The following is a 115,343-nucleotide window of genomic DNA, read 5'->3' on the forward strand; positions in this document are numbered from 1 at the left end:
GCGACGGCGTCATCCGCTACCTGGACAACCGCACCAGCCTGCAGGTCGACTGGACGCCGAGCGATGCGGTCACCGTCAGCAACCAGGCCTATCGCCTCACCTCCAAACGCTCCTGGCTCAATCTCGAAACCTATTGCTGGGTCGCCGCAGACGGGGTCTGCGCCAACGGCAGTGGCAACACCGGCACACCCGGTGGCATCCTGCGTACCGACATGACCGGCATCGTCCATGATCAGACGCAGTGGGGAGACCAGGGCAGCGTGACGTTCAGGACGGGCATCGCCGATGGCGTCGGCAACGACTTGGTCATGGGCTTCGATGTCAACCTTATCAAACTGACATATTCCCACAATTTCGGGGCTGACCCGCAGGTTTCGGAGGTCGATCCCTTCGCGTTCGATCCCGGTCTGATCATCGACACGCAAGGCATCGCACCGCGCTATCGCACGCGCACGACCGAATATGCGGTCTTTGCCGAGGATCGGCTGAAGCTCGGCACGCACGTCTCGATCGTCGGTGGCGTGCGCTACGAACGCGACACGATCCGCCGCTGGTCGATCGACTATCCGGGCGGCGCCACCACCGAGACCTTCGCGCTCGACAAGCGGCTGCACAATGTGACCTGGCGGGTCGGGAGCGTCTATCAGCCGATCCCGACGGTGTCGCTCTATGGGCAATATGCCACCGGCGTGGACCCGCTGGGGACGCTGACGACCTATTCGACCGGGCAGGTGCAGTTCAGCAACGCGGTTGGCGACCAGGTCGAGGTTGGCGCCAAGGCGGTGTTCCTCGACGGTCGCGGCACCGCCACCCTCGCCGCCTACCGCATCGTCAAGAAGCGCCTGCTGGCGCAGCTGACCCCGACGAGCCCGGTCGAGCAGGTAGGCCAGCGATCGGCCAGGGGTATCGAGGCCGCGGTATCGCTCGATCTGCCTTACGGTGTCGGGATCGATGCGAATGGCAGCGTGCTCGACGCGACGTTCGACGACTTCGTCTCCGGCGACACGCGCTTTGACGGCAATACCCCGCCGGACGTGCCCGAGACGCTCGCCAATCTCTGGCTGCGCTGGAACGCAACGCGTGCGCTCCAGGCGCGCGCCGGGCTGCGCTACGTCGGGCGCCGCTATTCGGACAACGCCAACAGCTTTCGCGTCCCCAGCTACACCATGGTCGATGCAACGCTCTCCTATGCAGTGACGCCACGGCTCGCGGTCGACATCCACGGCTACAATTTATTCGACCGAAACTATGCGATCAGCACGTACAACAACCAGCAATGGGTGCTCGGCCGTCCCCGCGCGGTCGACGTCTCGCTTCGCGTCGGCTTCTAGCGCGCCCCGCGGCCGGCAGCCCTTGGGACGGGCCGCCGGCGATGTCGCCCCCCGGGAAAACCCCGGATAGCCGGTCGCGCGCGCGCCCGCCTAAGCCGCATGGCCACCCCATGAGGAGACATTGCGCATGCCGTTTTACCGGGCTTCCGAGCTGTTTACCCTGCGTCCCGTGCCGCCCACGCTCGGCAAGCCGGCATGGATGAACCTGCGCGCCGTGCCGCGGGCACCCTGGGCGGGGGAGCCGGAGGCACTGCGCGGGCCCGGCATCTACGGCATGTTCCATGACGACCGGCTCGTCTATGTCGGCCTATATGCCGGCAAGGCCGAGCGGCCCTTTGGCGGATCGGTCCTCGAGCGCTGGGAGAAGCACGTCACCTATCAGACGCTGCGCTCGCCCTATGTCACCTTCGCCCGTCGGCATCTCAAGCAACTGCATGCGCTCGCCGCCGCAGAGCCCAACGGACCGATCGAGACGATCGTCGCGATGCTGGCACTGAACGGCGATGAAAGCCCGCTTCTCCAGCGCAAGGGCGGCAGCTGCACCTTCGCCAAGGCGCAGCTCGCGGCTGCACACTGGGATGTGTTCGGGCCGGGGAACGAGGCCACGATGCTCGATCACCTCGGCTTCACCTATCTCCAATTGCCGCGCGACCTGGCCGCGACCGTTCTCCCCGAGCCCGGGCAGCGGCCGAGCGTATGGGTGAAGAAGCACTGGCTGGCGCCGATCGAGCGGGACCTCATTGCCGCGTTCATGCCGCCCTGCAACGACGGCACCGAACTTGGCGACGCGCCAGCGGTCGATCCGGTCGCGTTCGAGGAGCGGCTCGCCCGGCTGCTCGCCGACCGCCCCGCACCCGCCGTCGAAGATCTGGCCGGAGAGAGCGAGGCCGACGATGAAACCGACGGTGACGAGGAGGCGCTGCGCACCGAACCGACCGCCGCACCGAACGAGCGCGAGGCGCTGCTCGACGATCTCGCCCGGCTCTGCCCCGGCGCGCTGGAGATCTATTATACCGACGTTCCCGATCTGCGCATCCGGCCGCGCTCGCACGCACGCCGGGTACTTCTGAACGTCTTTGCACATGGCGGCGGGCTTGCCTGCAGGACCAAGGCAAGCGTGGCGGCCTGCCGCGCGCTCGGCTTCGATGCGAACGACGCGCCGGCGGGCGTGTCGATGAGCGCGGCGTTTCCGATCGACCTGTCCCGCCACTCCGCGGCGGATCTGTTCGCAGTCGCCGGTGCCGCCCTCCCCGGCGACTGACCAGCCGGTCGGGGGGCCGGCCATTGCATGATGTGCCCTGGCGAGCCACAAGCCCGTCAGGGCGCCCGCCCTGCTGCGCAGACCTTCCGATTCCGCGTCTAAGCGCGGTTGTCTACGGATCGCTCCAGCGCCTGGCCCCCCACAGGATCAGATCGCGGCCGACGAGCACGACGCACACGTCGCCAATGGCAAACGCCAGACCCAGCCATGTCCATCCATGAGATAGCAGCAATGCGGGCCACGCGACGGCGAGCACGATCAGCAGCACGCCGATCGGCCGCGTCAGGCGGTTCCACCACCGCCGCGGCACGACCTGATGGCTGTAGACGATGACGCTGCCATCCTTCTGGTACCAGAGCTCGCGCACCGCGTGAATCGGATCAGGTCCTTCCGTCATCGTACGGCTGCGCCCGTTACGCGGTGACGATTCCGCGATCGCGAGACACTATGGGCTGGCATCGATACATTCCCGGGGCTGGCTCGCGATCATCATGGCCATCGCCGCCGCGCCGAAAACCCGGGAATTTCCCCGATGGCCTATCGGCGCCGGATGCGGCTAGGCAGCCCTCAATGCCGCTGCCTCCCTCTCCGCCCCGCCTCTCGATCGGTGCCGTAGCCGGCAAAACAGTGCCACGATTGGCCGACCTTCCCTGGCTCATCGGCTATGCAGCAGCGTTTGCGGCCGCGCACCAGGCCGCGGCAGGATGGGGCGGTCAGGGCTTCTACTCGCTGCTCTATCCCGCCGCTGGCGTCAGGCTGGCGCTGCTGTGGAGCCGTGGCCCGCGGCTGACGCTAGCGGTGATGGCGACGGAACTGATCGTGCAGACGATCGCCGGCATCATCGTTCCGGGCCAGGCCGGCTGGCTGACCGCGGCAAACGGCGTCGCCCGGCCCGCGCTGACCTATGGCATCGTCGTCTGGCTGGTCCGCCACGTCGCGGCGCGGTCGCAATCGAGCCTCGGCGTCGCGCCGATGCCGCTCGGCCTCGCCGCAGTCACCGCGCCGGTCGCGGCGACCATGGCGGCGCTGCCCTGGACCTTGTTCAGTCCCGAATTAACGGGCGTCTCGGGCCTTCGTCAGACGGTGGCATCGCTGACGGGCTTTGTCGTCGGCGACCTGCTCGGCGTGTTGCTGATCGCCCCGCCCTTGCTCTGGGTGGTCCATGCGGGGCAGGACCGGCCCCGGGCACTGCACCGCCCGACGCTCCGCCAGCTTGCCGGACTGGCCGAAGCCGCCCTCGTCCTCGGCGCAGCGATCGCCGCGAGCACGCTGCTGGCGGAGATCGGGCTGGGCGTCCCCGCCGCCCCGGCGCTGCTCGCGGTCGCCTGGATCGGCTTGCGCTTCGGCCGCACCGCGGGCTGGTGTGCGATCGTGATCGTGGCGGCGATCGTCCTGCCCTTTACCGCGACCGACCTGCCCGTCGCCGAACGCCTCGCCTTGCATATGAGCCTCGCATCGATCGTCGTCGTCGGCTACCTCGCCGGCAGCTTCGCCGATGCGCAGGCGCGGGCCCAGAGCGACCTGTCGCGCCGCGACCGCATGCTGTTCCAAGCGGAACGGTTGAAGACGCTGCGCGCCATGTCGGTGGCGGTGATCCACGAGATCAGCCAGCCGCTTTCGACGCTGGCGATCGAGGCCAAGCACCTGCACGAGATCACCGTCGCCGCGGATCCGGACATCGCCCAGACCGCCGCGCTGATCGACCGCAAGGCGGCGGCGCTGTCCACGCTGGTCCGCCGGCTGCGCCGTTTCGGCGGTCGATCGGTCGACGAACCAAGCGCCCTGCCCCTGTCCGCGCTGGTCGAGACCGTCACGGCATTGACCCGTGCCGAGGCCAGGGCGGCGCGGGTCGTGGTGGAGGTGTCGCCCATCGATCCCGACCTGGTCGTCTTCGGCCAGGAGATCGAGCTCGCGCAGGCGGTGGTCAATCTGGTCCGCAATGCGGTGCAGGCGTGCGACGGTCGTGTCGCGCTCTCTGCCCATCAGAACGAGGACCGGGTCGTGGTCATGGTCGCGAACCGCTGCCCCGATCGGCGGGAAGCACGCCCCGGCATGGGCGTCGGGGCGCTCGTGGCGCGGGCGATCGTCGAAGCCCATGGCGGCACGGTGGAGCGTGTCACGCACGCCGACGGCACCATCTGCGCGACGCTATCCCTCCCGCGCCCCGGAGCCGAGCCATGACACGCCCCGCCAATCAGCCGGATCGTGCCGCCGTCTATGTCGTCGATGACGACCATGACCTCGGCGCGGCTGTCGCACGCCTCCTCTGCCGTCACGGTCATGCCGCCGAACCCTTTCTCGACCCGGTCATGCTGCTGTCGGTCTATGCCGAAGCACCGGCGCTGTGCATCGTCACCGACATCATGATGGGCGACCTCGACGGCTTCGGCTTTGCCGACCGCGTGCGGATGATCGACCCCGCGGTTGCGATCGTCTTCATGACCGCGTGGCCGACGACCGCGAATGCCGTGGATTCGGTGCGGCGCTATGGCGGCCTCGATTATCTGGAAAAGCCGCTCGACGAGACACGCCTCCTCAGCGCCGTTGACGAGGGGGTCGCATGGTCCCGGCGCCAACGCAGCATCCGCGCACGAACCGCAGCCCTGTCGGCGCGCGAACGTCAGGTGTTCGACCTACTCGTGCAGGGACATAGCAACAAGGCCGTTGCCGACATCCTCGGGCTCAGCCCCAAGACGGTCGAAGATCACCGCGCGGCCATCGTCGCCAAGACCGGTACCAACGGTCTTGCCCAGTTGATCGCGCTCGCGCGGTGACCGCATCCTTTGACGGAGGTTTCATGCCGACCACCACGGCGATCGACGAGACGATGATCGAACGGGCCATTCTCGACCTGCTCAAGACCCGCCGCGAGATCTATCCGTCGCATATCGTCGGCGAATTGCGGCGCAGCCATGCCGGACTGCCGTTGGACCGCACGCGCGACGTGCTCGAGCGCCTTTTCATCGAACGACGCGTCGCACGATTATGGCATCGCTACATGCTCCCGGCGGACGTCGAGCCGGTCCGCGCCAAGTGGCTCGGCCTGATCGAACGCCAGGCCGAACGGATCGACGCGGTCGCGGTCGATCCCGCAACGTCGCGCGACGCGCGGGATCTCGTGATGCGCTGGGACGGATGGTCGATGGAGGGGTGTGATTTTGCCGCCTGACACGCTCTCGCCATCGCGCCTCGCCGCGTTCGAGCGTTGCCCGCGGCAATTGTGGCTGATGACGTTTCGGCCCGACAGCGCAGGCTCGGCGGACGATGCCGCCGATCGTCGGGCGACCGCGCATGCGATTGCTGCCGAGGCGCGGCGGCAGATCCCTGACATGGTCATGATCGACCCCGCCTCCAGTCGATCGGCAGAGTCAGCAGCGACCGGCGCAGCGATTGCGACGCGCCAGACCATCGCGGGCGCGCAGTTCCTGCACGACGGCGTGCAGGCGATCGTCGATATCCTCGAACCGGATGGCGACGGCTGGCGCATCATTGCCGTTCGCGGTTCGACCAAGGCAAAGCCGGATCATCTCGCCGCGCTCGCGACTCAGGCCTGGGTCGCGGCCGCCAACGGCCTCCGCATCACATCGGTTCACGTCCGCCACCTCGATCGGGACTTCACACTGGACCGCTCGGGGGACCGCGGCGGGCTGTTCGTCGATACCGACGTGACCGCGCTGGTTGCGCCGATCGTGGCGACACAAGGCGCGCGCATCGGTGCGGCCAAGGCCTTGCTTACACAAAGCGAACCTGCAGCGATCATCGGCGATCACTGCCACGCGCCGTACACCTGTGTCTTCACCGACTATTGCCACGCAGGTTTGCCGCCGGGTCCGTCCTGGCCCGTGACGATCCTGCCGCGCGGCGCAGGCAAAGCGTTCCTGCGCCGCGGCATCGACGACCTGACGCTCGTCACAGTAGAGGATCTGCGCTCCGACACCGACCGCCGCGTCCACCGCGCCACGATGACCGGTCAGGTCGAGCATGATCCCGCGGGCGCTGCGCAGGCGATGGCCGGCTGGTCGTATCCGCGCATCTGGCTGGACTTCGAAACCGTCAGCAACGCGTTGCCGGTCTGGCCCGGCTGCTCGCCCTACGAGCAGGTGCCGTTTCAATTCGTCGCGGATGTCGAAGCCGCTGACCACGGCATCGTACGACACGAGTTCCTCGACCTGAGCGGCGACGATCCGCGTCGCGCCTGTGCCGAGGCGCTTGCCGCACTGCCACGGACCGGCGCGGTCATTGCCTGGCACGCCCGTTTCGAACGCGACGTCGTGCTGCGCCTCGCGCGTGCCTATCCCGATCTCGCCGCCGTGCTCGACGATCTCGCCGCGCGCATCGTCGATCTGCTCCCCGTCACCCGCGACCATTGGTACCACCGGGACCAGCGCGGAAGCTGGTCGATCAAGGCGGTCCTGCCGACGATCGCACCTCATCTCGATTATGCCACGCTGGCCGTACGGGACGGCGGCGACGCGGTCGCGGCGTATCGCGAAGCGGTCGACGTCGCATCTACGCCGGCGCGCCGCGCCGAACTCGATGCCGCCCTGCGCCTCTATTGCGGCCGGGATGTCGAGGCGATGCGGGTCGTTGCAGAACGGCTGATTGAACCGGGCCCGCCTTCCCCCGTTGCATAGACACGTCCAGGGCCCGCTTGCCACCGAACCGTTGCGTCTTCGGCCATCCAGTTTGCGTATCAAACCAGAGGCTTCGGGATTGACCTGTTACGGAGAAACCGCCAGCGTTAGCGCTATCATAAAAGAGAGGATGTGCTGTGGAAATTACGCGACGCACCGGGCTGGCGATGCTGACGGGTCTTGCCGTATCGGCCGGCGCCCGTGGAACGGCCGCACCTGCACCGACCGGCCTGCACGGCATCGCCGCAACCAAGGGAATGCGGATGGGGTCGAGTTTCGCATGGGGTGCCCCGGGTGCCAATCGCGGCTCGTTCGCGAACCCAGCCTATGCTGACCTGCTCAAACGCGACTGCGGCCTGCTCGTGGCCGAAAACGAGATGAAGTGGCAGGCGTTGCGACCGAGCGCGACCGCCTTCGACTTCACCCGCTTCGATGCGATGATGGCATGGGCGGACGCGAACGCGCTGCCGGTGCGCGGGCATAATCTGCTGTGGCATCAGCCCAAATGGATGCCGCGCTGGGAAGAAACGCATGATTTCGGCGCGACCCCCGCGCGCGCCGCCGAACATCTGCTGGTCGATCATATCACCACGGTATGCCGCCGCTATGGCACGCGGATCCGCAGCTATGACGTCGTCAACGAGGCGGTCGATCCCAAGGATGCGAGCCTGTACCAGACCGCTTTGTCGCGCGCGCTGGGCAGCCCCGAGGCAACGCTGGACCTCGCCTTCCACACCGCGCGCCGCGTCGCGCCGCACGCGCAGCTGGTCTATAACGACTATATGAGCTGGGAACACGGCAACGCCACGCACCGCGCCGGCGTGCTCAAGCTGCTCGAAGGGTTCAAGGCGCGCGGCGTGCCGGTCGATGCGCTGGGGGTGCAGTCTCACCTCGTCACGCAGGGGATCGACGCGCGCGCGACGATCGCAGGGCTGGAAGGCGAGTGGCGCCGCTTCCTCGATGCGGTCACCGCGATGGGCTACGGGCTGGTGATCACCGAGCTCGACGTCCGCGACAATTCGCTTCCTGCCGACTTCACGGTCCGCGACCAGGCGGTGGCCGATTTCACGCGCGGCTATCTCGACGTGATGCTCGCCTATCCGCAGCTTCGCGACGTGCTGCTGTGGGGGATGACCGACCGCTATAGCTGGATCGAGGGGTTCGAGCCGCGCAAGGACAAGGCCCGCCGCCGCCCCTGCCCCTATGACGCCGCGTTCAAGCCCAAACCGATGTACACCGCGATCGCCGCCGCGCTTGCTGCCGCCCCGCCCCGCACCTGACGCCCGGACAAAAAAAGGGCGCCGCGATTGTCGTGCGGCGCCCAGGGGGGAGAACGGGAAATGGATCGAAAGGGTCGGCCGCACCGGCCGACCCTTTCGCGCTTATCTGAACGACGCGCGGATCGAGAAGGTGAAGCGGCGATCCGCGATGAACCAGTTGCGCGGCCGCGTCAGCAGATCATCGTTGATGACATATGACGTCCGCGTGATCGAATTGGTCAGGTTGACGCCCTGGAACCCCATCTTGATCGCTGGCGTCACCGCGTAGAAGATCGAGGCGTCGAGCTGCCCGTATTTCTCCGCGTAGACCGGCGAGTTCGGCACGATCACGTCGCGGATCGTCAGCAGGTTCTTGGACCGCCAGTTATACGCGGCGCGTACCTCCAGCCCGTTACGCTGATAGAAGGGCGCGAAGTTGAACTGGTATTTCGACAGCCCCTGCAAAGGCAGCCCGCTGGTGTCGACGTTGGAGATGATCCCGGCGGTGACGTTGGGATCGTCGGAGTCGAGATTCTGCTGCGACACGCCCGACGACTTCACGTAGGTGAAGTTGGCCGCGAGACCGAACCCGCTCAGGAACCCCGGCAGGAAATCATAGGTCTGCTGATAGCCAACCTCGAACCCCTTTACGCGACCCGTCTCGGTCGAGTTCAGCGGGGTCGTGATGATCCCGTCGAATGTCGCGCCGTTGTTGGTGAAGCTCTGACGCTGCAGGCTGTTGGTCTGCACGCCGTACAGGTCCTTCTTGAACAGCGACAGCGTGAGCTGGCCGACATTCGAGAAATACCATTCCGCGGTCACATCGTAATTGTCCGCACGGACCGGCTTCAGAAACGGGTTGCCGACCTGGAAGGTCGCGACCGGCGCACCATTAAACAGGATCGTCTGGTCGCTCGTGTTCAGATTGATGTTGTAATAGGACCGGGTCAGCCCGAAATCCGGCGGAGCGACGCTCTTGGTGAACGCCGCGCGGAATTGAAGACCGCCGCCCATCGCCAGCTTCACGTTGAAGCTCGGCAGGAAATAGTCGTAGCTCAGCTTGGCGTCGTTGGGCGTCGTGCTGCCGTTCTGGAACGCCGCCGCGGCGTCGCGTACGGCTTGCGGCAACGCGCAGAACCGCGAGACCGGCTGCCCGTTGGTCGGCGCGACGCAGCTGAACGACTGTTGCGGGAAGGCGAAGAAGCCCGACGAGACGCGATCCGTCTTCGTGTACCGCACACCGATATTGCCGCTCAGGTTCCAACCGTTCGACAGGTCGTTGCCAAATCGCGCCATCGCATAGACCGCGTTGTTGCGCTCGCTGACCGGGTTGATCTCACCGGGCAGGAACGGCGTCCCGGCGACGACACCGGCACGGCTTGCCAGCGGCACCCAGCCATTGGCACCCGACAGGTTGCTCGTGAAGTTGCGCCATTCCTGCGCGATCTGGCTGATCGCCTGCGTTGCCGCACCATAATCCTGGAGGAACGACCCCGGCACGAACACGCGCCCGCCGTTCGACGAGTCGTTCGCCTTGCCGCGGAAGAAGTTGTCGTAGAGGAATGCCTGCTGCGGGCCGAGATTGCCCGTGTTGCGCGTGACGGGATTGCCGTCGATCGGCCGATCGAACCAGACCGGGCCACCCGGGCCAGTCGGCGCCGCTGCATTGTCCTGATTGTTGCCGCCGCCCCAGATCTCGCTGAGCACGCCCCAGTTATAGCCGGTCGAACGCGCTTCATTCTGGCGATCGGCGAAGCGATAGCCGACACGGACCGAGGTCAGCCAGCTATCCTCCGGGAAGGAATAATCGAGGTCGATGCGCGCAGCATCCTCGTTGCCCTCGCTGTCCTCGATATGGTCCATCGCCGAGCGGTAGAAGTTGTTATACGCGTCGAGATAGCTCGGATGCGCGGCGTTCTGGTAATTGTTCGGCGTGTTCGTCACCGGGATGAAGTTCACGTAGGCCGGGTTGGTCCCGTCGAGCCGGATGTCGGCATTCTGGAAGGTCGTGCCCCAGACCGTCAGGTCGGTGACCTTCACCTGCGACCAGACATGCTGGTAGTCGAGGTTGATGCCGAGCCGGTTCGTCGCCTGCCACTTCAGGTTGAAGCTGGCGTCGTTGGTGCGGAAGCGCGACTGGTTGCCGCGCGAGATGTTGTTGCTCTGCAGGCCGTTGCTCGGCGTGCGCTGATCGCCGCCGTTCGCCGGATCCTGATCGGCGCGATAGCCGTTCGGGCCGGTGATGATCCCGCTGGTGAAGACGTTATCGTCGTCATAGGCAAAGCTGGTGCCGGGGAAGGGCTGCGTGTCGCCTGCGGCCAGCACGTTGTCGGTCGCGACCTCGATCGAATTCTCGGTCCACGCCTCGCGCGAGTCGGTCCGCAGGAACTGCGCGGTCGCGGTCATCGACTTGTCGGGGCTGCGCCACTGGCCGGCGGCCGAATAGCCGTAGCGCGTGCGGTTGAACTCCTGGCTGCGGATCGCCGCGCCACGGGGCACGTAGACGGTGCGGCCGGTGTTGACCACGCCGGTGGTCGCGTCGACCGGCTGCAACAGCGACCCATCGGCGCCGATCACGCGCTCGCCCCAGTTCGAGATCTGCACGCTGTCGGCGCGGCTGCGGACCTGCGAGCGCACGAAGCTGGCGAGGATGCCGAAGTCGCCGATGCCGGTTTCCCAGCGATTGCTGCCGAGCACCGAGACCGTCGGTGCCGACTTCTTGACGAAATCGCCGTAATTGTTCTCGAGCGTCCCGCCCAGTACCAGTCCGGTGGAATCGAACGGCAGGCGCGTGCGCAGATTGACCGAGCCGCCGATGCCGCCTTCGATCATGTCGGCGGACGGGCTCTTGAACACGTCGACGCCGCCGAGCAGTTCGGCGGGCACGTCGGCGAAGGACAGGCCGCGGCCGTTGTTCGCGCTGAACGAATCGCGGCCGTTGATCTCGGAGCGCGTGTAGCTGAGGCCGCGGACGGTGACGCCCGACCCTTCGGTGGCGAAGTGATCGGGATCGGCACCGGCCGAGAAGCGGCTGATCGACACGCCAGGCACGCGCTGCAGCGCTTCGGTGACCGAACGGTCGGGCAGCGCGCCGATGTCTTCGGACGAGATCGAATCGCCCACGACTTCGGAGTTGCGCTTGATCGCCTGCGCACTCTTCAGGCTCTGGCGGATGCCGGTGACGACGATGTCCTGATCGGCGGCTTCGTCCTGCGGCGTCGCGGTCGACTGCTCGGCCTGCGTCACCTCGGCACCGCCCGAGGGCACCTGCCCGTTGGCGGACGGCTGTGCCGCACCCGCCTGCGGCGCCCCGGCCACGGTTGCCGCAGCGCGATCAGAAGATGCGGTACGCCCTGCCGCGTTCTACGTCAGCGTGGTCTGGCCGGCGGCGGCATCGGCTTGCTGGGCCAGAGCGCCATTTGGCGCGGCGGCCAGGCACAGCGTAAGCAGGGAGGCACCACCTTTGAGGAGGTTCCCGCGACGTGCGGCGCGTGTGATCTCGAACTTGGCCATGACTCCCGGCATCCCCTCATTGTGTTAGCGCTATCATTTGTAAGCGCTTTTTTCTTACAATGTTTGGTAGCGAGAGGGATGAGTTCGGCCTAGACTGAATCGGACGGTTTTTTAGTGAATTGCTAGGCTTGTTGCATGATTGCAACATAGCCGGGGGGTGGAATTGGACGAACGTGCTCAGCTACGCATCGTTATTGTTGGTGGCGGTACCGCAGGCTGGATGACCGCGGCGACGCTCAGCCTCACGACCGGTACGCCGTCCGCGGCACGGCTGGCCGACATCACGCTGGTCGAGTCCGAGGAGATCGGCACCGTCGGTGTCGGTGAGGCCACGGTGCCGCACATCCGTTTCTTCAATCAAAGACTGGGTATCGACGAAGCCGATTTTGTCCGGCGTACCAAGGCGACGTTCAAGCTGGGCATCGAGTTCTGCGATTGGGGTCGGATCGGCGACAGCTACATCCATCCGTTCGGCGATTTCGGGCATGATATCGACGGACTGCCGTTCCATCAGCATTGGCTTCACGCGACCCGGGGCAGGCCGGATGAGACGCCCGCGCTCGCCGCGTGCTCGCTCCCGATCGTCGCGGCGCGTGCCGGGCGGTTCACGCCGCCGCTCGACGATCCGCGATCGGTCGGGTCGACCTATTCCTATGCGTATCAGTTCGATGCCGGGCTTTATGCCGCCTATCTGCGCGACTATGCCGAAGCCCGCGGCGTGACGCGGATCGAAGGCCGCGTCGAGGATGTCGAACGGGGCCCAGCCGGTATCGCGGCGCTTCGCCTGGCGGACGGACAGCGTATCGAAGGCGATCTGTTCGTCGACTGTTCGGGGTTCCGCGCCTTGCTGATCGAAGGCGCCCTGAACGCGGGACACGAGGATTGGGCACACTGGCTGCCCTGCGACGCGGCCTGGGCGGTCCCGACGGCGAACACCGGCCCCCTCGTCCCCTATACCCGCGCCACCGCGCGCGACGCCGGCTGGCAATGGCAGATCCCGCTGCAGCATCGCACCGGGAATGGTCATGTCTTCTCGACCCGCTTCACTGATCCGGAACGCGCGCGCGCGGTGCTGCTCGACAATCTCGAGGGCGAGCCGCTGGCCGAGCCGCGGATGCTGCGATTCCGCACCGGGCGTCGGCACCGCCAGTGGATCGACAATTGCGTGGCGATCGGCCTTTCCGCCGGGTTCCTCGAGCCGCTTGAATCGACCAGCATCCACCTGATCCAGCTGGCCATCGGCAAGCTGATCGAGCTGTTCCCGAACGACGCCGTGCTCGACCCTGCGGATGCCGCGGAATTCAACCGCGCGATGGCGCTGGAATATGACCGCGTCCGCGACTTTCTGGTTCTGCATTATTGCGCGACCGAGCGTGACGACACGCCGTTCTGGCGCCACATGCGGACGATGGACCTGCCCCCCTCGCTGGCCGGGAAGATCGCCGCCTTTCGCGATCGCGGCATCGTCGAACAATATCGCGAGGGCATGTTCCTGCCGGCGAGCTGGCTCGCGGTCTATTATGGCCAGCGAATCATGCCCGAACGCATCCACCCCCTCGTCGCCGCACTGCCCGTCGCGGACGCTCGCGCGCGCGTCGCGGCGGTCGCCGACGCCTGTCGCCGCACCGCCGAGGGGATGCCGACGCATGCGGACTATCTTGCACGGATCGGAGCTGCCGCGTGACAGCCACGGTCGCTGTGCTGGGCGCGAACCTGTGTGGCTGGATCGCCGCGGCGGCGCTGGCGCGGCGCTTGCCACGCGAATCCTACCGCGTGGTGGTGATCGACGACGGCACCGGCGGCGATGGCCTGGGCGATTTCGCACCGGTGATCGCGGTGCCGCCAGCGCTCGCGGGCTTCCATGCCGATCTCGGTCTCGATGCGGCGACACTCGTTCGGATGACGGGCGGCGGCCATGCGCTGGGCGTCGCGTTCGGCGGCTGGCGGGCCGACGGCGCGGCGACGTTCCTGTCTTATGGCGAGACCGGTGCGCCGCTCGAGGGCATCGCGTTCCACCAGCTCGCCGGACGGCTGCGCGCGGCGGGGCACCCGGTCCGGCTGGCCGATCATGCGCTGTCCGCGGTCGCCGCGCAGGCGGGCCGGTTCGCGCCCGGGGCGCCGATCGCGCATGCGCTGCATCTGCCCGTCGCGCCCTATGAAGCGTTGCTGCGCGCGGCGGCGCTGCGAGCGGGGGCCGAACGCGCCTCCGCGGACTTCGTCGATGCCGAGATCGCAGCGAACGGCATTGTCGAGAGGCTGACACTCGCGGACGGTACCGCAGTCCAACCCTGGCTCGTCCTCGACTGTTCGGGAACCGACGCGCGCATCGCCAGCCGTACCAGCCCCGCGTCCGAGGACTGGTCCGGCTGGTTGCCGTGCGACCGGACGCATGCCGAGACGGTGCCCGCGCAGGGCGCGCCCCCGCCCTATACGCAGGTCGATGCGCAGGACACGGGCTGGACGGCAACCTGGCCGCTCGACGGCGCCGATGTCCGACTGACGTGCAGCATCGGGGGCACCGGCAAGCCGTTCCACGCGGCGCGGCGGGTCGAGGCATGGCGCGGCAATTGCGTCGCGCTGGGCGCCGCGGCGGGCCTGCTCGAACCACTGCACCCGACCACACTGACGCTGTTGCTGCGCTCGCTCGCGCAGTTGATCCAGCTCTGGCCCGCCGGACCGCAGGCACCCGTCGAAGCCACCGCCTTCAACCGCACTGCGGCCGGGGCGTTACAGGGCGCGCGCGACTTCCTGATGGCGCATTATGCCGTGGCCGGTCGCGCCGGCGCGCTGTGGGACGACCGCCGCGCAGCATCGCTACCCGGACCACTGGCCGCCAAATACGATCTGTTCGCGGCGCGCGGGCGGTTGCCGATGTATGACGACGAACCGTTCGAGGACGAGGATTGGGCAATAATGTTCGACGCGATGGGCCTCATGCCACGCTGCTATGATGCGCGTGCGGATATAGTGTCGCTGGCGACGATCGAGCGGCATCTGGCCGAGCAGCGTGCGCGGGTCATCGCGCAGGTCCGCGCGCTTCCCCCTTATGCGCAGGCGATGGCCGCGTTGCGGACGCGCGCATGACGATCGGCGCGCCCGTCCGCCGCATCGTCATCGTCGGCGGCGGCACGGCCGGCTGGATGGCGGCGGCCGCGCTTGCCCGGCTGATCCCGACCGGGGCGAGCATCACCCTAATCGAGTCCGACGCGATCGGCACGGTCGGCGTCGGCGAAGCGACGATCCCGCCGATCCGCGGCTTCAACGCGATGCTGGGAATCGACGAAGCCGAATTCCTCGCCGCGACCGCGGGGAGCTTCAAGCTCGGGATCGAGTTCGTCGACTGGGGTGCGCCTGGCGAGCGCTATCTGCATCCCTTTGGCGGCTTCGGTTTCGATATCGAGGGTGTGCGCTTCCACCAATATTGGCGTCGCCGTCGCGCCGCCGGGATCGTCGAGAATATCGAGGCCTATTCGCTGTGCGCGGTCGCCGCGCGCACGGGACGGTTCATGCCCCCCTCGCCCGACCCGGCGTCGGTCCTGTCGCAGATGGCGCACGCCTATCATTTCGATGCGGGGCTTTATGCACGCTTCTTGCGCCGCCGCGCCGAGCGCGACGGTGTCGTGCGCGTCGAAGGCGATGTCGTCGATGTGGCGCTCGACGGCGAGACTGGCCATGTCCGCCACGTCACGCTGGCCGGCGACCGCGTCATCGAAGGCGACCTGTTCCTCGACTGTTCGGGGTTCCGCGGCCTGCTGATCGAGCAGACGCTGGGCGCGGGCTATGAGGACTGGACGCACTGGCTTCCCTGCGATCGGGCCGTCGCGATGCCGACCGCGAACGCCGGCCCGGCGATCACCCCCTATACCCGCTCGACCGCGCGCGCGGCCGGCTGGCAATGGCGCATCCCGCTGCAGCACCACACCGGCAACGGCTATGTCTACAGCAGCGCGCATTGTTCGGACGACAAGGCCGCGGCGACGCTGCACGCCGGGGTCGACGGCACCCCGCTCGCCGAACCACGCCTGCTGCGGTTCACCGCGGGACGGCGGCGGAAGCAGTGGATTGGCAACGTCGTCGCGTTGGGCCTTGCCTCCGGTTTTACCGAACCGCTCGAATCGACCAGCATCCACATGGTCCAGACGGGCATCTCGAAGCTGCTCGCCTTGTTTCCCGACCAGGGCTTCTCGCCGGTCGAGATCGACACCTATAATCGGCTGGCAGCGACCCAGTTCGACCAGGTCCGCGACTTCCTCATCCTCCATTACCATGCGACGCGCCGCGATGACTCGCCGTTCTGGCGCGAGACGCGTGCGCGGGCGATCCCCGACAGCCTGAGCGAGAAACTCGCCTTGTGGCGTCGCCGCGGACGGCTGTTCCGCTGGGAGGACGATCTGTTCGCAGAGGCGAGCTGGGTCGCGGTGCTGCTGGGCCAGGGCATCGTTCCCGACGGCTGGGACCGGCTTGCCGATGCGGTCGACGCGCGCGAGGTCGATGCACGGTTCGACCGGCTGCGCGCGATGTTCGCCGATGCCGCATCGCGGATGCCCCGGCACGAGGAGTATATCGCCCGCATTTGCCCGACGCGGGTGCGCGCATGACCGGCACGCTCGGATCGGTCGTGATCGTCGGCGGTGGTACCGCGGGCTGGATGGCCGCGGTCGCGTTCGGCCGATTGCTGGGCCCGGCTAAGACGCGCGTGACGCTCGTGGAATCGGACGACATCGCCACGATCGGCGTCGGCGAGGCGACGATCCCGCCGATCCGCACCTTTCACGCGATGCTCGGGATCGACGAGGACGCATTCCTCCGCGCGACCGGCGGCAGCTACAAGCTCGGCATCCGCTTCGAGGGCTGGACGCGCCCGGGCGAATCCTACGTCCATCCGTTCGGCCAGATCGGGACCGACATCGCCGGCGTGCCATTCGCCGCGCAGTGGCTGCGCGCCCGCCAGGCGGGGGCCGCCGACGCGCTCGGCGCCTATTCGCTCGAAGCCCGCGCCGCCGAAGCCGGCCGCTTCTCGCGCCCGATCGCGAACGGTGATTCACCGCTGTCGCGGATCGGCTATGCCTATCATTTCGACGCAGGCCGCTACGCCGTGTTCCTGCGCGCGCAGGCCGAAGCGCACGGCGTCATCCGCCGCGAGGGTCGGGTCGACCGGGTCGAGCGTGGCTCCGCCGGAATTGCCGCGGTCCATCTCGCCGATGGCAGCCGTGTCGAGGGCGACCTGTTCCTCGACTGCACGGGGTTTCGCGCGCTGCTGATAGAAGGCGCGCTGCAGGCGGGCTGGACCGACTGGTCACAATGGCTGCCGTGCGATCGTGCGGTTGCGGTCCCGTCGGCCGCCGACGCCGCGCCGCTCGCGCTCACGCGGGCGATCGCGGAACCCGCCGGCTGGCGCTGGCGTATCCCGCTGCAGCATCGCACCGGCAACGGGCATGTCTTTTCCAGCCGCCACTGCAGCGAGGACGAAGCGACCGCGACGCTGCTCGCAGGGCTGGAGGGTGAGACACTGGCCGACCCGCGCGTGATCCGCTTCGCCACCGGGCACCGCACCCGGTTCTGGAGCGGCAACTGCATCGCGCTCGGCCTCGCGGCGGGGTTCATGGAGCCACTGGAATCAACCAGCATTCATCTGGTGCAGAGCGGGCTTCAGCATCTGTTGCGAATGCTTCCGGCGGGCGGTCCCCCTGCCCCGGCGATCGTCGACCGATATAATCGCACGATGACCGGCGAGTTCGTCCGGATCCGCGATTTCCTCGTCGCGCATTACCACCTCAATGCCCGTACCGAACCCTTCTGGCGCGAGCGCGCGGCGGCGCCGATCCCGGATGGCCTCGCCGAAAAGCTCGCGCTGTTCCGCGCCGGCGGACGCATCTTCCGCGAAACGGACGAGCTGTTCAACGAGGTCAGCTGGCTTGCTCTGCTGACCGGACAGGACGCACCCGTGACCGGCCATGACCCAATCTGCGACGCGCTGCCGATCGCCATCGCGGCAAAGCGGCTCGCTCAGATAGAACGCGTCGTCGCCACCTCGCTGACGCACATGCCCCCCCATGCCGACGCGCTGGCACGGTTGGGCCAGGACAGGACAATCTGATGCCCATCGCCCTCTTCCTTGCCGCGGCCGTCATCAACCTCAACCAGCTCGGCTTCCGTCCCGAAGACCCCAAGCTTGCGATCGTCGCCGATCACGCGACTCGGCCGCTCGACTGGGTCGTGGTCGACGACGCCGGCAAGACCGTGCTGACGGGACGCACCAGCGTCGGCGGTGACGACGCGGCGTCGGGCGATGATGTCCATGTCGCGCGCTTCACCGCGCTCACCCGCCCGGGCAACTACCGGCTGCGCGTCGACGGGACCGAAAGCGGCCGCTTCCGCGTCGGCCGCGACGTCTACGCCCCGCTCGCGCTGAACGCGCTCAACTTCTTCTACCAGCAGCGCGCCGGCACGCCGATCGAGGCGCGCTGGGCAGGCAAGCGCTGGGCGCGCGCGGCCGGACACCCGCGCGAGGTCGCCGCCTGTTTTTCGGGCGCGGACGAGAAGGGCAATGTCTGGTCCGGCTGTCCCTATACACTCGACGTCACCGGCGGCTGGTACGACGCGGGCGACCACGGCAAATATGTCGTCAACGGCGGCATCGCGGTATGGACGCTGCAGAATCTCTACGAGACCGGGCTTGCGCGTCGTGTGTTCGCCGATGGTCAGGCGCGACTGCCGGAAGCCGGCAACCGCCGCGACGACCTGCTCGACGAAGCGCGGTGGGAGGTCGAGTGGATGCTGCGGATGCAGGTCCCCACAGGCACCCGCGTCGCACTCCCCGTCGGGCCGCATGATCGCTCGGGCCGGCTTGCACTTACGCCGGTCGACGCGGGCGGCATGGCGCATCACAAGGTTGCCGACGCGCGCTGGACGACATTGCCGACCGCGCCCGCCGACGACAAAGAACCGCGGCTCCTCTACCCGCCCTCGACCGCGGCAACGCTGAATCTTGCCGCGGTTGCAGCGCAGGCCGCGCGGCTGTGGCAGCCGATCGATCCCGCCTTTGCCGCGCGGTGCCTTGCCGCCGCGCGCGCCGCCTGGACCGCCGCGCAGCGCAACCCCACGATCTTCGCGGCGCAGGGCTTCACCGGCAGCGGCGGCTATGGCGACGAGACGCTCGACGACGAACGCGCCTGGGCTGCAGCCGAGCTGTTCGCGACGACCGGCGATACCGCCTACCGCGCAGCGCTGCCGACCGGCGCGACCGGCGAACCCGGCTGGGCCAGCGTCGCACCACTCGGCATGATCACGCTCGCGACCGCAAGCGGCGTTCCCGCGATGATCCGCGATGGCGCACGTGCGGCGATCGTCGCGACCGCCGACGGCTTCCTCGCCGAAACCGCGCGCGCCGGCTACCGCATCCCCTACGCGTCGCAGACCTATAGCTGGGGGTCGAATTCCAGCATTCTCAACCGCGCGATGCTGCTTGGCCTCGCACAGCGTTTCACCGGCGATGCCCGCTACCGCGCCGGCGTCGTCGATGCGGCCGATTATATCCTCGGCCGCAATCCGCTGGGCCAATCCTATGTCTCGGGGACCGGCTGGAAGCCGCTGACCAACCCGCATCACCGGTTCTGGGCGCATCAGCTGTCGGCATCTTCGCCACCGCCGCCGCCGGGGGTGGTGTCGGGCGGCCCCAATAACAGCGCGATGGTCGATCCGGTCGCCGTGAAACTGAAGGGCCGGTGCGCGCCGCAACGCTGCTGGGCGGACGACATCAACGCCTATGCGCTGAACGAGGTGGCGATCAACTGGAACGCGCCGCTCGTCTGGGTCGCCGCCTATCTCGACAGCGACTGACGCTCAGCGGCGCTGGAGCGATTTCAGCAGATAGCCGCGGATCCGCTCGGTCCGGTCCTGGCTGGCCGGCCCGAGCACGCCGCGCGCGGGCGCGGGCAGATGATCGCCCGCCGCCGCCGCCTCGTCGGCGAAGACATAATGCTCGAACCACGCGCGCCAGCCCGCCTTCTCCGCCGCGGGCAGGTCGCGCACCGCCATCATCGCGTGCACCACCGCATGGAACGGGGACACGCTCGAATCATAGGCGCGCCAATAGTTGCACAGCACGTTGAGCGTCCCGAACGCCTGGACGTGATGCCACCAGATCGCCGGGATGAAGATCGCATCGCCCGGCCCCAGATCGGCCACCACCGCGTGACCGAGCGCCTCGGCATAGCGCGGATACCGCTCCAGATCGGGCGCGAGCGGATCGACCATGCTCGAAGGCGGCCCCGCCAGCGTCCGGTCGAGCGGCCCCAGATAGAGATTGCCGACCTGATCGGGGGGAAACAGCGTGAACCGCCGCTCGCCCGCGACCACGCAGGCGAGATTGGTCGACCCGTCATAATGCGTCGCGGTCTGCGATCCGTTGCCGATCCACAGCCGCGGCGTCGCCCCGCCCATTGGCAGGTCGAGCGGGTTCGCCGCCGCCCATCCCGGCAGATGCTCGGGCGCGGTCGCCGCGTTCGCATAAAGGATATGCCGCTCGGCTTCGGGGACGTCCGACAGGCGCAGCAATTCGCTCAGCAACACGCCGAGCGGCGCCTTCTCGCGGTGGAAATTGAACCCTTCCAGATTATCGCCGCGATAGAAGAATTTGCCGCCGAACGCCGGGCCGCCGATCAGCACCTCCATCGGCTTGCCGCCATCGCCCAGCCCGGTCAGATACGCCGCCGTCGCGCGATCGCCACCCGCCGCAGCCCGGACGCTGGCCCAGTGCGCGACCTGGCCGCGCAACACGATCGGCGCGTCGCGCAGGGCGATCTCGGCGGCAAAGGTGGCGGCGTCGACTGCGGCACGTTCCTCGACACGGGCATCGGTGGGGGCAGGATGCGATATCGTCATCCCGCTGCGATAGCAGGATAATGCGCCGCGCCCTATTGCGTTCGCTGGCCCGACGAACCGGCCGTCCGTCGATCAGGATCGCCGCGCCCATCCTGCGACGCGCGCGTCGATCACCGCCGCGATTCGGTCGGCAATCACGGTTTGATCCGCGAGCGAGGGGTGCGAGTGGCACCCGGTGAAGGAAAGGCCGTTGACCGGGACATAGGTGAGCCACGGCGCGCCGGATCTGCGCAAGGTCGCGGCAACCTTGGCCACCTCCGCCTGGATCTCGCCATTGGCCATGTCCGTGGCCCACAGCACGATCTGTGCGCGTGGATCGCGCGCGTGGAGCGCCTGCACGAAGCGCACATAGCGTCGTTCGTAATCGTCGTGGAGCGCATCGCGGTTCGCCCATGTCTCGCCGGCGTGAAGCGGTGTGGTGAAATCGTTGGTGCCGAGCGAGACGATAATCACCTGCGGATGCCAGCCGGGCGCGTTGGCACGGGATCGATGATCGAACAGGGAGAAGGGATAGGCTTCGGGCAGCGTGTCTGCCGCGAACCCGCCATAGTTGCGCACAACCCCGCGCCCGGAGATCGCATTGACTTGGTAATCCGCGCCGTAGCGGCGTGCGAGCAGCGCGCCAAAGCCGCGCGACGTATCCGTCGTCGCCCAGACCTCGTCCTGGGTACATTCGCGTTTGGACGACGTCACACCATAGCCGACGGTGTGCGAATCGCCGACGAATTCGATCTGCCGCGTGCGCTGCTTCAACCTCGCTCCGACCGTCCCCCGCTCGGCGAAGAACGGCCCGAAGCCGGTCGGACCTGACTGGCTTTCCGAAGCGACCTCGATGCGTAACACGTGGCGGCCGGCGGGCATCCCGGCGACGCGGTACAGGCCGGGGACGGGCTTGACGAGCGTCGTGATCTTGCGTCCATCGACGAGCACGTGGAGTGCCACTTCGCCCGGCCCCACGTCGAACGATACCGCCGAGCCCCGAAACGCCGTCTCGGCATAACTGCCCGGCCATTGGCGAACAAAGCCGGCGCCTTTCCGCTCGAAACGGCCGTGCATTGTGGCCGGCAACAGCGTCAGCGCGACAGGCCTCTGTGTCATTCGCTCGACGCGAGGCTGTGCGGCAGCCTCGACCGTCGCCGCGAGGATCATCAACCCAGCCGCCATCCCTGCCATCCGACCATGCTTCGCCATTCAAGAACCTCCTACCGCTCCTGCACCTCCTATCCCTTTCGCGACGACCCGGCGACCGGCGTGGTGGACGCGACCGTCGACCTGCGGCCGCTGTTTGCCTGAGCCGGGGCGACCAGTCCCGAACCCGCCGCCAGAGGCATCGCATGGGACAAAAAGAGCCTTTGGTCGTTCGTGAGGGGGACTGTGGCGGATCTTGGTTGAGGTCCGATTTCGACGGAGTGTTGACATGGGTAGAATGATCGACGGTGCGTGGCACGCGGGCAAGGTGACGGAAGACAGCAAGGGCGGCGCGTTCGAACGGCAGGATGCGGGCTTTCGCGACTGGCTGACCCCGGTGGGGAGCCCCGGCCAGGATGGACAGCCCGGCCATCCGGCGACGCCCGGTCGCTATCACCTCTATGTCAGTTATGCCTGCCCCTGGGCGCACCGGACGCTGATCGTACGCGCGCTGTACGGGCTGGACGACGCGATCGGTGTCTCGGTGGTCGACCCTGTCATGCTGGACAATGGCTGGACCTTCGGCACGAGCCGCGGCGGCAGTGGCGATCCGCTGCACGACGCCGAGTTCCTGTGGCAGTTGTACGCCCGCGCCAGGCCGGACTATTCCGGCAAGGTCACCGTACCCGTCCTGTGGGATCGCGAGACCGACACGATCGTGTCGAACGAATCGGCGGACATCATCCGGATGCTCGCCGCGTTCGGCGGACCCGGACCGGACCTCTATCCTCAAGCCCAGCGCCAGCAGATCGATAAGGTCAACGACCGTGTCTACGACACGGTGAACAACGGCGTGTACAAGGCCGGCTTCGCCACGACGCAGGACGCGTACGAGGCGGCGGTGCGCCCGCTGTTCGAATCGCTCGACTGGCTGGAGGAAAGGCTGTCAGCCAGCGACTGGCTGGTAGGTGAGGCGATGACGGAGGCCGATATCCGCCTCTTCACCACGCTGGTCCGCTTCGATGCGGTCTATCACTTCCATTTCAAGTGCAACGTGCGCCGCATTTCTGACTATCCGGCGTTGGATGCTTACGTCGCGCGGATGCTGGCAGATCCGCGCATCGCCGCGACGGTGCATCTCGATCACATCAAGACGCATTATTACGCAAGCCACCGCGACCTCAACCCCTGCGGAATCGTGCCCGTCGGTCCTGCCCTCCCTTGGGCTCACCTCACCGCGGGAGGCGATCAGACGCTCGCCTGATCAGCCGATTGGCAGCAGGGACATGTTGGCGATGGAATGCTCGAAGCCCGCGGCGACGAAGATGGCGACCGGGCCGATCATCACGGCGACCTTGCCCGTCAGCGTTCTAGCGAACATCGCCATCCACACGGCCAGACAGACGAGCATGTTCGCCAGGACACCCGATGTCAGCGTCGCGAGCGCAGGCTTGTCCAGCATCGAATCCATTGTTGCGGCTGCAGCGTCGCCGATCGTTCATGCCGCGTCGGATCCACACCTATTCCGATGCGATGGGCTGGACAGCATTCGCTGCCTGATCTCGTGTTACGATCGCGTGTCCTCGGAAGGGGGAACCTGGGCAGGCACCGGCATCCCGTTCGGGCGGGCTTTCAGTCGCCGCATGATCAGCGCTCTTTGCGCTAGCGTCCGAGAGGGAATACCGTCAAACCGCTTCGGCCCGCATCACCGATCATGTGCTGCGCGAAGACGATGCCCGCCAAGAACGACCGCTTTTCCATGGGCCAGGGCCAGTTCGATATGAACATTCTTGCTGCGGTCATCGATTGCTTCGCTCGCGCGCCTTCGTTCTTGCTCAGCCCGGTCGCGATGATAGGCAACTCTTCCAGTCTCAGTCATCGACCCCTCGTCCCAATCCCACAATATATTCGTTAACCAACATACGTGAGAGGCATGCCGAGGTTCCCTGTCATCGGATCTTTCCGTGATCACAGCGGTCGCGATGCAGGATTTTCAAATCATGGAGCCATCGTCGAGGAACGGGAAAGAGCATAAGTCGCTGCGGGTGCCACAACCGGTCGGTTTCGACAGTTTAAGAACGACCAACGTTGAGCTTGGCGGTGACGATGCTACAGCACAGTGATCCGCTAAACCTTTGGAGTCCGATGACCGAGCTGCCCGCGCACGAGAAGCAGAGACTGGCTGCCCTCGCAGAATATGACCTGCTGGACACTCCGCGCGAGGCGGCGTTCGACGAGATCGCCGAACTGGTGGCGGCGATCTGCGACGCGCCAATCGCGATCGTGAATCTGATCGGGGACGGCCGCCAGTTCTTCAAGGCGGAAGTCGGGCTTGGCGTTCGTGAGACGCCGTTGGAGACGTCTTTCTGCGGGCGTGCGATCCTCGAGGATGAATTCCTGCTCGTCCCCGATGCGACAGACGACCCACGGTTCGACTGCAATCCCCTGGTCACGGGTGAGCCGCACCTGCGCTTCTATGCTGGCGCCCTGTTGAAGTCGTCTGATGGCTTTCCGATCGGCACGCTCTGCGTTCTGGACTATCGCCCCCGCGACCTGACCGAGGTTCAGAAGCAGACGATCCGCGTCATGGCGCGACAGGTCATGGTGCAGTTCGAGCAGCGTGTTGCAACGGGACGGCTGATTGCAGCCGAAGCGCGCCAGCGGGCGATCGTTGATAGCGCACAGGACTTCGCCATCGTAGCCTGCGATCTCGAAGGCCGTATCATCGAGTGGAGCTATGGCGCGGAACGGGTGCTGGGCTGGTCGGAAGACGAGGTGATCGGTCAAAGCGTCTTCCTGTTCTTCACGGATGAAGACCGCGCGGCCGGGGTTCCGGTGCAGGAGATGGCCTGCGCCCGTGAGACGGGGCGGGCCACTGATGAGCGTTGGCACGTGCGCAAGGGGGACAAGCCTTTTTGGGCCAGCGGTGAGTTATCCCTGCTCCGGGATTCGGCCGGCCGCCATACCGGTTACGTCAAGGTTCTGCGTGATCGTACCGAAGAGCATCTTGCCGGCGAAGCGCTCCGGAAAGCGCAGCAGCGCTTCCAGACAATCTTCGACACGGTCGATGCGGCTTTCGCCATCGTCGAGGTCAAGTTCGACGAGGATGACAAAGCCGTCGATTACCGGTTTGTCGAAGCCAACCCCGCCTTTGAACGCCAGTCCGGCGTCAACTTGCGCGGCAAGTGGGTCACGGAATTCGCACCTGACCTGGAGCAGTTCTGGTTCGAGACCTACGGGCATGTTGCCAAGACCGGTGAAGCGACCAATTTCGAGAATTATGCCGAGGCATTCCAGCGCTGGTTCGACGTACGCGCAGTACGGGTTGGCGATCCCGCAGATCGACAGATCGCAATTATTTTCAACGACGTGACCGCCCGCCGAGAAGCGGAGGAACGCCTGCGTGTCAGTGAAGCCGTCGCGCGTCAGAACGTCGAGCGGGTGAAACTCGCGCTGGAAGCCGGCGCCATCATCGGCACCTGGCACTGGGACCTGCCGAGCGATCAGTTCACCGTAGACGAGGCATTCGCGCGTGCCTTCGGCCTTGATCCGGCGCTCGGCCGATCCGGCATCCCGCTCGCGCAGATTACAGCAACGGTACATCCCGACGATCAGGCAGGGCTGACGGAGGCGATCAACACGGTAATCGCCCGCAGTGGGTCCTATGCGCATCAATACCGGGTCCGCCGGGCTGACGGTCGATATTATTGGATCGAGGCGAACGGTCGGGTTGACCATGCACCCGACGGAACGCCGCTGAGCTTTCCCGGGGTCCTGATCGACGTCGAGGAACGGCGGAGCATCGCAGCGGAGCGCGACCGTGCTGTCGCCGATCTGCGCGCGCTCGCCGAAACGCTGGAGCAGCGCGTCGCCGAGCGAACCGCCGACCTCGGCCAGGCCGAGGATGCGTTGCGCCAATCGCAGAAGGTGGAGGCGATCGGGCAACTCACCGGTGGGGTGGCGCACGACTTCAACAATCTGCTGACGGTCATCCGGGGTTCTATCGACCTATTGCGCCGGCCCGGTCTCTCCGACGAACGCCGGCAGCGCTATATCGACGCGATCTCCGACACCGCCGAACGCGCGACCAAACTGACCAACCAGCTGCTCGCATTCGCGCGCCGCCAGTCGCTCAAGCCCGAAGTCTTCGATGTCTCGGAAAGCGTGCGGACGGTCAGCGACATGGTGCGGACGCTGACGGGCGCACGCATCAAGGTATCGCATCGGCTGCCGACGGAGCCTTGCTACATCGACGCGGACCGCAGCCAGTTCGATACCGCGATCGTCAACATGGCGGTCAATGCGCGCGATGCCATGAACGGCGCGGGCGAGCTGTCCATCGTGGTGGCAGCAGCCTCCGGCATGCCCGCCATACGGTCCCATCCGGCCACGCCGGGCGAGTTCGTGACGGTCTCCTTGACCGACAGCGGTCCCGGTATTCCAACCGACAACATTGAACGGATCTTCGAACCGTTCTTCACCACCAAGGGGGTAGGCGAAGGTACCGGCCTTGGCCTCAGCCAGGTCTTCGGTTTCACGAAGCAGTCCGGCGGGGGCGTCGTCGTCACAAGCGAGGAAGGCGAAGGCGCAACATTCACCATGTTCCTGCCCCGGGTCGACGGGCTGGACGGCGGAGCGGCCGAAGAAGGCGACAACTCCCTGCCGCTCGGCGAAGGCGCCTGTGTGCTGGTCGTCGAGGACAATGCCGAGGTTGGCATGTTCGCGACCGAGGCGTTGGGAGAGCTGGGCTATCATACGGTCTTGGCGATGGACGCCTCCAAGGCACTCGCCGAACTGGCGACAGATGCAGGCAGGTTCGACATCGTCTTCTCCGACGTGATGATGCCGGGCATGTCCGGTATCGAGCTGGGTCAGGAGATCGGCCGGCTGTATCCTAAGCTTCCGGTCGTGTTGACCAGCGGGTACAGCGAGGTTCTGGCGCAGAGCGGTACGCACGGGTTCGAACTGGTGCATAAGCCCTATTCGATCGACACATTGTCGCGAGCCCTCAAAAAGGTGTCACGCCGTCGATGAAGCGTAAGCGGTCGCGCAACCGGACGGTTGTGACATTGCGCTTGCTGCAAAGAGAGCAATCGCAGGAACCGCAGTTGATCATCGTTGGATGCCAGCCATTTTTCAACGGTGTCGCCAAGCATGAACGAACGTCCGCAACCGGTCGCGGCCAGGCATGGTCGATCAGTCTACGCTGCCCGGCATTCACCCGCGGCACGCTCAGTGCCGGCTCAACAAGGTTTGCAACGTGCGTCCAACGTCTTCGGCCGAGAACGGCTTGTTGAGGACGGGATGGCCGGCGAACCGCTCCGGCAGGACGGTGGCGCTGTCGTAGCCGGTGGTGAAGACGAACGGGATCTTGCGATCTTGCAGGATGGCAGCAGCATCCCACGACATTTCACCATCGAGATTGACGTCGATCAGAGCGGCATCGATCGCCGCCTCGCGCGAAAGCTTCAAAGCTTCCGGAAGCCGCATCGCGGGACCGACGATGTCCCAGCCCAGATCGATGACCACATCCTCGATGAGCATCAGCACCATGGCTGAATCTTCAACGATCAGGATGCGCGGCGGGTTGTCGGTAGGAATGTCGGTGACTTTCGCAGGAGCATCATGGGCGATAGAGGCGTGGGAGGCGGTGCCGCCAGACTGCGCCACCGACGCGGGCATGACGATCGCGCACGCCACCCCGCCCGGGTCGAACGTCAGGGTCGAAGATCCGCCAGTTTCGAGCGACAAGGCCCGCTCGATCAGGATCGATCCGAAACCGCGCCGTGTGGGCTTGCTGACCGGAGGACCGCCGCTTTCCTGCCATCGCAGCTCCAGTCCAGCGTGCGGGTCAAACTGCCAGCGAATGTCGACATGACCGCCGGCGGCCGACAAGGCCCCGTATTTGCCGGCGTTGGTGGCAAGCTCATGGATCGCCAACGACAGTGCCAGTGCTGCTTTGGGGAGAAGCATCACATCTGGACCGCTGATCGTGACGTTCGCATGCTCCGCCCGATACGCGTCCAATTCTTGCTGGATCAGCACGTCGAGCGACACGCCTTCCCACCGGCTTTGCGTCAGCAGACTGTGCGCGCGCGACATCGACCGGATCCGCCGGTCGAGCCCGTGCGTGAAAGCAGCAAGCGAGGACGCACTCCGGCTCGTCTGCGCCACCATCGCCTGAATGCTGGCCAAGGTGTTCTTCACCCGGTGGTCGAGTTCGGCCATCAGCAATTGTTCCTGCTGCCAGGCGCGCAACCGTTCGCGTGCGGCAGCATCGATCCGCCGCAGGACGACCTCCAGCAGCGACACCCGCAGGTCGAACGCGGCATCGTTGTCGGACGGCGACCAGGGGGTCGACCGGCCGCGCACGGTCTCGGTCCATGCCTCGAAGGATTTCCGCGGCGTCAGCCGGATGCCGTTCGGACCGACCTCCATGGGCTTGTTCGGATCGCCGCCCCATTGCACGGTCTCGACGACCTCGGGCCTGAACCACAGCACGAAGTCGCGCGGTTCGCGCGAGACGGACACGGCAAGCAACCCGGAGGCGATCTCCGCATAGGCCTTGGCCGGCGGATAGTCTTCGCCCAGCCGATCCGTGGCATACACCCCTTCGAACGTGCCCATGCGCAGGGTCAGCCAGTCCGTCAGGGCGCCAATCTGGTCGTCATCGGGCGTATTGCCCAACGCGGTAATGCCGCTGTTGACCCGGATGGCGACACCGCCACGGGTCTGCCCCACCCGCAGCGCAAGACCACCCGCTTCTATGTAGTCGAGCAGCTGCTGCTGCTGCGCGACCAGCCCGGCACCGTAATCGTCCTCGCTCGCCAGCGCGTGCATGATGCCGGACAGCGCCTTGCGGGACAGCAACCGGGCCTCGAGCTGCTCGGCGCGCAGCCGCACTTCGAGTTGCAGCGAGAACATCGATCCGAACAGTTCGCAGACGCCGCGGAGATGACGCGGCAGGCGGCGCGGCGTATGATGGTGACAGGCGATCAGCCCCCAAAGCCTGCCTTCGAAGATGATCGAGATCGACATCGAGGCGTCGACGCCCATGTTGCGCAGATATTCCCGGTGGATCGGCGAAACGTCACGCAGGGTCGCGTGGCTCATGTCGAGCGGCAGGCCGCTGCGCGGATTGATCGACGGCAGCAGCGGCGCGGGCGTGTAATCGACTTCGGTGATCAGACGCAGCCAGCTGGTCAAGTACAGCGTGCGGGCCTGTTTCGGGATATCCGACGCGGGGTAGTGCAGATCGAGGAATGGCGTGATGTCGTCGTGCCGGGCTTCGGCGAACACCCAGCCTGAATCGTCGGGCATGAAGCGATAGACCATCACCCGGTCGTAGCCCGCGACCGCCCGCACCCGCTCGGCAGCCAGTTGGCAATAGGCCTGGAGATCGGGAGCGTCGCCAAGTCCGTCGAACATTTCCTGGACACAGGCGAGCGGATCGACGGCATGACGGTCGCTCAGGTCGGCATCCTCGACCTCGATCACCAGCGCGCCATCGCTCAGATGGACGCTGGCATCGATCGCGCGGTCGGGGACGACCCGCAGCAACGGATCCAGCAGGTGACGCGGGCGCGCGAGGCTGGAGCTTTGCAGCAGCTCGCGAAGCCGCTGAAGCTGCTCGGCATTCAACAAGTCCGCCAGGCCCTGCCCGGTCAGCGACGCCGCATCCCTGCCGAACAGGCCGAGGGTGTCGCCTGCGACCTGCTCAACCAGCATCGTTGCAGGATCGACCACGAGCATCGCACCATGGGGGAGGATCGAGCCGGGAATATGGATCGGCTCGCGATCGCAGTTGGTCAGATCGACGGCACCGTCCAACTGCTTCGTCATGCCGACATCCATTTCTCATACGCCGCAAACATCGAGACCGCCGCTGCAGCAAGGCGGTCCTGCACGGCAGCGTCGGGTAGGTTGGTGTCCGGCCCGACGACACAACCGCTCCATTCACCGGCACTCAGTCCTGGTTCGGGCAGGTTCCTGACAAGGCAGCCGGTCAGTCCACCGCCAACACTGGGCATAGGTTCGTCGACGGAATGAAAACCGTATGTGTGGCCGAGAATCTGACGATATTCGTCCCGGTCGGTCGTGCTTGCCGCCCGACGCGAAAGCGCGGGATGAGGATGCCGGCGTTCGTGAATGTCGCACGTGGCGGTTCGCAACGCGGAGCGGCCCCTCGGTGTCGGCGCGCTGCTTTGGCGAGCAGGCATCGGGGCGCTCGGATGCTTGCCGCGCAGGGCGGTTCCGACCGCAGCGGACGCCTGTAACACTGACGCGCGCATTGGATTCCTCGATCAAGACGTACGGTCGATGATTGCCGTGGCATTCCTCGACGTCGCCGTATCCACACCATATTTTCGAAATCTTGCCTAGCGAATGTTGCTTATCGGTTTGCCGCCGCAACCATCATCGCAATTATTCCCGTAGCGCCGTGCTCATGCCGTCGAACGCATATGTCATGATTTTTGACGTGTTTACGTACAAAGTTCTCAGCCAATTCAAAGCATTGACGGCCAGATACGTCGATGCCGCAAATGAATGCTAGTAAGTTCCCACAAGGCAGCAAGGGATAAAACTATGGACCCAACACGCATCCCCGGCAACGGACCCGACCCTGCAATATGTCTTCGGTGCCAGGCTTCAAGACGCGACCAATAACCCGGCGGCGCATACGCTGCCTGACGATGATGCCGGTAACGTTGATGGCGTCGAGCTCACACGTGACGCTTGGTCGGCGACTAAGAAAAATTGGCTTTCGGGAGGCTCGGCGCTGATGCCGTTCCCTAAAGGACCGGATTTCGAGAAGCGACACGGTTTCCCGAAACGCACTTCGCATCGAGAAATACGATACCCTCGTGCTAGACCCGACCGGTTCGCAAAGGTCTGGACCAGTCGGTACGGGCATTCGCCTCGGCATCACGGGCCGCTTGTTCCCAATCATAATCGACGGACAGAAACTCTACTACCCAGCCATCACCTTCGTTCGACAAGACGGCATAGCGCGCATGCGGCGATCCGCTTTCGACTAGGTGAGCGTGGGGTCGGTCATCGTCATATGCCGGAAGGCCGACGCTTCCCGGATTTATGACGATGCGCCCGTCGTCGAGTGTCATCACCCGCTGGAGATGCGTATGGCCGCAGAGGATCACGGCCGCATCGACAGTTCCCGCACGGTGTCGAACTTCCTCGCGAGTGGCCTGACGAAGCCCCGCCTCCGTCACCGTCTCTAGAAAATACCTCAGGTCGCTGTCCGGCGTGCCATGAACAAGCAGCACATCTTTGGACAGGCGCATGGTCGTGGGCAATGCTGTCAGCCACGCACGCTGTTCAGCGCTCAGCTGGTCGAAGGCGTGGCGATCGGACAGTCCCATGCGCTCGCGAGGCTGCTCCGAGATCTGACGTTCGTGATTGCCGCGTATCGTCGGCAATCCCAGAGGCATCAGTCGATCGGCTGTTTCCCGCGGGAACAGGCCCCCTGAGCAGATGTCCCCGAGGTTCACGATCTGATCCGCGTGCCGGGTGGCGATGTCGCCGAGAACTGCGTCGAGGGCAGCGACATTCCCGTGAATGTCCGAAATTACAGCGATCTTCATTACGGGCCTATAACGATCTCGCCGTACGATCGTAACCCCCGCGCTTCGGCAACGACAAACCTGAGGCCGGCTTCGGAACCGTCAGCAAATTGGCGCCCCCCGGCGGCACGGATTACTGGTTCCAATAGATCTTCCCGAAATCGCCGACCGGAGCTGGAGAATCGGGAATGATCGTACTGAACGGACGGCCGCTCTCGACGATGCGAATTGCTTGTCAGAACGTCCGGTCTTTTGAGATTGGCGGCCCGGCCGTTTGCAGCCGGGCAGAGCGGGGCGATGCGGGTTTACGCTAATCGCCCAACCACGCGGCGGTGATCTCGCCGCTATGCCCCTCCGGCGCCAGCACCGCGCGCAGCGCTTCGAGCATAGGCGACAGCGCCTGCGTGAAGGCGTAGGGCGGGTTGACGATATACAGGCCCGCGCCGTTGTAGATGCCAGACTGATCGGCATCGTACAGCCAATGCTCCACCCCCAGCACTTTGGGGATACCAAGCCTGCGCAACTGCCCCGTCCACCGCGTATGCGTGGCGCGGTCCTTCAGGGGATACCAGATCACCGTCACGCCATGCGCCCATTTGCGGTGCGCGGCGGCGAGGGTCGCGGTGATACGGTCGCGGTCATCGGGCTGCTCGTACGGCGGGTCGACCACCACCACGCCACGCGCGGTCCGGGGCGGCAGCATCGCCAGCCAAAGCTCATAGGCGTCGCGCTCGTGCACCGCAGCGGGCGTGCCGCGCATCACCCCGCGCAGGGTATAGGCATCCTCGGGGTGCTTCTCGTTCAGGATCAGCAAATCCTGCGGGCGCAGAAGCTGCGCGAGGATCCGCGGCGAGCCGGGGTAGAATTGCGGCTCGGTCCCGGAATTCACAGCCTGCACGGCGGCGCGGTAGTCGTCCAGCAACGGGTTCGGGTCGGCAAAGGCCCGCAGCACACCCTGCAGGGACTCGCCGGTGCGTTGCGCGTCCTCGCCGTCGAGGTCGTACAGCCCGCAGCCGGCATGCGTGTCGATCAGCGTCAGCGCGCCCGGTTTCTGCTGCAGGGCCCGCACGAGCGCGATCAGCAAGCTGTGCTTCACGACATCGGCACTGTTGCCCGCATGGAAGGAATGGCGATAATTCATTGTGACGTAAGACCCTGACGCTCTGCCTGCATGCGGGCTGCCGGGCACAATTGCCGGGCGCGAGGTGACCGAAGTAACCGGTCCGGTGCCATTATAAAGTCGCGCGGAAACCTTCAACGCCGTTCTGATCATGGCACGGGCCACACGTCCCGGCCTTGTGTCGGACGATGATGATCCCGTCGCGATAATCGGTTATCGACCGTCGACGATGATGGATGGCATTGCAGATATGGCGCTCCGGCATGGCGATCGCCGCGCCCGGGCTTATGAACGGAATGAACCGGTGATCCGGTGCATCCAGGATGCGATCACCGCCTATCGCCGCGACGGCGGCGATCGTGACGGTCGCCCGACGATTGGCGCGCTGATCGCCGCGTGCAGTGCTTCTGGTCTCACGGCGGCCCGTGGCGGTCCGGTGACGCGCTATACGATCTATCAGGCGCTGAAACTGACAGGCCTGTCCTGATGCGGGTCAACACGGGCGAAATGCACGAAGCGGCCGCGCAACGTACCGGCCGCCTCGTCTGTTCTCGCCATTATGCCAATCGATCCTGACCAGACCGCCACGATCATCACCAGCCGGGCCATTCGTGCCGGCCATGAGCAGGATTTCGAACGCTGGGTGGAGGAACTGAACCGGCACGCCCGTGCGGCGCCGGGGTATCGGGCTGCGATCCGGCTCGGTCAGACCGCCGGTTTTCAGCACCTGCTCTTTCGCTTCGACGATCGCGCCGCAGCCGATACATGGCATGACGACCCCAGGATGCGCGCGCACGTCGCTGTCGCGGACCGCTTCTCCACGGCGCTCCGCCAGCTCGAAACTGGCGACGGCGTCACCTTCGAGCTGCCGAGCGATGCGAGTGCCAGCAAGTGGAAGCGGTTCGTGACGACATGGCTGACGGTGTTCCCGGTCCTCCTCCTCATCAGCATGATGGTTCGTACGGTGTTGAAGGACGCACCACTGCCGCTGCAACTCTTGCCCTCGTCCCTGCTGCTCACCGCGACCCTGCAGTGGATCATTCTCCCGCGCCTGCAACGATATACCCGTTTCTGGCTGTTGCAGGACAGCTCGGGCCGGCTGCAGAGGTGAGGATAAGGTATGACGACGCATTGCCGGACATCACGCGCGCCCTCACCCCACGCCCCAGCTTCGTACATTCATTCATCGTTGGGCTGACCGCTTTCGGCCTCTAGTCCTTCGTCATACGCGTCGCGATCCGGGAACGAATAAGGCCGTCAGGCAGGTTGAGGGCTGATCATTTGTCCTTCTTCCAGCCAAATGCCGACAGCATGATGTCGAAGAGCCGCGTGTTGGGCATGAAACCCCGGACCTTGTCCGCACCGGGGCCGCTCGCCGCGACGACGACCTCTTCGCCGGTATGGCCGGGTTCGACGCTGATCACCGACTTCGCATCGGGATCATATTGCGTCGCGAGCGGCGTCGTGCGCTTGCCGCCGGTCATCCGCAGGCCGAAGCTGTGGTCCGCGGTGAACAGGATCAGCGTGTCCTTGCCGGCAACCGCGCTGATCCGGCGGATCATGTCGTCCATCTCGACGACATGCCGCAGGCCCGCCTTGGGATCGTCGGTGTGCATGTCCCATTCGACCATTAGGAAATAGCCCTTCGGGTTGCGGGCGAGCTGTGCGACGGTCGCCTCCACGGCGGGAAGCGGCGCGAAGTCGGCATCGCGCAGCACCGCGGTCCGGGGTGCTTGGCCGACCAGCGCGGGATCCTCGCCGAAGCGGTAGCCGGCGGTCCTGAACGCCTGTTCGGCGCTCGTGCCCGGGCCGGCGAATGTCGCGACGGCGTCGGCACGGCCCTTGCCGATCAGGATATCGACGCCGTCGCCGAAGCGGGGCTTGAGCATCTGGCGGAATATCTCGCCCTTGTCCGCGCGCGCGGCGACATGCGCAAAGGTCGCGGCCGGGGTCGCGTCCCAGATGTTCATGTTGGTGACGACACCCGTCGACAGCCCGCGCTGCTCGGCATATTCGAGAAGGGTCTTGACCGGCATCGCGCGGCCGCCCGGTCCGAAAGGCGTCGTCGACACCATCGCGTTGTTCGTCTTGTTCCCCGTCATGATCGCGGTCATCCCGGCCGCGGAATCGGTCACCCATCGATCGAGCGCGGACGTATCCGACAGCGCGACGTTGGGCATCGACTGGATGAACAGCGATTGCGGCCGGTCGTGCGCCAGGATGCCAGCGGCGCCGAGCGTCGACAGGCCACCCGCATCGCCGAGGAAGAGGATGACGTTGCGCGCCTCCTGCGCCGCAGCGGGCGTGCTGCAGACCGCGAGCATCGCGCCAGCAAACGCCGTGCCGCCCAGGAAATTGTAGAACGCGATTTTCATTACAGAGGTCCTTGCATCGGGGCCGGTGCCGAAGGCGTTGCCGGGTCGTATTGCGGATTGATCGGGTCGTGCGGGTTGGGGATCGCCCGCGCCCGGTCTTGCGCTCTCGATCCACGCCGGAACGAGCAGGTCACGTTGCAGCGATGCACCCGCCGTGCTGCGGCGATAGACGAAGTTCCGTCCCTCACGGCTGGTCGGGTCTGCGAACACGCCGCGCTTTTCGAGGCCGACGAACCAACGATCTATCGGGCGGACTTGGGGCGCGGTCACGACGAAAAACTCTGAACCAGACTAAAGACGCCCATCCTCTAAGCGCAGTAAATGTAAGTTTGGCGACACCTTGATCATATCAGTTGCCGCGAGGTCTGTCGGCCTGACGATGATGACGACCCGGATCATCGCGAATGTACGCGCCGTCAGACGACACGCTCACGACCCTCTGTGATCGAGTGCGATGATAGCTGTCGTCCGTATAATCGATTGGACAAATGTACCCGTGATCCGGCATTTTACCAGCACGATGGTAAAACTCATTAGGAGAGGACGCCAAGATGGCCGATTACGAACAGCCTAAGGCAAGCGGTTGCCCAATGGCCCCCCAGGGTGGCGGCGAGGTTAAGGCCCGCTCGCTCCTCGGTCGCACGAACAAGGACTGGTGGCCCGACGCGCTGCCGATCGACATGCTGCATCAGCACGGCGTCTCTCCCGACCCGATGGGCGACGAGTTTGACTATGCCGCGTCGTTCAAGCAGCTCGACTATGCAGCGCTCAAGGCGGACCTGACGGCGCTGATGACCGACAGCAAGGCCTGGTGGCCTGCCGACTATGGTCATTATGGCCCGTTCATGATCCGCATGGCATGGCATGCCGCCGGCACCTACCGGGTGACCGACGGCCGTGGCGGGTCGTCGTCGGGTCAGCAGCGCTTCGAGCCGCTCAACTCGTGGCCCGATAACGGCAACCTCGACAAGGCCCGTCGCCTGTTGTGGCCGCTCAAGCAGAAATACGGCAAGAACATCAGCTGGGCCGACCTGTTCATCCTCGCCGGCAACGTCGCGATCGAGAGCATGGGCGGACCGGTGTTCGGCTTTGCCGGCGGCCGTAAAGACGTCTTCGCCTCCGAGGGCGATACCTTCTGGGGCGCCGAGGAGATCTGGGTCAACGAGGGTGCGCAGACGCGTATCAGCGAGGACATGCCCGAGCTCGAAGGGCCTCTCGCCGCGATCCAGATGGGGCTGATCTACGTCAATCCGGAGGGTCCGGGCGGTGAGCCCGACGCGCTCATGTCCGCACGCGACATGAAAGCGACGTTCCAGCGGATGGCGATGAATTCCGAGGAAACCGTGGCGCTGACCGCCGGCGGTCATGCCTTCGGCAAGGCGCACGGCGCCAAGGCCGCACCGCATTTCAAGGCCCCGTCTTCGGAATCGGTCCACATGCAGGGCCTCGGCTGGCTGACCGACAGCGAGGAGATCGGCCAGGGCCATATCACGACCTCGGGCATCGAGGGCGCGTGGTCGAACAACCCGACCAAGTGGACCGGCGACTATCTCCGCCTGCTGTTCAAATATGATTATGAGCTGACCGAAAGCCCGGCCGGTGCGAAGCAGTGGCAGCCGGTCAACCCGGAACCGGAGGACATGGCCCCCGACGCGCGCGACCCAAACAAGCGTGTGCCGACGATGATGACCACCGCGGACATGGCGTTGAAGGTGGACCCCGAGTTCCGCGAGATCGCGCTGCGCTTCCGGGACGACCAGGCGGCGCTCGACGACGCGTTCGCACGCGCGTGGTTCAAGCTGACGCACCGCGACATGGGGCCACGGGTCCGGTACCTTGGGCCCGAGGTTCCCGAAGAGACGCTGATCTGGCAGGATCCGGTCCCCGAAGGCACCGTACCGTCGGACGCTGACGTCGCGGCATTCAAGGACGCCGTGCTGTCGAGCGGGCTGACGATCGGCCAGCTGGTCAAGACCGCCTGGGCATCGGCGTCGAGCTATCGCCGGTCGGACCACCGCGGTGGGGCGAACGGCGCGCGCATCGCGCTCGCGCCGCAGAAGGACTGGCCGGTCAACGAGCCCGAGCAGCTCAGCCAGGTCCTGGCAAAGCTGAACGACCTGCGGGGCAGCATGTCGTTGGCCGACGCGATCGTGCTGGCAGGCTCGGCAGCGGTCGAGAAGGCGGCACGCGACGCCGGGCACGACGTGGCAGTACCGTTCCTTGGCGGCCGCGGCGATGCGACGCAGGAGTGGACGGATGTCGAAAGCTTCGTCTGGATGGAGCCGCAGGCCGACGGGTTCCGCAACTACCTGAAGACGCGTCACCCGGTGAAGACCGAGGAGCTGCTGCTCGACAAGGCTTCGCTGCTCGGTCTGTCCGCGCCCGAAATGACCGTCTTGGTCGGCGGCCTGCGCGTGCTCGGCGCGAACTTCGGCGATGCGCCCGACGGCGTGTTGACCAAGCGTCCGGGGCAGCTGACGAACGACTTCTTCGTCAATCTGCTCGACAATGACACGTTCTGGGATCTGGTCGACACGTCGAGCGACGAAAAGTTCATCGGCTATGATCGCGGTGGTCGTGAGAAGAAGTGGCAGGCGACCCGCACCGACCTGGTCTTCGGCTCGAACTCGCAGTTGCGCGCGACGGCCGAAGTCTATGCCGAGAACGGCCACGAGGAAAAGTTCGTGCGCGACTTTATCCGTGCCTGGGTCAAGGTCATGAACGCCGACCGCTTCGACGTCACCGCCAAGCCGGTATCGTCGAACCAGGCGACGTAAGCTCCGTCGGTGGGTGGATAGGCCGTGTCGATCGGGGGAAGTTTCCGAACGTACACGGCTTATCCGCCACTGGCCTGAGTTATAAAATATAGACTCTGATCATTCCGTGCCCTTTAGCCATGGGCTTCCAGGTCGCACTGCAGCCGCCGTTATCGCAGTTATAAGGGTGGCTGCTTGTGCCCTAGGCCCCAACGGCAGAGCGACCCGCGCTGAATAGCGTATGAGGCAATCCCGGTCGAAATCGTACGACCTGTGTACTAGTCCCGACGGCTGGGTGCATGGACCCGGGCCCGCACATTCGCGACGCGTTCGCCTCCCTCAGCTCCTACCATTCGATAGGGGCACCGACTTTCAATCCCGACCTTTGCGACGATCGCTTCCGAGCACCGTCTTAACGATCCTTGTCGGCATACCGACCGGTTGGTATGCCGACACTATGACGAGTCGAGGATCTTCCAATAGCGCTCGCGACAAGCTGCTGGACGCAGCCGTGACGCTCATCCGCCGCAACGGCTTTGCGGCCACCAGCGTCGACCAGCTTTGTGGGGCTGCCGGGGTCACCAAGGGCGCCTTCTTCCACCATTTCGTATCCAAGGAAGCGCTGGGGGTGGCCGCCGCCGGCCACTGGCTGGCAATCACGACGCCGCTATTCGCCGATGCGGACTATCATCGCGCACCCGCGGCACTGGCGCGCGTGTTGGGCTATCTTGACCTGCGCGAGGCGCTGATCGACGGTGGCACTGACGCCTTCACCTGTCTGGCTGGCACGCTCGCGCAGGAGGTGCATCAATCACACCCCGCGATTGCGCGCGCTGCTGAGGCGGCAATCGTCGGCCATGCGCGCACGCTCGAAGGCGACGTTGCCGAAGCGCTGGCTGACCATGGCGTTGCCGACGTCGATGCAGCGAGCCTCGCGCTCCACTTTCAAGTGGTGCTCCAAGGCGGTTTCGTCGTCGCCAAGGCAACTGGCGATCCGCAAGCGGCGCGCGAGAGCGTGCGGCACCTGAAGCGCTACGTAACCCTATTGTGCCGAGGAGAGAAACGATGAGCAATATTCGTGAACTCAGCGTCGAGCGCCGCATCGCCGCCCCCGTGGAGGATGTCTGGCGGACAATGGTCGACCGCTTCGAGGAGTGGTTCTGTCCGCGACCGTGGCGCGCCGAAGCACGCGAGATCGAATGGCGCCCCGGAGGCCGTAGCCTGGTCGTCATGCATGGCCCCGACGGTGAGGAGATCCTTAATGAGGGCGTAGTCCTCGACTATGAGCCTAATCGCCGCTTCGTATTCACCGATGCTTTTACAGCGGGTTGGCAGCCCAGTGGGCCGTTCATGGTCGGCCTGTTCGAGATCGCGCAAGACGGGGACGGCACGCGTTTTACCGCCGCGGCACGCCATTGGACCGATGAAGCGTGGGAGCGCCACCGGTCGATGGGCTTCGAAGCCGGCTGGGGCGCGATGGCCGATCAGCTCCAGACGCTGGCCGAGGGAGGTGCGCTGTAACCGCCATTTCTGTGATCATGCTTTCGCAGGTCTTAGAGGACCGCCTGGCAAGCGTGGGGCGGGCGGTTCTCCCTTGATTGCTAAGTCTGCGCTAGCGGGTGAACAAAAAGCCCACCGCGATGAGAAATGTCGCGCCTTCCAGCAGCCCGACAAGGACGTTCCAGGTCGCGCGCACCAGGCTGATCCCCAACACCTGCGCGAACCACCGCGTTTCGACGATCCAGAAGTTCACGATGCTCGATCCGACGAGCCAATGTCCAACCATGCGCGTCGCTTGATGGTGGTCCATCCCGAAACTGCTGCCGACGCTCAGACCCAGCGCAAAGACGGCCGCCGGATAACATTGCGCGTAAAATGGCTGCTGCAGGGAATTGCGATCGAGCTTGATCCTGCGTTGGCGCACCATGCGGGCTGCCAGGAAGAGTGGGAAACCCGCGAAAACGACGACGCGGAGGACCAGGGCGCTGGCATTGTCGTTGACCAGGTCGGCCAGACCATGATGATTGGCGATGATTTCGTCGGTCTGGCCCAACGCCGTAGCGACACTGTGCCCCAGCAACAGCGTGAGAGCCAGAAACAGGGGCGGACTGAGTATCGACGCGTAGCGTTCATCGTCGGGCAGCGCGGCTTCGCGCTCGATCTCCTCCATTGTACGGATCGGTCGAAAGAGCGCCTGCCAAAGCGTAAGGGGGAAGAAGACCACCCAGCTCATCACTTCGTACAGAAGTTCGTCGAGCGAATTGAGCCACTTCATGAAATCCATGCTTCATCATGTTCGATCTGGACGTCGATCGCAACGGCTTGCCTTGTGCTAGAGTCAGCCCCCTAGTGCTTGCCGAAGACGCACTATCGCGGGTCCTGCCGTATGTGATGAAGACCAGCACCGACCAAGCGGCTCTTTGGTCCAAGCGAGCATTCTCGCTCCGCAATTCGCATCGGCAGTAGGGGGCCGAACGCCGTTGACAGCGATGGACGCCGTCGCCTCCTTTTTATACAATCGTTCAACTGATGATGAGGTGATTTCGAACGAGCGGGAGAATCGCGATGCGTTGTCCGTCTGGCCTGTCCACGACTATGACCGCCCTTGTCATGGGCTTGGCATTTCCCACGATTGCCCACGCGCAATCCACGGGTCTCGAGGACATGGTAGGCGCCCGTGCAGGTCAGGCCGAGATGGAATTGCAACGACGCGGCTACGTCAACATCCGGGGCGAGCAAGGCGACGATCGCGTCTATACCTATTGGTGGAACGCCGATCGTCGCCAGTGCGTGAGCATTGCGACGATGGAAGGCCGCTACAATTCCATCCAGCCGACCACCTCCCCCGATTGCAGGAAGCCCGCGAACCTCCGCCCCGACCCCGGCTATGGTGGTCAGGCTGCGCCACGACCGCGTCCCGACTATGACCCCGATCTGGCCTATGGACGCTCGCCAGCTGGGTCCGGCGGCGGTCAGGATCGCTATCCTTCGGGAGGACCTGTTGTTGACGGCAGAAACGTGGAACTCGGGCTCGTGTGTTTTGGGGACGGATCGAAAACCGGCTTTGCGAGCGGGACGACCTGGAACTGGAACCGTGATCGTGACCGCTATGAGTCCGGCACGTACACCGAAACCAGGAAGGAGGTCTTCGATGCCTCGCTCATGGTACAGACCTGGGCAGGTGGTGGACGTATCCGGCTACCCAAGTCGCTGATCCCGCCGATCAATTCCCGTGGCAATCAGGGATGGTGGGATTTGTCCGACGTGTCGGTCAGCCCAGATGCGGTCCGCGCGAGTTACCGCCTGAACGGCTTGAACAAGCCACGGCTCGTGATCGATCGGCGCAGCGGCCGCATCACGGTCACGGGCATGAGTGATTATGGCTTTCGGGGCACGTGCGACCTGATCGGACACGAACCACGCCGCTTCTAGACTGTGCCGCGGGCGCTGCGCTCCCGAATCGAACGGTCAGGCAGACCACGAATACGAACCATCGCGCACATCAGCCGCCATTGGCTCGGTTGGAAACCCCATGCTATCCGGCTCGCGCAATACGGGTCTACGCGTACCCGCAACGTTGTTGGGGTACAGCGATGAAATTCAGGGCATTTCTGGCGCAGATGGTGAAGGTCGCGGCAATCGCACTCGCGGTCAGCGCCACGGCGCAAGCCCGGATCGGCCATACCCCGTCGGCTGCTGCGGCCCCGCTTCGGTCGCCGGTCATATCGTCGGAATTCATATATACGGATGCGCCCTATCCGCAGGCGCATGCCTCGACGATCGTCGAACTGCCTGACCGGACGCTGGCCGCAGCCTGGTTCGGCGGTTCCGGCGAAAGCCAGCCTGACGTCCGTATCTGGTTCGCACGACGCGGCGCGACGCGCTGGGAGACCCCGGTTGCAGTCGCTGATGGAGTGTCGGCGGACGGTCAGCGATTTCCGACCTGGAACCCGGTGCTGTTTCAGCCTGCAAACGGTGCCCTGCATCTCTTCTACAAGGTCGGGCCGAATCCGCGGGCGTGGTGGGGCATGGTCATCCGCTCGACTGATGGCGGACGACATTGGAGTCGGCCGCAGCGCCTGCCGGATGGCGTGTTGGGACCGATCAAGAACAAGCCCGTCGTTGCGCCGGACGGCAGCTGGGTGTCGCCGTCGAGCCGCGAGGAAGGCAGCGCAGAGGCCAATATCTGGTCGATCCGGATCGAGCGGAGCACCGATCGCGGGAGAAGCTGGCAGGTCGGCGACGCGGTGGCCTCACCGATGCACATCGAGGCGATCCAGCCGAGCATCCTGTTTCACCGCGACGGCCGACTGGAGCTGGTGGCGCGGACGCGGCAGGGTGCGCTTGCGATGAGCTGGTCACGCGACGCTGGGCGCAACTGGTCGCCAATCGCGGCAATCGACCTGCCCAATCCCAATGCGGGTACCGATGCGGTGACGTTGCGCGATGGACGGCAGTTGATCGTCTACAATCACAGCGCGCATCTACCCGAGCGGCCGGGCGATGGCGCACGCTGGCCGCTCAACATCGGTTTGTCCGACGACGGCGTGCGGTGGCGCAACGCTCTGACGCTCGAGAGCAAGCCGCGACCCGACGGCTATGCCTATCCGGCGGTAATCCAGACGCGCGATGGGCTGGTCCACGTCACCTACACGTATAACCGTACCAAAATCCGTCACGTCGTGATCGATCCGACACAGCTGCGCTAAGTAGGAGGTCACGCTCCGGCGCCCCGTCACGAGGTAAGATCTTCCCGGCGCCAGTCGCTGAATGTGGTCGAGGCGGGGCTTGTTTTACTTCGCACAGATGATCTGCGGACAGTTCGAGCGGAGCCGCCGGATCACCGCGCTGTTGTCGTCGTGGCTATTCGGCTACCAGCCAGCTGAAGGAGCGCTAAATGACGCAATGGACATGGATTTTGAGCCGGATCGTCCGGCAGGTCTGGTTCCGGGCAGCGATCATCAGCCTGCTCAGCGTCGCGCTGGCGATCCTCGCCGCTTTTGTCACGCCGTATCTGCCGTACACGTTCGATGCCGATATCGGGCAGCAATCTGTCGGCACGATCCTTCAGATCATGGCCTCGAGCATGCTGGCGGTCACGACCTTTTCGTTGACCGCAATGGTCAGCGCCTACTCCTCCGCAACGCAGCTGGCGACGCCGCGTGCGACCCAGCTGATGGTCAGCGATCCGACGTCGCAGAACGCGTTGTCGACCTTCCTCGGCGCCTTCGTCTTCTCGATGGTCGGGATCGTTGGCCTGAACACCAGCGCCTATGGACATGACGGCCGGATCATCCTGTTCGCAGCGACCGTGCTGATCATCCTGCTGGTGGTCGGCACGCTGCTGCGCTGGATCGGGCATATCACGGCGTTTGGACGGATGGCCGATGTGATCGACCGCGTAGAGGAGGCCGCGACCCAGGCAATGCAGGATTTTGCTGCGCACCCTCATCTTGGCGGCCGTGCGGCTGTCGCCATCCCCGCCGACGCCGTCACAGTCACCGCGGTGCAGACCGGATATGTCACGCATATCGACATCACCGCACTTGGCACAATCGCAGACCGCAATGACCTGACGGTGTATGTCGATGTCCTGCCTGGCGCGATGATGCATCCCGCTCGTACGCTTCTGCAGGTCTCGGGAAAGATCGACGATGGCATCCGGAGCGAACTGATCAAGACGTTCACCATCGAACGGCATCGCTCGTTCGACCAGGATCCTCGGCTGGGGCTGATCGCGCTGTCCGAAATTGCCAGCCGGGCCCTCGCACCGGCGACCAATGATCCAGGCACGGGGATCGAGGTTCTCAATGCCTTACTTCGCGTGTTCCTGACGCTGAGCCCCGGTGCGGCGCGTATCGATAAGGAGCCGGACTCCCCACGGGTTCACATCGGCCAGCCGACCATGGAGGATATGCTCAGCGATGCCTTTGGCCCGATCCTGCGCGAAGGGATTGCAGAGGTCGAGGTGTCGTTGCGACTAACGGCTACGCTTGCGGCGATGTACGCAAGCCTGCCGGCTGCGCGTCGGGAAATCGAGCACTGGGCCAACCGCCACGCCAAGCGGGTAGCGACGACCATGGAAGATCCCGACGACCTGACGGCATTCAACGACGCCTATCGCAGGCACTGGCCCGCCTGAGCCACGATCAGGCGGCATGCTGCCATCTGGTTCGACGACATCGCGGCCTCTGCCGACAGCCTGACGTCATTCAAGGACATGAGCACGCACCACGTCCCTGTGGGCACATGGCAGCCCCATCAACCCGGATCGTCGCGCAACCCTGTCGAAATACGGCGTCACCAGCAGATGCGGCATCGCCAGCGCCGCGACGCCGGCAAAGAGTGACCGCACGCCCGAGGGATCCCACCGCAGCAGCACTCCGCCCATGATTCCGACCAGCAACACAGCCAGGACGAGGATCGGGCCCGTGGCGCGGAGATACGCAATTGTCGTCACGCACCGTAACCGATCTCGACGCTCTTTCGTCTGCGGCACGGCGTGCAGCACCAGAAACCCGACCGAGAACCCGACGAGCGGGGGCAGAATGAGAAGCGCGGTCGTTCCGACCAGAAGACGTCGATCATGGCGCGCCGCGCCGATGATCACCAGGCAGGCGGCTGCTGCGCCACCCGCAACTGCCAAAATGCTGACAATCGCTGGCGCACCGGACTGTCGAGCTCCGGCAAGATCTAAAATGCGGGCGAGGCTTGCCGCGTGCAGCGTCGCAGGCGTTGCGACCAAGCTTATGCCGCGGGCAATCCTTTCGAACGGCCTGCTCGCGGGAGCATCCTCAAGACCAAAATGGACTGCCGACGCCAGCAGGAATGCAGGGAGTGCGATCGCAGGATCGACGATCCACCACATAAGACAGACAAACAGTGCAGATACGTACAGCATCAGGAATGCCGGGCGCCGCCGATGCTCGACGATAGCGAGATCACTTGCACCGTGCGCCATGCCAACGACCCCGACAGCAAGGGCTGCGAACGCGAGCTGTACGGTGAGCACGCAAAACGAGGCGACCAAAGCCCCCGCCAGAAGGAAGCCCCAGCCAAGGGCCGGGGCGCGCCGTGTCATGCCCGGTGGCCGCGTTCGCCGTCATCCTGCGCCAACGCCTTGTCGAGGGTGGCTGCCGCGTAGAATGCGTAGACGACCTTGGCGATCACATCCATGATCAGGAACGCCCAGACCGATGCAGGATCGGTGATCAGTTTCAGACCTTCCGGTCCGATCAGGAAGACGATCGGATAGAGGAACCAGATGACGGTCAGGAAGGTGAGATTCGTGCCATAGGCCGTTCCCAAGGCGGCGCCGCGGCTGAGCGCCAGTGACCGCAATGGACCCCATAGAAGATACAGGACGCCCAGAAACGCGACGCAGGACCATCCGTACCAGATCCATTTCGCCATCGATGGTGCGGCAAGCGACGATATCAGCCCCGTGACGATCATCAAGACATCGAGCACGATGACCGAGGTCAGATACCCACCAACCTCACCCGTCTTTCCATGCTCGTGAAAAGCCAGCAGCACGAAACCCGACAACAGGATCGGCGTCGTCACGGACCAATCCACGTAGCGTGCCAGATATGTCAGCGAACCGTCGCTGTTGATAAGCGTGCCGATGCCAAAGGCCATTGCGAGATACGCGGTCGCCGCGATGAACGGCACGCTGGCGTGCAGGAGCGTATGATGGCCCGACGGCTGCGTCTTCTTACCTGTCGCATATATGGCCAGCGACGCGACCGACATCACGCTGAAGCCGATCAGGAAAGCGGTTTGATCCACCAGGGAGCCCCCTATCATGAGGACGACCCGGCGCCGACCTTGAGCCACCAACATCACTCAGATGTTTTGGGTCCTGGCTCGCGATAAGTTCATGAAGCTGTCATGTTTGACGGCGTCTCAACTGACGATTTCCTGTGTCCTCGGGAAGTGTACCGCCGCACGAAGACCCGGCGCGTTGTCGGTTAATGTCAGCGATGCGCCATGAACGCGGGCCGCGACCTGTGCGATGCTGAGACCAAGGCCAGAACCTTCGGAATGCCGGCTCGTGTCGAGCCGAACGAAGCGCGTCACGACATGCTCGCGCTGGTCAGCCGGTATACCCGGTCCCGTATCTGCCACGACGAGCGTGAACCCATTGATCTCATGCCCAAGAGTCACGCGGATCGACCCGCCGGGCGGCGTATATTTGATCGCATTGTCGAGCAGATTGGCGACGATCTGCCCCAACAGCGAACGAACGCCCCTTATGGTCACCGGCGTCGTTTCGATTGTCAGATCCAGTCCGCGATCATCTGCCACGGGCTCGAAAAGCTCCACGGCCTCGATGACGATTGCGGCCAGATCGACAGGACCGAACTCGCTGGCCATCGTCGTCTCCGCACGGGCCAGTCTTAGCGTATCGTCGATCGTGCGAAGCAGGGCGTCGAGATCGCTGCGCATATCCGATGTCGCGTCACTATGACCCCCGCCCAAAGCCGCAAGCTCGAGCCGAGACCGGATCCGCGTCAGCGGCGTCTTCAGGTCATGAGCAAGCGCATCCGTCGCGGTTCGTAGCGAATCCACCAGGCGTTCGATCTCCGCGAAGCCATGGTTCAGCGTCGCTGCAAGCCGGTCATATTCGTCGCCGCGCCCCGTCACGGGCAAGCGCTCGTCAAGATGTCCCGCCCGGAAACGATCGCCGGCAGTGCTGGCGGCATCGAGAAAGGCAAGCCCGCGCCGGCTGTACCAGAAGCCGAAAAGCAGGCCGATCACTCCGGTGGCGGTCAGTGACCAGGCCAGTGCCGACACATAGCGGTCGTGCAGCAGGCGGCGATCGTCCGAGAGGCTGCCGACCAGTAGTCGATAGTCGTTGCCGAGAAGCACCGTGCGCGCGGCGACCTGTCGTTCGAACACCCTGCTGCGTGTCGTCGCGACCTGGGTCTCGAAGGTACGATACCCGGTGCGGTCGATCTCGTCAGGCCATTTGGCGAGATTGCCCGCAACCGGCTGTCCCGAAGCGTCCGTCATCAGATAGATGAAGTCGGTGACGCGCGGGCGCCCGACCGCACGCGACACCGACTGCGCGACGGCAAATGGCCCCTCACTCTGATAGCGCTCGATAAGGCCTGCCGTCTCGTCGTCGACTGCCGCCTGGGCACGCGCGTCGAGCAGGCGTATCGTCTGGACATATTGAACGCTCAGGGCGATCCCCGTTGCGATGAGTGCGATCAGCGTGATCCAGAGCGCGCCGCGCAGGGCGGCCGTTGAGGGCAAGCGCATCGTCAGACAGCATCCAGTCGATAGCCGGAGCCGCGCACCGTTCTGATCATCGGGACATCCTCCGGACCGTCGATCTTGGCACGCAGACGACTGACATGGACATCGACGACATTCGTCCCCGGATCGAAGTTATAATCCCAGATCGCCTCGATCAGCATCGTACGCGTCACCACCTGCCCGGCATGGCGGGTCAGATAGTCGAGCAGCTGATACTCCTTGTTGAGCAGTTCGATACGTCTGCCGTTGCGCATGGCCGTGCGGCCGAGCAGGTCGAGCGTCAACGAGCCCGTCTGCCGGGTACCTTGCGTGGCGTGCGTATCGCTGCGCCGCCGCACGATCGCCTCCAGACGGGCAACGAGTTCGCCGAACGAAAAAGGCTTGGCGAGGTAATCGTCGCTGCCGGCCTGAAGCCCTGCGATCCTGTCGTCCACCTGCCCCAGCGCGGACAGAAGCAGCACCGGCGTCTGGTCACCCTTTGCGCGCAGCGACTTCAGCACCGAAAGTCCGTCGAGCCCGGGCAGGTTCCGGTCCAGAATGATCGCATCGTATTTGCCGACGATAGCGGCCGTGAGACCGTCGATGCCGGTGGCGGCATGATCCGACGCGTGTCCGAGTTCGACCAGCCCGCGGCGGACATACTCAGCGGTTTGTGCATCGTCTTCGATCAGGAGCAGCTTCAAGCGCGCGATAATCCTTTTCAGGTGTTCAGGGAGCGGACGCGTGTACCGCCCCCCGGTTCCACACGCTCAGGACTGGCCCGACGTTTCGCTGGCGATGCGCAGGTTCAGGGAGACCTGACGGCCGTCACGCACCACCTGCGTCGGGACGATCGAACCGATCCGAGCCTCTGCTACGGCCCGGGCAAGGTCGCGCCCGTTATCTACCGGCGTGGATCCGAAGCGTCGAACGACGTCGCCGCGCTGCAGGCCGGATCGGGCAGCGGCCCCGCCATCTTCGACTTCGGCGATAAGCGCGCCCTTGGTGACGTCCGAGCCCATCGCACGCGCGATGTCCGGTGACATGTCCTGCAAGGAAACGCCGATCCGCCCCCGCGACACGTGGCCGTTTTGCGCAATCTGAAGCGCGACCTTGCGCGCCATTGCGGCGGGTATCGCAAAGCCGATGCCCACGTTACCGCCCGTCGGCGAGAACATGGCGGTGTTCACGCCGACGACCCGGCCTGCCCCATCGAACAAGGGCCCGCCCGAGTTGCCGCTGTTGATCGCAGCGTCGACCTGGAGGAAATCGTCATACGGCCCGGCCCCGATCTCACGGCCGCGGGCAGACACGATGCCGGACGTCACGGTATTGCCGAGGCCGAACGGGCTGCCGACCGCAAACACGCTATCGCCTACCCGGATATGATCGCTGTCACCCCATTTGATCGGGGTGAACCTGCCCTTCCCGTCGATCTTCACCACGGCGACATCGATCTTGGGATCGCGGCCCAGGACGCGACCGGAAAACTCCCGTCCGTCCGACATCTGGACGGTGACGCGGTCGGCGCCGTTGACGACATGGTTGTTCGTGATGACGATCCCGGAGGCATCGACGATGAACCCCGAGCCGAGCGATCCGTGCTGCGGGCCTTGCCGCTGCTGCGGCGCTTCGAATTGCCCGTGACGATCCTGCATGCCAAAGCCGAACAGCTGCCCCAGACGATCGGCCAGTTCGCTATCATCTGAGCCGAACTGTGTCGGTTCGAATTGCAACTTGTGAAAAGCCGCGGGCTTGACCTGGATCTGAACGACGCTCGGTCCCACGGCCTCGACCATATCCGACAAAGAGGCGTGCACACCGGTCGACGCGACGGCGGCAGGGCCGGATGCAATGAACCGGTCGGCGATATTCACGCGACCGTCGTCCGCAGCGATCGCCCCGCCCGCAACGCCGACGAGTGCGGTTGTGCCAAGCGCGACGGCAGCGATCATTGGACGTACAGTCAGGCGACGCTTGAATACCACGATCCATGTCCTTGTTCAGTTAGAAGCAGATGCTCCTTTCTGGCCCCGGATGATGGGCGCAGCCTGTTTCGAACATTACATCCGTGCAATCTTGTCAGGATGTCACGCGCGATATGGCAGCCGCAGCGGCTATGCGCCGTGCTCGCCTGTTTCCGCCGGAGATGAGTTCGTGTCGACCGACCATATCAGGCGCAGGCGACCGCCCGCACGCCCGGGGGCTGCCCTGCCCCCTCGCGCGACGATACCCTGTGCTATCGCTGTGCGCTGACGCAGGGTCCCGCCCAGCACGTCGACCGCCCGCGCGAAACGGGCGGATACCCAGGCTGCGTCGCCGAGCGTCTGATCGTCGATGACGCCGGATTTGATACCGACGTCCGGCAAGGCCACGTCGTTCGGGGGATTGAGACTGACATGCCAATCGGCGACCACCGCGTCCGCACGACGTTCCAGATCACGATAGCCCGCGATGCCAAGCCCCGTCAGGGGCGCCGCCGTCGCGCGGATCGTTCGCTCCGTCGAATCCAGCTGCACCGATGAAACGGGAATGCCCGCGATCAGCGCAACGTCCGCGATCGCCCGATCGCGCTCGCGTGCGACGCGCAGCGCATCGCCGTTGCCCGCCCGCGCGATCTGCGCCGCCTCGACCGCGCCTGTCTCGGGCGAGATGCGGACCTGGTCGACATGGACATCGACCGGCCGCGACAATCGTTGGCGAAGGTCCGCCGCGAGCTTGCGATCCGCCCCCGGTTCGATCCGCGGCGTCAGCATGACCGCGCGAACGCGGACCGGGTTCGCGCCATGGTCGATCTCGACCTGGCTCAGCCGCGCGCCCGGGGGAAAATCCTCGCCCAGCGCATCGCGTACCTGCCGCTGGGCGACCGCCTCGAACGCAATGCGACGCAGACCGGCACCAAGGGGAATGGACAGGACTCCGATGGCGACCGCGAACAGCACGAGCTGCCACCCGGTGTGGTGCGGCGACAGGTGGCTGCCGAACCCGTAACAGCGCGCGACGAGTGCGGCGGTCAGCGCGATGGTGATGGCATTGGTGAGGAACAACAACAGCGCGCCAGAAAAGACCACCCAGTTCCACGTCGCGATGCCGAACCCGACCACCACCAGCGGCGGCATCAGGGCGATGGCGATCGCCACGCCGACGACCGTACCCCCGCGCCCCCGGATCAGCGCATAGCCGCCTGCGATGGCCGACAGCAGGGCGACGAGCAGGTCGAACAGCGTCGGCTGCGTCCGCCCGGCGATCTCGCTCGTGATCGTCTGGACGGGGGAGAGCAGGATCAGCACGACCGACAGCGCCACCGCGATGGCCGCCCCCAGCATCAACGCGGTCGCCGCGCGGCGTATCTCGTGGAAGTCGAGCGTCGCGATGCCGAAGCCCAGCCCGATGATCGGCATCATCAGCGGCGACAGCAGCATGGCGCCGATCAGCACCGCGACCGAGGGCATCAGCAGCCCGAGCAACGAGATCGCGGCCGAAATGACGATCAGGAAGGCGTAGCGTCCCGACCACCCCGCTTCCTCGGCAATCTGTCGCAGGATGCCGTCATGGTCGACGCTTTCGGTGGCCTTGGCCATCCACGCCCGGGGGAGCGTTGCGAATTTTGCAGGGTTCAGGTGGATCGGGTCGTCTCCGTCATGGCGAAGGTCTTCGATAGACCATGGTACAGCTTCTCGCGGCATACCCACTGGCTGGCCGCATCGGCGATGAACGCGGTCGCGAACATCGGCAGCATCAGGCCGCGGCTCGCGGTCGTCTCCGACAGGATGATGACCGCGGTGAGCGGCGCGCGGACGACGCCCGCGAAATAGGCGACCATGCCGAGGATCACGATCGCGCTGGCGGGCTCGCCGGGGAAGATCTCGCGCAGCAGATTGCCGACGCCAGCGCCGACGGCGAGCGACGGCGCGAAGATCCCACCCGGCAGGCCCGCGATCGCCGTCGCGGCGGTGGCGACCAGCTTGGCCGGCCCGAACCAGAGCGGCGCATCCACGCCGACGATCATCGCGCGCGCCGGGGCATAGCCGGTTCCCCATGTCAGCCCGGTCACGACGCCGAGTACCGCAACGACGCCCCCGCAGACACCGGCGAACGCGACGGGATGCGCGCGCGTCCATCCCGTCACGCGGTTGCGGCTGACCGCCATCGCCAGGAGAATCCGCGAGAACAGCCCGCCGGTCATGCCACCCGCGATCCCTGCGACCGGCGCGACGATCAGCGCGGACAGCAGCGGCATATGCGCACCGATCGCGCCGAAATAGATATAGTCGCCCTGCACCGACTGCGCGACCATCCCGGCGATCACGATCGCGGCAAGGACGAGCAGCGTCACCCTCTGCTCATAGGCGGACGCGAGTTCCTCGATCGCGAACAGCAGCCCGGCGAGCGGCGTGTTGAACGCCGCCGCAACGCCTGCGGCACCACCGGCGATGAGGACTCCGCCCCGCAACGGCACGCGGACGAGACGATGCGTAAATCCCATGACGGCTGCCGCCAGCTGGACGGTCGGGCCTTCGCGGCCGACCGATGCGCCACCCAGTACCGCGCCGATCGTCAGCACCGCCTTGGCTGCCACCGTCCGGATCGAGATCAACGTGCCGGTCGCATCATTCGGATTGGCCTGCGCCGCGATGACTTGGGGAATCCCGGAGCCCCGCGCGAACGGCGCATAGCGACGGGTCAGCCAGACCAGCCCCATGAACGTCAGCGGCGTCGTGACCAGCGGCAACCAATGCCATGTCTTTGCAAAGTTGCTGAAAACCTCGCCCGCCCAATCGGCCGCCTCGGCAAACAGCGTCGCGACGATCCCGATCAGGATCGCCCCCGCAAGGATCGCACCCCGCGTCCGGAACTGTGTCGATCGCGGCCCGCGCGCGCGCAGCAACGCCCGATACCGCGACGGCGTCCAGCGTTTGGACGGTAAGAGACGATTGAACAGGCCAGCCATCGGGCTCTTTTAGGTCGCGGCGCCAGTTAGACCACCCCTGACACCGGACGTCACGATGCGGCCCTTCCACAGTCGCCCGATAGCGGTCTTATCCGGTGCCTCCTTCCTCAAGCGGACATTCTCGATAGGAGCGAGATGACACAGATACGAAGCTGCGCAAGACCGGCCGTTACGCCGACAGTCGTGATCTGGCTGCCTGCCGCAATGACTAAACCTGACGCGCTTAAAGTGAATACTTGACGGAGATGGGGCATGCCTGCCCTTCAGACCACGAACGCGGCCTAACCCTGCCAAGAGTCGCGCTTGCAGCGGCCGGGATCAATGCGGCGGCGATTTGGCATCTCTGCCGTTTGCGAGGACGTGATGCCCCTAAATGGCACCACCGCTTGGCTATGATCCAGCACGGAACGCCGCCAGCCCCGCTAACCGCCATTCCGGTCATTCCCGATGCAAAAACCAAATGGCTTGCATCACGTTGAATTCCCATCATCGACAGCGCTTGAGTTATCGGCCGACATCTATGTGTGCCGGCCGTTCGACGGCAGCGCGTTATGGAACGTTAGTATTCTTATACCAGGCTAGCAGATGGTACACGGTTTTGCATGACGCTGCATAACAACAGAGCAGCGGTCGTGCGTTCCGCTACGAGCGGACGCACAGGTCTCACCCCGATAGCCCTACGATCACGACGAGCGTTGCATTGTCACTGCCATCACGTTGCAGTGCGTTTTCGAGAATGCGGTCCGCCATGTCCCCGATCGCCGCGGGCATCGTCGCGAAATCGCGCGGATCAAGCGATCGTGAAACGCCGTCCGAGCACAGCAGAAGTCGATCGTTCGGCTGGACGAGTGTGGTGACGCTATCCAGCGCTACGGCCGGCGCAACGCCGAGCGCGCGCGTGACGACATTGGCTTGCGGATGACGGTCCGCCGCGGCTTCCGTCAGGACACCCGCGTCAATCATCTCCTGCACGACGCTGTGATCGTGGGTCAGCTGCTCCGCCCCGCCGCCGCGCATCAGATAGGCCCGACTGTCCCCCGCCCAGAAGATCGTCGCCTCACTGCCCTCGATCAGCGCGATCACGATCGTCGCGCCGCTGGTCGCATGCACATCGTAGATCGCGCGATTGGCATGCGACACCGCGGCGCGCACCGCTGCCGCGTTGATCGGCGCCGGATCATCCGCCAGTGCCTGCAAGACATCGACCACCGTCGCAGCGGCGGCGGCCCCGCCGCTATGGCCGCCCATGCCGTCCACGACCGCCCAGAGCCCACGGTCTGCGCGATCGAGAAAACGATCCTCGTTGACGCGGCGCACCCGCCCGACATGGGATCGGTTTTGCGACACATAGACGGTTTCCCGAGCGAGCGACGGACCGCCTCGGGGTTTGCGTCGCAACAGGCTGGCGATCTTCATGCGGGATCGCGCGCCATGGCCGAGTCCGCGGCGTCATAGGCGAGGGCGAAAGCGCGATCGAGCGAGCCGGGTGCGGATGCCACGATCTGCCGTGTCAGGTCGGCATGACGGTCAGCGACTTCTGCCATCTGCAGGCTCGCACGACTTTTCAGCAGCGTCGCGCGGTCCGCGATCGCCGCATCGACAGATGCCGGCTCGAACGTGCCGATCGCCGCGCGCAGGCTCCCCTGCAGGCCTGCGAACGTGGCGACCAGATGCCGCTTCACGTCGCGAAACGACGCCTTCAGCGCCGCCGGGCCTGACAGGAACCCGGTCGAGCCCGCGAGCAGCAGGTCGATCGCCAGCCGCTGTGTCGGCGCCCATTTGAACGGATTATTGTCCGCGCCGCTGATGGTCGTGCGCGTCAATTGATAGCGTCCGCGCGCATGGTCGCGCTCGGCCATCAGGTCGCCGATCTCCAGCACCATCTGCCGATACACCGCACCCGCCCGCCGCATGATCTCGGTCGGCTCTTCTTCGGAGAGCAGCGAACAGTCCAGCCCGGCGCCCTCGCAAAATGCCTCCAGCAACGACCCATCGCCCAGCGGTCGCGCCTCACCGGCATCGGCCCAGTCGCTCGGCACCTCCACCGACGATCCCAGCGGCGGTGTCAGCACCATGGTCAGCGCGCCATCGACTTCCAGGTCGCCATGCGGGGCCTGCGTCGCGACCATCTTGAACCGGCCGAGCCTCAGCGCGCTCGGCACCGGCAGCACCACGTCGACCGCATCGGGAAACCGTTGCCCGGTATCGGCATCGAATACGCCATTCGCGCCGAGCGCCCGCAGTGTCAGCCCATCGCCGTCGACGCGCAGTTCACAATGCGCCCGCGACAGCGCGCAATCGGGGTCGGCGATCGGCCAGTCCGCCTCGGTATCGCGACCGATACGGAGCAGACCCTCGCGGATCAGCCGCGCATCGAGCGGCTGGACCATGTCGTCTCGGTCGAAAAGCTGGAGCATGTACATCGAACGGATCCTCAGGCGGCCAGACGAGCGGACGGCACGACGCGGGTAGCGCGCATCGCGATGTCGGCCTGCGCGCCGGTCCCCGCCAGATGCGGCTCGACTGCGGCGGCGGCGCGATTAAACGCGTCGAACGCGGCGCCGAATTCGTCGCGGCGGCGATGCGATATGCGCAGAGCGAAATCGGACTTCGCCGCCTCGTCCAGCGCCTTGCGCAGTCGGGCGAGCGGCCGGGCCACCATAGCGCCGCTCAGATAGCCGATCACCAGCACCACACCCATGATCACCAGCGACAGCACCGTCAGCAGCATCCGCGCATTGTCGATCGCGGCGTCCAGCGCGGTCCGGCGCAGCACCAGGTCGACCGTGCCGAACTCGGCCCCGGCATAGCGGATCGGCCGGACGAACCGCAGTCCTGCGCCCTTGCCCCGGTCGGGTGCCGCGGTCACGCCGGCGCCGCTGCCGATCGCCGCTTCGCCAACGGTGCGGCGATAGCGCGTGCCGAGCAGCTTCGCGTCCTCTGCCGCGCGGACGATCCCGCCGGTATCGGCGACCACCATGTCGCGAATCTCCTGATCGCGCGAGGCCGAGGCGACGAAGGCCTGCAACGCGGTCCAGTCCTGCTGCTCGGGCGCGAGCCCCGCATTGTCGGCAGCGAGCACCGCGGTGTTGCCGGTGACGAACGCCGCGATCGAGCGACCCGACACGATCGCCATATGCTCAAGCGTGCGTTGCTGCCGCTCCAGGATCGACGACACACTCGCGACCAGCGCGATCGCGGTTACTGTGACGAGCGCCAGCGGGAGCTTGATCTTCAGCGGCAGGCCACGGCGGCCAGGTGCTGCCTCGGCGGTCGCCGCGATCTCGCGGGTCAGCGCCTCGTACACCGCATGCCCGTCGGCGAACCGCTGCTCGGGCTTCTTCGCCAGCAGCTTGTCGATCACAAAACGCAGGCCCGGCGGGCAGTCCGCGGCGGAGCGCGTGATCGGCTCGACACGCTCCTGCGCGATCTGGATGGCCAGCGTCGCCAGCCCCATGCCGGGAAATGCGACCTTGCCGGTCACCATCTCGTACAGCACCACGCCCAGCGAGAAGAGGTCCGACCGCTGGTCGACGGGGATGCCGAGCGCCTGTTCCGGGCTCATATAGCGCGGCGTCCCGATCATCTGGCCGACCTGCGTGCGCGCAAGGCGTCCTTCGGTGCCGGACACGTCGATATCGCCGATCCGCGCGACGCCGAAATCGAGCAGCTTGGCGGTGCGGCCGTCCGCCGACAGCAGGATGTTCGATGGCTTCACATCGCGGTGCACGACGCCCGCCCTGTGTGCATAGTCGAGCGCCGAGGCGAGTTGCTGACCCAACGCCAGGACGCGTTCATACGGCAGCCGGCCTTGCGCCAGCAGCAGCGTGTCGAGCGGCTGCCCCTCGATCAGCTCCATCGCGATATAGGCGACACCGTCCGCCTCGCCCACATCGTAGACGGTGGCGATATTGGGATGGTTCAGCGCGCCCGCGGCGCGCGCCTCGCGCAGGAAGCGCTCGCCCAGTTCGGGGTCGCGACCATATTCCGGTTTGAGCACCTTGATCGCCACGGTGCGCCCAATTCCCGGATCGAACGCGCGGAACACGTCCGCCATCGCGCCCTCGCCCAGCCGACCGTCGATCCGGTAGCGTCCCAGCATCTCGGTCATCACTTGCGCGCCTTCACGGTGGCGGCAATGCGCTCGGCACGCGTCAGGTCGCGCGCGATGACCGGGTTGCCGGGATCAAGGGCAGCGGCCCGGCGCAACAGGCCGACCGCGCGCACGACATTCCCCGAATTGAGCGCCGCCAGCCCCGTCGCGCGCGCCTGACGCGCGGCGACCCGATTGGCCGTGGGTGCAGTCGGCTTCGTCACCGGCGCCGGCCTGGGCGCGGCTGGCTTCACGCGGGTAGGAGCGGCCGGCACGGGTCGCGGCTCGGATCGCCGGGGCGCCTCGATGCGCGGGGGCTCGCCTGGAATACGGAGCGTCCGGCCAGCCGCCAGATCGGCAGGCTTGGCGATGTCGTTATAGCGTGCGAGCTGATACGCCTTCAGACGATTGCCCAGGAACCGCTGCGCCAGTCCCGACATCGTGTCGCCGTCCCGCGCGGTATAGGTGAAATTCGTCGGCCCCAGCAGATCCTTCGGATCGCGGTCGATCGAGTCGCGCAGCACGTGGACCGAAGGATTCATCGGATCGCGCTTCAACGCGGCGTTGATGCGCTTCTTCGCTGCACCACTATCGCCCTGATCCAGCAATAGCAGGATTGCGTCGATCTCGCTCGCCGGCGTCGTCTGCGGCGCAGGCGCCGGTTGCGGTCCCGCCTTGGGCCCATGCGAACAGGCGGTAATCGCAAGCGCGAGCGCCAGCGCGCCGGTCCGCGCGACCTGTCGAGGAGAGAAACTCATGCGGTAAGCCTTTCGGTGATCCGGTCCCGCATCGCGTACGGGTCGATGGCCAGCAACTTCGCGAGCCCGGCGGAATCGCGTGCGAACGCGACGAACTCCGCGCCCTTCAGCGGTGGCGAGAAATAATAGCCCTGGAAATGCGTGCAGCCGTGACGCAACAGCCACTCATATTCTGCGCGTCGCTCGACCCCTTCGGCGAGTACGCGGATGCCGAGCCCACGCCCCAGCGCGACGATGCTCTGGCAGATCGCCTGGCTGTCGCGCAGCGTATCGACGTTCGTCACGAATTCCCGGTCGATCTTGATCTTGTCGAACGCCAGCGTGCGCAGCGTGCTGAAGCTGGAATAGCCGGTGCCGAAATCGTCGATCGCGATCCGCACGCCAGCCGCCCGCAACACGTCGAACAGCTGGGTGGCGCGCGTACCGTCGCTCATCGCGACACTCTCGGTCAATTCGATCTCCAGCGCAGCCGCCCCCAGCGAATGCCGCGCAAGCGTGCGTGCGACCAGTGCCGCCATGTCGTCGCGGTCGAGCTGATGCCCCGACACGTTCACCGCGACGCGCAGGGCGTCCAGGCCCTGTGCCTGCCATGACCGCGCCTCCCGCGCAGCGGCGTTAAGGGTCCACATACCGATTTCATGCGCCAGCCCCATCGCCTCCATCACCGGCACAAACCGCGACGGCGAGACCTGCCCGAGGGTGGGATGAAACCAGCGGATCAGCGATTCCGCGCCCGACACCCGACCTTCCCCGGCATCGATCAACGGCTGGTATCGCATTTCCAGTTCGCCGCGCGCGATCGCCTGGCGAAGGTCCTGTTCCAAGGCATACCGCTCGCTGGCCAGGGCTGCGAGATCGAGGACAGGGCTGGCGACCGCGACCACGGCACCGGGCTGTACTGTCAGTGACGCCAACGTGCGGGACAACATCGCCTGCGCGTTCACACCGTCGGCTGGCATCCTGGCCTGCCGCACGCGAATTTCCGGCAGAATTTCCCGGTCGCCATCGATCACCACGTCGCCCAGCGCGTATCTCAGCACATCCAGTTCGGTCTGCGCAGCATCCTCGACGACATCCGGGCCGAACCAGATCGCGACGCTGGCGCGATCGACATGCGCTATCAGTCGTTCTTCGGGCAACATCCGGGTCAGCCGGTCGACGATCGTCAGCAGCAGGCGTTCGCCCAGCGCCGGGTCAAACGCGCACAGCCGATCGAAGTCCATGAATCCGATGACACCGAGTACGCCGCGCCCGTCCGCCATCACTCGCTCGATCAACGGCTCGCGGGTCGGCAAGCCGGTAATCGCGTGGCGATGACTGGTGCGATGCTCGACAGCCTGCAGTCGATCCGCGATGGTCGCTACGCTCTGTGCCAGCCTTTCACCACGCGAGACCGTCGGAGACGTCCCGGCGAGAATTTGCAAATGCCGGATCAATCGCGATACCCGGCAATGCTGGGCAATCGAATACGCCATTGCTGCGAAAACGAGACAGACTGCAACGGACGCTATGGCGGCGGCACTGCGGTCGACGAGCTGCCACGTGACGATAGCCGCCGCTATTGGTAGTAGCCCGATGCACCAACGCTGCGCAGGCGGAATCGCCGTTGAAAACCCCATAACGACCTGAAAAGCGGCCATTATCATACGGATGTGTTAATATAGCCCCGCCTGTGCGTCAGACCTGATCCCCGGACGCCACGGCATTGGTACATCAGCTCGTCGGACGGAGCGGAGCGATGCGGCAAGGCCGATTCACCGAAGATCACATCATCGGGGCGCCGCGTGCGCATAAATCTGACATGAAAACGGCGGAGCTCGTGGCAGGCGTCGAGCTCTACCGCCGTTTTCGTGCCTGTTCCAAGCGACGGGTCGCGTTGGACGCTATCAAAGCTTCACAATCCGCTATCCGCATTCCGCGAGCACACGCCCAAACAGTCCCGGCTGGCGCCATCCGGCTGTCGGTGTTGGCGTCTTAAGTCGATTGATCGACCCAGTCCTGACGGAGCGGTGTCGATGCCAGCCACATCAGCAACGCGGCCACCAGATACAGGACGAGCCCCATAAGCATGGCATAGCGCAACGCTTCGTCGCCATAATGCGCGGCGAGACCGTCCGACAGTGCGCCAAGCGCAAAACTGCCGCCGCCAAGACCGATGAGGTTGTTGATCAGCAGGAACGTCGCCGATGCGGTGGCGCGCATATGCCCAGGTACCAGATGCTGGATCGCCGTGATGACGGGCGCGAGCCAGACATAGGCGAGCGCCTGGGGCACGAGGAAGAAGACGAACGCCGCCGTCACCGAGGACGACAGGATTCCTGCGGCAAACAGGGGCACCGCGATGATGAACGCGATCGCTGGGACGCGCGCGTACATCCGCCGATCGCGTGCCCCCAGCCGGTCGCCGAGCACGCCGCCGAGCAGAACGCCGGCAACGCCCCCCAGCAACAGCACGCCGCCGTAGAATTTTGCGGTCTCGATGAGGTCGAGCCCGAAGCTCCGCTGCATCAGCGACGGCAGCCAGAAGGCCAGGCCATAGCCCAGCATCGAACTCGCCGAGGCGCCGAACGCGAGCAGCCAGAAGCTCGGCTTGCGCACGAGAATGCCGAACACGCGGCGGACAGGTTCGCGGTCGCACGCATCGGACCCACGAACCGGCTCGCGCACGCACAGCCGAAACACCGGTGCGAGCACCAGCCCCGCGACACCGACCACGATGAACGCGGTCCGCCAGTCGATCGACGTCGCGATATAGCCGCCGAGCATCACGCCGGCTGCCGACCCTAGCGGTATGCCGAGCGAATAGACCGCCAGCGCGCGCGCACGGCGGTCGGGCGCGAACGTGTCCGCGATCACGGCATAGGACGGCGCGACGCCCCCCGCCTCGCCAACCCCCACGCCGATCCGGAACGCGAAGAGCTGCGCAAAATTGCTGGCCACACCGCACAGGGCAGTGAACGCGCTCCACACAGCGAGCGATAGCGTGATAACCCAGGTGCGGCTCGTTCTATCGGCCAGCCACGCCAGCGGGATCGCAAGCGTCGAATAGAGCAACGCAAACGCCAGCCCGCCAAGCAGGCCCAATTGCGTGTCGGTCAATGCTAGGTCCGCCTTGATCGTCGGCGCGATGATGCCAAGGATCTGCCGATCGACGAAGTTGAATGTGTAGACCAACAACAGCATGACGAGCGCAGTCACGCGGTAGCGGCGGCCCTCGCGCGGGGTCGCCGGGATATCACTCGCCATATATTGCTCCAGTAACCGGGGGGCTATCACCCGCCCCCCGGTTGCGCTCCATCAGAATTTCGCGGTGAGGGTCGCAAAGACCTGACGCGGGTTGCCGTAATAGGCCGTCAGCACGCCGTCGCTGCCGAGCGATGGCCGCAACGCGCCCGCCGCCGTCCGCAGATAGTCGCCGGTATCGGGGTTCTGCAGCAGGAAGTTGTAGCCCGACACGACATAGCGCTTGTTCGTCAGGTTCTTGCCGTGCACCCCGATCGAGAAGCGCGCGTCGATCGTATAGACGAGGTTCGCGTCGAGCAGCGCATAGGCCGGCTGGTCGAGCAGCGGGGTGCGCAGTTCGAACTGCTGCGAATCGCTGCGGTAGGACAAGGTCGTGCTCGCATCGATCGCACCCGCCGCACCGACCGGGACATGATAGGCGAGCGTCCCGCTCGCGGTCAGGTCGGGCGTGTTCTGGAACCTGCGATTGGCGGCGACATTGATCCCGCGGGAATCGATGAAGCGCGTATATTTGGCATCGAGATAGCCGATCGTCCCCGACAAATTGACGCGGTCGCCGGCGCCCGCAATGCCCTCCGCGACCGTCAGATTGGCCTCGCCTTCGACACCGTTGATCCGCGCGCGGCCCGCATTGGTCGTGATGCCGATAAAGGTCTGGATGCCGCCGACGGTGGCACCGACCGATCCGGGCACCTGGACATCGGTATATTTCGAATGGAACCCCGCCACCGCGAGCGTCAGCCGGCGGTCGAACAGCGACGCCTTGTATCCCGCCTCATAGCTTTCGACGCTCTCGGGCCCGAACGACAGGAAGTTGTAGATATCCTGCCGGTCGCCACCAGCGCCGGTGATGCCGTTGCCGTTGAGGTCGGGCGCCGCGGTGCCAACGCCGCGCGGGTCGAACCCGCCGCCCTTGAACCCCTTCGACCAGCTCGCATAGAGCGTGTTGTTCGCATCGGGCTTGAAGCTGACGGACGCGCGCGGCGTGAACTTGGCAAAACTTGCGGTCCCGCGGAAGTCGGTTTGTCGCGCGATCGGCGCGCTTGTGCCGCCGAAGAAGGGGGAAGCGCCCAGATATACGTTGCGCTGGATCTGCGACATGCGATCGTCCCAGGTATAGCGTCCGCCGACCGAAAGGCTGAGCATCGGCGTCACGTCGAGCGTGGCATCACCGAAGACCGCCACCGTATTGGTCCGCACATTCCCGAAGGTCAGCGCAGTGACTGTCCCCGGCAACCGTACGTCGAACACGGTGCGCGCCTTGGCATCGAGATAATAGAGCCCCGCCAGCATGTTGAACGGCCCGGCATCGACCAGCAGCTGCACCTCCTGGCTGAACTGCTCGTTATTGTAGAAGGCGGGGACGTCGACATCGACGGCGGGCAGCGCGTCGAAATCGATCGGCGTCGCGCTGTCGTCCTTGCGATAGCCGGTGATGCTGCGCAGCGTCAGATATGCGGCGGGCTTGAGTTCAGCGAAGAGCGACCCGCCATAGGCCTCGACCGACTGTTTCGGTGCGACCAGCCCGCCGCGGCTGTCGAACACGTCGGACAGCACCGGCGTCCTGGAAACCAGCCCCGGGATCAGCCGGTGCCCGCCGCGCGGGTTGCTGTCGTCCTTCGTATAGTCCCCCGACAGCCGGAAGAACGCGCTGTCGCCCGCCTCATATTGCAGCGTGCCGCGCGCACCCCAGAAATCCTTGTTGTAATTGTCCTGCCCCGTGGTGAGGTTGGTGCCGAACCCGCCGCGGCTCAGTCGCGCAACCGCACCGCCGATCCTGAACCCCGTATCGCCGATCGGCGTGCTCGCGCTGATGACACCGTCAGCCTGGTCATAGCTGCCATAGGTTGCGCGAATGCTCAGCGTCGGGTCGGGGCCGATCCGGCGGGTGACATATTTCACCGCGCCGCCGATCGTGTTGCGGCCATAGAGCGTGCCCTGCGGACCGCGCAGCACCTCGATCCGCTCGACGTCGTAAATGTCGAGCACCGCGGCCTGCGGGCGGTTGAGGTAGACGTCGTCGAGATAGATGCCGACGCCCGCCTCGAACCCGGCGACGGGGTCCTGCTGGCCGACGCCGCGGATGAAGGCGGTCAGCGTCGAATTGGTGCCGCGCGACGTTTCCAGCGTAACGTTCGGCGTGACAGCGGCGAGATCGGTGACGTCGAGCGCCCCCGACGCCTCGAGCTGCGCGCCGGTGAACGCGGTGATCGCGATCGGCACGTCAAGCAGCCGTTCCTCGCGGCGGCGTGCGGTGACGACGATATCGCCATCGATCCCGGCCTCCTCGATGACGGGCCCGGCCTGAGCCGCGTCTGCTGCCGGCGCGACGGGTTGCGTCTGCGCGGACGCGGATCCCGCCAGCAGCGCGCCGAGTGCAACACCGGCGTTCAACAAGATCATGACGGATTTCGGCTGTGCCACGGTGTCATCCCCTCCTGCGGCGCCCGCTTGATGCGCCCGGTATGATCCGGGTTGTGCGCCTTGGTTCCAGTCTATACTGAAACCTGAACCAGTATTCAACTTGTGTATCGAGGCAGACAGAATGGCGAAGGCGCAGGAGACGACGCCGTCAGACCCGGCGGTCATCGGCGACAGCAAGGTTCCGCGTACCGATCGTGGCCGCCGGACGATGCGTGCGATCCTGGACGCCGCCGCGATCGAGTTCGGTGACAACGGATTCCACCAGGCCTCGATCAGCGACATCACGCGGCGCGCCGGCGTCGCGCTTGGCAGCTTCTACACCTATTTCGACTCAAAGGACGCGGTGTTCCGCGCGCTCGTCCGCGACATGTCCGACCAGGTTCGCGATCATGTCGCCCCGGCGATCCTGTCCGCACCCGACCAGATCGCGGCCGAGCAGGCGGGGCTTCGCGAATTCATCAGCTTCGTCCGTGACCACAAGGAAATCTACCGGATCATCGACGAGTCCGAATTCGTCGATCCAGAGAGTTTTCGCCTCCATTATGCGACCACGGCGGACCGGATCACGCGTCGCCTGCGAAAGGCGGCGGACCGCGGCGAGGTCAAGGGCGACGTCAGCGAGGTCCATGGCTGGGCGATCATGGGAATGAACGTATTCCTGGGGCTTCGCTACGGCGTCTGGAACGAAGACGAGACGCCAGATGAGATCGCGAAGGTCGTCGCGAAAATGCTGAAAGATGGCATCTTACGCCGCCCTGATGACCGAGCCATATCCGAGGTCGAGACTTGATGGGCCGATTGGATACACGACCCAAACTCGGTCATTCGCGCGGACTTCCCCGCTCCCCAACGTCAGTCATTTGTTCATCTCCGCGCGGACCGCTTTCGTTGTCCGGTGTTCGACCATGAACGTCATGATGGGAAGAATTGCTGGCCGCCCGCTTTCGGGAAGGCCCGTGGCAATAACCGATATTGCGAGACTGCCGCTTTCTGCGAAGAGAATCGTCGATCAGGAATAAAATTGCCAGGCGATCCGCACGCCGATAACATCGTGCCAGCAACGATGGGGGGAGCTAATGCTGTGCCGACTATCCGCAGGCTACTATCAGTCGTTGCCGTCTTGGCCGCGTTGACGCCCATGACTGTCTCCGCAGAACCGATCGGCAGAATTACCGGTATAGGTGGCATCTTCTTTAAGAGCAAGGCGCCGAAAGCCCTCATGGCATGGTATCGCGATGTTCTCGGCCTCAAAGTTGAGGCGTGGGGCGGAGTCGTGCTGCCCTATGACGCGCCGGAGCACCCGCCAGTACTCACTCTGAATGTATTTCAGGAGGGATCCAACTACATGGAACCCTCAAAGCACGAGTTCATGCTGAATTTCGCGGTAGATGACCTGGACGCGTTCGTTGATCGTCTGAAAGCCAAGGGCGTCGCGATACTTAAAAGGGATGACACCGACGCAATCGGGAAATTTGCGTGGATCGTTGATCCGGACGAGACCAAGATAGAGTTGTGGGAGCCGAAGGCCGAGACTGCATCAAAGTAAGCCCTTCTCGCCAGAAATGGGAAGTTTCGGACGCTCGCCGAGAATTGCGGTGGCGGGCAACCCGGCTCCGCGAACGCCAAATCGCGTCCTGCCGTGCGATTCTACCGCAACTAACAGCCGCGGAACGTACGCTATGAGAGAAGAACGGCCATTTGGTCAGGCTCAGCGTCAGCAGCGCGGCGGTCAGGTTCGATCCACCGTCTCCAATGGAAGCCTGATAGGCTAAATAGCTACAAAATCGGGAAAATCGATGGTCAGGATCGCGCCTCGCTCCGGAGCTTCGCGCGATCTGATACTGATCTTTCCGCCGATTTCCATGACGATCTGCCGGGAGATATAAAGGCCAAGACCTGTCCCGCGATCCGTCTTTTTGGTGGTCATGAAGGCATCGAATGCCCGGTCCGGATGACTCAAAGACAGCCCGGCGCCATTGTCCACAATACTAATCCGAACGCCGCTCTCTGAGACAGTTACCTCCAGTTCGACGGCACCGGTCAGGCTAGCGTCCTCGGCTTCGCGTCGCGTTGCGATGGAGTCGACCGCGTTCTGAATGGCGTTGACGAGCACCTGCTCGAGGCCGACGCGCGGAGCAAGGAGCAGAACCGGCGGCCCGTCTGGCAACGTCATTTTCACGCCGACATCGTGCTGGATCAGCAACGGCCGCATGAAGGACAATGTTGTGCTGACGACGTCGCCCAGATCAAGCGGTTCGGGGCTGTCATTCTCGATCCGAGCGTAGCGCGAAATACGCGTGATGATATCGCGTGCACGGTTTACCTGTTCGCTGATCCGATCAAACTTGTCGCGAGCACGCGCCGCGCCATCGGGACTCGCCTGATCGAGCAACAATCGGCCATTCTCGGCAGAAAGCGAGATGGTGAAGAGAGGTTGTTTGAGTTCATGACTCAGGGCTGAGGCCATGCCCCCGAGCTCGACGAGACGCGCCTGCTGAAGCATCCGATTCTGCGCCAGCTTCGACTGCCGGAGGCGCACCAACCACCCCGAACGCCAATGGCCGGGAGCCAGGAGGTCGCGACCGACGAATAGATACCAATCACTCGATTCCTGGTCTGCAAGCCGAAACTCGACAAACGCCTCGGCATCATCGCAGATGTCCGCAAAAGCTAGACAATCATTGGTATGGATTGCTTCGGACCGCTCCTGTGCAACCCGTTCGATGTTCATGTCCAGAAAAGCGAGGGTGCCCTTGGCAGCGTCGAAGCGGATATCCGCCGCAAGACTCAGGTCCATTTCCTTTTTGAGTTCGATGAATGCCCGGGCAATTCGCAAGCGCTCTTGCACCAACTCGGCAAAGCTGTTGTTCGCGGTGACGATAGCTGCGATCGGGCGGTCGAACTCGTTGAATGTAAGCTTTTGAGGCAGCGAAAGGCCAGGCTGGCCGAACCCTTCCGCGACTTCCTTCCAGGCCTGCAGCGAACGACGCAGGGCGCGCGTGATGAGCAGCTGCAGCAAGATCGACACGACGAGAATGACACCCAGGCCGAGCATCTCTAGAAGCACCACGCGATAGGCACTCTCGGCAGCGGGTCGGGTTGAGTAGAGATAGAAATATTTGCGGTCAGGAAGAGTGTAACGGCCGAGCTGGCACGCGGTAACCCAGTAGGCGAACGTATTGCGGTCGTTCGGCCCCGTCACTTGCAGTCCATCATCGATCCGTGTGCAGCCGAAAAGCTGCATCGCTTGTGCGGAGCGCAGGCTGCTTTCGTCGTCCGAGATAAGTAGTCGTTGGGGGTGCCTTCCTGTATTGTGCGTTTCTGCCACGCCCAAGAACCCATTTCCGGTCACGAGCCCGCGACCGATCCGCACCTCAGCCAGAAGCGCGGTTTCGGCCATGAAGGATTTAAATTCTTCCGGAAAGCGCCGGACACTGCTGACAAACATGACGAGCGCGCACGCGAGCACGATGAGTGTAATGGATGCCGGCAAGAGCTGGGCGAGGCTGATCGTGCGGCGCAGCGAGACCCGACCGGCTGGAAGGTTCACGACGAAGAGTGACAGCGCTAGATCGACCAGCGCTGCCATCAACACATCGTTGAGAAGCTTGCGGATCATCGTCAGCGCGAAAATCGTTAGCGACGCATCGTAGTTGATGCGCAGGAATAGAAACCCCGCCGCCGTCCCGATGGTAAGCAAAAAGACGGCGGTGGCGATGGCGAGCGAAGAGCCAGCGAAGCGAGTCCAATTGATGAAGACTACATGTCCCAGCGCCAGCGCAATGGTAAAGATATGGCCCCACCAGAACCAGGATGACGCCATCGTTAGCAATACCATGGGAATGGCTAGCCGCAGCCCGCCCAACCTGTATGCGAGAAGGTAGAAAAGGGGGCCGAGATACATTTCGAACCCGGGCGCAAGAATAATGCGGAAGGAACTCGCGCCGATGGCCACGGCCAAAAGGACGATCGTCAGAGCCCATCCCTGGACGGTCATGTGCCGTAGCGGCTCTGCGGCTAGTTGAGACTCGCCGCCGTGGCGTAAGCGGTTGACGATGTCATTCATCAACCCCGCCCGTCTTGTGTAAGCAGTGACAAAAGAAATTCGATGTCGACCGGCTTGAAAAGGACATGAAGATCCTGCTTCTTGGTTTCATGCTCTATCTGTTCAGTCAGATCGGTGTGGCCTGTCATCAGGATTATGGTGTTCACCTTTGCCTGCAGATCCGGGTCGGCTCGAATTGCACGGACCAGGTCGAGGCCACTGCCGTCTCGCAAGCGGAGGTCCGTCAACAGGGTTACGTGGCTGGAACCTTGCTTCAAGCTCTCCAGGGCAAGGGCCACACACGCTGCGCCGCTAACCGCGAACGAGCGCAATTCTAACATTTCAACCAACTCCTCCCGGACGTCGGTCTCGTCCTCGACGACCAAGATCATTGTTGGGCACTTTCAATGGTGACGCAAGCTCAAGATAAGAACGCGAAGTTTTCAACGTGTAAATGGCGACGTGAATAAACGTCGACCTTGATGAGCCTGCGCTTTAACCGCGACGTCCCCGCTCGTACGGCGCTGCCGCAACACTTCTCTCGCAAGCAGATGCGCTGCCAACTACGAATGGCCGCGTCTCTCTCGCGGTCTACGTCAACAGAGGCAGGCCTCTCTCCGCCACAGCGAGTGCTAAGGCCTGACGAAACGGTAGCTAAACCAATACAAGAAGACGTTTTTCTGCTGGGCTTAAGATCGTCACCCGGGATTCGTGCTTCTCTCAGGGATCGGCACGAAGCCGACATAAACAGATGTCCGGTACCGGCGCGCGCGAAACCGCGGCTGAGCGTCCGGGACTGGGAGCGGGATCGACATTCTCAGCCGTGCATTCAGGTGTTAGCCGAGGCCCGCCCTATTCCAGCAGCGATAGCGCCGAGTGCCATTTCGATAGGCTGGCAATCTCATGCGACGCTTTGTGCGCTGAGACGCGCGCGGCCCGTCGGGCTGGATCTAGCTGGCCGAGTGCGACTCCCGAAATACAACAGATTTTAGCAAGAACCACAACCGATATGGTGCCGTCCTCGATATAGGGTTAATGTTTCGCATCCGGATCGATCCCGCTGGCAGGGAGCCCTTTATGGAAGACGCAAACGAGGACGGTCACAGCATCGAGCCTCTCGCCAAGGGGCGCCGCGCCGACGTTCTCATGGCGGTCCCGAACGGAAACGCCGCCCTTATCCAGATGGCGGAATACACCGGCGACCTGATCGGCCTTTGCGATGCCGGCGGTCGACTCACCTATCTCAATCCGGCTGGCCGACGCCTGATCGGAGTCGAGGCGGCCGACATTTTCCCGATGCGGCTGACCGATTACGTTGTCCCAGAACAACGCCACCTCGTCGACAAGGTCGTCGTGCCGACAGCGAGGCGGGACGGCGTGTGGGAGGGCGAGATGCAGCTCGTCAATCTGAAGACCGACGACATCATCGACGTCCAGCGCTCGACATTCGCGACGCGCGATGAGCGCGGCGAAATCACCGGCTTCGTATCGGTCATGCGCGACATCACGCATGACAAGGTCCAGAAAGGCCGGCTTCGCCGCCAGATCGAGACGTTCGAAGCGCTGATCGCGAACAACCCTCTCGAAATCTGCCTGGTCGATGCGGATTTCAGGCTGCGTGTAGTCAGCCGCGGCGCCCAGACGGTATTCGAAAATATCCATCCGCTGCTCGGCCGCGATTTCGCTGACATTCTTCGCGCTCTCTGGCCCGAGCCCTTTGCCAGCGAAGCGATCGCCCGCTTCCGGCAGACGCTCGACACCGGCATGGCGTATGACGCTGCAACGACGCCGGAACAGCGCGCGGATATCGAGGCACGCGAGGCATATGGCTGGCGGATCGAGCGTGTGACACTGCCGGACGAATGCTACGGCATCGTCTTCTATTTCCATGAACTTATCGACAGGGAGGACGGGACGCGGGCCTTGGGTCGCCGCGAGGCCGAATTGCGGGACCTGAATATTGACCTGGAGCGTCGTGTCCGTGCTCGCACTGCGGCACTGAACCAGGCCAATGCACGCCTCACAGCCGAGATCGAGCGGCGCGAAGCGGTACAGGCTGCGCAACTGCAAAGCCAAAAGCTCGAAGCGGTTGGTCAGCTCGTGTCGGGCATCGCGCACGACTTCAATAACATTCTCGGCGCGGTGATCGGCGGGCTCACAATTATCCAGAACCGCAATGACGACCCCCGCATCGAGCAGATTGCGACGATGGGTCAGCGCGCGGCCGAGCGGGGTGCTGCGCTTGTACGACAACTGCTCGCCTTTGCGCGCCAGGAGGATGTGGTTGCGCAGCGTGTCGACCTAGCCGGCGCGATTGGCGAGATTTCCGACCTCGTCCGGCACGGCATGCGCGGCAGCGTCGCGCTCGCGATCGACTGCGATGACGATCTCTGGCCTGTGCTGGCAGACCCGGCACAATTGCAGTCGGCGCTGCTCAATCTTGCCAACAATGCCAGCGATGCGATGAATGGCGGCGGCCACCTGCATATCTCCGTCAGCAATTGCGCCCGGACTTCAGCGGATCTTCCGCTGGAACTGGACGGCCAGGACGCGATCAGGATCGTCGTGGCCGACAACGGCCCCGGCATGGACAGCGATACCTTGCAGCGGATTACCGAGCCGTTCTTCACCACCAAGGCGCGCGGCAAGGGGACCGGGCTGGGCCTCGCGATGGTGCAGCGCTTCGTGGAGCAGTCGGGCGGTGCCCTGCGTATCGAAAGCCGCCCCGGCCACGGAACCACATTCTCGATCTTCCTGCCGCGTGCCGTTGATCCTGGCGCCTCCGATCCTGCACCCCGCAGCGACGAGCCCGGTTTCAACGCGACCGGGCGCGCTTTCGAAACGGTCCTGCTGGTCGATGATGACGCCGAATTGTGCGCCATGATCGCCGAAGGATTGTCAGACGACGGCTTCGACGTGATCGTGGCGCCGGACGCACAGGCGGCGCTGCTCGTGTTACGGACGCGGGCGATCGACGCGCTCGTGACCGACGTCCACATGCCGGACATGACCGGTAATGACCTGGTCGCGCAGGTGCGCGCCTCGGGATCGGACATTCCCTGTCTGTTTATGACGGGGATCGCCAACGAAGCCGCTCTCGATGGCGAGACGGTCGTGCAGAAGCCCTTCAATCCCGCCGTATTGCACTATGCGCTGCGCCGCATCCTGATTGCACGGGACCAGCGTGCGTCCGATGCCGAGCGGCTCGATCGGCTGACGCTGCGCTTGAAGTCCGATTGCACCCGGTCATTGCTCGACCACTGGCGCGCCGTCCGCGCAGGCCAAGTCATCCCGTTGTTCGAGACCTTCACGATCAATGCATGCAGCGAGCCGCACCGGATCGTGGTTGCGCAGATCGACTTGGGGAAGGTGCCGATCGATTTCACCTTCACGCTGGTCGGCGACACCTTGCGCAACGCTGTACCGCACAGCATCGCCGCCACCGAGATGCCGGTCACTGGCAACGATAGCCTCGCGGCGCGCGAGGCGGCCTATCGCCGCTGCGCGCTGACCGGCAAGCCGTCGCATGAATATGCCCGTATCAACCTTGGTGACGGGTATAGGGAAACATTCGAGCGGCTGTTGCTGCCCTTCTCGTCGGACGGGATCGTCGTCGATCATATCGTCGGTGCGGTTGTCATCGAACGTGAAGCGGTGGGGGAACGATGATGGTTGACGCCCGTGAGCTACCTGATTTCAACGAGCCCCGGCTGGCGATGGCGATAGAGGCGCTACCAAGCGAAACGGTCGACGCCTTGCCCTATGGCGCAATCCGGATCGGTGACGATGGCAAGGTCGAATATTATAGTGCGGCAGAGCGGCGCCTGTCGGGCTCCGGCAATCACGACCGCCTCGGCCTGGACTTCTTCAGCAGGATCGCCCCCTGTATGGACAATCCTGACTTTCGCGGTCGCGTCGAGCGTGCCCGGGTATCGGGCGTGCTCGATTTGGAGTTCAGCCACGTCGGCGACTTCGAGGACCGCGACCGGGAACTGACGGTGCGCATCCAGTCTGCCAGTACGGGCGGCTACTGGATATTCATGCGCCGCGATTGACCGCTTTTGGCGTCAGATTTTTTGTAAATGTCGGGAATGGAGAGGGAAGCGAACTTTCCACTTTTAGGGCTGCACCCCGGAAAACCAGCCACTGCATGGGCGCCACAGCTGCACCAGCCTTTTGCATCGGAGGAACCCTAGGTTTCATGCCGTTCTTGGATCAATGCAAAAACCGGTGATTTCTGCAGCTTGGATGGCAAGGTCCGATCGCTGAACTTTTCGGTGTCGTTATCTCGATCGATTCACGCTGTCCTATAATGCGCGCATGCATGTCGGCGATTTTCCCTACCATCACGATCGGCGGCACAGGACTACGCACTGCCCCTGCGACCGGATTCGCCCAATCCTGGCTGTGCTGGCATCAGGGAACACGTGATCATGCCCCGCGGCCTGATATCGCGTGGTTGGCTGGAACGGCTGGGAGACCATCGGCTCGATGGGGCGGCGCTGGACGGCCTGAAAACGCTGTTGCCGCGATTGGTGATCGCCGCTCTGGCGAGCTTGCTGTTGCTCACCCATCTGGGCTCTCGCGCTGCGATACTCTGGATCAGCTTTGTCGGCTTTGCAGAACTGTGGTGCAGGCAATGCAGCATCATGCTGGCGCAACCGGATGGCGGGCGCCTGCCGCTGCGGCTCAACTATATTGCCTCCGCACTCATGACGACGATCGCGTGGACGAGCTTGCCGGTTTTGCTGTGGTGGAGCAGGGTTCCTGATATAGGTTCGGCGGTTATCGTCATGCTGATCTCACAGCTGATCCACGCCCAAGCCTTTGCCTTCCGCGCCCCGTCGATCGTGGCATTCAAGGTTGGTGTTCCCGCCAGCGCAATGCTCGCGCTGCCTTGGCTGGTCGAACCAGCAAGCTATTTTACTACTCTCACGTCGACAATCGCGTCGGGTCTTTGCATCAGTTATATCTTCGCAAGCGTGCGGGCAAACTGGCGGAGCGACGCGGCGCTACGCAAAGCTCATGACGAGCTCGAATATCTGGCCTATTTCGACGGACTTACCTCCCTCGCCAATCGTCGACAGTTCACACGACACATGCGCAATCTCATCGCACTGTCCGATCGTCAAAAGTCCCGGTTTGCCTTACTCCTGATCGATCTTGACCATTTCAAGGTCGTGAACGACACGTTTGGCCACGATGCTGGCGATGCGCTCCTCGTCGCCGCAGGAGAGCGTCTGCGCGCAGCCGTTGGAGAGTTGAGCCATGTCGCGCGGCTCGGCGGTGACGAGTTTGCCATACTCTTACCCGACATCGGCAGCACCGCCGATATCGATGCGGCATGCGGTCGCATCGTCGATGGCGTCCAGCCTGCTGTCGACTTCAACGGAGGACAGATGTACCTAAGTTTCAGCATCGGCATCGCGCTTTATCCCGGCGACGGCGACAGCATACAAACAATCCTGAAATCCGCTGACGTTGCGCTTTACGACGCGAAGCGGAGGGGGCGAGGCACGTGGTGCTTCAGTGACGGGTTCGGCAAGGTCGCGTAAGTCAAGTTTTAGACCTACGGACGGTGCGCGTCTGATTCATTGCTTGCACTACACTGGCACACTCGAACCAAATCCGGCCATCTCTGCCACCTTCCCCGCTCCCCGACTTCAAGCATTTCCCTGTTCGCGCTGACGGCTTTTGGCGGCTGATATTTCCTCATGGCTGCCGTGATCGAGAAGAAAGCGGCGCGTCCGATTTAGGGTAGTCGGTGGGAGGCCGCCGTTGGTTAAAACGGCTGCGAGAATGATAATCGGCGCCTTTCGGGTTGATCGCGGCGCGCACGTATTTGGACAAATGCTCAATACATCTCAGCCACTCTTTTTAAGCGAACAAGCGCTTCATTACGACGAGGTGAAGAATTACCGTCCAGACTCCTCAGTCCAAGTGGACTCTGAAGAACTTCCTAATTCGCAATAATCTGCAGTTGGTTAGGGACACCGGTGGTGGATCGCCGCATATAAATGGTGACGTTTTTCCTGAGGCTGACGCCCTTCCTTTGGCTGGCATTCTATAATTGCCTGAGAAAGGTGGCCGTCTTATGATTACGCAGAACTTGGCCCGGCATATTGCGTTACTGCGCATAGGTCGGCCGTCGCTTCACACCACTACAGCCTTTTTCAAAACGCAGGCTCGCGTTCTGAGCATTCCCCTATGCATGGTTGTGGCGAATAGCTCGGCAAGCGCATCGACGGCGAACACGACGTTCAATGTGACGGCCAACGTCGTGTCGAGTTGCCAGATTTCGGCGACCGCGCTGACGTTCGGAACCTATACCGGGACCCAAACCGACGCGACCTCGACGATCACCGCGACCTGCACGGATACCACCGCCTACACCATCGGCGTCAGCGCAGGCCTGGGCACGGGGGCGACCGTAACGAACCGGTACATGAACGGCCCCAGCGTCGATGTGCTCGCCTATGCCGTCTATCGCGACAGTGCGCGTACCAATAGCTGGGGCACGACGATCGGTACGGACACGGTCTCGGGCACCGGCAACGGCGGCGCTCAGGCCATTACCGTTTATGGGCGCCTTGCAGCGGGTCAATTGCCCGTCCCCGGAGCCTATTCGGATACTCTGACCGCAACGATCACCTACTGATGGCCCGGGGAAGTGTTATTCGCGTCGAGAGGCTTCGTCGCTGGTCGATGGCGGGCGGATACGGGGTCGTCCTGGCAACGGGCATCGCCCCGCTTCACGCACAATCCCTGTCGGTGAGCCCGGTCACGTTCAATCTTGCCGCCTCGCAGCAGGCGACGAGCCTGACGGTTCGCAACGATGGCGCTGAGGAAACGGTGGTCCAGATCCGGCCCTTTGCCTGGACGCAACAGCCTGACGATGTCCTCACACCGGCCGACGATGTGGTCGTCAGTCCCCGCATCGTGACGATCCCACCCCATTCGAACCAGGTCTTCCGGGTTCTCGTGCGGCATAAGCCGGCGTCCAAGGAACTGACGTACCGATTGGTCCTCGATCAGATCCCGCGCGCGTCCGAACCCGGTGCCGTGCGCATGGTCCTGCGCATTTCCATGCCGATCTTCGTCGAGCCCGTCGCTCCGGCGAACCCCGGCGTTCGATTTCGGCTGGCGCGCCGGGACGGTGACACGGTGCTCGTGCTCGAAAATCCGGGAGCGCGTCATGAGACGCTGCGCAACGTTGTCCTGCGCGACACGAACGGCGCGCCGATCGCCATCAAGAACGGTGGCTCACCCTATCTGCTGGCTGGCGCGACGCAGGAACTTCCGGTCCAGGACATGCCCGTCCAAGCCGCCGTGGATGGCCGCTATCGACTGACGATGGAGGGCGGAAAGGGCCCCATCACCGTTGCCCTCGCGCGGTAGCGGGGACGGGACCGTGCGATGCGCGCCAAAGCCCTCCGATCGACCTGTCGATTTCTCTTGATGATCTGCCTCGCTGACCATGCCGGGGCCGCTCCCGCACCGACGCTGCTGGAGGTCTGGATCAATGGGCGCCCGACTGGGAAAATCGGCGAGTTTGTTCTGCGCGGCGACGGACTGGCGGCAACCCCCAAGGAACTCGTCGAACTCGGCCTTGCCCCGCGCACCACGCCCGGCGATGAACTTGCGGACATCGTCGCCGACCGTGATTTTCGCTGGCACGTCGACCAGGCTACAGGCCGACTCTACGTGACCGCTTCCGAGGCGCGTCTGGTGAGAACGACGATCTCGGCCACTGCCGATCCTGCCATGGCCGGAGCGGTGGAGAGCGGGACCGGTTCCACGCTGAACTACGATACGACAGTGACCGGCGATGCTCGTCGCCAGGCCTTTTCCGCGTACCTCGATGCCCGCGTCTTTTCAGGCCATGGGGTTGCGGCTGGTCAGGCCTTGATGACCGCATTCCGTTCGGGGACGACGACGACCTATCGCGCGACGAGGCTTGATTTCACCTACACCGTTTCGCTGCCCGACCGCCTGCTGCGGCTCAGGTTGGGCGACTTCATCACGTCGGGTGCGGACTCGCAACGGGCGATCCGGCTCGGCGGCATCCAATTCGGTTCGGACTTCGCGCTGCGACCCGACCTGATCACGATGCCGCTGCCGGATTTTCGTGGAAACGCGGTCGTCCCCACCATCGCCGACATCCTTGTGAACGACGCATCCGCGGTATCCCTGCCTATCGGCTCTGGTCCCTTCGAGATCCGCAACGTCCCGGTGCAGACGGGCAGCGGCAAAGTCTCGCTGAACCTCCAGAATTCGCTGGGACAATCCGTCAGGACGACGGTGGCCTATTATGCGAGCAATGCTCTGCTGGCACCCGGGTTGCACACGTTCGCTGTCCAGGCTGGCGTTATCCGGCACCAATTCGGGAGCCAGAGCAACGCCTACGGACAGCTTGCGGCAAGCGGCAGCTACCGCTGGGGCGTATCGCCACGGCTGACGGCGGCGCTCTATGCCGAAGCAACCCGCAGCGCGGCGCTCGTCGGGTCGGGCGTGTCGGTAAACCTGGCCAATCTGGCAATCGCCACGGGTGATTGCGCGGCCAGCAGCGGGCGGGACGGAAACGGTGTGCGCTGCATTGCGCAAATCGAACACCGCGACTCACTGGTGTCGCTCAGGCTGTCCCATGGATTTGCGACGAAGGACTTTCGCGACAACGCGGCAAGCGATGGCTATCCTGCCATTCGCCAGCAGACCGACGCCAGCATTGCGCTTGCAATGGGTCCGGCCGGTACGATGTCCCTCGGCTATACCGCACTCGATCAGGCAGGCGACGTCGCCTGGGGAAGGCTGAAGGGCGCGCCGGCGATGTTTGGCCGCGGTTCCGCGGTCCGTCTGGCATCCGTCACCTACAGCGTGCAGCGGGGACCGGTATCGATCTACGCGAACGGCTCGCACGACACCACCGTACGCGGCGGCCGCAGCATCATGTTCGGCCTGTCGCTTCCCTTCGGACGGCGCAGTCAGGCGAGTGTTGATCGGCAGATGCAAGGCGGCCGCTGGCAAAGCCAGCTGCAGGCGGCGCGCGGCACGAGCGAGGCCGATTCATGGGGCTATCAGGCGGCGATCGGACGCGGCGCGATCGAAAGCCAGTTTGTCGAAGTACAACATCGGTCCCGCATCGGATGGCTGGCCGCCGGAATCGATCGGACCAACGGTGCAACGACGATCCGTGCCCAGGCGCGCGGGTCCGTGTCCGCAATCGATGGCTCGGTATTCCTGTCGAATACGATCAACGACAGTTTCGCGATTGTCGACACGCAAGGGTTGGCAGGTGTTCGGGTGCTGCACGAAAACAGGGTCGCCGGCCGAACCGGCCGGTCGGGCAAGCTGATGGTTACCGACCTGCGGTCGTTCCAGGTCAATCACCTCGCCATCGAGCCGACCGATCTGCCGCCCGATGCCGTGATCGCAACCGGGGAACGCGATGTCCGGCCACAGGATCGGGCAGGCGTCGTGCTCAGGTTTCCGATCAAACGACCAAATGGCGCGGTGCTGATCCTGGTCGACGCAAGCGGTAGACCACTTCCACCGGGAAGCACCGTCACGCTGGAAGCGTCCGGGGCGACGTATCCCCTGGGTTTCGACGGGGAGACCTTCGTCGAGGGGCTCGACCAGCACACCGTCCTGAACGTCGCGCGCCCCGACGGCACGCGCTGCCGTGTTGGACTGTCCGTCGCTGCGCGGGACCGGGGTCTCGCGCGGCTTGGCCCGTTTTCCTGTGTCGAGACGGCCCCGTGATCGCCCGCGTGCTGTTCACGCTCTTTTGCCTCGCGATACCCGCTGTCGCGGATGCGGGATGCTCGGTATCGGCAAGCGGGGTCGCGTTCGGGAACTATGACGGGTCCGCCACGTCGGCGGACGACGCGACGGGCACGATCACGATCAACTGCTTCATACTCTCCGGTCTCGGCGGGTACACGATCGCGCTCAGCCCGGGACGAGACGGCAGCTATACGGCGCGACGCATGATTTCTGGAACGGCGACCTTGCCCTATCAGCTTTATGCGGATCCGGCGCGAACGCAGATCTGGGGCGACGGGTCGGGCGGGAGCTCCACCGTGCGGTCCTTCGATATCATCCCGTTGCTTGGCGGGAGTTCGACCTACCAGATTTACGGAAGAATTCCCGCCAATCTCTCGCCACGCCCCGGAGCCTATAATGATACGATTACAATTACGGTAAGCTATTGATTGATGCCGTATTTACTACATCTGAAAGGCGTCCGATCTCGGGAAGGGTCAGGCGACTAAACCCGTAGCCCATCGTATGGACGAACGGCTGTTCATGGCAATCGCCGCCCGAAAGCGGAGGGGCGGCTTACGACCGCTTTTACCGGTCAACTCTGAGCATAGGCCGTACGCAATACAGGGGCGCGGCCTAACGCGACATAAACCACGGCCAGCGATACCCGCGGAAATCGTGCAGCGACGTTCGGCTTCAAGCACGCGCGCTTTTGGGGAGCGGTTATGGGAACCCGACGACTTGATCGCAACTTTGGGTTTAGATCCAAAGGGTGGTGGCGGAGCGGGAGGGATTCGAACCCTCGATACGCTTTTGACGTATACTCACTTTCCAGGCGAGCGCCTTCGACCACTCGGCCACCGCTCCGCATTGCTCTGGAACGCGCCTGCTAGAGCGGGTTTGGCTGCGGCGCAAGCGATTGCGTGCGGGGCGGCACTCGGGCAGTCTCACAGCGATGATCACCGCCCTGCTCGCCGCCGCCCTCGCCCAAGCCACGCCGGCGCCCGCGCCGCTGCCGTCCGATCCGATCGCGGCGGACTGGGTGGCGGTGCCCGATGACGAAATTCTCGTCTTCACGCTGGCGAACGGGCATGGCTTCACGCTTCGCCTCGCGCCCGCCTATGCGCCAGCGCATGTCGCCAATATCCGCGCGCTCGCCCGCGCGCGCTGGTGGGACACCGCGACCAGCGTCTACCGCGTGCAGGACAATTACGTCGCGCAATGGGGCGATGCGACCGAGAAGAAGCCGCTCGTCCCCGGCGTCGCGGACGGGATCGCCGCCGAATATGACCTGGCCGGGCCGGCCGCGGTCGCGCGGCTGACGAAGCGCGATCCTTATGCCGAATGGGCGGGCTACAGCGCGGATGGCTGGCCGCTCGCCGGCTCGGGCGCACGGCAATGGCTGCCGCATTGCTACGGGATGGTCGGCGTCGCGCGTGATCTGGCGCCGAGCGTCGGCAGCGGCGCCGAGCTCTACACCGTCATCGGCCATGCGCCGCGCGCGCTCGACCGCAACATCGCGGTCGTCGGGCGGGTGATCGACGGGATCGAGTGGCTGTCGTCGCTGCCGCGCGGGACGGGCGAGCTCGGCTTCTACGCCACCCCCGCCGAGCGCAGCCCGATCGTCTCGGCGCGGCTGGCGAGCGACCTTCCCGCCGCCACCCGCCCGCACTTCCAGTACCGCGCGACGCGCAACCCGCGCTTCGCCGCCTGGATCGCGGGGCGCGAGAACCGTACGCCGCCGTTCTTCACGGTGCCGGCGGGCGGTGCGGACATCTGCAACGCGCTCCCGCCGGTCCGCCGCACGCCGGGTTAGGCCTTGCCCTGCAACGTGCGGATGATCGCGGAGAAGTCGAGCCCGCCCTGCCCGGCCGCGGCGAACGCCTCGTAGCGCTCCGCCGCCTTCGCGCCTATCGGCGTGTCGGCGCCGACATCCTGCGCCGCCGCCATCGCAAGCCGCAGGTCCTTCAGCATCAGGGCCGCCGCGAACCCGCCCTGATAGTCATGGTCGGCGGGGGTGTCGGGGCCGATCCCCGGCAGCGGCGCATAGCTCGTCATCGACCAGCTCTGCCCCGACGAGACGCTGGCGATGTCGTAAAAGGCCTGCGCGTCGAGCCCGAGCTTTTCGGCCAGCACGAACGCCTCGCAGGTCGCGATCATCGTCGCGCCGAGGATCATGTTGTTGCAGATCTTCGCCGCCTGCCCCGCGCCGTTCGCACCCGCATGGATCACCGCCTTGCCCATCGCCGCGAGAATCGGCTCGGCGCGCTCGAACGCCGCCGCCGAACCGCCGACCATGAAGGTGAGCGTGCCCGCATTGGCAGCACCAATCCCGCCGGAGACGGGCGCGTCGACCGCCGCAAGCCCCTTGGCCTGCGCGGCGTCGGCGACCTGTTTTGCGGTCGCGACGTCGATCGTCGAACAGTCGATCAGGATCGCGGTCGGCGCCGCGACGCCGAACAGCGCGTCATACACCTCGGCGACGTGCTTGCCCGCGGGCAGCATCGTCACGATCGCCTCCGCCCCGTCGGCGGCCTCGGCGGCGGAGGCGACGGGGAGGCAGCCCGCCGCCTTTGCCTTGGCCAGCGCGTCGGCGCTCAGGTCGAACGCGTGGACGTCATGGCCGTTCTTCGCGAGGTTCGCGGCCATCCCGCCGCCCATGTTGCCGAGCCCGATGAATCCGATGCGTGCCATGTTCTCTCTCCTAAATCCTCCGCGGCGACTGTGCCGCTCGCGATCCAACAGCGTCATCCGCGACTAGGTCCCGCACGCCCCCAACCCCGTCATCCTGACGAAAGTCAGGATCCAGAGCCAGGAACGACACCGCCGGTAACCCTGGATCGTGACTTTCGTCAGAATGACGGGCAGCGACGATGACGGGTGGCCGCGCTACTTCCCCGTCCAGGTCCCCGCACGCTTCTCGACGAACGCGGCCATGCCTTCGCTCTGGTCAGCGGTGCCGAACAGCCCGTGGAACAGCCGCCGCTCGAACTGCACGCCCATCGCGAGCCCCGTCTCGAACGCTGCGTTGACCATTTCCTTGTTCGCTAGCACCGCCAGCGGCGCCATCGCGGCGATGGTGGCTGCGGTCTTCACCGCTTCATCGACCAGCTCGTCGGCGGGGACGATCCGCGACACCAGCCCTGCGCGCTCGGCCTCGACCGCATCCATCATCCGCCCGGTCAGCACCATCTCCATCGCCTTGGCCTTGCCGACCGCATGCGTGAGGCGCTGCGATCCGCCCATGCCGGGGGAGACGGCGAGCTTGATCTCGGGCTGGCCGAACTTGGCGGTGTCCGCGGCGAGGATGAAGTCGCACATCATCGCGACCTCGCAGCCGCCGCCCAGCGCATAGCCAGCGACCGCGGCGATGATCGGCTTACGCGTCCGCGTTACCTGCTCCCAGCCGGCGAAGAAGTTGCTCGCATACATGTCGGCAAAGCCCTGGCTCTGCATCTCCTTGATGTCCGCCCCCGCCGCGAACGCCTTGGCCGAGCCGGTCAGCACCGCGCAGCCCTGCGACGGATCCGCATCGAACGCGGCGAACGCGGCGATCAGGTCGGCAAGCACCTGCGAATTGAGCGCGTTGAGCGCCTGCGGGCGGTTGAGCGTGACGAGCGTGACGTGCCCACGCTGCTCGACGAGGATCGTTTCGTAATCGGCCATCTCAGTCTCCAATAAGCATCGTCATCCTGAATCCCGACTTTCGTCAGGATGACGGATTAGCCCGGCGTCCACGCCTCGGCCTCGGGCAACGGCGCGAAGATCTGGTCGATCACGTGATCGCTCACACCCTCGGGCGTCGCCGGATCCCAGCGCGGCGCATTGTCCTTGTCGACGATCACCGCGCGCACGCCCTCGATGAAATCGTGCCGCTGCACGACATGCGCGCCGACCGCATATTCCTGTTTCATTTCATCCGCGAAACTCGCCATCGCCGCGCCTTCGCGGAGCAGCCGGAGCGACACCTTCATCGTCTGCGGCGACTTGGTTTTGAGCGTCGCAAGCGTCTTCGCGGCCCACTCACCACCATCGACGTCGAGCGCGGCATAGATTTCCTCGAGCACATCGGACGCGAACAGCCGGTCGATCTCGTCACGATGCGTCATAATCTCGGCATCGTCGGGTACGTCGGACGACCCTTCGAGTATGACGTCGATCTCGCGGGGACGCTCGACGATCCAGTCCTTCACGCTCTCGAGCTTGGCGCTCGTCAGATAATGCGTCGCCAGCCCCAGCGCCAGGCAATCGGCGCCGTTGATCCGGTGCCCGGTCAGCGCGAGATACTGCCCGATCCGCCCTGGCAGCCGCGACAGATACCATCCCCCGCCGACATCGGGGAACAGCCCGATCCCCGTCTCGGGCATCGCGAACTTCGTGTTCTCCGTCGCGACGCGGTACGTGCACGGCAAGGCGAGCCCGACGCCGCCGCCCATCGTGATCCCGTCCATGAACGCGACGATCGGCTTGGCATAGACGAACAGCCGGTGGTTCATCCGATACTCGGCGTGAAAGAACGCGCGCGCTTCGGCGCCGTCGCCGGCTCCCGACGCGGCGAGCATCCGGATATCGCCCCCGGCGCAGAACCCGCGCCCCTCGGCATGATCCACGATGATCGCCTCAACTGACGCATCCCCGCGCCACGCCTCGAGCGCCTCCAGCACGCCTTCGCACATCGCCAGATTGAGCGCGTGCAACGCCTTGGGCCGGTTCAGCCGAATCCGGCCGACAGGCCCTTCATTCTCGACGATCAGATCATCGGTCACGCGATCACCTCCCGGGCATCATCTCCGCGCCTCCGCGCCTCCGCGCGAACAAAACTTCTTTTCACGCGGAGGCGCGGAGACGCGGAGTGGAAGGCATAGCGATCGCTGCGCGGGCTCATTGCCGGGTCAGCTCGCGGCCGACGATCATGCGCATGACCTGGTTGGTACCCTCGAGGATCGAATGCACACGCAGGTCGCGCCAGAAGCGTTCGATCGGGTAATCCTGCAGATACCCGTAGCCGCCGTGCAGCTGCAACGCGCGGTCGACCACCGACGAGCCGGTGTCCGTCGCCAGCCGCTTCGCCATCGCCGCGAACTTGGTCTTGTCGGGCGCGTTCGCCGTGACCTTGGCCGCCGCGATGTAGAGCAGCGCACGCGCCGCCTCCAATTCTGTCGCCATGTCGGCAAGCATGAACTGCGTGTTCTGGAAGTCCGCGATGGCCTTCCCAAACTGCTTCCGGTCGCGCGTATAGGCGATCGCCTCGTCGAGACACCGCTGCGCGCCGCCGAGCGAGCACGCACCGATGTTCAGCCGCCCGCCGTCGAGCCCCATCATCGCGATCCGAAAGCCCTCGCCCTCGCCGCCGACCATGTTCGCGCCCGGCACGCGGACGCCGTCGAAGATCACCTGCCGCGTCGGCTGCGAATGCCAGCCGAGCTTCTTCTCGTTCGCGCCGAACGACACGCCGGGCATGTCCTTCTCGATCACCAGGCACGAAATGCCCTTGGGCCCCTCCTCACCGGTGCGGACCATGGTGACGTACACCTCGTTCTCGCCTGCGCCCGAGATGAACTGCTTCGATCCCGTCACGATCCAGTCGTCGCCGTCACGTACCGCGCGCGTCTTCAGCGCGGCGGCGTCCGACCCCGAACCCGGCTCGGTCAGGCAATAGCTCGCCAGCCGGTCCATCTTCACCAGATCGGGGAGATACTTGTCTTTCACCGCGGCCGATCCGAACCGGTCGATCATCCACGCCGCCATGTTGTGGATGCTGATGAACGCGCTCGTCGAAGGGCACCCATACGACATCGCCTCCATGATCAACGCGGCTTCGAGGCGCCCGAGCGCGATCCCGCCGCTCTCCTCGCTGACATAGATCGCCGCGAAACCGAGCTCGGCCGCCGCCTTGATCGTGTCGCGCGGGAAGATGTGCTTCTCGTCCCACTCGGCCGCATGCGGGGTGATCCGATCGGCGGTGAAGCGGCGCGCGAGCTCCTGGATCTCGCGCTGGTCGTCGGTGAGGTCGAAATGGTTGGTCATCGGGCTTTCCTGTGTCGTCATACTGGGCTTGACCCAGTATCCAGAGCGGCGAATGCTGGCGCCTGTGGCTCTGGATCCTGACTTTCGTCAGGATGACGGGGTGGGGGAAGGATATGGCTAGGCAACCCGCGGTCTATATCATGGCGAGCGGGCGCAACGGAACGCTCTACATCGGCGTGACGTCCGACCTGATGGCGCGGATCGTTCAGCATCGCGAGGGCGTGACCGACGGGTTCTCAAAGCGATACGGCGTGAACCGGCTTGTCTGGTTTGCGATGGCAGACACGATGGACGCGGCGATCACGCGCGAGAAACAGCTCAAGGTCTGGAAACGGTCGTGGAAGACCACGCTGATCGAGACGGACAACCCAACCTGGCGCGATCTGGCCGAGGACTGGGGCTTCGACCCCCTCCCCACCCCTCCGTCATCCTGACGAAAGTCAGGATCCAGAGCCACGAGCGTTGCGCTCCGTAACTCTGGATCCTGGATCAAGTCCAGGATGACGGGGAGGAAACGCCGCACCCGATCACCCCATCGTCGGAATGACGAACGCATTCGCCGCGTCGCCAACCCCGCCATCGGGCCAGCGTTGCGTGATCGTCTTGACCTTGGTCCAGAACTTCACGCCTTCCATGCCGTGCTGGTTGGTGTCGCCGAACGCCGAACGCTTCCAGCCGCCGAACGTGTGATACGCGACCGGCACCGGGATCGGCACGTTGATGCCGACCATCCCGACATTCACCCGCGCCGCGAACTCGCGCGCGGCGTGGCCGTTGCGCGTGAAGATCGCGACGCCGTTGCCGTACTGATGCTCGCTCGGCAGCCGGACCGCCTCCTCGAAATCCTTGACGCGGACGATCTGGAGGACAGGCCCGAAGATCTCCTCCTTGTACGCCGACATCTCCGTGGTGACGTGATCGAACAGCGACGGCCCGATGAAGAACCCCTTCTCATGCCCCTGCAGCTCGAACCCGCGCCCGTCGACGACCAGTTCCGCACCCTCGTCGACACCCGTCTGGATCCAGTTCTCGATCCGGCTGCGATGCGCTGCGTTCACCACCGGGCCGTAATGCGCGTCATTGTCGGTCGAAACACCCACGCGCAGTGCCGCAATCGCCGGGATCAGCTTCTCGCGCAAAGCAATGGCGGTCTTCTCGCCGACCGGCACCACCACCGGCAATGCCATGCACCGCTCGCCAGCGCTCCCGAACGCCGCACCCGACAGATCGGCGACGACTTGGTCTAGGTCCGCGTCGGGCATCACGATGCCGTGGTTCTTGGCCCCGCCCATCGCCTGGACGCGCTTGCCCGCCTCGACGCCGCGGCGGTACACATAATGCGCGATGTCGGACGAACCGACGAAGCTGACCGCACTGATCGCCGGATGATCGAGGATCGCGTCGACCATCTCCTTGTCGCCGTGGACGACCTGGAAGATCCCCTCGGGCAGCCCCGCCTCGAGGAACAATTCGCCCAGCCGCACCGGCACCGACGGATCGCGCTCGCTCGGCTTCAGGATGAACGCGTTGCCCGTCGCGATCGCGACGCCGCTCATCCATAGCGGGATCATCGCGGGGAAGTTGAACGGGGTGATGCCGGCGCCGATGCCGAGCGGCTGGCGCATCGAATAGACGTCGATCCCAGGCCCCGCGCCCTGCGTGTACTCGCCCTTGAGAATGTGCGGGATGCCGCAGCAGAACTCGATCACCTCGAGCCCGCGCTGGATATCGCCCTTCGAATCAGCGATCACCTTGCCGTGCTCGGACGACAGCAGCCGCGCGAGTTCGTCCATGTTCGCCTCGACCAGCCGCTTGAACTCGAACATCACACGCGCGCGGCGCTGCGGGTTCGTCGCTGCCCAGCCCGGCTGCGCTTTCTGCGCGGCGGCGACAGCGGCATCGAGATCGGCCTGCGTGCCGAGCGTCACGCGCGCCTGGATCTCGCCGCTATTGGGATCGAACACGTCGCCGCTACGGCCGCCGCCGGAGGACGGTCCACCCGCGGTGCCGCCTGCGATCAGATGCTCGATGGTGCGAACGGTCATGGCGCCTCTCCTTGTTTTGCGGCCTCTACACCACTGCCTCGCCTGCGACACAAGCGATAGACTTGCAGCCCTGAGCTGCATATTTGCAGTCTGCATGGACTGGAGCGACCTGCCGATCTTCCTCGAAGTCGCCCGCGCGCAGCAGCTTGGGCGTGCCGCGGCGAGTCTCGGCGTCGATGCGACGACGGTCGGCCGCCGCCTTCGCCGGCTCGAGACCGCGGTCGGCCAGCGGCTGTTCGAGCAGGGCCCCGACGGCCAGATCCTGACCAGCGCAGGCGAGGACCTGCTCGCGCGCGCGACCGCGATGGCGGCGATCGCGTCGGACATCCGTACCCCGCCCGCGGGCCGGACCGAGGTCGACGGCACGATCCGCGTCAGCGTCGCCGAGGGGTTCGGCACCTGGTTCGTCAGCCGACATCTCGGCACGCTCGCACAGGCGCATCCCAAGCTCGCAGTCGATCTCGTCGCGACCAGCGGCTTCCTCAACCCGACCCGGCGCGAGACCGACGTCGCGGTCCTGCTCGCCCGCCCGCGCCGCGGTCCGCTGCGGACGCGCAAGCTCACGGACTATACGCTGCGGCTCTACGCGTCGGCGGAGCATCTCGCGGCGCACGGCCCGGTCCACGGCATCGCCGACCTGCGCGACCGGCGGATGATCGGCTATGTCCCCGACATCGTCTACGCGCCCGAACTGCGCTATCTCGACGAGATCCCGGGCGTCCGCGACCCCGTGCTGCGTTCGTCGAGCATCAACGCGCAGGCGCACATGATCGCGGCCGGCGCCGGCATCGGCGTGCTCCCCTGCTTCATCGGCGAGGCCTATCCCGGGCTTGTCGCGATCCTCCCCGACATCCGCATCAGCCGCGCCTTCTGGCTGGTCACGCACCAGGATACCGGCCGCTTCGACGCGATCCGTGCCTTCACCGACTGGCTGGTGGCGCTGGTCGGGCGCGAACGCGCGGTGCTGGCGCCCGATTAATCCTGCCGCGGCTCACGCGAAAGGATCGCCTCGATCCGCGCGAGCGCCAGCTTGATCTCCTCCTGCTCGGCATGCGTGAAGGCGTCGCTGTCGACGATCATCTTGGCCGCCATTTTCGCGGTTAGCAGCGGCACGAGGAACAGCGGTACCGCATGCATCAGCGCGACCGCGACGATCTTGCCCCCCATCGTCACGGGAAACACGTCGCCATAGCCGATCGTCATCGCGGTCACGAACGACCACCAGATGCCCACATCGACCGGCTTGCCCTCGAACGTCGCAAACAGCGCCGCGCAGATCAGGATGGTCGAGACATAGCCGACGATCAGGATCGGCAAGGCCTGGATGAACGGCCGCCACGATCCCTTTGTCCTGCGCGCCATGATACCCCCCGGTTGTTTCGGCGCATCATCCAGCAAGCGGCCGACATTTCAAGCGGCACGCGCGCGGCTGGTCGATCACGAACCCGATTGCCCCCGCGCGACAATTGCGCCTAGCTTGGCCGCATCCTCTTCCGGAGCGTTTCATGACCCTCAAGCTCGTCCTTCTTGCCTCGATCGCGCTCGCCACCGTTTCGTCGGCGCAGGTGCCCCAGACTGTTTCTGACAAGACTGCCCCCGCCGGCGGCGACGTGCCGGCCAAGTTCGTCCCCGCCACGGCCAACCGCGACTACGTCAAGCGCGAGGTGATGGTCCCGATGCGCGACGGGACGAAGCTCTACACCGTCATCGTCTATCCCAAGGGGCTGACCAATGCGCCGATCGTGCTGACGCGCACGCCCTATGACGCGAAGTCGCGCGCGACGCGTATGGACAGCCCAAGCATCCTCTCGACGCTGCCGCTTGCCGACGAGATGTTCGTCAAGGGCGGGTATATCCGCGTATATCAGGACGTCCGCGGCAAATATGGTTCGGAGGGCGAGTATGTCGTCACGCGCCCGGTGATCGGCCCGCTCAACCCGACCAAAGTCGATCATGTCACCGACGCCTATGACACGATCGACTGGCTGGTGAACAAGGCGAACCTGCCCGAATCGAACGGCCGCGTCGGCATGATCGGGTCGTCCTATGAGGGCTTCACCGTCGTCATGGCGCTGCTCAACCCGCACCCCGCGCTCAAGGCCGCGGTGCCAGAAAGCCCGATGATCGACGGCTGGATGGGCGACGACTGGTTCCATTACGGCGCGTTCCGCCTCGCCAACATCGCCTGGCTCGGCGGCCAGACCGGCTACAAGGGCGCGGGCAAGGCGCCGCCGACCGGCGGCTATGACGATTACGAGAATTTCCGCCGCATCGGCTCGGCGGGCGACTGGGCCAAGGCGTCGGGGTACGACCAGCTTCCCTATTGGCAGCGCATGGTCGCGCATCCCGCCTATGACGCGTTCTGGCAGGGTCAGGCGCTCGACAAGTTGCTGGCCGCCAATCCCTCGAACGTGCCGACGCTCTGGGAACAGGGGCTGTGGGATCAGGAGGACATGTACGGTGCGATCACCGCCTGGGAGGCGCTGAAGGCGAAGGGCAAGATGGGCAACAACCATCTCGTCATGGGTCCGTGGCGGCACAGCCAGGTCAATCGCGACGGCCGCAGCCTCGGTCCGTTCGAGTGGGACGGCGACACCGCGCAGCAGTTCCGCGAACAGATGGTACTGCCGATGTTCGACCAGTATCTGAAGGACGGCCCCGCGGTCACGCTGCCCGCCGCGGCGATCTACAACACCGGCGAGAATCACTGGGACAAGCTGTCGAACTGGCCGCTCGCCTGCGAGAGCGGCTGTGCCGCGCCGCTCAAGCCGATCTACCTCGGCGCCGAGGGCGGGCTGGGCTTCACCAAGGCGGCGAGCGGCGGCGACAGCTATGTCTCCGACCCCGCCAAGCCCGTCCCGCATCTGCCGCGCCCGGTCAATTTCGGCGACGGCCGCTGGGGCGACTGGCTGGTCAGCGACCAGCGCGGCGTCGATGGCCGCACCGACGTGATGACCTACACGACCGACGTGCTGACGACCCCGGTCCGCGTCTCGGGCGCACCGATCGCGGACATCTATGCCAAGACGACGGGGACCGATGCCGACTTCGTCGTCAAGGTGATCGACGTCTATCCCGACGAGGTCGCGAGCGATCCGAAGATGGGCGGCTATGAACTGCCGATCAGCCTCGACATCTTCCGCGGCCGCTACCGCGACAGCTTCGCCAAGCCGAGTGCGATCCCGGCCGGCAAGACGCAGCGCTACAAGTTCCGTCTGCCGACTGTGAACCACGTGTTCCAGCCGGGTCACCGGATCATGGTGCAGGTTCAGTCGAGCCTGTTCCCGCTCTACGACCGCAACCCGCAGACCTTTGTCCCCAACATCTTCCTCGCGAAGAAGGCGGACTATAAGAAGGCGACGGTAACGATCGAACGCGGCGGCGCGTCGGCGAGCGCAGTGTGGCTGCCGGTGGTCGCGGTCGACCAGTCGGCGGTACTGGCGAAGTAAGCCCCCCACCCCACCACCGTCATTCCCGCGAAGGCGGGAACCCATACTGGCTGACCTCCCGGCGCTGTCACCGAGGCCAGCCAGTCTGGATCCCCGCCTCCGCGGGGATGACGGGCAAGGGCCTAGGCAATAACCGGCGCGGGCCCGAACAGCCCCGCCTGGTAATCGCGGATCGCCTCGCCGATCTCCTGGCGCGTCGTCATCACGAACGGCCCGTGCGCGACGACCGGTTCGTCGATCGGATCGGCATGGCCGAACACCAGCCGCACCGGACCTGACGCCGCGACCTCGACCGTATCGCCGTCCTCACCGAACGTGACGAGATGCCACGGCTCGACGACCGTACCGCCAACCTCGGGCCGCCCCTCGATCACATAGAAGAATACGCTGCGACCGCGCGGCGCAGGCAGTCTCACCTTGCCCCCGGCCGCCAGCTCGACCGTCATCATCGCGACTCGTGTCAGCGACTCAACCGGCCCCGCCTGCCCTTCAAACGTCCCCGCGATCACATTCACGACGCCGTCGTCGACCGCGACCACCGGAATATCCTCACGCTGAAGCCCGGTATAAGCGGGCTTGGTCATCTTCAGCCGCCCCGGCAGGTTGACCCACAGCTGGAGGATCTCGAGCGGCCCGCCGTTGCGCTTGAACGACGCGGGCGAGACCTCGGCATGGATCAGCCCCGACCCCGCGGTCATCCACTGCACGCCGCCCGCGCGCATCACGCTTTCGTGCCCGCCGCTGTCGAGATGCGCCATTTCGCCGCTCAGGATGAAGCTGACCGTCTCGAACCCGCGATGCGGATGAGGCCCGAACGGCAGGCCGTTATTGCCCGGCCGATAGGTCTGCGGCCCATGATGGTTGAGGAACAGGAACGGATCGACCTGCGGCAACTGCGGCCCCGGCAGCGGGCGCCGCGTGACGAGATCGGCGATATTGTCACGCTGGGCGGGATAGGTCCGCAGCACGCGCCGCATCTCAGTTCGCCTCGCGCACGGCCGATGCGGGCCGCTCGATCTCCGCCAGCAGGGCGTCGATACCGCTCAACAGGAAGTCGAGCGTCGACGTGTCGCTCAGCCGCCCGTCGGCGATCTTCTCGTGCACCGCCCCGATCACCGATTGCGGCCGCAGCAGCGTACGCGCGCCGATCGACGCCAGCGTCTCGTTCAGCTGCGCCTGCGCGCGCGCACCGCCGACCGCGCCCGGCGACGAGGTCAGTGTGAACACCGGCTTCCCCGTCAGCGTCGCCTTGCCATAAGGCCGCGACGCCCAGTCGAGCGCGTTCTTCAGCACGCCGGGCATCCCGTGATTATATTCGGGCGACGCGATCACGATCCCGTCCGCCTCGCCGATCGCCGCCCGCAGCGCGGCGACCGCCTCGGGTGGCGTGTCGGTATCGGCATCCTGATCGTACATCGGGATCGCGTTGAGCGGGAAGATCCGCAGTGTCGCCTTGTCCCCCAGCGCGTCGGCGAGCGAATTGAGGATCGCGGCGTTGAACGACTGGCGGCGCAGGCTGCCGGAAATACCAAGAAGGATGGGCATGCAGAAATCTCCTGTTGTCACGCGCGAGCGCCGGGCGACGGCGGCGCGCAAGATCTTGGTATCCAGATAGGCGACGGCACCGGCGCCCACCAGCGCAGGGTCGGCAACGCTGTGTTGCCCGGTTGGGCGGCGATCACGTCCAGTAGAGGATCCGCGCCTCGGGCAGGCGCGCCGCGATCTCGTCGGCGAAGAAGGCGCGCAACGCCCGCATCGTGTCCGCGTCATAGACATATTTGACCGAGCCGAACTTGGTGCGCTTCTCGGTGCGGTTCGCCATGCCGAGATCGAGCGACGAGCCGGGATACCAGGTCTGCAGCACCGCCTTGGACCCGGGCGTGTAGCGATGCGTGATCAGCTCGATCGTGAGGTCCGGGATATCGCCGAGCACCTGCCCCGCCTGCGCGATCAGCTCGGCATAGGCCTCGCGCCATCCCTCGGCGGCGATGATCGGCGCGATCGTCAGCCCGACCTTGTACCCCGCATCTGCCATCCGGCGCAGCGCGACCAGCCGGGCCGCGACCGGGCTCGTGCCGCCCTCGAACCGCGCATAGCCCGCGGGGTTGATCGAGGCGCGCATCCGCGTCCGCCCCGCGTGATCGAGCGCGAGCAGCGGCTCGACCGCATCGAACTTCGTCGTGAAGCGCAGCTGCACGTCCGCCTCCCACGCGCCGAAATGCGCGATCAGCGCGGACAGCGACCCCGTGACATGATCGATCGCGAGCGGATCGGTGTAACAGGACGCCTCGAACGTCGTGCCCTCGTGCGCGCGCGTGGCGGAGCGCGAGGTGACCGTCCCCTGGCCGAGATGCGCGGGAAGCTCGGCCAGGATCTCGGGCAGGTTCGCATAGACCCGCGTGATCGGCGGCCCCTTCAAAGACCCCGCGAGATAGCAATAGCCGCAATGCGCAGGGCACCCTTCGGCGAGATCGACCCGCCAGTCGGCGCTCGGCGCGATCGGCTGCAACCGGCGTTTCGACGGCGGGGCGACGACCAGCGCCAGTGTCGCCTTCGCCTGCGCATAGTTCTGCCGGGGATCGTCGGGCAGGTCGAGGCGAAGACGATCGCTGGGCAGCGTCGTCACCGCCACGTCCAGCGCCCGTGCGCGCGCGACGATCTGTTCGCCATGGTCCCAAAGGAGCGACGACGGCGTCGCGAGCAGGCGCCGCGGCACCCAGAGGCGGGAGGAAGAGGGCGACACCATCGCACCATAACGCCCGCCCCACGCCAAGCGTTGCGGCTATTTGACCGGCCGCTTCTCGAGTTTGCGCGCGAGCGTCCGGCGGTGCATGCCGAGCTGCCGCGCAGTCTCCGAGATGTTGAACCCGGTTTCCGCCAGCGTCGCGTGGATCCGCTCCCATTCGAGCGTCTTGATCGTCGCGCGGCGTTCGGTCACCGCGGTGTCGACCTTGCCCTCGGTCCGGTCGAACGCCGCCTCGATGTCGTCGGTGTTCGACGGCTTGACCAGATAATGCGAGGCGCCGAGTTTGATCGCCTCGACCGCGGTCGCGATGCTCGCAAAGCCGGTCAGCACGACGACGAGGATATCGGGGTCATGCGCGTGCAGCGTCTGGACGCAGACCAGCCCCGACGCACCGCCGAGCTTCAGGTCGACCACCGCATATTGCGGCACGTCGTCGGCGAGCAGCACGACCAGATCCTCATGGCTCGCCGCAAGCCTGACCGCATAGCCACGCCGCTCGAACGAGCGTTTCAGCGTGCGCGCAAACGTCTCGTCGTCCTCGACGATCACGAGGCGCTTGACCGGGGGGATATCGGGCTCGTTCATTCGTCACGCTCCAGGGCGATCGCCGCCAGCGGCAGCATCAACGTCACTTCCGCGCCACCCGTCTCGCGGTTGGCGACCGCCACGCTGCCCCCCAGCTTGCGCATCGCATTGACCGCAAGGAACAGGCCGAGGCCATGGCCGGGATCGCGCTTGCTCGACTGATAGGGCTTGCCGAAGCTTGCCAGCTTGTCGCGCGTGAACCCCGGTCCATGATCGCGGACGATCAGCGCCAGATGATCGCCCGACCGCTCGCCCGAAAACCCGACCCAGGCGGGCGATGCTTCGGCGGCATTGTCGAGCACGTTGGCGATCACCTGCTTGAGCGCGGGATCCGAGACGATCAGCGGATCGTCGCCGAGCCGGCTGGTATAGTCGAACTCGACACCGGCGTGCAGCGCGCGCCAGTCCTCGACGATCGCATCGAGGAAAACATGCAGCGGCACGACCTCGGGCGCCTCGCCGCGCGCCTCGCCTGCCGCCAGGAGGATGTTGGTGACGATCGTCTTGCACCGCTGGACCTCGGCCTGCATCTCGCCGATCTCCTCGAGCATCCCCGCATCGGTGGCGAGCGCGGGCATCCGCTTCCAGTCGTTGAGGATGACTGCGAGCGACGCGAGCGGCGTGCCGAGTTCGTGCGCGGCGCCCGACGCGAGCAGGCCCATGCGGACGATGTGATCCTCTTCCGCTGCCTGCTGGCGCAGATCTGCCAGATGCTCGTCGCGCGCGCGCAGATTGCCCGTGATCCGCGTCATGAAGAGCACAAGCAGCGTCGCGACGAGCAGAAAATTGAGCAGCGACCCAACCGTGTAGAGTGCGAAATACTCCCCCGCATAATCGGTCGGCAGGGCGAGCGGGCGATACCGGATCGTCAGCAGCGCGAAACACCCGCCTGTCACTCCGACGATCGCCCAGCTCGACCAGCGATCGAGCAGCACTGCGCCCAGCACCACCTGCAACAGGTACAGCGCGATGAACGGGTTGGTCGCGCCGCCACTGAGGTAGAGCTGCACGGTCAGCAACCCGACATCGAGCAGCATCGCGAGCAGCAGCTGCGCATTCGCCCCGCGCTGCCAGCCATAGAGCCGCATGCTCGCCAGGTTGAGCGCGACCGACGCCGCCATCGCCAACAGCATCGGCACCAGCGGCAGGTCGATCCCGAGCAGGAAGCGGACCGTCAGCACGGTGACCAGCTGTCCCGCCACCGCGATCCAGCGCAGCGTGACCAGCTGCCGCATGTTCGCGTTGCCCGCGGCATCGGTATCCGCGCGCGCGCGGCTGACCCAGGCCTGCCACCGCGAGGAGTCCATCGCCAATCTCATCGTGTCGTGCGCCGTCACGCGGTCCATCTCTCCTGCGACGCGCTCAACGCGCGACGTCGCCGGTCAGCGCTTATCACGACGACGATCGTGGCGCACGAACACGACGAAGCCGATCACCGTCATCGCGGCGAGGCCGAACCATGTCAGCATGTAGACGAGATGATTGTTCGGAAACGCGATGACGGTCTGGCCGCCGACCGGTGCGCCGTCCCCGACCTTGTCCGCGTCGATGAAATAGGGCGCCGTGCGGCCGAGGCCACGCGCGCCCGCGATCGCAGCGACGTCGCGCGAATACCAGTTGGCGGTCGCGGGATCATTCCTGCGCAGGAACCCGCCACCGGGTTCCGTGATCCGCAGATAGCCGGTCACGGTGACCGGCCCGGTCGGCCGCGCATAGGCGCCGCGCTGTTCGGGCGAGATGTAGCCGCGGTTGACCAGGACATCGAAGCCCTGCGCGGTCCGCAGCGGCGTCATCACCCAGTAGCCGCTGCCGAGCGCCGTGGCGGCGCGGACCAGCGTCGTGCGGTCATGCGCGAAGACGCCGCTCACCCGGATCCGGCGATACGCATCGCGGCTCGCCGTGATCGCCGGCCAGCGCGCTGGCTCAGGTGGCGCGACCGGCGCGGCCTGTGACCGCGCGGCCACCTGCCGGATCAGGTCGAGCTTCCATGCGCGCCGCTCGACCTGCCACACACCCAGCGCGCAGAACCCGGCGAACAGCAGCAGTGCGATGAAGCCCGCCACCCAGATCGCCGGCCGCGGCCGGGCATGCCCTGTCATCACATATCTACCGCGGCCTGCATCGGCATCATGTTGGTGTTGAGGTGATACATGACCCAGATCGAGCCGCTGAGCGTGATCACGACCAGGATGATCGTGAAGATCAGCGCCATCATCGTCCAGCCATTCTCGGACTTTCCGTTCATGTGCAGGAAGTAGATCATGTGGACGACGATCTGGATCACCGCGAACAGCATGATCACCAGCGCGGCGGTCGACGGATCCTTGAACGCGCCGGTCATCACGGCCCAGAACGGAATCGCGGTCAGGATGACCGAGAGGAAGAACCCCTTGAGGTAGCTCTTGCGCGTCCCGTGCGATGCGTGATCGTCGCCATGCCCATGATCGTCATGGGCGTGGTCGGCATGCGCGTCGTGCGCGGTGGCGGGGCGGTCGGTCATCGCAGTGAACCCATCAGATAGACGAAGGTGAAGACGCCGATCCAGATGACGTCGAGGAAGTGCCAGAACATGCTGAGGCACATCAGGCGGCGCTTGTTCGCGGCGATCAGGCCGTGCTTCTGCACCTGCACCATCAGCGTGACGAGCCAGATGAAGCCCATCGTCACGTGCAGGCCGTGCGTGCCGACCAGCGTGAAGAAGGACGACAGGAACGCGCTGCGCGTCGGACCCGCGCCCTCATGGATGAGGGTGGCGAACTCGTACATTTCGATCGACAGGAAGGCGAGGCCGAACAGCCCGGTAAAGGCCAGCCACATCTGCATGATGCGCTGACGCCCTTCCTCCATCGACAGCATCGCGAAGCCATAGGTGATCGACGAGAACAGCAGCATCGCGGTGTTCACCGCGACGAGCGGCAGCTCGAAGATCTCCTTGGGCGTCGGTCCGCCGGCATAGCTGGTGCCGAGCACGCCGTAAGCTGCGAACAGCACCGCGAAGATGAGGCAATCGCTCATCAGGTACATCCAGAAGCCCAGCATCGTGCTGCTGCCCTCGGGATGATGATGCTCTTCGAGCTGGTAGAACGAGAGGGGCTCACCCTTCTCGTCCAGACCGTCCTTCTTCAATGATACCGAAGACATCGCGTCAGGCTCCCTGGGTCGCGAGCATGCGGGTGCGCGCGTCCTCGCTGGCGATCACGTCCTCGACCGGGATGTAGAAGTCGCGCTTGTAGTTGAAGGTGTGGAAGATCGTCGTGGCGAAGATCCCGACCAGCGTCAGACCCGCGAGCCACCACATGTACCAGATCATCGCGAAGCCGAAGGCGATGCTGAGAACGCCCAGCACGACGCCGGTACCCGTGTTGCTCGGCATGTGGATCGCGCGGAAGCCGCTGACCGGCCGCTGATGCTTGCGGTCCTTCATGTCGTACCAGGCATCCAGGTCATGGACGACGGGCGTGAACGCGAAGTTATAGTCGGGCGGCGGCGACGAGGTTGCCCATTCGAGCGTCCGGCCACCCCAGGGATCGCCGGTGTGATCGGCGAGCGCCTCGCGGTTGCGGATGCTGACGAAGATCTGGATCAGGAAGGCAGCGATGCCGACCGCGACCAGTGCTGCACCGAAGGCGGCGATGACGAACCAGATCTGCAGGTTCGGATCGTCGAAATAGCGCATGCGGCGGGTCACGCCCATCAGGCCGAGCACATAGAGCGGCATGAAGGCGAAGTAGAAGCCCGACACCCAGCACCAGAACGACACCTTGCCCCACTTCTCGTCCAGCTTGAAGCCGAACGCCTTCGGGAACCAGTAGTTGATCCCGGCGAACATGCCGAACAGCGTGCCGCCGATGATCACGTTATGGAAATGCGCGACCAGGAACAGCGAGTTGTGCAGCACGAAGTCGGCGGGCGGCACCGCGAGCAGGACGCCGGTCATGCCGCCGATCGTGAAGGTCACCATGAAGGCGATCGTCCACATCATCGGCAGTTCGAACCGGATCCGCCCCTTGTACATGGTGAACAGCCAGTTGAAGATCTTGGCCCCGGTCGGGATCGAGATGATCATCGTGGTGATGCCGAAGAACGAGTTGACGCTGGCCCCCGACCCCATGGTGAAGAAGTGGTGCAGCCAGACGAGATACGACAGGATCGTGATGACCAGCGTCGCATAGACCATCGAGCTGTAGCCGAAGAGGCGCTTGCCCGAGAAGGTCGAGGTGACCTCCGAGAAGATGCCGAATGCCGGCAGGACCAGGATGTAGACCTCGGGGTGACCCCAGATCCAGATCAGGTTGACGTACATCATCGGGTTGCCGCCCGCGTCGTTCGTGAAGAACGCGGTACCGATATAGCGGTCGAGCGACAGCATCGCGAGCACCGCGGTCAGCACCGGGAAGGCGGCGACGATCAGGATGTTGGTGCACAGCGCGGTCCAGGTGAAGATCGGCATCTTCATCATGCCCATGCCGGGCGCCCGCATCTTGACGATGGTCGCGACCAGATTGACGCCGGACAAGAGTGTCCCGATGCCCGCGATCTGCAAGGCCCAGATATAATAATCAACCCCGACATCGGGCGAATAGGCGATCCCCGACAGCGGCGGCATCGCGAGCCAGCCGGTCCGCGCGAACTCGCCGATGAATAGCGACATCATGACGATCACGGCACCAGCCGCGGTCATCCAGAAGCTGAAATTGTTGAGGAACGGGAACGACACGTCGCGCGCACCGATCTGGAGCGGGACGACATAGTTCATCAGACCCGTGACCATCGGCATCGCCACGAAGAAGATCATGATCACGCCGTGCGCGGTGAAGACCTGGTCATAGTGATGCGCGTTAAGATAGCCTTCGCTACCCCCGAACGCCATCGCCTGTTGCAGGCGCATCATGATCGCGTCGGAGAAGCCGCGCAGCAGCATGACGATCGCGAGGATCATGTACATGATCCCGATCTTCTTGTGATCGACGCTGGTGAACCACTGGTTCCACAGATAGCCCCACACCTTGAAATAGGTGAGCGCGGCCAGCAGCGCGGCACCGCCGATCGCCACCATGCCGAACGTCGCGACGACGATCGGTTCATGCAGCGGCAGCGATTCCAGCGTCAGTCGGCCGAAGATCGTCTTCAATATGGAGTCTGACATGAGCTTTTCTCTAGCCGTTCGCGACGGGGCGCGAGCCCGGCATGGTTGAGGGGGTCAGCATGGTGTGATTGCGGTTGGCAGGCGAGCCGGGCGCGGCGTTGGCGCCGTCGCGTTTTATGTCGGCTGGCGCAGACCAATGTTTCCCGCTCCCCTTTTCGTCGCCGTCCTTCATCAAGCCGCCCTCGGGTCGGGGGCCGGCATCCTGCGGCCCGCTGCCGCCATTGACGCCGGGCATCGCCATGCCGTCATGCGGGTTCTTGCCCATCATGTCCGACATGCACGGCTTGCCGGGCTTCACGCACTGCTCGACGATCGCCTTGAACAGCGAACTCTCGACACCGCCGAAATAGCGGACCGGCACCTTCTCGCTCGGCTTTTCGAGCTGCATGTAGTTGGCACGGTTCAGACCGCCGCCGCCGTTCCGGACCTTCGCGACCCAGGCATCGAAGCCAGCGTCGGACACGCCGTGGAAACGGAAGCGCATGCCCGAAAAGCCTGCGCCGCTGTAGTTGGACGAGAAGCCTTCGTAATTGCCGGGCTTGTTGATCACCGCGTGCAGTGTCGTCTCCATCCCGGGCATGGTGTAGATCATGCCGGCGAGCGCGGGGATGTAGAAGGCGTTCATGACCGAGGACGAGGTCATCTTGAAGCGCAGCGGGCGATCCACCGGCGCGGCCAGTTCGTTGACCGTGGCGATGCCGTATTCGGGATAGATGAACAGCCATTTCCAGTCGAGTGCGACCACCTGGACGTCGAGCGGCTTACCGCCCGTGATCGTCTGCTGGTTACCCGCGAGCTGCCCCACCGGCGTGTTCTCGCCGATATCGCCGCTCTGCGCGGAGATGCGGCCGAGCGGACGATAGGGATCGAGCAGATGCGTGCTGGTCCAGGTCAATGCGCCTAGTGCGATGATGATCAGCAGCGGCACGCCCCAGATCAGCAGCTCGAGCCCGACCGAGTGATCCCAGGTCGGCTCGTACTTCGCGCTCTTGTTCGTCTGCCGGTAGTGATAGGCGAAGAACAGCGTCAGCGCGATCACCGGGACGATGATGATGAGCATCAGCCCGGTGGAGATGAGGACCAGGTCACGCTGCTGCACCGCAATATCGCCAGATGGCGACATCACGACCCAGTTGCATCCACTGATCAACAGCGCGGGCAGCAGGGCTGCTGCGCGTAAGAGCCAGGATCGGGGCCTGGAATTCGATAGCTCGGCGGTCATGTACTCGCCCCTACGCCGCTGTTAGATCATTCCATAGTGGACAATTTGTCCAATGGGCGCCGCACTGCAGCAAAGGCATGGCGCTCATGATGCGACAGAGATAGGTCTCTCGGTGTGACTCCGAAAGGCCCTGCCCGCAGTCGACGAAAAGGCGTATGATCGGTGCGCCGTCCGAAAAGGCCATTGGGCGGCGAGCCGCCTCACGGAAGCGAGTTTGAGAATGAGTGCACACGCCGCATCGACGTCTTTTGAAGACGATGCCCGCGATCTTCACGATCACGGGAAAAAGGTGTCGCCGGGCGAGATCGCAATCGGCGTCGTCATCGGACGCACGTCCGAGTTTTTCGACTTTTTCGTCTATGCGATCGCCTCGGTCATCGTCTTCCCGACGCTGGTCTTCCCCTATGTCGACCGGCTGCAGGGGACGATCTACTCCTTCGCGGTGTTCGCGCTCGCCTTCATCGCGCGCCCGCTCGGGTCGGTGATCTTCATCGCGGTCGATCGGCTCTATGGCCGCAGCGCCAAGCTGACGATCGCGCTGTTCCTGCTCGGCACAGCGACCGTGGCGATGGGCTTCCTCCCCGGCTATGCGCAGGTCGGCAACTGGTCGGTCGTGCTGCTGTCGATCCTGCGTATCGCGCAGGGCATCGCGCTCGCGGGTGCCTGGGACGGCCTCGCCTCGCTGCTCTCGCTCAACGCGCCCGAGGGTCGCCGCGGCTGGTACGCGATGCTGCCACAGCTCGGCGCGCCATTCGGCCTGCTGGTGGCCAGCGGCCTGTTCGCCTTCTTCGTCGCGACGCTGCCGGCCGCCGACTTCATCGACTGGGGCTGGCGCTATCCGTTCTTCGTGGCCTTCGCGATCAACGTCGTCGCGCTCTTCGCCCGCCTCCGCCTCGTCGTCACCCCTGAGTTCACGACGTTGTTCGAATCGCGTGCGCTACAGCCGGCGCCCGTGCTCGACACGATTCGCGCGGAAGGCCGCACCATCGTGCTCGGCGCCTTCGCCCCGCTCGCCAGCTTCGCGCTGTTCCACATGGTGACGGTGTTCCCGCTGTCGTGGATCGTGCTGTTCACGCGCGAGACGCCAGGCCGGTTCCTGACGATCGAAGTGATCGGCGCGGCAATCGGCCTGTGCGCGACGCTCGTGTCGGGACTGCTCGCGGATCGCATCGGTCGCCGTACGCTGCTCGGCAGCACCGCGGTGCTGATCGCGCTGTTCGCGATCGGCGCGCCGATGCTGCTCGACGGCGGCGCGACCGGTGAGTGGGTGTTCATGATCGTCGGCTTCGCGCTGTTCGGCCTGTCGTTCGGCCAGTCGTCGGGCTCGCTCGCGACCAGCCTCGGCAAGACGCACCGTTATACCGGGTCGGCGCTGACGACCGATCTGGCCTGGCTGTTCGGTGCGGGCTTCGCCCCGCTCGCCGCACTGCTCCTGTCGAGCAAGCTCGGCCTCGCTGCCAGCGGCGCCTATCTGTTCTCGGGTGCGGTCTGCACGCTGATCGCGCTTGGCGTGAACAAGGAACTGGCGAAGCGCGCCAACGAGGGCTGAGCTGACCGGCGGGCCGGCTTACAGCTGCCCGCCTATCCAGACTGCACGACTGACGTCACCCGCCGCACCCGCGGCGGGTGACGTTACGGTTTTCAGGCCCGGTCGAAACCCTACCCGTCGGTACAAAAGGCGATTGACGCCCGCCCGCGCTTACTATACCGAGCGGTATCGAAGACGATCGGGGTCCAGGGATCCTGCTCCGGTCTTCACCTACCGATGATTTTGCTGCCGCCCCGAAGCGCTGCACCATAACTCGACCTGTTTCCCACGCGGCACCCTCGCCGCGTGCCCCTTTGTCCATCCGAAGAGACCCGACCATGGCCTATCTCGACCTCGACAACCTGTTCGCCGCCCCCGTCGCCAGCCGGCCGACGATCAGCGCCGTGCAGACCGAAGGCCGGGCCGGGTACACGCAGCTCGAATGGCACGTCATCATGCTCGCCAAGAATGACGGCCTGCGCAGCCTGGCGGTGCCGGGACGGCTGGACCGCGCGCTGCGGACCATCTTCGGCCTGTCGGAGCGATCGCCGCTGGCCGATCCTCGGCTCGAGGCGCTGCGTCGGCTCTCGGTCCATGCGTGGCGCCACGGCTTCGCGCTGCCGGTCGCCGAGATCGAGCGGTTCCTCGCCGCCGGGTTCCATCGCGGCCAGATCGAAGTTCTGGTCCAGCGCGTGACGGGCCTGCGCGTCGCATCCTGAGCCGGCCCCGCCGATCGTCAGTCCGTACTGAGCGCCTTGCGTAACGCGGCGTGCCAGCCGGCGATCAGCGCGGCGCGGTCGCTCGCCCCCATCCGCGGTTCGAAACACGCCCCCCGCCGCCACGTCTGCGACAACGCATCGAGATCGGGCCAGACGCCGGTCGCCAGCCCCGCATGGAACGCCGCGCCCAGCGCGGTCGTCTCGAGATGCGTCGGCCGCTCGACCGGTGTCTCGAGCATGTCGGCGAGAAACTGACACAGCCAGTCGTTCGCCGCCATGCCGCCGTCGATCCGGAGCGTCGCGGGCGCCGCGCCGCCATCCGCGACCATCGCCTGCGCCAGATCGAGCGTCTGATAGCCGACCGCTTCGAGCGCCGCGCGCGCGAGATGCGCGCCCGTCGCGCCCAGCGTCAGCCCGGTGATAAGTCCGCGCGCGCCGGGATCCCAGTGCGGCGCGCCCAGCCCGACAAAAGCGGGGACCATGTAGACGCCGTGGCTGTCGGGAACCTCGGTCGCCATGTCGTGCGTCTGGTGCGCGCTGGTGATCACGCCGAGCCCGTCGCGCAGCCACTTGACCGCCGCGCCGGCGACGAAGATCGATCCCTCCAGCGCATAGGTCATCTGCCCGTTCAGCCGATAGGCGGGCGTGGTCAGCAACCTGTGGTCGGACGCGATCGCCGTGTCACCGGTGTTGAGCAGCATGAAACATCCCGTTCCATAGGTCGACTTGACCATGCCGCGCGCGAAGCAGGCTTGGCCGAACAACGCCGCCTGCTGATCCCCCGCCATTCCCGCGATCGGGATCGGGACGTCGAACAGCCCGGGCGTGGTCGTGCCGAACACATGGCTGTTGTCGTTTACCTCGGGCAGCATCGCCTGTGGCACGCGCAGCAGCCGGCACAGCGCGTCGTCCCAATCCTGCCGGCGAATGTCATAGAGGAGCGTGCGCCCGGCATTGGTCACGTCGGTCGCATGCACCGCGCCGCCGGTGAGCCGCCACAAAAGGAAACAGTCGATCGTGCCAAAGGCCAGCGCGCCCTTGTCCGCGCGCGCACGCGCACCCGGCACGGTGTCGAGGATCCACGCGATCTTGGTCGCGGAGAAATAGGGATCGAGCAGCAGGCCGGTCTTGTCGCGGACCATCTGTTCCGCCCCCTCGGCCTTCAGGCTCTGACACACATCCGCGGTGCGGCGGTCCTGCCAGACGATCGCGGGGTAGATTGGCGTGCCCGTCGCGCGATCCCAGACGACGACGGTTTCGCGCTGGTTGGTGATGCCGATCGCCGCGATGTCGCGCGTTGGCACGCCGCCGCGTGCGATCGCCTCGCGCGCGGTCGCCAGCGTGTCGCGCCAGATGTCCTCGGGGTCATGCTCGACCCAGCCGAGTCGCGGATAATGCTGCGCGAATTCGCGCTGCGCCGTCGCGACCGGTCTGGCCGTCGCATCGAACAGGATGCTGCGCGTCGATGTCGTACCCTGATCGATCGCTAGGACGTGCGTGGCTTGGCCCATGCGGCTCTCCTTTGCGACCGCTCTAGGCCGCCCCACCGCCCCGCGTCGAGGCTAGCCACCGGTCGGCCCGCGGTGGTAAACGGGAGACGATGATGAAAACGCCCGCGAAATTCGACGTCGACCTGTTGATCGTCGGTGGCGGCATCAACGGCACCGGGATCGCGCGCGATGCCGCCGGGCGCGGGCTGTCGGTCCTGCTGGTCGAGCAGGACGATCTGGCCAGCCATACCTCGTCGGCCAGCACCAAGCTGATCCATGGCGGATTGCGCTATCTCGAATATGGCGAGCTCCGGCTGGTGCGCGAGGCGCTGATCGAACGCGAGCGGCTGCTGGCGATCGCGCCGCACATCATCTGGCCGCTGCAGTTCGTCCTGCCGCAGACGCATTCGCCGCGTCCCGCCTGGATGGTCCGGCTCGGGCTGTTCCTCTACGACCATCTGGGCGGCCGCAAGATCCTGCCCGCGACGCGGACCGTGCGTCTCGACCGCGATCCGCTGGGCGACGGGCTGAAACCCGGCGCGACGCGTGCCTTCGTCTATTCGGATTGCTGGGTGGAGGACAGCCGGCTGGTCGTCCTCAACGCGCGCGACGCGGCAGAACGCGGCGCGACGATCCTGACGCGTACCCGGCTGGTCGCGGCGGCCCGTCAGGATGGCGGCTGGTCCGCGACGATCGGCGATGCGCAGGGCGAGCGGACCGTCACCGCCCGCGTGCTCGTCAACGCGGCGGGACCCTGGGTCGCCGATGTGCTGGGGAAGGTGCCCGATTCGCGCCGCGACCGCGGCGTCCGGCTGATCAAGGGCAGCCACATCGTCGTGCCGCGCCTCTATGCGGGCGATCACGCCTTGCTGTTACAGAACCCGGACAAGCGCGTCGTCTTCGCGATTCCCTATGAAAGTCGCTTCACGCTGATCGGCACCACCGACGAGGCATGGCAGGGCGCCCCCGGCCCCGCGACGATCGACGCCGCCGAGACCGCCTATCTATGCGACACCATCGACCGGTATTTCCAGCGTGGCATCACCCCCGCCGACATCGTCTGGAGCTATTCGGGGATCCGCCCGCTCTATGACGATCATGCGGCCAGTGCGTCGGCGGTGACACGCGACTATGTGCTCGATCTCGATGCCGCGGAGGATCGCGCGGCGATGCTGAGTATCTTCGGCGGCAAGATCACGACTTATCGCAAGCTCGCCGAGCACGCGATGATCCAGCTTGCCCCCTTCTTCCCCGATCGAAGCACGGACCTGACAAAAAGCTGGACCGCGACGGTCGCGCTGCCCGGTGGCGATCTGCCCGAGAGCGATTTCGACCGGTATCTCGCAGCGCTGATCCGGACGTACCCAGACCTGTCGACCACGCTGCTGCGCCGACTCGGCCGCGCCTACGGTACGCGGGTGGACCGGATCCTCGGCGCGGCGCGGACCACCACCGAGCTTGGCGAGGATTTCGGCGCGGGGCTTCATGCCGCCGAGATCGACTATCTCGTCGATCAGGAATGGGCACGGTCGGCGGCCGACATCCTGTATCGCCGCAGCAAGCTTGGGCTGCACGTACCAACCGACGCCGCCGCACGGATCGACGCGTATCTGGCCGGTCGCATCGATGGGGCGGCGGGAGGCGCATCGCCCCCCGCCGCAGCGCCCGATCAGATCCGCGTGTCGCCCGCATAGGCGAACAGCAGGTCGGCATCGTCGCTGGCCTCGATCCGCTCGGACCCGGTCACGGTCACGCACTCGCCCGCCTTGAACGCGACGCCCGCGACGCTGCCCGATCCGGTGATCGGGATCAGCCAGGCGGTCCGCCCCTCGGGCAGGGTCACCGCATGCTCGCCACCGGTCCAGCGCTCGAGCACGAACTTGGGGCCTTCGACCTGGATCGTCCGGCCTTCGGAAACGACGCCCGGCGACGTGATCGGCTGATAGGGCACCGGGTCTGAAACCGCGATGCCGTCGTCGAGGTGCAGTTCGCGGTCGCTGCCATAATCGTAAAGGCGATAGGTGGTTTCCGAGTTCTGCTGGACTTCGATCACCGTCAGGCCGCCGCCGATCGCGTGGATCGTGTCGGAGGCGCAGTACATGAAATCGCCCGCCTTGACCGGCTTCCAGTAAAGCTTGTCCTCGATGGTGCCGTCGATCGCGGCCGCGCGCAGGTCGTCGCGCGACATCGGCGCCTTGGTACCGACGGCGATCGTCGAATCGGGTTCGGCGGCCAGTACCGTCCAGCATTCGTCCTTGCCTCGTGGCAGGCCGCGCGCATGCGCCTGGTCGTCGTCGGGATGGACCTGCACCGACAACTTCTCGCTGGTGAACAGATATTTGATCAGCAGATCGGGGGTCGTGTCGCCGGGCTCCTGAAACCAGACCTCGCCGATCGCCGGCGCACCGGGGGCGGGATCGTCAAAGCCGGGCCACAGCGTGTGGCGTCCCCAGGGCTTCTCGACACGATGGGTGTGAAGCAGGGTGGCGGGCATCAAACGTTCCTTCTCAAGGCTGGCGGACTGGCGCGACATAGCGCCCCGGGGCCCAACTGGCGAGACGCCGGGAATGTCCCGTCGTCGACGCGACATCGCGCCAGGCGTATCGCGCCCGTCGACCGGTGAATTGTGGCTGAATAGACCGCCCCGAAGGCCGCTGCTTCAGACGCCTCCAAACCCCCTCGCTAGGGGGGATTGTTCGCGTGCCCCCGGTTACGCTAAGGACGACGTCCATGCGTATCCCCCAGTCTCGCGCGCTCTCGATCGCGCTCCTCGCCGCCATAGCGCTCCCCATGGCCGGGTGCGCGAGTTCGCGCACCTCCACCGACATCCCGTATGTCGCGCGCGACGTGGGCACGCTCTACTCGCTGGCGAAGAAGCGGCTCGACCAGGGGCGCTACAAGGAATCGGCGCAGCTGTTCGACGAGGTCGAGCGCCAGCATCCCTATTCGATCTGGGCCCGCCGTGCGCAGATCATGAGCGCGTTCAGCTATTATCTCGACACCGACTATACCAAGTCGATCCAGTCGGCGCAGCGGTTTATCGCCGTCCACCCCGGCAACCGCGACGCGCCCTATGCCTATTACCTGATCGCGCTCGGCTATTACGAGCAGATCACCGACGTCACGCGCGACCAGAAGATCACGCGCCAGGCGCTCGACGCACTGGGCGAGCTGACGCGGCGGTATCCGAACACGCGCTATGCGTCGGATGCGCGGCTGAAGATCGATCTCGTCAACGATCACCTTGGCGGCAAGGAGATGGAGATCGGTCGCTTCTACGAGACGCGCGGCCAGTGGCTCGCGGCGAACGGGCGGTTCCGCACCGTGATCGACCAGTATCAGCAGACCACGCACACCCCCGAGGCGCTGATGCGTCTGACCGAGACCTATCTCGCGCTTGGCGTGCCGATCGAGGCCGAGAAGGCCGCGGCCGTGCTGGGTCGCAACTATCCGGGCACGCCCTGGTATCAGCGCGCGTACAAGCTGATGCAGGAGCATCCGGTCAAGCCGCTGGCACCGATCGCGACGGGCGCGCAGATCGTCCCCGCCGGCACCCCCGGCGCGCTCCCCGCCGCTGGCCTCGGCGAGACCCCGGCAATCCCAGGCTCGCCCGGCAATGGCGGCTCTGGTTCCGCTGCGGCAGGCGGGTCGGGCCCGGTCGGCCCCGCCGGCACGACGCGCACCACGCCAGGCAACTAAGGACATAGGGGCTCGGCCCCGTCCCCCGAGCAACGTCATCCTGACGAAAGTCAGGACCCAGAGCCATCAACGGCACGCGCGTAACCCTGGGTCCTGACGTTCGTCAGGATGACGATTGGCGTCGCGCGCTTCGAAATGACGAACGGCCCCTAGCCCCACTGACGAACCAGAACATTGGGGGATCATTTTCGCATCCGGATCGTCTAAGGGACGAACCGATGCTGACAGAACTCTCCATCCGCGACGTGGTATTGATCGAGGCGCTCGACCTCGGCTTCGGCCCGGGGCTCGGCGTGCTGACCGGCGAGACCGGCGCGGGCAAGTCGATTCTGCTCGATGCGCTCGGACTCGCGCTCGGCGGTCGCGGCGACAGCGGACTGGTCCGGCATGGTGCTGCGCAGGCGGTGGTCACCGCGACCTTCGATCCGCCCGCCCCCGGCACGCCGCTGATGGCGCTGCTCGATGAGAACGGGCTGACGATCGAGGCGGGCGAACCGCTGATTATCCGCCGTATCGTCAAGGCCGATGGCGGCAGCCGCGGCTTCGTCAACGACCAGCCCGCCTCCGCTGGCCTGCTACGCGAGATGGCGCCGACGCTGGTCGAGATTCACGGCCAGCATGACGAGCGCGGGCTGCTCAACCCGCGCGGCCACCGCGCGCTGCTCGACATTTTCGGCCGTACCGAACCCGCCGCGACGACCCGCGCCTGGACCGCACTTCGCGAGGCCGAGGATGCGCTTGCCACTGCCCGCGCGGATATCGAAAGCGCCGCGCGCGATCGCGACTGGCTCGAACACACCGTCGCCGAACTGACCGCACTCGGTGCCGAGCCGGGCGAGGAGGAAACGCTCGCCGATACCCGCCGATCGATGCAGCGCGCGGAGAAGATCGCGGACGACCTGTCGGCGATCGACGACTATCTCGAAGGATCCGACGGCGGGCTCGCCAAGCTGCGCCAGGCCGCGCGCGTGCTCGAACGGATCTCCGGCGACCATGTCGCACTCGCCGACGCGCTCGCCGCGGTCGATCGCGCGGTGATCGAGGGATCGGTCGCCGAGGAACGAATGCGCGATGCGCGGATCGACCTCGCCTATGACCCGCGCAGCCTCGAGGATGACGAGGCGCGGCTGTTCGAACTCCGCGCGATGGCACGCAAGCATCGCGTCCAGCCCGATGACCTCGCCGCGCTGACCGACGAGATGCGCGCCCGGCTCGAACGACTCGACGCGGGCGAAGGCGGTATCGCGTTGCTTAAGGCGACGCTCGCCAAGGCGCGCGCAGCGTACGACAAAGCTGCGGACGCGCTCTCGGCCCGCCGCGCCAAGGCGGCGCTGCGACTCGACACCGCGGTCGCGGGCGAACTCGCGCCGCTGAAACTCGACGCCGCCCGTTTCCGCACCGTCTGCGCCCCGCTCGGCGAGGAGGGCTGGTCGGGCGCGGGCAAGGACCGTGTCGAGTTCGAGATCTCGACCAACCCCGGCGCGCCGTTCGCCGGCCTCACCAAGATCGCCAGCGGCGGCGAATTGTCGCGCTTCATCCTCGCCTTGAAGGTCGCGCTCGCGGAGGAAGGCGGCGCGACGACGATGGTGTTCGACGAGATCGACCGCGGCGTTGGCGGCGCTGTCGCCAGCGCGATCGGCGAGCGACTCGCACGGCTCGCGCAGAGCACGCAGCTGCTCGTCGTCACGCACAGCCCGCAGGTCGCGGCGCGCGGCGCCAAGCATTTGCTGATCGCGAAAAGCAACGATGGCACCGTCACCCGCACCGGCGTCCGCGCGCTCGACGAGGCCGAACGCCGTGAGGAGATCGCCCGCATGCTCTCGGGCGCGACGATCACCGACGAGGCGCGCGCGCAGGCCGAACGGTTGCTCGAAACCGCCTGACGCTCTTGCCGCGCGCGGGGCAGCTGCCTAACCCCGCGATCATGACCGCGCTGCCCACGTCCGCCCTTCCCGCCACCGAAGCGGAGGCCGCCGCCGAGCTGGCGACGCTCGCCGAGCGCATCGCCTATCACAATGCGCGCTATCACACCGACGACGCGCCCGAGATCAGCGACGCGGAGTATGACGCGCTGGTCCGCCGCAACACCGCGATCGAGGCCGCCTTCCCCGCCAGCGTCCGCGCCGATTCGCCGAGCCGCAGCGTCGGTGCCGCACCCGCCGGGCATCTGTCAAAGGTCGCGCACGCCAAGCCGATGATGAGCCTCGACAACGCGTTTTCGGACGAGGAGGTCGAGGAGTTCGTCGGGCGTGTCCGCCGCTTCCTCAAGCTCGCCGACGACGCCCCCGTTGCGCTCACCGCCGAGCCCAAGATCGACGGCCTGTCCTGCTCGCTGCGCTACGAAGACGGCCGGCTGGTCCAGGCGCTGACCCGCGGCGACGGCCAGGTCGGCGAGGACGTCACCGCCAATGTCCGCACGATCGCCGACATCCCCCAGCAACTGGCGGGCGAGCCCCCCTACCCCGCGGTCTTCGAGATCCGCGGCGAGGTCTATATGGCCAAAGCCGACTTCGCCGCGCTCAACGCCCGCCTGCTCGCGGAAGCGGAGCAGACCGGCAAGGAGGCGCGCCAGTTCGCCAACCCGCGCAACGCCGCCGCCGGCTCGCTCCGCCAGAAGGACGCGAGCATCACCGCCGAGCGCACGCTGCGCTTCCTCGCGCATGGCTGGGGCGAGGCGAGCGCGGTCCCCGGGGAGACGCAGTCCGCGATCGTCGACCAGTTCCGCGCCTGGGGCTTCGCGGTCGCCGACGGCTTCGCGCGCGTCGAGGACGAACAGGGCGCGCTCGGAATCTACCGTGCGATCGAGGCCGGCCGGGCGGAGCTCCCCTTCGACATCGACGGCGTCGTGTACAAGGTCGACCGGCTCGACTGGCAGGCGCGACTTGGCCAGGTCGCGCGCGCGCCGCGCTGGGCGATCGCGCACAAATTCCCCGCCGAGCGCGCGCAGACCACGCTCAACGCGATCGACATCCAGGTCGGGCGCACCGGCGCGCTGACCCCGGTCGCGCGGCTCGATCCCGTGACCGTCGGCGGCGTCGTCGTCACCAACGCGACGCTCCACAATTTCGACGAAATCGAACGGCTCGGCGTCCGCGTCGGCGACCGCGTCCTCGTCCAGCGCGCGGGCGACGTCATCCCACAGATCGTCGAGAGCCTGACAGCCGCCGAGGATCGCCCCGCCTATGTCTTCGACCGGCTCTGCCCCGACTGCGGGTCGGCGGCCGAGCGCGAGGAGGGTGAGGTCGTCTATCGCTGCACCGGCGGGCTGATCTGCCCCGCACAACGTGTCGAGCGGCTCATCCATTTCACCTCGCGCCACGCCTTCGACATTGGCGGGCTCGGCCAGACCCTGGTCGAGGCGTTCTTCCGCGACGGGCTGATCGAATCGCCCGCCGACATCTTCCGCCTCACCGAGGAGCAGCTCGTCGCGCGCAAGAAGGACGGCCGCGTCTGGGCGGCCAAGCTGATCGCGGCGATCGACGCGCGACGCAGCATCGCGCTCGACCGCTTCCTCTTCTCGCTCGGCATCCGCCATGTCGGCGAGATCACCGCACGCGACCTCGCCCGCCGCTATCGCTCGGCCAAGGCGCTCGGCAGCATGCTGCGCCGCGCGGTGTTCCTGTATCACAGCATCACGCCGGTACTCGGCGAGCCCGAACGCAAATATGTCCTGCGCCGCGACAAGCTGCTCGTCGGCGTGATCGAGACGGCGGGCGTCGGCCCCGAGGTTGCCAACGCGCTGATCGGCTTCTGCGCCGAACCGCACAATCGCGCGGTCGTGTTCGACCTGCTGCGCGAGGTGACGCCCGCCGACGTCGTCCATGAAACCCGCGATTCGGACGTCAGCGGCCAGACGCTGGTCTTCACCGGCAGCCTCGAGACGCTCAGCCGCGATGAGGCCAAGGCGCAGGCCGAGCTGCTCGGCGCGCGCGTCGCGGCGTCGGTCTCCGCCAAGACCGACCTCGTCATCGCCGGCCCCGGCGCGGGGTCGAAGCTGAAGAAAGCGACCGACCTCGGGATCCGCGTGATCACCGAGGCGGAATGGGCGGCGATCGTCGCGGCGAGCTGAACGCGCAACGCCTCACGCACTTGATCGAGATTGGTTCCGTGGCGGACCAATCGATGCCGGGCCGTGGCTTTTTTGCAACGCAATATGACGGAGTGCGTCCGGCGCAACTCGCGACTCGCCAATGTCATGGAACCGAAATATTTGGAGCGCAGGGGCGCGACTGACCGAACGATACGTCGCGGATCTCGAGCATAAGCTCAAAGGGGACATTTCAAATGCGTAACAACCTTTTCCTGGGTGCGGCGGCCGTCGCGCTCATGGCCCCAGCCAGCGCTTTCGCGCAGTCGACGGCAACGGCCGAGGTAGAGAACGATATTGTCGTTAGTGGGACGCGCACACAGCCGAACATCAACGGGATTCAATCGCCGGATACGCCCAAGGCAAAGGCAGTCATCACGCAGGAGCTGATCGAGCGCCGGACGCCCGGCCAGACGATTTTGGACACGATCAACCTCGTCCCAGGCGTCAGCTTCACCAACAGCGACCCCTATGGTGGTTCGGGTGGCCAGCTGCGCATCCGTGGCTTCAGCGGTGACCGCGTTTCCCTGACGTTCGACGGCATCCCGCTGAACGATTCCGGCAACTATTCGATCTATTCGAACCAGCAGCTCGATCCGGAACTGATCGAACAGGTCAACGTCAATTTTGGCGCGACGGACGTCGACTCGCCGACCGCCAGCGCCTCTGGCGGCACGGTCAACTATCGTTCGCTCACGCCGACGGACAAGATCGGTGCGGTCGGGGCATTCTCCCATGGCACGAACGACATGAACCGCGCGTTCGTCCTGCTGAATACCGGTACGCTGACGTCGTTCGGAACCAAGGCATGGGTTTCAGCCAGCACGCAGCGCTACGATCAGTTCCGCGGTTTCGGAAAGATCGACAAGCAGCAGTTTAACGGCAAGATCTACCAGCCGATCGGTAGCGGTCGCGACTTCATATCGGTTGCTGCGCACTATAACCAGAACCGCAACAGCTCATACAGCAATCCCACGATCGGAAACATCCGGACGCGTCTGGCGACTGGCGGCACGACCATCCCGGCGGCAACCACGATCACGCCAGCTACGCCCTACACGCTCGACCTGAGCAACTCGCAATATGACTATGTGTTCGACGACACGTCGTCCACCTACCTGTACGACTATACGTGCAACCTTGCCTCGGCGAACGGTGGCGCAGGTCAGCAGAGCGATCGCAACGCGTGTGGCAACGTCCGGACAACGGCGATCAATCCGTCCAACACGGGCAATGTCCGCGTCAACTCCCGTTTCGGCATCACGGACAAGCTGACCTTCACCTTCGACGGCGCTTACAGCTTCACGCGCGCCAATGGCGGCGGCTCGGCGCTGTTCGCTGAAAGCAATGCGGCAGCAACAGCTGCAAACGGCACTTACGCTCAGCAATATCAGCGCGTCGGCGCCGGCATCGCAGCCGGAGCGGATCTGAATGGCGACGGCGACACGTCCGACCTCGTGCGCGTCTATTGGCCATCGAACACCCGTACGCAGCGCTTCACCGCTATCGCCAACCTGCGCTACGAGTTCGACTCGCACAATGCGGTTCGTCTTGCCTACACTTGGGATCGCGCGCGGCATCGTCAGACCGGTGAAGCTAGCCGCCTGGACGTCACGGGTCAGCCCTTCGAAGTCTTCAGCGCCCTGGACGGCGAAGGCCAATACGCAATCGAAGATGCTGCAGGCAACGTCCTGAACAAGCGCAATCGGTTGTCCTACGCAATCCTGCACCAGATTTCGGGGGAGTATCGCGGCACCTTCTTCGAGGACAAGCTCGACGTCACCCTCGGTGTTCGCGCCCCGTTTTTCCGTCGCAACCTGACCAACAATTGTTACACGATCGCTGGCAACTCGAGCGACGCGTATTGCACCTCGCAGACGGCTGCACAGGTTGCGGCAAATGCCACGACCGCCGCCTTCGGCCTGCCGTACAAGAACCGTATCAAGGCCTATGATGCCGTGCTGCCCAACGTTGGGTTCACCTATAGCATTTTCGATCATCTGAGCACCTTCGGCAGCTATGCGAAGGGTGTTTCGGTTCCCAAGACCGACAACCTCTACTCATTCGACGACGTGAAGATCGCACCCGTCGCAGAAGTGCAGCCGGAAAAGACCGACTCGTTCGATCTGGGCCTGCGGTACAGCTCGCGGATCATCCAGGCGCAGGTGGCAGCCTGGTATATTTCGTACAAGAACCGCATCATCAGCTCGACAGTGCAGCTCGAGGGTGGCGGTACGCAAAGCCTCGACCGCAACGTCGGCAAGGTCGAGAGCAAGGGTATCGACGCCAGCCTCGGAATTCAGCCGATCAAGCACGTTTCGCTCTACGGTTTCGTATCCTATCTCGACTCCGAGCTTAAGAATGATGCCACCAATCCGCTGACCGGAGAGGTTCTCGTCGCCACGAAGGGCAAGTTCGTCGTCGAGACGCCCGAGTGGCAGTATGGTGGTCGTGCGCAGGTCTCGTTCGATCCGGTGTCGGTCGGTGCGCAGGTCAAGCATACGGGCAGCCGCTGGATTACCGACGTCAACGATCTCCGTGCGGCAGGCTATACCGTCGTTGATCTCGACGCCCGGCTCGATCTGAAGATGTTCGGTCTCGACAACACTTTCTTCCAGCTGAACGTGTCCAACCTGCTGAAGGAGCGTTACTTCGGCAACCTGAGCACGAACACGATCGCGTCGAACAATCCGCGCCTCACCTTTGGTGCGCCGCGGACCTTCATCGGATCGGTGCATTTCGGCTTTTAAAAGCTGCGCCACACGTATGTAGATTAAAAGCCATCGTCCCACCCGGGACGATGGCTTTTTATTGCAAAACGGCGCCGCTGATTTGGGAGTGGCGCCCACACGACCAGCCGTTCCGATCGCCATCGCGATAGAGGACCCAGCTTTTGCGCCCGCCGCCGCCCGCGTGTAAGACCGCGGCCAATCATGGCCAGTTCTTCCGCACCGCCCCCTGCCCCTGCCCCCGCCCCCGCCCCCGGCGCCGCGCCGCGCCTGCCCTTTTCCGCGCGGCCGTTCTTCGAGAACAAGGCGCGCGCGTTCTGGACGCTGCAGGCGGTGGGCTGGAGCGGCTATCTGATGCTGCGCGGCGTGTCGTCGGTGTCGAACGGCCTCACGCTCACCTCGATCATCCCGGTCATCATCGAGGCGATCGTCGGCTATTGCATCACGCTGCTGCTCTCGACGCTCTATGGCTATTACCGCCGCATCCCGCGCGTGATCGGGCTTTTCCTGACGATCGCGACGCTGGCGGCGGCGACGTTTCTCTATGCGGTGCTCGATGCCTTTTCCTTTTCGTTCATCCAGACCGCGACGCCGGGAATCACGATCACCCGCATGCTCGGCTTCGTGTTCCTCAACTTCGTCACGCTGGCGGGCTGGTCGGCGCTGTATTTCGGGATCAACTTCTACCTGATCGTCGAGGAACAGATCGACCAGATGCAGCATCTGGAGAATCAGGCCTCCTCGGCGCAGCTGGCGATGCTGCGCTATCAGCTCAACCCGCATTTCCTGTTCAACACGCTGAACTCGATCTCGACGCTCGTGCTGCTCAAACAGACCGAGCGGGCGAACGCGATGCTGTCGCGGCTGTCGTCGTTCCTGCGCTACACGCTGGCCAATGAGCCGACCGCGCACGTCACCGTCGCGCAGGAGATGGAGACGCTGAAGCTGTATCTCGAGATCGAGAAGATGCGGTTCGAGGACCGGATGCGGCCGAAATTCGACATCGACCCGCGCGCCGAGCGCGCCCGCCTGCCCTCGCTTCTGCTGCAACCGCTGGTCGAGAATGCGATCAAATATGCGGTCACGCCGCAGGAGGAAGGCGCCGAAATCTGCGTCACGGTGCGGCTGGCCGGGGAACGGGTGCAGATCGCCGTATCCGATACCGGACCGGGCTTGATCGAGGGCCGGATCAGTCCAAGCCTTTCAACAGGCGTCGGGCTCGCTAATATTAGAGACAGGTTGGCGCAGGCATATGGCCCCGACCATCGTTTTGAAACCCGCTCCACGCCCGCTGGCGGCTTCTCGGTCGAGATCGAGATTCCCTACCAGCTTGAAGACGTGAACAGAGAGGCCGCATGACCATCCGTACCATTCTCGTCGACGACGAGCCGCTGGCGATCCAGGGGCTCGAACTCCGCCTCCAGGCGCATGAAGACGTCGAGATCATCGAAAAATGCTCGAACGGCCGCGAGGCGATTCGCGCGATCAAGACGTACAAGCCCGATCTCGTCTTCCTCGATATCCAGATGCCCGGCTTTGACGGCTTCTCCGTCGTCCAGGGGCTGATGGAGGTCGAACCGCCGCTGTTCGTCTTCGTCACCGCCTATTCGGACCACGCGCTGCGCGCGTTCGAAGCGCAGGCGGTCGATTATCTGATGAAGCCGGTCGAGGAGTCGCGGCTCGCCGACACGATCGAACGCGTCCGTCAGCGCCTGTCGGAAAAGCGCGGCGTCGAGGAGGTTGACCGGTTGCGCGAAGTGCTTGCCGACGTGGCGCCGGATGCGGCGGCCGACATGCCGGACGGCGATGCGGTGTCCGCCAACCGCTTCGAAAAGCTCATCAACATCAAGGATCGCGGCCAGATCTTCCGCGTCGATGTCGACACGATCGAGCGGATCGACGCAGCCGGCGATTACATGTGCATCTACACCGGCGACAACACGCTGATCCTGCGCGAGACGATGAAGGATCTGGAGAAGCGCCTCGACCCGCGCCGGTTCCAGCGCGTGCATCGCTCGACGATCGTCAATCTCGACCTCGTCAAGCAGGTGAAGCCGCATACCAACGGCGAATGCTTCCTGGTGCTCAATTCGGGTGCCAGCGTGAAGGTGTCGCGGTCGTATCGCGACGTCGTGGCGCGCTTCGTCCACTGATCCATCCCTCCCGTCATCCTGACGAACGTCAGGATGACGGGAGAGGAAGGCGCCGCCCCTCGATCGGCGCCGCCCCCCTCGCCCGCCCCCTCGCAAAACCATGCTGCATCTGCTAACGCCCGCGGCCATGCTGAACCTGAACAATATCACGGTGCGCCTCGGCGGACGCGTTATCCTCGACGGCGCCAGTGCGGCGCTGCCGCCGGGCAGCCGCGTCGGGCTGATCGGCCGCAACGGCGCGGGCAAGTCGACGATGGTGCGCGTGATCGCAGGGCAGTTGGAGCCCGATGACGGGTCCGCGGACATGCCCAAGGGTGCGCGCATCGGCTATCTCGCACAGGAAGCCCCGCACGGCGTGAAGACCCCGTTCGAGACCGTGCTCGAGGCCGATCTCGAACGCGCCGCGCTGATGATCGAGAGCGAGACGAGCGAGGATCCCGACCGGCTGGGCGACGTGTACGAACGGCTGATCGCGATCGACGCCTATACCGCGCCCGCGCGTGCGGCGCAGATCCTGCTCGGCCTCGGCTTTGACGAGGAAATGCAGGCACGCACGCTCGACAGCTTTTCGGGGGGCTGGAAGATGCGCGTCGCGCTCGCCGCCCTGCTGTTCTCGCAGCCCGACCTGCTGCTGCTCGACGAGCCTTCGAACCATCTCGATCTCGAAGCGGTGATGTGGCTCGAGGACTTCCTCAAAAGCTACAAGGCGACGATCGTCGTCGTCAGCCACGAGCGCGATTTCCTCAACAACGTCGTCGATCACATCCTGCATCTGCAGGGCGGCAAGATCACGCTATATCCCGGCGGCTATGACGCGTTCGAGCGTCAGCGTGCCGAGCGTCTGGCGCAGATCGAGGCGGCACGCGCCAATCAGGCGGTGCAGCGCGAGAAGCTGCAGGAGTATATCGCGAAGAACAGTGCGCGCGCCTCGACCGCCAAGCAGGCCCAGTCGCGCCAGAAGATGCTGGCGAAGATGCAGCCGATCGCCGAGAGCTATAATGATCCGACGCTCTCGTTCGGCTTCCCCAACCCCACCGAGCTGCGCCCACCGCTGATCACGCTCGACATGGCGACGGTGGGCTATGCGGACGTGCCGATTCTGAAGCGGCTCAACATGCGGCTCGATCCCGACGACCGGGTCGCGCTGCTCGGGCGCAACGGCAACGGCAAGACCACGCTCGCGCGGCTGCTCGCGGCGCAGCTGACGCCGATGGACGGCGACATGGCGTCGTCGAACAAGATGAAGGTCGGCTATTTCACCCAGTATCAGGTCGAGGAACTCGATCCGCACGATACGCCGATCGAGCATATGGCGCATCTGATGAAGGGCGCGACGCCCGCCGCGGTGCGCGGCC

Annotated in this window: 91 protein-coding genes and 1 tRNA gene (1 of these 92 running past the window's edge); 46 read left to right on the forward strand and 46 right to left on the reverse strand. The window is 65.2% G+C overall.

The window, feature by feature from the left end; translation table 11 throughout:
- Both IFS44_RS10765 and IFS44_RS10770 read left to right on the forward strand, forming a co-directional pair.
- The coding region (locus IFS44_RS10765) for a TonB-dependent receptor (protein ID WP_192098449.1) at nucleotides 1-1,331 on the forward strand (1,331 nt) is incomplete at its 5' end.
- 127 nt (nucleotides 1,332-1,458) lie between these two features.
- Nucleotides 1,459-2,592: a hypothetical protein gene (locus tag IFS44_RS10770; protein WP_192098450.1), complete on the forward strand. Its 1,134-nt coding sequence runs from the start codon at nucleotides 1,459-1,461 to the stop codon at nucleotides 2,590-2,592.
- A gap of 112 nt (nucleotides 2,593-2,704) precedes the next feature.
- Here IFS44_RS10770 and IFS44_RS10775 read toward each other — a convergent pair whose 3' ends face one another.
- Entirely contained in the window at nucleotides 2,705-2,989 is a 285-nt protein-coding gene (locus IFS44_RS10775; RefSeq protein WP_192098451.1) for a hypothetical protein, read from the reverse strand.
- Between the two features lie 230 nt (nucleotides 2,990-3,219).
- Between IFS44_RS10775 and IFS44_RS10780 the strand changes: the two genes are divergently transcribed.
- The 5 genes from IFS44_RS10780 (at nucleotide 3,220) to IFS44_RS10800 (ending at nucleotide 8,506) form a co-directional block, all read left to right on the forward strand.
- Nucleotides 3,220-4,773 carry an ATP-binding protein gene (locus tag IFS44_RS10780; RefSeq protein WP_446740848.1) on the forward strand — a complete coding sequence of 518 codons (1,554 nt, stop codon included), beginning with the start codon at nucleotides 3,220-3,222 and terminating at the stop codon, nucleotides 4,771-4,773.
- Entirely contained in the window at nucleotides 4,770-5,366 is a 597-nt protein-coding gene (locus IFS44_RS10785; protein WP_192098453.1) for a response regulator transcription factor, read from the forward strand. The genes IFS44_RS10780 and IFS44_RS10785 overlap by 4 nt, the downstream gene beginning before the upstream one ends.
- 23 nt (nucleotides 5,367-5,389) lie before the next feature.
- Nucleotides 5,390-5,761, forward strand: coding sequence for a hypothetical protein (locus IFS44_RS10790; protein ID WP_051916297.1), 372 nt, complete (start codon nucleotides 5,390-5,392; stop codon nucleotides 5,759-5,761).
- 58 nt (nucleotides 5,762-5,819) lie between these two features.
- Nucleotides 5,820-7,226 (forward strand): DUF2779 domain-containing protein, encoded by a 1,407-nt coding sequence (locus tag IFS44_RS10795; RefSeq protein ID WP_192098645.1) that lies wholly within the window; start codon nucleotides 5,820-5,822, stop codon nucleotides 7,224-7,226.
- 137 nt (nucleotides 7,227-7,363) lie between these two features.
- Nucleotides 7,364-8,506: an endo-1,4-beta-xylanase gene (locus tag IFS44_RS10800; protein WP_342366407.1), complete on the forward strand. Its 1,143-nt coding sequence runs from the start codon at nucleotides 7,364-7,366 to the stop codon at nucleotides 8,504-8,506.
- A 102-nt stretch (nucleotides 8,507-8,608) separates the two neighbouring features.
- On the opposite strand, the gene IFS44_RS10805 is transcribed toward IFS44_RS10800, so the two are convergent.
- Together IFS44_RS10805 and IFS44_RS10810 are read right to left on the reverse strand one after the other, a co-directional pair.
- Entirely contained in the window at nucleotides 8,609-11,803 is a 3,195-nt protein-coding gene (locus IFS44_RS10805; RefSeq protein WP_192098454.1) for a TonB-dependent receptor, read from the reverse strand.
- A 45-nt stretch (nucleotides 11,804-11,848) separates the two neighbouring features.
- Nucleotides 11,849-11,998 (reverse strand): hypothetical protein, encoded by a 150-nt coding sequence (locus tag IFS44_RS10810; protein ID WP_192098455.1) that lies wholly within the window; start codon nucleotides 11,996-11,998, stop codon nucleotides 11,849-11,851.
- A gap of 157 nt (nucleotides 11,999-12,155) precedes the next feature.
- Here IFS44_RS10810 and IFS44_RS10815 point away from each other — a divergent pair, with 157 nt between their 5' ends.
- From IFS44_RS10815 to IFS44_RS10835, 5 genes are read left to right on the forward strand one after another with little or no spacing between them, the layout of a single operon-like run.
- A complete protein-coding gene (locus tag IFS44_RS10815) occupies nucleotides 12,156-13,682 on the forward strand; it encodes a tryptophan halogenase family protein (protein WP_446740849.1) in 1,527 nt (508 codons plus the stop codon).
- Nucleotides 13,679-15,082: a tryptophan 7-halogenase gene (locus IFS44_RS10820; protein ID WP_192098457.1), complete on the forward strand. Its 1,404-nt coding sequence runs from the start codon at nucleotides 13,679-13,681 to the stop codon at nucleotides 15,080-15,082. Before IFS44_RS10815 ends, IFS44_RS10820 begins: the two co-directional genes overlap by 4 nt.
- Entirely contained in the window at nucleotides 15,079-16,596 is a 1,518-nt protein-coding gene (locus IFS44_RS10825; RefSeq protein WP_192098458.1) for a tryptophan halogenase family protein, read from the forward strand. Before IFS44_RS10820 ends, IFS44_RS10825 begins: the two co-directional genes overlap by 4 nt.
- A complete protein-coding gene (locus IFS44_RS10830; protein WP_192098459.1) occupies nucleotides 16,593-18,095 on the forward strand; it encodes a tryptophan halogenase family protein in 1,503 nt (500 codons plus the stop codon). Before IFS44_RS10825 ends, IFS44_RS10830 begins: the two co-directional genes overlap by 4 nt.
- On the forward strand, nucleotides 18,095-19,837 hold the full coding sequence (locus tag IFS44_RS10835; RefSeq protein ID WP_192098460.1) for a glycoside hydrolase family 9 protein: 1,743 nt from the start codon (nucleotides 18,095-18,097) through the stop codon (nucleotides 19,835-19,837). The genes IFS44_RS10830 and IFS44_RS10835 overlap by 1 nt, the downstream gene beginning before the upstream one ends.
- A gap of 3 nt (nucleotides 19,838-19,840) precedes the next feature.
- On the opposite strand, the gene IFS44_RS10840 is transcribed toward IFS44_RS10835, so the two are convergent.
- The gene (locus IFS44_RS10840) at nucleotides 19,841-20,881 is read right to left on the reverse strand and encodes a cupin-like domain-containing protein (protein ID WP_192098461.1); all 1,041 of its coding nucleotides are present in this window, start codon (nucleotides 20,879-20,881) and stop codon (nucleotides 19,841-19,843) included.
- 72 nt (nucleotides 20,882-20,953) lie between these two features.
- Nucleotides 20,954-22,072, reverse strand: coding sequence for an SGNH/GDSL hydrolase family protein (locus tag IFS44_RS10845; protein WP_244650194.1), 1,119 nt, complete (start codon nucleotides 22,070-22,072; stop codon nucleotides 20,954-20,956).
- A gap of 226 nt (nucleotides 22,073-22,298) precedes the next feature.
- Here IFS44_RS10845 and IFS44_RS10850 point away from each other — a divergent pair, with 226 nt between their 5' ends.
- The gene (locus IFS44_RS10850; protein ID WP_192098462.1) at nucleotides 22,299-23,273 is read left to right on the forward strand and encodes a glutathione S-transferase family protein; all 975 of its coding nucleotides are present in this window, start codon (nucleotides 22,299-22,301) and stop codon (nucleotides 23,271-23,273) included.
- Here the strand turns inward: IFS44_RS10850 and IFS44_RS10855 are convergent, their stop codons facing one another.
- A complete protein-coding gene (locus tag IFS44_RS10855; RefSeq protein WP_342366419.1) occupies nucleotides 23,274-23,504 on the reverse strand; it encodes a formate/nitrite transporter family protein in 231 nt (76 codons plus the stop codon).
- A gap of 469 nt (nucleotides 23,505-23,973) precedes the next feature.
- Between IFS44_RS10855 and IFS44_RS10860 the strand changes: the two genes are divergently transcribed.
- Nucleotides 23,974-24,132, forward strand: coding sequence for a hypothetical protein (locus tag IFS44_RS10860; protein ID WP_192098464.1), 159 nt, complete (start codon nucleotides 23,974-23,976; stop codon nucleotides 24,130-24,132).
- A 22-nt stretch (nucleotides 24,133-24,154) separates the two neighbouring features.
- A complete protein-coding gene (locus IFS44_RS10865) occupies nucleotides 24,155-27,043 on the forward strand; it encodes a PAS domain S-box protein (protein ID WP_192098465.1) in 2,889 nt (962 codons plus the stop codon).
- A 198-nt stretch (nucleotides 27,044-27,241) separates the two neighbouring features.
- Here IFS44_RS10865 and IFS44_RS10870 read toward each other — a convergent pair whose 3' ends face one another.
- The 3 genes from IFS44_RS10870 to IFS44_RS10880 all read right to left on the reverse strand — a co-directional run bounded on the left by IFS44_RS10870 (nucleotide 27,242) and on the right by IFS44_RS10880 (nucleotide 32,731).
- Nucleotides 27,242-29,851 (reverse strand): HWE histidine kinase domain-containing protein, encoded by a 2,610-nt coding sequence (locus IFS44_RS10870; protein WP_192098466.1) that lies wholly within the window; start codon nucleotides 29,849-29,851, stop codon nucleotides 27,242-27,244.
- A 1,025-nt stretch (nucleotides 29,852-30,876) separates the two neighbouring features.
- On the reverse strand, nucleotides 30,877-31,611 hold the full coding sequence (locus IFS44_RS10875; protein WP_192098467.1) for a metallophosphoesterase family protein: 735 nt from the start codon (nucleotides 31,609-31,611) through the stop codon (nucleotides 30,877-30,879).
- 289 nt (nucleotides 31,612-31,900) lie between these two features.
- Entirely contained in the window at nucleotides 31,901-32,731 is an 831-nt protein-coding gene (locus tag IFS44_RS10880; RefSeq protein WP_192098648.1) for a 23S rRNA (adenine(2030)-N(6))-methyltransferase RlmJ, read from the reverse strand.
- Nucleotides 32,732-32,939: 208 nt separating this feature from the next.
- On the opposite strand from IFS44_RS10880, the gene IFS44_RS10885 reads away from it, so the two are divergent.
- Both IFS44_RS10885 and IFS44_RS10890 read left to right on the forward strand, forming a co-directional pair.
- Complete coding sequence (locus IFS44_RS10885; protein WP_192098468.1) at nucleotides 32,940-33,197, forward strand: hypothetical protein; 258 nt, start codon at nucleotides 32,940-32,942, stop codon at nucleotides 33,195-33,197.
- Between the two features lie 72 nt (nucleotides 33,198-33,269).
- On the forward strand, nucleotides 33,270-33,821 hold the full coding sequence (locus IFS44_RS10890) for a hypothetical protein (RefSeq protein WP_031393616.1): 552 nt from the start codon (nucleotides 33,270-33,272) through the stop codon (nucleotides 33,819-33,821).
- A gap of 166 nt (nucleotides 33,822-33,987) precedes the next feature.
- Here the strand turns inward: IFS44_RS10890 and IFS44_RS10895 are convergent, their stop codons facing one another.
- Complete coding sequence (locus IFS44_RS10895; RefSeq protein WP_342366408.1) at nucleotides 33,988-35,355, reverse strand: alkaline phosphatase; 1,368 nt, start codon at nucleotides 35,353-35,355, stop codon at nucleotides 33,988-33,990.
- A gap of 320 nt (nucleotides 35,356-35,675) precedes the next feature.
- Between IFS44_RS10895 and katG the strand changes: the two genes are divergently transcribed.
- The 3 genes from katG to IFS44_RS10910 all read left to right on the forward strand — a co-directional run bounded on the left by katG (nucleotide 35,676) and on the right by IFS44_RS10910 (nucleotide 39,362).
- Entirely contained in the window at nucleotides 35,676-37,862 is a 2,187-nt protein-coding gene (gene katG, locus IFS44_RS10900; RefSeq protein ID WP_244650196.1) for a catalase/peroxidase HPI, read from the forward strand.
- A gap of 436 nt (nucleotides 37,863-38,298) precedes the next feature.
- Nucleotides 38,299-38,910 carry a TetR/AcrR family transcriptional regulator gene (locus tag IFS44_RS10905; protein WP_031438922.1) on the forward strand — a complete coding sequence of 204 codons (612 nt, stop codon included), beginning with the start codon at nucleotides 38,299-38,301 and terminating at the stop codon, nucleotides 38,908-38,910.
- Nucleotides 38,907-39,362 (forward strand): SRPBCC domain-containing protein, encoded by a 456-nt coding sequence (locus IFS44_RS10910; RefSeq protein ID WP_031393620.1) that lies wholly within the window; start codon nucleotides 38,907-38,909, stop codon nucleotides 39,360-39,362. The genes IFS44_RS10905 and IFS44_RS10910 overlap by 4 nt, the downstream gene beginning before the upstream one ends.
- A gap of 91 nt (nucleotides 39,363-39,453) precedes the next feature.
- Here IFS44_RS10910 and IFS44_RS10915 read toward each other — a convergent pair whose 3' ends face one another.
- Nucleotides 39,454-40,125, reverse strand: coding sequence for a hypothetical protein (locus IFS44_RS10915; RefSeq protein ID WP_031393621.1), 672 nt, complete (start codon nucleotides 40,123-40,125; stop codon nucleotides 39,454-39,456).
- A gap of 311 nt (nucleotides 40,126-40,436) precedes the next feature.
- Between IFS44_RS10915 and IFS44_RS10920 the strand changes: the two genes are divergently transcribed.
- The 3 genes from IFS44_RS10920 to IFS44_RS10930 all read left to right on the forward strand — a co-directional run bounded on the left by IFS44_RS10920 (nucleotide 40,437) and on the right by IFS44_RS10930 (nucleotide 43,983).
- Nucleotides 40,437-41,273, forward strand: coding sequence for a hypothetical protein (locus tag IFS44_RS10920; RefSeq protein WP_192098470.1), 837 nt, complete (start codon nucleotides 40,437-40,439; stop codon nucleotides 41,271-41,273).
- 161 nt (nucleotides 41,274-41,434) lie between these two features.
- Complete coding sequence (locus tag IFS44_RS10925; protein WP_192098471.1) at nucleotides 41,435-42,550, forward strand: sialidase family protein; 1,116 nt, start codon at nucleotides 41,435-41,437, stop codon at nucleotides 42,548-42,550.
- A gap of 188 nt (nucleotides 42,551-42,738) precedes the next feature.
- Entirely contained in the window at nucleotides 42,739-43,983 is a 1,245-nt protein-coding gene (locus tag IFS44_RS10930) for a DUF2254 domain-containing protein (RefSeq protein WP_192098472.1), read from the forward strand.
- Between the two features lie 66 nt (nucleotides 43,984-44,049).
- Here IFS44_RS10930 and IFS44_RS10935 read toward each other — a convergent pair whose 3' ends face one another.
- From IFS44_RS10935 to IFS44_RS11000, 14 genes are all read right to left on the reverse strand, one after another.
- Entirely contained in the window at nucleotides 44,050-44,922 is an 873-nt protein-coding gene (locus IFS44_RS10935; RefSeq protein WP_192098473.1) for a Brp/Blh family beta-carotene 15,15'-dioxygenase, read from the reverse strand.
- Nucleotides 44,919-45,686, reverse strand: coding sequence for a bacteriorhodopsin (locus IFS44_RS10940; RefSeq protein ID WP_244650228.1), 768 nt, complete (start codon nucleotides 45,684-45,686; stop codon nucleotides 44,919-44,921). Before IFS44_RS10940 ends, IFS44_RS10935 begins: the two co-directional genes overlap by 4 nt.
- A gap of 63 nt (nucleotides 45,687-45,749) precedes the next feature.
- A complete protein-coding gene (locus tag IFS44_RS10945; protein ID WP_192098475.1) occupies nucleotides 45,750-47,111 on the reverse strand; it encodes a sensor histidine kinase in 1,362 nt (453 codons plus the stop codon).
- A gap of 2 nt (nucleotides 47,112-47,113) precedes the next feature.
- Complete coding sequence (locus tag IFS44_RS10950; RefSeq protein WP_031438913.1) at nucleotides 47,114-47,791, reverse strand: winged helix-turn-helix domain-containing protein; 678 nt, start codon at nucleotides 47,789-47,791, stop codon at nucleotides 47,114-47,116.
- A gap of 66 nt (nucleotides 47,792-47,857) precedes the next feature.
- Nucleotides 47,858-49,042: a trypsin-like peptidase domain-containing protein gene (locus IFS44_RS10955; RefSeq protein ID WP_192098476.1), complete on the reverse strand. Its 1,185-nt coding sequence runs from the start codon at nucleotides 49,040-49,042 to the stop codon at nucleotides 47,858-47,860.
- A 162-nt stretch (nucleotides 49,043-49,204) separates the two neighbouring features.
- On the reverse strand, nucleotides 49,205-50,668 hold the full coding sequence (locus tag IFS44_RS10960) for a DUF389 domain-containing protein (RefSeq protein ID WP_192098477.1): 1,464 nt from the start codon (nucleotides 50,666-50,668) through the stop codon (nucleotides 49,205-49,207).
- 35 nt (nucleotides 50,669-50,703) lie between these two features.
- Nucleotides 50,704-52,038 carry a chloride channel protein gene (locus tag IFS44_RS10965; protein ID WP_031393631.1) on the reverse strand — a complete coding sequence of 445 codons (1,335 nt, stop codon included), beginning with the start codon at nucleotides 52,036-52,038 and terminating at the stop codon, nucleotides 50,704-50,706.
- Between the two features lie 663 nt (nucleotides 52,039-52,701).
- Nucleotides 52,702-53,454 carry a PP2C family protein-serine/threonine phosphatase gene (locus tag IFS44_RS10970; RefSeq protein ID WP_192070745.1) on the reverse strand — a complete coding sequence of 251 codons (753 nt, stop codon included), beginning with the start codon at nucleotides 53,452-53,454 and terminating at the stop codon, nucleotides 52,702-52,704.
- Complete coding sequence (locus IFS44_RS10975; RefSeq protein WP_192098478.1) at nucleotides 53,451-54,461, reverse strand: type VI secretion system-associated FHA domain protein; 1,011 nt, start codon at nucleotides 54,459-54,461, stop codon at nucleotides 53,451-53,453. The genes IFS44_RS10970 and IFS44_RS10975 overlap by 4 nt, the downstream gene beginning before the upstream one ends.
- Nucleotides 54,462-54,472: 11 nt before the next feature.
- On the reverse strand, nucleotides 54,473-56,149 hold the full coding sequence (locus tag IFS44_RS10980) for a serine/threonine-protein kinase (protein ID WP_244650197.1): 1,677 nt from the start codon (nucleotides 56,147-56,149) through the stop codon (nucleotides 54,473-54,475).
- Nucleotides 56,149-56,889 (reverse strand): LysM peptidoglycan-binding domain-containing protein, encoded by a 741-nt coding sequence (locus IFS44_RS10985; RefSeq protein WP_192098479.1) that lies wholly within the window; start codon nucleotides 56,887-56,889, stop codon nucleotides 56,149-56,151. Before IFS44_RS10985 ends, IFS44_RS10980 begins: the two co-directional genes overlap by 1 nt.
- A complete protein-coding gene (locus tag IFS44_RS10990; protein WP_244650198.1) occupies nucleotides 56,886-58,313 on the reverse strand; it encodes a putative bifunctional diguanylate cyclase/phosphodiesterase in 1,428 nt (475 codons plus the stop codon). The genes IFS44_RS10985 and IFS44_RS10990 overlap by 4 nt, the downstream gene beginning before the upstream one ends.
- A gap of 550 nt (nucleotides 58,314-58,863) precedes the next feature.
- Nucleotides 58,864-60,135, reverse strand: coding sequence for a spinster family MFS transporter (locus IFS44_RS10995; protein ID WP_192098481.1), 1,272 nt, complete (start codon nucleotides 60,133-60,135; stop codon nucleotides 58,864-58,866).
- Between the two features lie 51 nt (nucleotides 60,136-60,186).
- Complete coding sequence (locus IFS44_RS11000; RefSeq protein WP_192098482.1) at nucleotides 60,187-62,535, reverse strand: TonB-dependent receptor; 2,349 nt, start codon at nucleotides 62,533-62,535, stop codon at nucleotides 60,187-60,189.
- 142 nt (nucleotides 62,536-62,677) lie between these two features.
- Here IFS44_RS11000 and IFS44_RS11005 point away from each other — a divergent pair, with 142 nt between their 5' ends.
- Complete coding sequence (locus IFS44_RS11005; protein WP_192098483.1) at nucleotides 62,678-63,346, forward strand: TetR/AcrR family transcriptional regulator; 669 nt, start codon at nucleotides 62,678-62,680, stop codon at nucleotides 63,344-63,346.
- Between the two features lie 291 nt (nucleotides 63,347-63,637).
- A complete protein-coding gene (locus tag IFS44_RS11010) occupies nucleotides 63,638-64,102 on the forward strand; it encodes a VOC family protein (RefSeq protein ID WP_342366409.1) in 465 nt (154 codons plus the stop codon).
- A gap of 222 nt (nucleotides 64,103-64,324) precedes the next feature.
- On the opposite strand, the gene IFS44_RS11015 is transcribed toward IFS44_RS11010, so the two are convergent.
- Nucleotides 64,325-66,622, reverse strand: coding sequence for a sensor histidine kinase (locus tag IFS44_RS11015; RefSeq protein ID WP_192098484.1), 2,298 nt, complete (start codon nucleotides 66,620-66,622; stop codon nucleotides 64,325-64,327).
- Nucleotides 66,622-66,993 (reverse strand): response regulator, encoded by a 372-nt coding sequence (locus tag IFS44_RS11020; RefSeq protein ID WP_192098485.1) that lies wholly within the window; start codon nucleotides 66,991-66,993, stop codon nucleotides 66,622-66,624. The genes IFS44_RS11015 and IFS44_RS11020 overlap by 1 nt, the downstream gene beginning before the upstream one ends.
- 685 nt (nucleotides 66,994-67,678) lie before the next feature.
- On the opposite strand from IFS44_RS11020, the gene IFS44_RS11025 reads away from it, so the two are divergent.
- The 7 genes from IFS44_RS11025 to IFS44_RS11055 all read left to right on the forward strand — a co-directional run bounded on the left by IFS44_RS11025 (nucleotide 67,679) and on the right by IFS44_RS11055 (nucleotide 76,812).
- A complete protein-coding gene (locus tag IFS44_RS11025; RefSeq protein ID WP_192098486.1) occupies nucleotides 67,679-70,270 on the forward strand; it encodes an ATP-binding protein in 2,592 nt (863 codons plus the stop codon).
- Entirely contained in the window at nucleotides 70,267-70,656 is a 390-nt protein-coding gene (locus tag IFS44_RS11030; protein ID WP_197977846.1) for a hypothetical protein, read from the forward strand. The genes IFS44_RS11025 and IFS44_RS11030 overlap by 4 nt, the downstream gene beginning before the upstream one ends.
- A 378-nt stretch (nucleotides 70,657-71,034) precedes the next feature.
- Nucleotides 71,035-72,156: a GGDEF domain-containing protein gene (locus IFS44_RS11035; protein WP_244650232.1), complete on the forward strand. Its 1,122-nt coding sequence runs from the start codon at nucleotides 71,035-71,037 to the stop codon at nucleotides 72,154-72,156.
- Between the two features lie 656 nt (nucleotides 72,157-72,812).
- A complete protein-coding gene (locus IFS44_RS11040) occupies nucleotides 72,813-73,259 on the forward strand; it encodes a Csu type fimbrial protein (protein ID WP_192098488.1) in 447 nt (148 codons plus the stop codon).
- Nucleotides 73,260-73,372: 113 nt separating this feature from the next.
- Nucleotides 73,373-73,999 carry a fimbria/pilus periplasmic chaperone gene (locus IFS44_RS11045; protein WP_206757834.1) on the forward strand — a complete coding sequence of 209 codons (627 nt, stop codon included), beginning with the start codon at nucleotides 73,373-73,375 and terminating at the stop codon, nucleotides 73,997-73,999.
- An 18-nt stretch (nucleotides 74,000-74,017) separates the two neighbouring features.
- Entirely contained in the window at nucleotides 74,018-76,360 is a 2,343-nt protein-coding gene (locus IFS44_RS11050; RefSeq protein ID WP_192098490.1) for a fimbria/pilus outer membrane usher protein, read from the forward strand.
- Nucleotides 76,357-76,812 carry a spore coat protein U domain-containing protein gene (locus tag IFS44_RS11055; RefSeq protein WP_192098491.1) on the forward strand — a complete coding sequence of 152 codons (456 nt, stop codon included), beginning with the start codon at nucleotides 76,357-76,359 and terminating at the stop codon, nucleotides 76,810-76,812. The genes IFS44_RS11050 and IFS44_RS11055 overlap by 4 nt, the downstream gene beginning before the upstream one ends.
- A 327-nt stretch (nucleotides 76,813-77,139) precedes the next feature.
- Here the strand turns inward: IFS44_RS11055 and IFS44_RS11060 are convergent.
- Nucleotides 77,140-77,230 (reverse strand) — tRNA-Ser (locus tag IFS44_RS11060).
- An 88-nt stretch (nucleotides 77,231-77,318) separates the two neighbouring features.
- On the opposite strand from IFS44_RS11060, the gene IFS44_RS11065 reads away from it, so the two are divergent.
- Nucleotides 77,319-78,179, forward strand: coding sequence for a peptidylprolyl isomerase (locus IFS44_RS11065; protein WP_192098492.1), 861 nt, complete (start codon nucleotides 77,319-77,321; stop codon nucleotides 78,177-78,179).
- Here the strand turns inward: IFS44_RS11065 and mmsB are convergent.
- From mmsB to IFS44_RS11085, 4 genes are all read right to left on the reverse strand, one after another.
- Entirely contained in the window at nucleotides 78,176-79,057 is an 882-nt protein-coding gene (mmsB, locus tag IFS44_RS11070) for a 3-hydroxyisobutyrate dehydrogenase (protein ID WP_192098493.1), read from the reverse strand. The genes IFS44_RS11065 and mmsB overlap by 4 nt on opposite strands.
- Nucleotides 79,058-79,252: 195 nt before the next feature.
- Nucleotides 79,253-80,029, reverse strand: coding sequence for an enoyl-CoA hydratase (locus IFS44_RS11075; protein WP_192098494.1), 777 nt, complete (start codon nucleotides 80,027-80,029; stop codon nucleotides 79,253-79,255).
- A gap of 56 nt (nucleotides 80,030-80,085) precedes the next feature.
- Complete coding sequence (locus tag IFS44_RS11080) at nucleotides 80,086-81,129, reverse strand: 3-hydroxyisobutyryl-CoA hydrolase (protein ID WP_192098495.1); 1,044 nt, start codon at nucleotides 81,127-81,129, stop codon at nucleotides 80,086-80,088.
- A gap of 115 nt (nucleotides 81,130-81,244) precedes the next feature.
- A complete protein-coding gene (locus IFS44_RS11085) occupies nucleotides 81,245-82,390 on the reverse strand; it encodes an acyl-CoA dehydrogenase family protein (RefSeq protein ID WP_192098496.1) in 1,146 nt (381 codons plus the stop codon).
- A 113-nt stretch (nucleotides 82,391-82,503) separates the two neighbouring features.
- Between IFS44_RS11085 and IFS44_RS11090 the strand changes: the two genes are divergently transcribed.
- Nucleotides 82,504-82,824 carry a GIY-YIG nuclease family protein gene (locus IFS44_RS11090; RefSeq protein WP_192098497.1) on the forward strand — a complete coding sequence of 107 codons (321 nt, stop codon included), beginning with the start codon at nucleotides 82,504-82,506 and terminating at the stop codon, nucleotides 82,822-82,824.
- Between the two features lie 93 nt (nucleotides 82,825-82,917).
- On the opposite strand, the gene IFS44_RS11095 is transcribed toward IFS44_RS11090, so the two are convergent.
- Nucleotides 82,918-84,435 (reverse strand): CoA-acylating methylmalonate-semialdehyde dehydrogenase, encoded by a 1,518-nt coding sequence (locus IFS44_RS11095; protein WP_192098498.1) that lies wholly within the window; start codon nucleotides 84,433-84,435, stop codon nucleotides 82,918-82,920.
- Nucleotides 84,436-84,529: 94 nt separating this feature from the next.
- On the opposite strand from IFS44_RS11095, the gene IFS44_RS11100 reads away from it, so the two are divergent.
- Nucleotides 84,530-85,414: a LysR family transcriptional regulator gene (locus IFS44_RS11100; protein ID WP_192098499.1), complete on the forward strand. Its 885-nt coding sequence runs from the start codon at nucleotides 84,530-84,532 to the stop codon at nucleotides 85,412-85,414.
- Here the strand turns inward: IFS44_RS11100 and IFS44_RS11105 are convergent.
- Entirely contained in the window at nucleotides 85,411-85,797 is a 387-nt protein-coding gene (locus IFS44_RS11105; protein WP_192098500.1) for a potassium channel family protein, read from the reverse strand. The two genes, IFS44_RS11100 and IFS44_RS11105, sit on opposite strands and share 4 nt — an antisense overlap.
- A 143-nt stretch (nucleotides 85,798-85,940) precedes the next feature.
- Here IFS44_RS11105 and IFS44_RS11110 point away from each other — a divergent pair, with 143 nt between their 5' ends.
- On the forward strand, nucleotides 85,941-87,884 hold the full coding sequence (locus tag IFS44_RS11110) for a CocE/NonD family hydrolase (protein ID WP_192098501.1): 1,944 nt from the start codon (nucleotides 85,941-85,943) through the stop codon (nucleotides 87,882-87,884).
- A gap of 122 nt (nucleotides 87,885-88,006) precedes the next feature.
- Here the strand turns inward: IFS44_RS11110 and IFS44_RS11115 are convergent, their stop codons facing one another.
- From IFS44_RS11115 to IFS44_RS11160, 10 genes are all read right to left on the reverse strand, one after another.
- Nucleotides 88,007-88,861: a pirin family protein gene (locus IFS44_RS11115; protein ID WP_192098502.1), complete on the reverse strand. Its 855-nt coding sequence runs from the start codon at nucleotides 88,859-88,861 to the stop codon at nucleotides 88,007-88,009.
- Nucleotide 88,862: 1 nt separating this feature from the next.
- The gene (locus IFS44_RS11120; protein ID WP_192098503.1) at nucleotides 88,863-89,429 is read right to left on the reverse strand and encodes an NADPH-dependent FMN reductase; all 567 of its coding nucleotides are present in this window, start codon (nucleotides 89,427-89,429) and stop codon (nucleotides 88,863-88,865) included.
- A 133-nt stretch (nucleotides 89,430-89,562) separates the two neighbouring features.
- A complete protein-coding gene (locus IFS44_RS11125; RefSeq protein WP_192098504.1) occupies nucleotides 89,563-90,630 on the reverse strand; it encodes a spore photoproduct lyase family protein in 1,068 nt (355 codons plus the stop codon).
- A 36-nt stretch (nucleotides 90,631-90,666) separates the two neighbouring features.
- The gene (locus IFS44_RS11130) at nucleotides 90,667-91,215 is read right to left on the reverse strand and encodes a response regulator transcription factor (RefSeq protein ID WP_197977847.1); all 549 of its coding nucleotides are present in this window, start codon (nucleotides 91,213-91,215) and stop codon (nucleotides 90,667-90,669) included.
- Nucleotides 91,212-92,522, reverse strand: a complete 1,311-nt coding sequence (locus IFS44_RS11135) for an ATP-binding protein (RefSeq protein WP_192098653.1) — start codon at nucleotides 92,520-92,522, stop codon at nucleotides 91,212-91,214. Before IFS44_RS11135 ends, IFS44_RS11130 begins: the two co-directional genes overlap by 4 nt.
- Before the next feature lie 75 nt (nucleotides 92,523-92,597).
- Nucleotides 92,598-93,314, reverse strand: coding sequence for an SURF1 family protein (locus IFS44_RS11140; RefSeq protein ID WP_192098505.1), 717 nt, complete (start codon nucleotides 93,312-93,314; stop codon nucleotides 92,598-92,600).
- Nucleotides 93,314-93,715: a cytochrome o ubiquinol oxidase subunit IV gene (cyoD, locus tag IFS44_RS11145; protein ID WP_031395868.1), complete on the reverse strand. Its 402-nt coding sequence runs from the start codon at nucleotides 93,713-93,715 to the stop codon at nucleotides 93,314-93,316. Before cyoD ends, IFS44_RS11140 begins: the two co-directional genes overlap by 1 nt.
- On the reverse strand, nucleotides 93,712-94,356 hold the full coding sequence (gene cyoC / locus IFS44_RS11150) for a cytochrome o ubiquinol oxidase subunit III (RefSeq protein ID WP_042467557.1): 645 nt from the start codon (nucleotides 94,354-94,356) through the stop codon (nucleotides 93,712-93,714). The genes cyoD and cyoC overlap by 4 nt, the downstream gene beginning before the upstream one ends.
- Before the next feature lie 4 nt (nucleotides 94,357-94,360).
- Nucleotides 94,361-96,361 carry a cytochrome o ubiquinol oxidase subunit I gene (cyoB, locus tag IFS44_RS11155; protein ID WP_031395866.1) on the reverse strand — a complete coding sequence of 667 codons (2,001 nt, stop codon included), beginning with the start codon at nucleotides 96,359-96,361 and terminating at the stop codon, nucleotides 94,361-94,363.
- Nucleotides 96,362-96,371: 10 nt separating this feature from the next.
- Entirely contained in the window at nucleotides 96,372-97,484 is a 1,113-nt protein-coding gene (locus IFS44_RS11160) for a ubiquinol oxidase subunit II (protein WP_420894097.1), read from the reverse strand.
- 319 nt (nucleotides 97,485-97,803) lie between these two features.
- Here IFS44_RS11160 and IFS44_RS11165 point away from each other — a divergent pair, with 319 nt between their 5' ends.
- Both IFS44_RS11165 and IFS44_RS11170 read left to right on the forward strand, forming a co-directional pair.
- Nucleotides 97,804-99,132 (forward strand): MFS transporter, encoded by a 1,329-nt coding sequence (locus IFS44_RS11165; RefSeq protein WP_031395864.1) that lies wholly within the window; start codon nucleotides 97,804-97,806, stop codon nucleotides 99,130-99,132.
- A 317-nt stretch (nucleotides 99,133-99,449) separates the two neighbouring features.
- Nucleotides 99,450-99,830, forward strand: coding sequence for a hypothetical protein (locus IFS44_RS11170; protein WP_192098506.1), 381 nt, complete (start codon nucleotides 99,450-99,452; stop codon nucleotides 99,828-99,830).
- A gap of 17 nt (nucleotides 99,831-99,847) precedes the next feature.
- Here the strand turns inward: IFS44_RS11170 and glpK are convergent, their stop codons facing one another.
- A complete protein-coding gene (glpK, locus tag IFS44_RS11175; protein ID WP_192098507.1) occupies nucleotides 99,848-101,341 on the reverse strand; it encodes a glycerol kinase GlpK in 1,494 nt (497 codons plus the stop codon).
- A 92-nt stretch (nucleotides 101,342-101,433) separates the two neighbouring features.
- On the opposite strand from glpK, the gene IFS44_RS11180 reads away from it, so the two are divergent.
- Nucleotides 101,434-103,014, forward strand: a complete 1,581-nt coding sequence (locus tag IFS44_RS11180) for a glycerol-3-phosphate dehydrogenase (RefSeq protein ID WP_244650200.1) — start codon at nucleotides 101,434-101,436, stop codon at nucleotides 103,012-103,014.
- Here the strand turns inward: IFS44_RS11180 and IFS44_RS11185 are convergent.
- Nucleotides 102,990-103,814 carry a phosphoheptose isomerase gene (locus IFS44_RS11185; RefSeq protein WP_031395027.1) on the reverse strand — a complete coding sequence of 275 codons (825 nt, stop codon included), beginning with the start codon at nucleotides 103,812-103,814 and terminating at the stop codon, nucleotides 102,990-102,992. The genes IFS44_RS11180 and IFS44_RS11185 overlap by 25 nt on opposite strands.
- A gap of 236 nt (nucleotides 103,815-104,050) precedes the next feature.
- On the opposite strand from IFS44_RS11185, the gene IFS44_RS11190 reads away from it, so the two are divergent.
- From IFS44_RS11190 to IFS44_RS11220, 7 genes are all read left to right on the forward strand, one after another.
- On the forward strand, nucleotides 104,051-105,019 hold the full coding sequence (locus tag IFS44_RS11190; protein WP_056407265.1) for an outer membrane protein assembly factor BamD: 969 nt from the start codon (nucleotides 104,051-104,053) through the stop codon (nucleotides 105,017-105,019).
- 218 nt (nucleotides 105,020-105,237) lie between these two features.
- Nucleotides 105,238-106,902, forward strand: coding sequence for a DNA repair protein RecN (gene recN, locus IFS44_RS11195; RefSeq protein ID WP_192098509.1), 1,665 nt, complete (start codon nucleotides 105,238-105,240; stop codon nucleotides 106,900-106,902).
- 41 nt (nucleotides 106,903-106,943) lie between these two features.
- Nucleotides 106,944-109,088, forward strand: a complete 2,145-nt coding sequence (gene ligA, locus IFS44_RS11200; RefSeq protein WP_192098510.1) for an NAD-dependent DNA ligase LigA — start codon at nucleotides 106,944-106,946, stop codon at nucleotides 109,086-109,088.
- A 215-nt stretch (nucleotides 109,089-109,303) separates the two neighbouring features.
- Nucleotides 109,304-111,856, forward strand: coding sequence for a TonB-dependent receptor (locus tag IFS44_RS11205; RefSeq protein WP_166746749.1), 2,553 nt, complete (start codon nucleotides 109,304-109,306; stop codon nucleotides 111,854-111,856).
- Nucleotides 111,857-112,039: 183 nt separating this feature from the next.
- Complete coding sequence (locus tag IFS44_RS11210) at nucleotides 112,040-113,194, forward strand: sensor histidine kinase (protein WP_192098511.1); 1,155 nt, start codon at nucleotides 112,040-112,042, stop codon at nucleotides 113,192-113,194.
- The gene (locus IFS44_RS11215) at nucleotides 113,191-113,988 is read left to right on the forward strand and encodes a LytR/AlgR family response regulator transcription factor (RefSeq protein WP_192098512.1); all 798 of its coding nucleotides are present in this window, start codon (nucleotides 113,191-113,193) and stop codon (nucleotides 113,986-113,988) included. The genes IFS44_RS11210 and IFS44_RS11215 overlap by 4 nt, the downstream gene beginning before the upstream one ends.
- A gap of 127 nt (nucleotides 113,989-114,115) precedes the next feature.
- Nucleotides 114,116-115,343, forward strand: the 5' portion of a protein-coding gene (locus tag IFS44_RS11220) for an ABC-F family ATP-binding cassette domain-containing protein (protein ID WP_192098513.1). Its footprint extends 641 nt past the window's final position; only the first 1,228 of its 1,869 coding nucleotides appear in the window; it begins with the start codon at nucleotides 114,116-114,118; its stop codon lies beyond the right edge, outside the window.

It is taken from the genome of Sphingomonas sp. CFBP 13706, assembly GCF_014842355.1.
GTDB lineage: Bacteria > Pseudomonadota > Alphaproteobacteria > Sphingomonadales > Sphingomonadaceae > Sphingomonas > Sphingomonas aerolata.

Coding starts and splice junctions, on each gene's coding strand:
- IFS44_RS10770 (WP_192098450.1), top strand. CDS start 1,459: ATGCCGTTTTACCGGGCTTCCGAGCTGTTTACCCTGCGTCCCGTGCCG.
- IFS44_RS10775 (WP_192098451.1), bottom strand. CDS start 2,989: ATGACGGAAGGACCTGATCCGATTCACGCGGTGCGCGAGCTCTGGTAC.
- IFS44_RS10785 (WP_192098453.1), top strand. CDS start 4,770: ATGACACGCCCCGCCAATCAGCCGGATCGTGCCGCCGTCTATGTCGTC.
- IFS44_RS10790 (WP_051916297.1), top strand. CDS start 5,390: ATGCCGACCACCACGGCGATCGACGAGACGATGATCGAACGGGCCATT.
- IFS44_RS10795 (WP_192098645.1), top strand. CDS start 5,820: ATGACGTTTCGGCCCGACAGCGCAGGCTCGGCGGACGATGCCGCCGAT.
- IFS44_RS10810 (WP_192098455.1), bottom strand. CDS start 11,998: ATGGCCAAGTTCGAGATCACACGCGCCGCACGTCGCGGGAACCTCCTC.
- IFS44_RS10825 (WP_192098458.1), top strand. CDS start 15,079: ATGACGATCGGCGCGCCCGTCCGCCGCATCGTCATCGTCGGCGGCGGC.
- IFS44_RS10830 (WP_192098459.1), top strand. CDS start 16,593: ATGACCGGCACGCTCGGATCGGTCGTGATCGTCGGCGGTGGTACCGCG.
- IFS44_RS10835 (WP_192098460.1), top strand. CDS start 18,095: ATGCCCATCGCCCTCTTCCTTGCCGCGGCCGTCATCAACCTCAACCAG.
- IFS44_RS10840 (WP_192098461.1), bottom strand. CDS start 20,881: ATGACGATATCGCATCCTGCCCCCACCGATGCCCGTGTCGAGGAACGT.
- IFS44_RS10845 (WP_244650194.1), bottom strand. CDS start 22,072: ATGGCGAAGCATGGTCGGATGGCAGGGATGGCGGCTGGGTTGATGATC.
- IFS44_RS10850 (WP_192098462.1), top strand. CDS start 22,299: ATGGGTAGAATGATCGACGGTGCGTGGCACGCGGGCAAGGTGACGGAA.
- IFS44_RS10865 (WP_192098465.1), top strand. CDS start 24,155: ATGACCGAGCTGCCCGCGCACGAGAAGCAGAGACTGGCTGCCCTCGCA.
- IFS44_RS10870 (WP_192098466.1), bottom strand. CDS start 29,851: ATGACGAAGCAGTTGGACGGTGCCGTCGATCTGACCAACTGCGATCGC.
- IFS44_RS10875 (WP_192098467.1), bottom strand. CDS start 31,611: ATGAAGATCGCTGTAATTTCGGACATTCACGGGAATGTCGCTGCCCTC.
- IFS44_RS10880 (WP_192098648.1), bottom strand. CDS start 32,731: ATGAATTATCGCCATTCCTTCCATGCGGGCAACAGTGCCGATGTCGTG.
- IFS44_RS10885 (WP_192098468.1), top strand. CDS start 32,940: ATGATGGATGGCATTGCAGATATGGCGCTCCGGCATGGCGATCGCCGC.
- IFS44_RS10890 (WP_031393616.1), top strand. CDS start 33,270: ATGCCAATCGATCCTGACCAGACCGCCACGATCATCACCAGCCGGGCC.
- katG (WP_244650196.1), top strand. CDS start 35,676: ATGGCCCCCCAGGGTGGCGGCGAGGTTAAGGCCCGCTCGCTCCTCGGT.
- IFS44_RS10905 (WP_031438922.1), top strand. CDS start 38,299: ATGACGAGTCGAGGATCTTCCAATAGCGCTCGCGACAAGCTGCTGGAC.
- IFS44_RS10910 (WP_031393620.1), top strand. CDS start 38,907: ATGAGCAATATTCGTGAACTCAGCGTCGAGCGCCGCATCGCCGCCCCC.
- IFS44_RS10915 (WP_031393621.1), bottom strand. CDS start 40,125: ATGGATTTCATGAAGTGGCTCAATTCGCTCGACGAACTTCTGTACGAA.
- IFS44_RS10920 (WP_192098470.1), top strand. CDS start 40,437: ATGACCGCCCTTGTCATGGGCTTGGCATTTCCCACGATTGCCCACGCG.
- IFS44_RS10925 (WP_192098471.1), top strand. CDS start 41,435: ATGAAATTCAGGGCATTTCTGGCGCAGATGGTGAAGGTCGCGGCAATC.
- IFS44_RS10930 (WP_192098472.1), top strand. CDS start 42,739: ATGACGCAATGGACATGGATTTTGAGCCGGATCGTCCGGCAGGTCTGG.
- IFS44_RS10935 (WP_192098473.1), bottom strand. CDS start 44,922: ATGACACGGCGCGCCCCGGCCCTTGGCTGGGGCTTCCTTCTGGCGGGG.
- IFS44_RS10940 (WP_244650228.1), bottom strand. CDS start 45,686: ATGTTGGTGGCTCAAGGTCGGCGCCGGGTCGTCCTCATGATAGGGGGC.
- IFS44_RS10945 (WP_192098475.1), bottom strand. CDS start 47,111: ATGCGCTTGCCCTCAACGGCCGCCCTGCGCGGCGCGCTCTGGATCACG.
- IFS44_RS10955 (WP_192098476.1), bottom strand. CDS start 49,042: ATGATCGCTGCCGTCGCGCTTGGCACAACCGCACTCGTCGGCGTTGCG.
- IFS44_RS10960 (WP_192098477.1), bottom strand. CDS start 50,668: ATGGCCAAGGCCACCGAAAGCGTCGACCATGACGGCATCCTGCGACAG.
- IFS44_RS10965 (WP_031393631.1), bottom strand. CDS start 52,038: ATGGCTGGCCTGTTCAATCGTCTCTTACCGTCCAAACGCTGGACGCCG.
- IFS44_RS10970 (WP_192070745.1), bottom strand. CDS start 53,454: ATGAAGATCGCCAGCCTGTTGCGACGCAAACCCCGAGGCGGTCCGTCG.
- IFS44_RS10975 (WP_192098478.1), bottom strand. CDS start 54,461: ATGTACATGCTCCAGCTTTTCGACCGAGACGACATGGTCCAGCCGCTC.
- IFS44_RS10980 (WP_244650197.1), bottom strand. CDS start 56,149: ATGACCGAGATGCTGGGACGCTACCGGATCGACGGTCGGCTGGGCGAG.
- IFS44_RS10985 (WP_192098479.1), bottom strand. CDS start 56,889: ATGAGTTTCTCTCCTCGACAGGTCGCGCGGACCGGCGCGCTGGCGCTC.
- IFS44_RS10995 (WP_192098481.1), bottom strand. CDS start 60,135: ATGGCGAGTGATATCCCGGCGACCCCGCGCGAGGGCCGCCGCTACCGC.
- IFS44_RS11000 (WP_192098482.1), bottom strand. CDS start 62,535: ATGATCTTGTTGAACGCCGGTGTTGCACTCGGCGCGCTGCTGGCGGGA.
- IFS44_RS11005 (WP_192098483.1), top strand. CDS start 62,678: ATGGCGAAGGCGCAGGAGACGACGCCGTCAGACCCGGCGGTCATCGGC.
- IFS44_RS11015 (WP_192098484.1), bottom strand. CDS start 66,622: ATGAATGACATCGTCAACCGCTTACGCCACGGCGGCGAGTCTCAACTA.
- IFS44_RS11020 (WP_192098485.1), bottom strand. CDS start 66,993: ATGATCTTGGTCGTCGAGGACGAGACCGACGTCCGGGAGGAGTTGGTT.
- IFS44_RS11025 (WP_192098486.1), top strand. CDS start 67,679: ATGGAAGACGCAAACGAGGACGGTCACAGCATCGAGCCTCTCGCCAAG.
- IFS44_RS11030 (WP_197977846.1), top strand. CDS start 70,267: ATGATGGTTGACGCCCGTGAGCTACCTGATTTCAACGAGCCCCGGCTG.
- IFS44_RS11035 (WP_244650232.1), top strand. CDS start 71,035: ATGCCCCGCGGCCTGATATCGCGTGGTTGGCTGGAACGGCTGGGAGAC.
- IFS44_RS11040 (WP_192098488.1), top strand. CDS start 72,813: ATGGTTGTGGCGAATAGCTCGGCAAGCGCATCGACGGCGAACACGACG.
- IFS44_RS11050 (WP_192098490.1), top strand. CDS start 74,018: ATGCGCGCCAAAGCCCTCCGATCGACCTGTCGATTTCTCTTGATGATC.
- IFS44_RS11065 (WP_192098492.1), top strand. CDS start 77,319: ATGATCACCGCCCTGCTCGCCGCCGCCCTCGCCCAAGCCACGCCGGCG.
- mmsB (WP_192098493.1), bottom strand. CDS start 79,057: ATGGCACGCATCGGATTCATCGGGCTCGGCAACATGGGCGGCGGGATG.
- IFS44_RS11075 (WP_192098494.1), bottom strand. CDS start 80,029: ATGGCCGATTACGAAACGATCCTCGTCGAGCAGCGTGGGCACGTCACG.
- IFS44_RS11085 (WP_192098496.1), bottom strand. CDS start 82,390: ATGACCAACCATTTCGACCTCACCGACGACCAGCGCGAGATCCAGGAG.
- IFS44_RS11090 (WP_192098497.1), top strand. CDS start 82,504: ATGGCTAGGCAACCCGCGGTCTATATCATGGCGAGCGGGCGCAACGGA.
- IFS44_RS11095 (WP_192098498.1), bottom strand. CDS start 84,435: ATGACCGTTCGCACCATCGAGCATCTGATCGCAGGCGGCACCGCGGGT.
- IFS44_RS11100 (WP_192098499.1), top strand. CDS start 84,530: ATGGACTGGAGCGACCTGCCGATCTTCCTCGAAGTCGCCCGCGCGCAG.
- IFS44_RS11105 (WP_192098500.1), bottom strand. CDS start 85,797: ATGGCGCGCAGGACAAAGGGATCGTGGCGGCCGTTCATCCAGGCCTTG.
- IFS44_RS11110 (WP_192098501.1), top strand. CDS start 85,941: ATGACCCTCAAGCTCGTCCTTCTTGCCTCGATCGCGCTCGCCACCGTT.
- IFS44_RS11115 (WP_192098502.1), bottom strand. CDS start 88,861: ATGCGGCGCGTGCTGCGGACCTATCCCGCCCAGCGTGACAATATCGCC.
- IFS44_RS11120 (WP_192098503.1), bottom strand. CDS start 89,429: ATGCCCATCCTTCTTGGTATTTCCGGCAGCCTGCGCCGCCAGTCGTTC.
- IFS44_RS11125 (WP_192098504.1), bottom strand. CDS start 90,630: ATGGTGTCGCCCTCTTCCTCCCGCCTCTGGGTGCCGCGGCGCCTGCTC.
- IFS44_RS11130 (WP_197977847.1), bottom strand. CDS start 91,215: ATGAACGAGCCCGATATCCCCCCGGTCAAGCGCCTCGTGATCGTCGAG.
- IFS44_RS11135 (WP_192098653.1), bottom strand. CDS start 92,522: ATGGACTCCTCGCGGTGGCAGGCCTGGGTCAGCCGCGCGCGCGCGGAT.
- IFS44_RS11140 (WP_192098505.1), bottom strand. CDS start 93,314: ATGACAGGGCATGCCCGGCCGCGGCCGGCGATCTGGGTGGCGGGCTTC.
- cyoD (WP_031395868.1), bottom strand. CDS start 93,715: ATGACCGACCGCCCCGCCACCGCGCACGACGCGCATGCCGACCACGCC.
- cyoC (WP_042467557.1), bottom strand. CDS start 94,356: ATGTCTTCGGTATCATTGAAGAAGGACGGTCTGGACGAGAAGGGTGAG.
- cyoB (WP_031395866.1), bottom strand. CDS start 96,361: ATGTCAGACTCCATATTGAAGACGATCTTCGGCCGACTGACGCTGGAA.
- IFS44_RS11160 (WP_420894097.1), bottom strand. CDS start 97,484: ATGTCGCCATCTGGCGATATTGCGGTGCAGCAGCGTGACCTGGTCCTC.
- IFS44_RS11165 (WP_031395864.1), top strand. CDS start 97,804: ATGAGTGCACACGCCGCATCGACGTCTTTTGAAGACGATGCCCGCGAT.
- IFS44_RS11170 (WP_192098506.1), top strand. CDS start 99,450: ATGGCCTATCTCGACCTCGACAACCTGTTCGCCGCCCCCGTCGCCAGC.
- glpK (WP_192098507.1), bottom strand. CDS start 101,341: ATGGGCCAAGCCACGCACGTCCTAGCGATCGATCAGGGTACGACATCG.
- IFS44_RS11180 (WP_244650200.1), top strand. CDS start 101,434: ATGAAAACGCCCGCGAAATTCGACGTCGACCTGTTGATCGTCGGTGGC.
- IFS44_RS11185 (WP_031395027.1), bottom strand. CDS start 103,814: ATGCCCGCCACCCTGCTTCACACCCATCGTGTCGAGAAGCCCTGGGGA.
- IFS44_RS11190 (WP_056407265.1), top strand. CDS start 104,051: ATGCGTATCCCCCAGTCTCGCGCGCTCTCGATCGCGCTCCTCGCCGCC.
- recN (WP_192098509.1), top strand. CDS start 105,238: ATGCTGACAGAACTCTCCATCCGCGACGTGGTATTGATCGAGGCGCTC.
- ligA (WP_192098510.1), top strand. CDS start 106,944: ATGACCGCGCTGCCCACGTCCGCCCTTCCCGCCACCGAAGCGGAGGCC.
- IFS44_RS11205 (WP_166746749.1), top strand. CDS start 109,304: ATGCGTAACAACCTTTTCCTGGGTGCGGCGGCCGTCGCGCTCATGGCC.
- IFS44_RS11210 (WP_192098511.1), top strand. CDS start 112,040: ATGGCCAGTTCTTCCGCACCGCCCCCTGCCCCTGCCCCCGCCCCCGCC.
- IFS44_RS11215 (WP_192098512.1), top strand. CDS start 113,191: ATGACCATCCGTACCATTCTCGTCGACGACGAGCCGCTGGCGATCCAG.